The 106,308-nt window shown below is 40.6% G+C and carries 135 protein-coding genes, 3 tRNA genes, 1 pseudogene and 1 other annotated feature; of the genes and pseudogenes, 31 read left to right on the top strand and 108 right to left on the bottom strand.

The window, feature by feature from the left end; all coding sequences use genetic code 11:
* From ODU39_RS03495 to ODU39_RS03485, 3 genes and pseudogenes are all read left to right on the top strand, one after another.
* Positions 1-547: rRNA adenine N-6-methyltransferase family protein (locus tag ODU39_RS03495; protein ID WP_398581433.1), on the top strand; the 547-nt coding region annotated here is incomplete at its 5' end.
* A gap of 169 nt (positions 548-716) precedes the next feature.
* Positions 717-977, top strand: a pseudogene (locus ODU39_RS03490) (topoisomerase DNA-binding C4 zinc finger domain-containing protein); the annotation flags it as partial.
* 172 nt (positions 978-1,149) lie between these two features.
* The gene (locus ODU39_RS03485) at positions 1,150-1,428 is read left to right on the top strand and encodes a helix-turn-helix transcriptional regulator (protein WP_024407057.1); all 279 of its coding nucleotides are present in this window, start codon (positions 1,150-1,152) and stop codon (positions 1,426-1,428) included.
* 694 nt (positions 1,429-2,122) lie between these two features.
* On the opposite strand, the gene guaA is transcribed toward ODU39_RS03485, so the two are convergent.
* Positions 2,123-3,673 (bottom strand): glutamine-hydrolyzing GMP synthase, encoded by a 1,551-nt coding sequence (gene guaA / locus ODU39_RS03480; RefSeq protein ID WP_398579837.1) that lies wholly within the window; start codon positions 3,671-3,673, stop codon positions 2,123-2,125.
* 275 nt (positions 3,674-3,948) lie between these two features.
* Here guaA and ODU39_RS03475 point away from each other — a divergent pair, with 275 nt between their 5' ends.
* The 7 genes from ODU39_RS03475 to xerS all read left to right on the top strand — a co-directional run bounded on the left by ODU39_RS03475 (position 3,949) and on the right by xerS (position 10,097).
* Positions 3,949-4,647: a GntR family transcriptional regulator gene (locus ODU39_RS03475; protein ID WP_024410069.1), complete on the top strand. Its 699-nt coding sequence runs from the start codon at positions 3,949-3,951 to the stop codon at positions 4,645-4,647.
* A 101-nt stretch (positions 4,648-4,748) separates the two neighbouring features.
* Positions 4,749-5,081 carry a putative DNA-binding protein gene (locus ODU39_RS03470; RefSeq protein WP_398579838.1) on the top strand — a complete coding sequence of 111 codons (333 nt, stop codon included), beginning with the start codon at positions 4,749-4,751 and terminating at the stop codon, positions 5,079-5,081.
* A 12-nt stretch (positions 5,082-5,093) separates the two neighbouring features.
* Complete coding sequence (ffh, locus tag ODU39_RS03465) at positions 5,094-6,668, top strand: signal recognition particle protein (RefSeq protein WP_398579839.1); 1,575 nt, start codon at positions 5,094-5,096, stop codon at positions 6,666-6,668.
* A 193-nt stretch (positions 6,669-6,861) separates the two neighbouring features.
* The gene (locus ODU39_RS03460; protein ID WP_398579840.1) at positions 6,862-7,530 is read left to right on the top strand and encodes a SatD family protein; all 669 of its coding nucleotides are present in this window, start codon (positions 6,862-6,864) and stop codon (positions 7,528-7,530) included.
* Between the two features lie 3 nt (positions 7,531-7,533).
* Complete coding sequence (locus ODU39_RS03455) at positions 7,534-8,274, top strand: DUF3307 domain-containing protein (protein WP_398579841.1); 741 nt, start codon at positions 7,534-7,536, stop codon at positions 8,272-8,274.
* A gap of 65 nt (positions 8,275-8,339) precedes the next feature.
* Positions 8,340-8,861 (top strand): AAA family ATPase, encoded by a 522-nt coding sequence (locus ODU39_RS03450; RefSeq protein WP_398579842.1) that lies wholly within the window; start codon positions 8,340-8,342, stop codon positions 8,859-8,861.
* 165 nt (positions 8,862-9,026) lie between these two features.
* Positions 9,027-10,097, top strand: a complete 1,071-nt coding sequence (gene xerS / locus ODU39_RS03445; protein ID WP_105178812.1) for a tyrosine recombinase XerS — start codon at positions 9,027-9,029, stop codon at positions 10,095-10,097.
* Between the two features lie 69 nt (positions 10,098-10,166).
* Here xerS and ODU39_RS03440 read toward each other — a convergent pair whose 3' ends face one another.
* From ODU39_RS03440 to trmFO, 24 genes are all read right to left on the bottom strand, one after another.
* On the bottom strand, positions 10,167-11,675 hold the full coding sequence (locus ODU39_RS03440; RefSeq protein ID WP_398579843.1) for a phosphomannomutase/phosphoglucomutase: 1,509 nt from the start codon (positions 11,673-11,675) through the stop codon (positions 10,167-10,169).
* A gap of 75 nt (positions 11,676-11,750) precedes the next feature.
* Entirely contained in the window at positions 11,751-12,692 is a 942-nt protein-coding gene (locus ODU39_RS03435) for a sensor histidine kinase (RefSeq protein ID WP_105139426.1), read from the bottom strand.
* A complete protein-coding gene (locus ODU39_RS03430; protein ID WP_398579844.1) occupies positions 12,689-13,363 on the bottom strand; it encodes a response regulator transcription factor in 675 nt (224 codons plus the stop codon). Before ODU39_RS03430 ends, ODU39_RS03435 begins: the two co-directional genes overlap by 4 nt.
* Positions 13,364-13,395: 32 nt before the next feature.
* Positions 13,396-13,662, bottom strand: coding sequence for a type II toxin-antitoxin system RelE/ParE family toxin (locus ODU39_RS03425; protein WP_024401228.1), 267 nt, complete (start codon positions 13,660-13,662; stop codon positions 13,396-13,398).
* Positions 13,652-13,891 (bottom strand): type II toxin-antitoxin system RelB family antitoxin, encoded by a 240-nt coding sequence (gene relB / locus ODU39_RS03420; protein ID WP_398579845.1) that lies wholly within the window; start codon positions 13,889-13,891, stop codon positions 13,652-13,654. Before relB (ODU39_RS03420) ends, ODU39_RS03425 begins: the two co-directional genes overlap by 11 nt.
* Before the next feature lie 143 nt (positions 13,892-14,034).
* A complete protein-coding gene (locus ODU39_RS03415; RefSeq protein ID WP_105148459.1) occupies positions 14,035-14,664 on the bottom strand; it encodes a putative bacteriocin export ABC transporter in 630 nt (209 codons plus the stop codon).
* A 1-nt stretch (position 14,665) separates the two neighbouring features.
* Positions 14,666-16,684 (bottom strand): DUF1430 domain-containing protein, encoded by a 2,019-nt coding sequence (locus tag ODU39_RS03410; protein WP_105257515.1) that lies wholly within the window; start codon positions 16,682-16,684, stop codon positions 14,666-14,668.
* Between the two features lie 157 nt (positions 16,685-16,841).
* Positions 16,842-17,138: a lactococcin 972 family bacteriocin gene (locus ODU39_RS03405; protein ID WP_148115762.1), complete on the bottom strand. Its 297-nt coding sequence runs from the start codon at positions 17,136-17,138 to the stop codon at positions 16,842-16,844.
* A 399-nt stretch (positions 17,139-17,537) separates the two neighbouring features.
* On the bottom strand, positions 17,538-17,819 hold the full coding sequence (locus tag ODU39_RS03400; protein WP_301178351.1) for a hypothetical protein: 282 nt from the start codon (positions 17,817-17,819) through the stop codon (positions 17,538-17,540).
* A gap of 45 nt (positions 17,820-17,864) precedes the next feature.
* On the bottom strand, positions 17,865-18,404 hold the full coding sequence (locus tag ODU39_RS03395) for a helix-turn-helix domain-containing protein (RefSeq protein ID WP_253247310.1): 540 nt from the start codon (positions 18,402-18,404) through the stop codon (positions 17,865-17,867).
* 301 nt (positions 18,405-18,705) lie between these two features.
* Complete coding sequence (locus tag ODU39_RS03390) at positions 18,706-20,676, bottom strand: FtsX-like permease family protein (RefSeq protein WP_398579846.1); 1,971 nt, start codon at positions 20,674-20,676, stop codon at positions 18,706-18,708.
* Positions 20,677-21,429, bottom strand: a complete 753-nt coding sequence (locus ODU39_RS03385) for an ABC transporter ATP-binding protein (protein WP_398579847.1) — start codon at positions 21,427-21,429, stop codon at positions 20,677-20,679. It abuts the gene before it with no gap.
* A gap of 8 nt (positions 21,430-21,437) precedes the next feature.
* Complete coding sequence (locus ODU39_RS03380) at positions 21,438-21,827, bottom strand: NisI/SpaI family lantibiotic immunity lipoprotein (protein ID WP_398579848.1); 390 nt, start codon at positions 21,825-21,827, stop codon at positions 21,438-21,440.
* 12 nt (positions 21,828-21,839) lie between these two features.
* The gene (locus tag ODU39_RS03375; RefSeq protein ID WP_105139034.1) at positions 21,840-21,980 is read right to left on the bottom strand and encodes a hypothetical protein; all 141 of its coding nucleotides are present in this window, start codon (positions 21,978-21,980) and stop codon (positions 21,840-21,842) included.
* Positions 21,981-22,078: 98 nt separating this feature from the next.
* Positions 22,079-22,813: a TraX family protein gene (locus tag ODU39_RS03370; protein ID WP_254613443.1), complete on the bottom strand. Its 735-nt coding sequence runs from the start codon at positions 22,811-22,813 to the stop codon at positions 22,079-22,081.
* 12 nt (positions 22,814-22,825) lie between these two features.
* The gene (locus ODU39_RS03365; RefSeq protein WP_162841163.1) at positions 22,826-22,963 is read right to left on the bottom strand and encodes a hypothetical protein; all 138 of its coding nucleotides are present in this window, start codon (positions 22,961-22,963) and stop codon (positions 22,826-22,828) included.
* 139 nt (positions 22,964-23,102) lie between these two features.
* Positions 23,103-24,269, bottom strand: coding sequence for an acetyl-CoA carboxylase biotin carboxylase subunit family protein (locus tag ODU39_RS03360; RefSeq protein ID WP_398579849.1), 1,167 nt, complete (start codon positions 24,267-24,269; stop codon positions 23,103-23,105).
* A gap of 17 nt (positions 24,270-24,286) precedes the next feature.
* Positions 24,287-25,033 carry an esterase family protein gene (locus ODU39_RS03355; RefSeq protein WP_024376612.1) on the bottom strand — a complete coding sequence of 249 codons (747 nt, stop codon included), beginning with the start codon at positions 25,031-25,033 and terminating at the stop codon, positions 24,287-24,289.
* Positions 25,034-25,060: 27 nt separating this feature from the next.
* Entirely contained in the window at positions 25,061-25,888 is an 828-nt protein-coding gene (locus ODU39_RS03350) for an alpha/beta hydrolase (RefSeq protein ID WP_136628674.1), read from the bottom strand.
* A gap of 113 nt (positions 25,889-26,001) precedes the next feature.
* Positions 26,002-27,006, bottom strand: a complete 1,005-nt coding sequence (locus ODU39_RS03345; RefSeq protein WP_398579850.1) for a DNA glycosylase AlkZ-like family protein — start codon at positions 27,004-27,006, stop codon at positions 26,002-26,004.
* Positions 27,007-27,079: 73 nt separating this feature from the next.
* Positions 27,080-27,358, bottom strand: coding sequence for a type II toxin-antitoxin system RelE/ParE family toxin (locus ODU39_RS03340; RefSeq protein ID WP_398579851.1), 279 nt, complete (start codon positions 27,356-27,358; stop codon positions 27,080-27,082).
* A complete protein-coding gene (relB, locus tag ODU39_RS03335) occupies positions 27,351-27,584 on the bottom strand; it encodes a type II toxin-antitoxin system RelB family antitoxin (protein ID WP_398579852.1) in 234 nt (77 codons plus the stop codon). The genes ODU39_RS03340 and relB (ODU39_RS03335) overlap by 8 nt, the downstream gene beginning before the upstream one ends.
* A 95-nt stretch (positions 27,585-27,679) precedes the next feature.
* Positions 27,680-28,516, bottom strand: coding sequence for an AraC family transcriptional regulator (locus ODU39_RS03330; RefSeq protein WP_318820851.1), 837 nt, complete (start codon positions 28,514-28,516; stop codon positions 27,680-27,682).
* Between the two features lie 76 nt (positions 28,517-28,592).
* The gene (gene trmFO, locus ODU39_RS03325; protein ID WP_205041171.1) at positions 28,593-29,927 is read right to left on the bottom strand and encodes a methylenetetrahydrofolate--tRNA-(uracil(54)-C(5))-methyltransferase (FADH(2)-oxidizing) TrmFO; all 1,335 of its coding nucleotides are present in this window, start codon (positions 29,925-29,927) and stop codon (positions 28,593-28,595) included.
* A 1,021-nt stretch (positions 29,928-30,948) separates the two neighbouring features.
* Between trmFO and ODU39_RS03320 the strand changes: the two genes are divergently transcribed.
* From ODU39_RS03320 to ODU39_RS03290, 7 genes are all read left to right on the top strand, one after another.
* Positions 30,949-31,173 carry a hypothetical protein gene (locus ODU39_RS03320; protein ID WP_253213081.1) on the top strand — a complete coding sequence of 75 codons (225 nt, stop codon included), beginning with the start codon at positions 30,949-30,951 and terminating at the stop codon, positions 31,171-31,173.
* 154 nt (positions 31,174-31,327) lie between these two features.
* Entirely contained in the window at positions 31,328-31,561 is a 234-nt protein-coding gene (locus ODU39_RS03315; protein WP_398579853.1) for a hypothetical protein, read from the top strand.
* Between the two features lie 16 nt (positions 31,562-31,577).
* Entirely contained in the window at positions 31,578-32,003 is a 426-nt protein-coding gene (locus ODU39_RS03310) for a hypothetical protein (RefSeq protein ID WP_253213082.1), read from the top strand.
* A 15-nt stretch (positions 32,004-32,018) separates the two neighbouring features.
* Positions 32,019-32,255, top strand: a complete 237-nt coding sequence (locus tag ODU39_RS03305; protein WP_398579854.1) for a hypothetical protein — start codon at positions 32,019-32,021, stop codon at positions 32,253-32,255.
* 19 nt (positions 32,256-32,274) lie between these two features.
* A complete protein-coding gene (locus ODU39_RS03300) occupies positions 32,275-32,583 on the top strand; it encodes a hypothetical protein (protein ID WP_253213084.1) in 309 nt (102 codons plus the stop codon).
* Between the two features lie 279 nt (positions 32,584-32,862).
* Positions 32,863-33,147: a hypothetical protein gene (locus ODU39_RS03295; RefSeq protein WP_253213086.1), complete on the top strand. Its 285-nt coding sequence runs from the start codon at positions 32,863-32,865 to the stop codon at positions 33,145-33,147.
* A gap of 23 nt (positions 33,148-33,170) precedes the next feature.
* Positions 33,171-33,464, top strand: a complete 294-nt coding sequence (locus ODU39_RS03290; RefSeq protein ID WP_253213087.1) for a hypothetical protein — start codon at positions 33,171-33,173, stop codon at positions 33,462-33,464.
* A 167-nt stretch (positions 33,465-33,631) separates the two neighbouring features.
* On the opposite strand, the gene ODU39_RS03285 is transcribed toward ODU39_RS03290, so the two are convergent.
* The 57 genes from ODU39_RS03285 to ODU39_RS03005 all read right to left on the bottom strand — a co-directional run bounded on the left by ODU39_RS03285 (position 33,632) and on the right by ODU39_RS03005 (position 69,513).
* The gene (locus ODU39_RS03285) at positions 33,632-34,351 is read right to left on the bottom strand and encodes a CHAP domain-containing protein (protein ID WP_398579855.1); all 720 of its coding nucleotides are present in this window, start codon (positions 34,349-34,351) and stop codon (positions 33,632-33,634) included.
* On the bottom strand, positions 34,335-34,685 hold the full coding sequence (locus tag ODU39_RS03280) for a phage holin (protein ID WP_398579856.1): 351 nt from the start codon (positions 34,683-34,685) through the stop codon (positions 34,335-34,337). The genes ODU39_RS03285 and ODU39_RS03280 overlap by 17 nt, the downstream gene beginning before the upstream one ends.
* Before the next feature lies 1 nt (position 34,686).
* The gene (locus tag ODU39_RS03275; protein WP_105249450.1) at positions 34,687-35,103 is read right to left on the bottom strand and encodes a hypothetical protein; all 417 of its coding nucleotides are present in this window, start codon (positions 35,101-35,103) and stop codon (positions 34,687-34,689) included.
* A gap of 3 nt (positions 35,104-35,106) precedes the next feature.
* On the bottom strand, positions 35,107-35,262 hold the full coding sequence (locus ODU39_RS03270; protein WP_153308518.1) for a hypothetical protein: 156 nt from the start codon (positions 35,260-35,262) through the stop codon (positions 35,107-35,109).
* 19 nt (positions 35,263-35,281) lie between these two features.
* Positions 35,282-35,716 (bottom strand): DUF1366 domain-containing protein, encoded by a 435-nt coding sequence (locus tag ODU39_RS03265; RefSeq protein WP_205025890.1) that lies wholly within the window; start codon positions 35,714-35,716, stop codon positions 35,282-35,284.
* A 12-nt stretch (positions 35,717-35,728) separates the two neighbouring features.
* Positions 35,729-37,798 (bottom strand): DUF859 family phage minor structural protein, encoded by a 2,070-nt coding sequence (locus tag ODU39_RS03260; RefSeq protein ID WP_398579857.1) that lies wholly within the window; start codon positions 37,796-37,798, stop codon positions 35,729-35,731.
* Between the two features lie 19 nt (positions 37,799-37,817).
* Positions 37,818-40,859, bottom strand: coding sequence for a hypothetical protein (locus ODU39_RS03255; RefSeq protein ID WP_398579858.1), 3,042 nt, complete (start codon positions 40,857-40,859; stop codon positions 37,818-37,820).
* Positions 40,860-42,359 carry a distal tail protein Dit gene (locus ODU39_RS03250; RefSeq protein ID WP_398579859.1) on the bottom strand — a complete coding sequence of 500 codons (1,500 nt, stop codon included), beginning with the start codon at positions 42,357-42,359 and terminating at the stop codon, positions 40,860-40,862. It lies immediately after the preceding gene.
* Positions 42,356-46,501, bottom strand: coding sequence for a phage tail tape measure protein (locus tag ODU39_RS03245; protein WP_398579860.1), 4,146 nt, complete (start codon positions 46,499-46,501; stop codon positions 42,356-42,358). The genes ODU39_RS03250 and ODU39_RS03245 overlap by 4 nt, the downstream gene beginning before the upstream one ends.
* Positions 46,502-46,513: 12 nt before the next feature.
* Positions 46,514-46,687, bottom strand: a complete 174-nt coding sequence (locus tag ODU39_RS03240) for a hypothetical protein (RefSeq protein ID WP_253213143.1) — start codon at positions 46,685-46,687, stop codon at positions 46,514-46,516.
* Between the two features lie 26 nt (positions 46,688-46,713).
* Positions 46,714-47,043, bottom strand: coding sequence for a phage tail assembly chaperone G (gpG, locus tag ODU39_RS03235; protein ID WP_253213093.1), 330 nt, complete (start codon positions 47,041-47,043; stop codon positions 46,714-46,716).
* Between the two features lie 56 nt (positions 47,044-47,099).
* Positions 47,100-47,660 carry a major tail protein gene (locus ODU39_RS03230; protein ID WP_253213094.1) on the bottom strand — a complete coding sequence of 187 codons (561 nt, stop codon included), beginning with the start codon at positions 47,658-47,660 and terminating at the stop codon, positions 47,100-47,102.
* A 2-nt stretch (positions 47,661-47,662) separates the two neighbouring features.
* Entirely contained in the window at positions 47,663-48,109 is a 447-nt protein-coding gene (locus ODU39_RS03225) for a hypothetical protein (RefSeq protein WP_253213095.1), read from the bottom strand.
* Positions 48,106-48,480 (bottom strand): HK97-gp10 family putative phage morphogenesis protein, encoded by a 375-nt coding sequence (locus ODU39_RS03220; protein WP_253213096.1) that lies wholly within the window; start codon positions 48,478-48,480, stop codon positions 48,106-48,108. The genes ODU39_RS03225 and ODU39_RS03220 overlap by 4 nt, the downstream gene beginning before the upstream one ends.
* Positions 48,477-48,845 carry a head-tail adaptor protein gene (locus ODU39_RS03215; protein ID WP_253213097.1) on the bottom strand — a complete coding sequence of 123 codons (369 nt, stop codon included), beginning with the start codon at positions 48,843-48,845 and terminating at the stop codon, positions 48,477-48,479. Before ODU39_RS03215 ends, ODU39_RS03220 begins: the two co-directional genes overlap by 4 nt.
* Positions 48,845-49,147 carry a head-tail connector protein gene (locus ODU39_RS03210; RefSeq protein WP_253213098.1) on the bottom strand — a complete coding sequence of 101 codons (303 nt, stop codon included), beginning with the start codon at positions 49,145-49,147 and terminating at the stop codon, positions 48,845-48,847. The genes ODU39_RS03215 and ODU39_RS03210 overlap by 1 nt, the downstream gene beginning before the upstream one ends.
* A 148-nt stretch (positions 49,148-49,295) precedes the next feature.
* The gene (locus ODU39_RS03205; RefSeq protein ID WP_398579861.1) at positions 49,296-50,465 is read right to left on the bottom strand and encodes a phage major capsid protein; all 1,170 of its coding nucleotides are present in this window, start codon (positions 50,463-50,465) and stop codon (positions 49,296-49,298) included.
* A 27-nt stretch (positions 50,466-50,492) separates the two neighbouring features.
* Positions 50,493-51,146 carry a head maturation protease, ClpP-related gene (locus ODU39_RS03200; protein ID WP_398579862.1) on the bottom strand — a complete coding sequence of 218 codons (654 nt, stop codon included), beginning with the start codon at positions 51,144-51,146 and terminating at the stop codon, positions 50,493-50,495.
* The gene (locus ODU39_RS03195; RefSeq protein WP_398579863.1) at positions 51,124-52,329 is read right to left on the bottom strand and encodes a phage portal protein; all 1,206 of its coding nucleotides are present in this window, start codon (positions 52,327-52,329) and stop codon (positions 51,124-51,126) included. The genes ODU39_RS03200 and ODU39_RS03195 overlap by 23 nt, the downstream gene beginning before the upstream one ends.
* Positions 52,330-52,503: 174 nt before the next feature.
* The gene (locus tag ODU39_RS03190; RefSeq protein WP_398579911.1) at positions 52,504-54,258 is read right to left on the bottom strand and encodes a terminase large subunit; all 1,755 of its coding nucleotides are present in this window, start codon (positions 54,256-54,258) and stop codon (positions 52,504-52,506) included.
* A gap of 21 nt (positions 54,259-54,279) precedes the next feature.
* Complete coding sequence (locus tag ODU39_RS03185) at positions 54,280-54,747, bottom strand: phage terminase small subunit P27 family (RefSeq protein ID WP_398579864.1); 468 nt, start codon at positions 54,745-54,747, stop codon at positions 54,280-54,282.
* 14 nt (positions 54,748-54,761) lie between these two features.
* Positions 54,762-55,085 carry an HNH endonuclease gene (locus tag ODU39_RS03180; RefSeq protein ID WP_398579865.1) on the bottom strand — a complete coding sequence of 108 codons (324 nt, stop codon included), beginning with the start codon at positions 55,083-55,085 and terminating at the stop codon, positions 54,762-54,764.
* A gap of 55 nt (positions 55,086-55,140) precedes the next feature.
* Complete coding sequence (locus ODU39_RS03175) at positions 55,141-55,392, bottom strand: DUF6275 family protein (RefSeq protein WP_253213105.1); 252 nt, start codon at positions 55,390-55,392, stop codon at positions 55,141-55,143.
* Positions 55,393-55,402: 10 nt separating this feature from the next.
* Positions 55,403-55,651, bottom strand: a complete 249-nt coding sequence (locus ODU39_RS03170) for a hypothetical protein (RefSeq protein ID WP_253213106.1) — start codon at positions 55,649-55,651, stop codon at positions 55,403-55,405.
* A 138-nt stretch (positions 55,652-55,789) separates the two neighbouring features.
* Positions 55,790-55,899: transfer RNA gene (locus tag ODU39_RS03165), tRNA-OTHER, on the bottom strand.
* Positions 55,900-55,902: 3 nt separating this feature from the next.
* Positions 55,903-56,015, bottom strand: a tRNA-OTHER gene (locus ODU39_RS03160).
* Positions 56,016-56,726: 711 nt separating this feature from the next.
* Positions 56,727-56,817, bottom strand: a tRNA-Ser gene (locus ODU39_RS03155).
* A gap of 156 nt (positions 56,818-56,973) precedes the next feature.
* Positions 56,974-57,396: an ArpU family phage packaging/lysis transcriptional regulator gene (locus ODU39_RS03150; RefSeq protein WP_024409400.1), complete on the bottom strand. Its 423-nt coding sequence runs from the start codon at positions 57,394-57,396 to the stop codon at positions 56,974-56,976.
* Between the two features lie 75 nt (positions 57,397-57,471).
* Positions 57,472-57,732, bottom strand: coding sequence for a helix-turn-helix domain-containing protein (locus tag ODU39_RS03145; RefSeq protein WP_398579866.1), 261 nt, complete (start codon positions 57,730-57,732; stop codon positions 57,472-57,474).
* Positions 57,733-57,936, bottom strand: coding sequence for a hypothetical protein (locus ODU39_RS03140; RefSeq protein WP_044980404.1), 204 nt, complete (start codon positions 57,934-57,936; stop codon positions 57,733-57,735). It lies immediately after the preceding gene.
* On the bottom strand, positions 57,933-58,142 hold the full coding sequence (locus ODU39_RS03135; RefSeq protein WP_398579867.1) for a hypothetical protein: 210 nt from the start codon (positions 58,140-58,142) through the stop codon (positions 57,933-57,935). Before ODU39_RS03135 ends, ODU39_RS03140 begins: the two co-directional genes overlap by 4 nt.
* Positions 58,135-58,299, bottom strand: a complete 165-nt coding sequence (locus tag ODU39_RS03130) for a hypothetical protein (RefSeq protein ID WP_398579868.1) — start codon at positions 58,297-58,299, stop codon at positions 58,135-58,137. Before ODU39_RS03130 ends, ODU39_RS03135 begins: the two co-directional genes overlap by 8 nt.
* Entirely contained in the window at positions 58,289-58,465 is a 177-nt protein-coding gene (locus tag ODU39_RS03125; RefSeq protein ID WP_398579869.1) for a hypothetical protein, read from the bottom strand. The genes ODU39_RS03130 and ODU39_RS03125 overlap by 11 nt, the downstream gene beginning before the upstream one ends.
* 16 nt (positions 58,466-58,481) lie before the next feature.
* On the bottom strand, positions 58,482-58,646 hold the full coding sequence (locus tag ODU39_RS03120) for a hypothetical protein (RefSeq protein ID WP_398579870.1): 165 nt from the start codon (positions 58,644-58,646) through the stop codon (positions 58,482-58,484).
* On the bottom strand, positions 58,646-58,966 hold the full coding sequence (locus tag ODU39_RS03115) for an HNH endonuclease (RefSeq protein ID WP_398579871.1): 321 nt from the start codon (positions 58,964-58,966) through the stop codon (positions 58,646-58,648). Before ODU39_RS03115 ends, ODU39_RS03120 begins: the two co-directional genes overlap by 1 nt.
* 19 nt (positions 58,967-58,985) lie before the next feature.
* Positions 58,986-59,111, bottom strand: coding sequence for a hypothetical protein (locus tag ODU39_RS03110; protein WP_398579872.1), 126 nt, complete (start codon positions 59,109-59,111; stop codon positions 58,986-58,988).
* On the bottom strand, positions 59,108-59,608 hold the full coding sequence (locus ODU39_RS03105) for a DUF1642 domain-containing protein (RefSeq protein ID WP_398579873.1): 501 nt from the start codon (positions 59,606-59,608) through the stop codon (positions 59,108-59,110). The genes ODU39_RS03110 and ODU39_RS03105 overlap by 4 nt, the downstream gene beginning before the upstream one ends.
* Positions 59,601-59,957 (bottom strand): hypothetical protein, encoded by a 357-nt coding sequence (locus ODU39_RS03100; RefSeq protein WP_398579874.1) that lies wholly within the window; start codon positions 59,955-59,957, stop codon positions 59,601-59,603. Before ODU39_RS03100 ends, ODU39_RS03105 begins: the two co-directional genes overlap by 8 nt.
* Before the next feature lie 17 nt (positions 59,958-59,974).
* A complete protein-coding gene (locus ODU39_RS03095) occupies positions 59,975-60,766 on the bottom strand; it encodes a DNA adenine methylase (RefSeq protein ID WP_253213116.1) in 792 nt (263 codons plus the stop codon).
* Positions 60,763-60,927, bottom strand: a complete 165-nt coding sequence (locus tag ODU39_RS03090) for a hypothetical protein (RefSeq protein WP_162840740.1) — start codon at positions 60,925-60,927, stop codon at positions 60,763-60,765. Before ODU39_RS03090 ends, ODU39_RS03095 begins: the two co-directional genes overlap by 4 nt.
* A gap of 44 nt (positions 60,928-60,971) precedes the next feature.
* A complete protein-coding gene (locus ODU39_RS03085) occupies positions 60,972-61,721 on the bottom strand; it encodes a DNA-methyltransferase (protein ID WP_398579875.1) in 750 nt (249 codons plus the stop codon).
* On the bottom strand, positions 61,718-62,167 hold the full coding sequence (locus ODU39_RS03080; protein WP_398579876.1) for a RusA family crossover junction endodeoxyribonuclease: 450 nt from the start codon (positions 62,165-62,167) through the stop codon (positions 61,718-61,720). Before ODU39_RS03080 ends, ODU39_RS03085 begins: the two co-directional genes overlap by 4 nt.
* Positions 62,164-62,499 (bottom strand): hypothetical protein, encoded by a 336-nt coding sequence (locus tag ODU39_RS03075; protein ID WP_398579877.1) that lies wholly within the window; start codon positions 62,497-62,499, stop codon positions 62,164-62,166. The genes ODU39_RS03080 and ODU39_RS03075 overlap by 4 nt, the downstream gene beginning before the upstream one ends.
* Positions 62,500-62,638: 139 nt before the next feature.
* Positions 62,639-62,914 (bottom strand): hypothetical protein, encoded by a 276-nt coding sequence (locus ODU39_RS03070; RefSeq protein ID WP_398579878.1) that lies wholly within the window; start codon positions 62,912-62,914, stop codon positions 62,639-62,641.
* Positions 62,915-63,010: 96 nt separating this feature from the next.
* Positions 63,011-63,655 (bottom strand): hypothetical protein, encoded by a 645-nt coding sequence (locus ODU39_RS03065; protein WP_398579879.1) that lies wholly within the window; start codon positions 63,653-63,655, stop codon positions 63,011-63,013.
* Positions 63,656-63,671: 16 nt separating this feature from the next.
* Entirely contained in the window at positions 63,672-64,496 is an 825-nt protein-coding gene (locus ODU39_RS03060; protein ID WP_398579880.1) for a PD-(D/E)XK nuclease-like domain-containing protein, read from the bottom strand.
* Complete coding sequence (locus tag ODU39_RS03055; protein WP_398579881.1) at positions 64,474-65,415, bottom strand: recombinase RecT; 942 nt, start codon at positions 65,413-65,415, stop codon at positions 64,474-64,476. The genes ODU39_RS03060 and ODU39_RS03055 overlap by 23 nt, the downstream gene beginning before the upstream one ends.
* Before the next feature lies 1 nt (position 65,416).
* Positions 65,417-65,767: a hypothetical protein gene (locus ODU39_RS03050; RefSeq protein WP_398579882.1), complete on the bottom strand. Its 351-nt coding sequence runs from the start codon at positions 65,765-65,767 to the stop codon at positions 65,417-65,419.
* 11 nt (positions 65,768-65,778) lie between these two features.
* Positions 65,779-66,288 (bottom strand): AP2 domain-containing protein, encoded by a 510-nt coding sequence (locus tag ODU39_RS03045; RefSeq protein ID WP_398579883.1) that lies wholly within the window; start codon positions 66,286-66,288, stop codon positions 65,779-65,781.
* Positions 66,289-66,334: 46 nt separating this feature from the next.
* Positions 66,335-66,667, bottom strand: a complete 333-nt coding sequence (locus tag ODU39_RS03040; RefSeq protein ID WP_398579884.1) for a hypothetical protein — start codon at positions 66,665-66,667, stop codon at positions 66,335-66,337.
* 220 nt (positions 66,668-66,887) lie between these two features.
* Entirely contained in the window at positions 66,888-67,430 is a 543-nt protein-coding gene (locus ODU39_RS03035) for a polymer-forming cytoskeletal protein (RefSeq protein ID WP_398581432.1), read from the bottom strand.
* 260 nt (positions 67,431-67,690) lie between these two features.
* The gene (locus ODU39_RS03030) at positions 67,691-67,999 is read right to left on the bottom strand and encodes a helix-turn-helix domain-containing protein (RefSeq protein WP_234025281.1); all 309 of its coding nucleotides are present in this window, start codon (positions 67,997-67,999) and stop codon (positions 67,691-67,693) included.
* Positions 68,000-68,238: 239 nt separating this feature from the next.
* Positions 68,239-68,394 (bottom strand): hypothetical protein, encoded by a 156-nt coding sequence (locus ODU39_RS03025; protein WP_398579886.1) that lies wholly within the window; start codon positions 68,392-68,394, stop codon positions 68,239-68,241.
* Positions 68,391-68,555 (bottom strand): hypothetical protein, encoded by a 165-nt coding sequence (locus tag ODU39_RS03020; RefSeq protein ID WP_253213130.1) that lies wholly within the window; start codon positions 68,553-68,555, stop codon positions 68,391-68,393. The genes ODU39_RS03025 and ODU39_RS03020 overlap by 4 nt, the downstream gene beginning before the upstream one ends.
* 1 nt (position 68,556) lies before the next feature.
* Positions 68,557-68,847 (bottom strand): XRE family transcriptional regulator, encoded by a 291-nt coding sequence (locus ODU39_RS03015; RefSeq protein WP_398579887.1) that lies wholly within the window; start codon positions 68,845-68,847, stop codon positions 68,557-68,559.
* 160 nt (positions 68,848-69,007) lie between these two features.
* Positions 69,008-69,223: an antitoxin gene (locus tag ODU39_RS03010; protein WP_398579888.1), complete on the bottom strand. Its 216-nt coding sequence runs from the start codon at positions 69,221-69,223 to the stop codon at positions 69,008-69,010.
* Between the two features lie 44 nt (positions 69,224-69,267).
* Complete coding sequence (locus ODU39_RS03005) at positions 69,268-69,513, bottom strand: hypothetical protein (protein WP_398579889.1); 246 nt, start codon at positions 69,511-69,513, stop codon at positions 69,268-69,270.
* A 65-nt stretch (positions 69,514-69,578) separates the two neighbouring features.
* On the opposite strand from ODU39_RS03005, the gene ODU39_RS03000 reads away from it, so the two are divergent.
* Positions 69,579-69,725: a hypothetical protein gene (locus ODU39_RS03000; RefSeq protein WP_398579890.1), complete on the top strand. Its 147-nt coding sequence runs from the start codon at positions 69,579-69,581 to the stop codon at positions 69,723-69,725.
* A gap of 157 nt (positions 69,726-69,882) precedes the next feature.
* On the opposite strand, the gene ODU39_RS02995 is transcribed toward ODU39_RS03000, so the two are convergent.
* Positions 69,883-70,092, bottom strand: coding sequence for an XRE family transcriptional regulator (locus ODU39_RS02995; protein ID WP_398579891.1), 210 nt, complete (start codon positions 70,090-70,092; stop codon positions 69,883-69,885).
* A gap of 214 nt (positions 70,093-70,306) precedes the next feature.
* Here ODU39_RS02995 and ODU39_RS02990 point away from each other — a divergent pair, with 214 nt between their 5' ends.
* The 4 genes from ODU39_RS02990 to ODU39_RS02975 all read left to right on the top strand — a co-directional run bounded on the left by ODU39_RS02990 (position 70,307) and on the right by ODU39_RS02975 (position 73,073).
* The gene (locus tag ODU39_RS02990; RefSeq protein WP_398579892.1) at positions 70,307-70,804 is read left to right on the top strand and encodes a hypothetical protein; all 498 of its coding nucleotides are present in this window, start codon (positions 70,307-70,309) and stop codon (positions 70,802-70,804) included.
* 47 nt (positions 70,805-70,851) lie between these two features.
* On the top strand, positions 70,852-71,265 hold the full coding sequence (locus tag ODU39_RS02985) for a hypothetical protein (RefSeq protein ID WP_398579893.1): 414 nt from the start codon (positions 70,852-70,854) through the stop codon (positions 71,263-71,265).
* On the top strand, positions 71,262-71,726 hold the full coding sequence (locus ODU39_RS02980; protein WP_398579894.1) for a hypothetical protein: 465 nt from the start codon (positions 71,262-71,264) through the stop codon (positions 71,724-71,726). The genes ODU39_RS02985 and ODU39_RS02980 overlap by 4 nt, the downstream gene beginning before the upstream one ends.
* A 159-nt stretch (positions 71,727-71,885) precedes the next feature.
* Positions 71,886-73,073: a tyrosine-type recombinase/integrase gene (locus ODU39_RS02975; RefSeq protein ID WP_398579895.1), complete on the top strand. Its 1,188-nt coding sequence runs from the start codon at positions 71,886-71,888 to the stop codon at positions 73,071-73,073.
* Between the two features lie 214 nt (positions 73,074-73,287).
* Here the strand turns inward: ODU39_RS02975 and ODU39_RS02970 are convergent, their stop codons facing one another.
* From ODU39_RS02970 to ODU39_RS02940, 7 genes are all read right to left on the bottom strand, one after another.
* Positions 73,288-74,037 carry an HAD family hydrolase gene (locus ODU39_RS02970; RefSeq protein WP_024416223.1) on the bottom strand — a complete coding sequence of 250 codons (750 nt, stop codon included), beginning with the start codon at positions 74,035-74,037 and terminating at the stop codon, positions 73,288-73,290.
* Positions 74,038-74,161: 124 nt separating this feature from the next.
* Positions 74,162-74,527 carry a 50S ribosomal protein L7/L12 gene (gene rplL / locus ODU39_RS02965; RefSeq protein ID WP_002936483.1) on the bottom strand — a complete coding sequence of 122 codons (366 nt, stop codon included), beginning with the start codon at positions 74,525-74,527 and terminating at the stop codon, positions 74,162-74,164.
* A 65-nt stretch (positions 74,528-74,592) separates the two neighbouring features.
* Positions 74,593-75,087 carry a 50S ribosomal protein L10 gene (rplJ, locus tag ODU39_RS02960; protein ID WP_002936486.1) on the bottom strand — a complete coding sequence of 165 codons (495 nt, stop codon included), beginning with the start codon at positions 75,085-75,087 and terminating at the stop codon, positions 74,593-74,595.
* A 26-nt stretch (positions 75,088-75,113) separates the two neighbouring features.
* Positions 75,114-75,248, bottom strand: a sequence feature (ribosomal protein L10 leader region).
* A 403-nt stretch (positions 75,249-75,651) separates the two neighbouring features.
* On the bottom strand, positions 75,652-77,745 hold the full coding sequence (gene topA / locus ODU39_RS02955; RefSeq protein ID WP_398579896.1) for a type I DNA topoisomerase: 2,094 nt from the start codon (positions 77,743-77,745) through the stop codon (positions 75,652-75,654).
* Between the two features lie 92 nt (positions 77,746-77,837).
* Complete coding sequence (dprA, locus tag ODU39_RS02950) at positions 77,838-78,680, bottom strand: DNA-processing protein DprA (RefSeq protein ID WP_105257682.1); 843 nt, start codon at positions 78,678-78,680, stop codon at positions 77,838-77,840.
* A gap of 60 nt (positions 78,681-78,740) precedes the next feature.
* On the bottom strand, positions 78,741-79,298 hold the full coding sequence (locus ODU39_RS02945) for a sugar O-acetyltransferase (protein WP_398579897.1): 558 nt from the start codon (positions 79,296-79,298) through the stop codon (positions 78,741-78,743).
* Positions 79,299-79,308: 10 nt separating this feature from the next.
* Positions 79,309-79,569 (bottom strand): metal-sensitive transcriptional regulator, encoded by a 261-nt coding sequence (locus tag ODU39_RS02940; protein WP_044762876.1) that lies wholly within the window; start codon positions 79,567-79,569, stop codon positions 79,309-79,311.
* Positions 79,570-79,677: 108 nt separating this feature from the next.
* On the opposite strand from ODU39_RS02940, the gene ODU39_RS02935 reads away from it, so the two are divergent.
* The 4 genes from ODU39_RS02935 to ODU39_RS02920 all read left to right on the top strand — a co-directional run bounded on the left by ODU39_RS02935 (position 79,678) and on the right by ODU39_RS02920 (position 82,963).
* Positions 79,678-80,001, top strand: coding sequence for a rhodanese-like domain-containing protein (locus ODU39_RS02935; RefSeq protein ID WP_105120912.1), 324 nt, complete (start codon positions 79,678-79,680; stop codon positions 79,999-80,001).
* A gap of 9 nt (positions 80,002-80,010) precedes the next feature.
* Positions 80,011-81,663 carry an FAD-dependent oxidoreductase gene (locus ODU39_RS02930; RefSeq protein WP_398579898.1) on the top strand — a complete coding sequence of 551 codons (1,653 nt, stop codon included), beginning with the start codon at positions 80,011-80,013 and terminating at the stop codon, positions 81,661-81,663.
* Positions 81,664-81,771: 108 nt separating this feature from the next.
* On the top strand, positions 81,772-82,323 hold the full coding sequence (locus ODU39_RS02925) for a DUF1836 domain-containing protein (protein ID WP_398579899.1): 552 nt from the start codon (positions 81,772-81,774) through the stop codon (positions 82,321-82,323).
* Positions 82,313-82,963: a hemolysin III family protein gene (locus tag ODU39_RS02920; protein WP_398579900.1), complete on the top strand. Its 651-nt coding sequence runs from the start codon at positions 82,313-82,315 to the stop codon at positions 82,961-82,963. The genes ODU39_RS02925 and ODU39_RS02920 overlap by 11 nt, the downstream gene beginning before the upstream one ends.
* A gap of 33 nt (positions 82,964-82,996) precedes the next feature.
* Here ODU39_RS02920 and ODU39_RS02915 read toward each other — a convergent pair whose 3' ends face one another.
* From ODU39_RS02915 to ODU39_RS02850, 14 genes are all read right to left on the bottom strand, one after another.
* The gene (locus tag ODU39_RS02915) at positions 82,997-84,007 is read right to left on the bottom strand and encodes a YdcF family protein (RefSeq protein ID WP_398579901.1); all 1,011 of its coding nucleotides are present in this window, start codon (positions 84,005-84,007) and stop codon (positions 82,997-82,999) included.
* Between the two features lie 2 nt (positions 84,008-84,009).
* Positions 84,010-84,783 (bottom strand): ribonuclease HII, encoded by a 774-nt coding sequence (locus tag ODU39_RS02910; RefSeq protein ID WP_172080318.1) that lies wholly within the window; start codon positions 84,781-84,783, stop codon positions 84,010-84,012.
* Positions 84,770-85,621 (bottom strand): ribosome biogenesis GTPase YlqF, encoded by an 852-nt coding sequence (ylqF, locus tag ODU39_RS02905; RefSeq protein WP_044762865.1) that lies wholly within the window; start codon positions 85,619-85,621, stop codon positions 84,770-84,772. Before ylqF ends, ODU39_RS02910 begins: the two co-directional genes overlap by 14 nt.
* A 99-nt stretch (positions 85,622-85,720) precedes the next feature.
* Entirely contained in the window at positions 85,721-86,209 is a 489-nt protein-coding gene (locus ODU39_RS02900) for a YkgJ family cysteine cluster protein (protein ID WP_002936504.1), read from the bottom strand.
* A gap of 279 nt (positions 86,210-86,488) precedes the next feature.
* Positions 86,489-87,163, bottom strand: a complete 675-nt coding sequence (locus ODU39_RS02895; RefSeq protein WP_398579902.1) for a Maf family protein — start codon at positions 87,161-87,163, stop codon at positions 86,489-86,491.
* 51 nt (positions 87,164-87,214) lie between these two features.
* Positions 87,215-89,329, bottom strand: a complete 2,115-nt coding sequence (gene nt5e, locus ODU39_RS02890; RefSeq protein ID WP_398579903.1) for a cell surface ecto-5'-nucleotidase Nt5e — start codon at positions 89,327-89,329, stop codon at positions 87,215-87,217.
* 130 nt (positions 89,330-89,459) lie between these two features.
* The gene (locus ODU39_RS02885) at positions 89,460-90,731 is read right to left on the bottom strand and encodes a dihydroorotase (protein ID WP_398579904.1); all 1,272 of its coding nucleotides are present in this window, start codon (positions 90,729-90,731) and stop codon (positions 89,460-89,462) included.
* A gap of 39 nt (positions 90,732-90,770) precedes the next feature.
* The gene (locus ODU39_RS02880) at positions 90,771-91,424 is read right to left on the bottom strand and encodes a uracil-DNA glycosylase (RefSeq protein ID WP_398579905.1); all 654 of its coding nucleotides are present in this window, start codon (positions 91,422-91,424) and stop codon (positions 90,771-90,773) included.
* 9 nt (positions 91,425-91,433) lie between these two features.
* On the bottom strand, positions 91,434-92,360 hold the full coding sequence (locus ODU39_RS02875; protein ID WP_253221293.1) for a glycosyltransferase family 2 protein: 927 nt from the start codon (positions 92,358-92,360) through the stop codon (positions 91,434-91,436).
* 108 nt (positions 92,361-92,468) lie between these two features.
* Positions 92,469-93,101, bottom strand: a complete 633-nt coding sequence (gene pyrE / locus ODU39_RS02870; protein ID WP_014637891.1) for an orotate phosphoribosyltransferase — start codon at positions 93,099-93,101, stop codon at positions 92,469-92,471.
* Positions 93,102-93,238: 137 nt separating this feature from the next.
* On the bottom strand, positions 93,239-93,565 hold the full coding sequence (locus ODU39_RS02865; RefSeq protein ID WP_398579906.1) for an inorganic diphosphatase: 327 nt from the start codon (positions 93,563-93,565) through the stop codon (positions 93,239-93,241).
* Entirely contained in the window at positions 93,558-94,253 is a 696-nt protein-coding gene (gene pyrF, locus ODU39_RS02860) for an orotidine-5'-phosphate decarboxylase (protein ID WP_398579907.1), read from the bottom strand. The genes ODU39_RS02865 and pyrF overlap by 8 nt, the downstream gene beginning before the upstream one ends.
* Before the next feature lie 164 nt (positions 94,254-94,417).
* Positions 94,418-95,359, bottom strand: coding sequence for a dihydroorotate dehydrogenase (locus tag ODU39_RS02855; RefSeq protein WP_205014797.1), 942 nt, complete (start codon positions 95,357-95,359; stop codon positions 94,418-94,420).
* A 9-nt stretch (positions 95,360-95,368) separates the two neighbouring features.
* Positions 95,369-96,142, bottom strand: a complete 774-nt coding sequence (locus ODU39_RS02850) for a dihydroorotate dehydrogenase electron transfer subunit (protein ID WP_398579908.1) — start codon at positions 96,140-96,142, stop codon at positions 95,369-95,371.
* A 214-nt stretch (positions 96,143-96,356) separates the two neighbouring features.
* Between ODU39_RS02850 and ODU39_RS02845 the strand changes: the two genes are divergently transcribed.
* The 5 genes from ODU39_RS02845 (at position 96,357) to glgB (ending at position 103,052) form a co-directional block, all read left to right on the top strand.
* Positions 96,357-97,268, top strand: a complete 912-nt coding sequence (locus ODU39_RS02845) for a LysR family transcriptional regulator (protein ID WP_012775137.1) — start codon at positions 96,357-96,359, stop codon at positions 97,266-97,268.
* A 163-nt stretch (positions 97,269-97,431) separates the two neighbouring features.
* On the top strand, positions 97,432-98,559 hold the full coding sequence (locus tag ODU39_RS02840) for a glucose-1-phosphate adenylyltransferase (RefSeq protein ID WP_002935156.1): 1,128 nt from the start codon (positions 97,432-97,434) through the stop codon (positions 98,557-98,559).
* Between the two features lie 12 nt (positions 98,560-98,571).
* The gene (glgD, locus tag ODU39_RS02835) at positions 98,572-99,687 is read left to right on the top strand and encodes a glucose-1-phosphate adenylyltransferase subunit GlgD (protein ID WP_024385258.1); all 1,116 of its coding nucleotides are present in this window, start codon (positions 98,572-98,574) and stop codon (positions 99,685-99,687) included.
* Between the two features lie 8 nt (positions 99,688-99,695).
* A complete protein-coding gene (gene glgA, locus ODU39_RS02830) occupies positions 99,696-101,141 on the top strand; it encodes a glycogen synthase GlgA (protein ID WP_024385259.1) in 1,446 nt (481 codons plus the stop codon).
* A gap of 72 nt (positions 101,142-101,213) precedes the next feature.
* Positions 101,214-103,052, top strand: a complete 1,839-nt coding sequence (gene glgB / locus ODU39_RS02825; protein ID WP_398579909.1) for a 1,4-alpha-glucan branching protein GlgB — start codon at positions 101,214-101,216, stop codon at positions 103,050-103,052.
* Between the two features lie 127 nt (positions 103,053-103,179).
* On the opposite strand, the gene ODU39_RS02820 is transcribed toward glgB, so the two are convergent.
* From ODU39_RS02820 to ODU39_RS02805, 4 genes are all read right to left on the bottom strand, one after another.
* A complete protein-coding gene (locus ODU39_RS02820; protein ID WP_024407163.1) occupies positions 103,180-103,980 on the bottom strand; it encodes a transporter substrate-binding domain-containing protein in 801 nt (266 codons plus the stop codon).
* A gap of 171 nt (positions 103,981-104,151) precedes the next feature.
* The gene (locus ODU39_RS02815) at positions 104,152-104,961 is read right to left on the bottom strand and encodes a transporter substrate-binding domain-containing protein (RefSeq protein WP_079254971.1); all 810 of its coding nucleotides are present in this window, start codon (positions 104,959-104,961) and stop codon (positions 104,152-104,154) included.
* A gap of 200 nt (positions 104,962-105,161) precedes the next feature.
* On the bottom strand, positions 105,162-105,629 hold the full coding sequence (locus ODU39_RS02810; RefSeq protein WP_044683955.1) for an 8-oxo-dGTP diphosphatase: 468 nt from the start codon (positions 105,627-105,629) through the stop codon (positions 105,162-105,164).
* 13 nt (positions 105,630-105,642) lie between these two features.
* Positions 105,643-106,125 carry a GNAT family N-acetyltransferase gene (locus ODU39_RS02805; RefSeq protein WP_169051057.1) on the bottom strand — a complete coding sequence of 161 codons (483 nt, stop codon included), beginning with the start codon at positions 106,123-106,125 and terminating at the stop codon, positions 105,643-105,645.
* Between the last annotated feature and the right edge of the window lie 183 nt (positions 106,126-106,308).

The following is a 106,308-nucleotide window of genomic DNA, read 5'->3' as shown; positions in this document are numbered from 1 at the left end:
CAACTTATCGTCAGAAAAATTAAAACTGAATACTCGTGTCACTTTAATTCACCAAGATATTCTACAGTTTCAATTCCCTAACAAACAGAGGTATAAAATTGTTGGGAGTATTCCTTACAATTTAAGCACACAAATTATTAAAAAAGTGGTTTTTGAAAGCCATGCGTCTGACATCTATCTGATTGTTGAAGAAGGATTCTACAAGCGTACCTTGGATATTCACCGAACACTAGGGTTGCTCTTGCACACTCAAGTCTCGATTCAGCAATTGCTTAAGCTGCCAGCGGAATGCTTTCATCCTAAACCAAAAGTAAACAGTGTCTTAATAAAACTTACCCGCCATACCACAGATGTTCCAGATAAATATTGGAAGCTATATACGTACTTTGTTTCAAAATGGGTCAATCGAGAATATCGTCAACTGTTTACTAAAAATCAGTTTCATCAAGCAATGAAACACGCCAAAGTAAACAATTTAAGTACCATTACTTATGAGCAAGTATTGTCTATTTTTAATAGTTATCTATTATTTAACGGGAGGAAATAATTCTATGAGTCGCTTTTTTAAATTTGGAAAGTTACATGTTACTAAAGGGAATGGAGATAAATTATTAGATATACTACTGACAGCTTCCAAGAAGCTAAAGAGGTCCCTAGCGCCTACGGGGAATTTGTATCGATAAGGGGTACAAATTCCCACTAAGCGCTCGGGACCCCTTGTAGGAAAATGTCCTAAGTGTGGCAACAATATTGTATTAAAAAAATCGTTTTATGGTTGTTCAAATTATCCTGAATGTAAGTTTACTTTAGCTGAACATTTTAGAAAGAAAAAACTAACCAAAACGAATGTAAAAGAATTACTGGAGGGAAAAGAAACCCTGGTAAAAGGAATCAAAAACAAAGAGAAAAAGCCCTACAATGCCGTTGTAAAAATTGGGGAAAAGGGATATATTGATTTTATCTCTTTTTCAAAATAAACATAAAAGCCCTTTAAAGAGGGCTTTTATATATTAATCACAAATCACTTATCACAAATCACAAGTGATTAATCACAAATCACAAGTGATTAATCACTTGTTTATTAAGATATTAAAAGCTATAATTTAAATAAAGCGTGAATTTTATGACACAAAAAGAGGGGGGAGAAACTTGGAACTAGCATTTAGAGAAAGCTTAAAAAAGATGAGAGGTACCAAATCAAAAGAAAAATTCTCCCAAGAATTAGAAATGAGTAGATCAAATTATTCACGAATAGAATCAGGAAAATCAGATCCAACCATAAAAACACTAGAACAAATTGCAAAGTTAACTAACTCAACGCTAGTAGTGGATTTAATCCCAAATGAGCCAACAGAACCAGAACCAGAAACAGAACAAGTAACATTGGAGTTAGAAATGGAAGAAGAAAAAAGCAATGATTTCGTGTGAATAATGCACGAAATCATTGCTTATTTTTTTAAAAAGCGATATACTAGATATAACGAAACAACGAACTGAATAAAGAATACAAAAAAAGAGCCACGACCAGTTAAAGCCTGAGAAACTTTAACTGCGAGCCTTAATTGATTACCACCAATCAATTAAAGAAGTCGAGACCCAAAATTTGGTAAAGTATTTAATTACTTTATTAATCAGATACTTAAATATCTGTAAACCCATTATATCGGGTTTTTGAGGGGATTTCAAGTCTTTAAGAAGATACCAGGCAATCAATTAAGAAAAACTTAGTTGATTGCCTTTTTTGTTGTGATTCAATAGTATTTAAAGGGGAGGCGAAAGAGTTACCTAAAAAAATACCTCTAGGGGATGACTGGAATGCCTTGCAATCAAATAGGTATACGAATTTTAACAATCTATTTACTTCAGCAAATACTGATGAATTATTTTCAAAAACATTTGAAAACGATGGAGACGAACGTTCTTATCACAGTGAAGAATTTGATGACGGATTTGAAACAAATCAATAGTATATAAAAAGAATTAGCCAGAAAAAATTTCTAGCTAATTCTTTTTTCGGGGGGATTTAGGGGGGAATCAAACGAAGATTCACCCTTTTTAGACTAGTTTGTTCCTGCTAAACTGCTGTAGAATCGCTATTTTGAAGGTAAATCAAGCCTCTCCATTATTCCCACTCAACGGTTGCTGGTGGTTTACTTGTTATATCATAGACGATGCGGTTGACGTGGTCTACTTCGTTTACGATGCGGACAGAGATTTTTTGAAGAACATCCCATGGTAGTTTGGCAAAGTCAGCTGTCATTCCATCGATAGAAGTGATAGCACGGATGGCGATAGTGTAGTCGTAGGTACGACCATCTCCCATGACACCTACAGAGCGAACGCCAGTATTAACCGTGAAATATTGCCACACATCGCGTTCAAGACCCGCTTTTGCAATTTCCTCACGCAAGATAGCGTCAGATTCGCGAACGGTTTGAAGCTTTTCCTCAGTGATTTCACCCATGACACGAATGGCAAGGCCTGGTCCTGGGAATGGTTGGCGCCATACAACTTCATCCGGCATACCAAGTGCAGTACCGAGGGCACGAACCTCATCTTTAAAGAGAGTATTGAGCGGTTCAATCAACTTGAACTGCATATCTTCTGGCAGACCACCAACGTTGTGGTGAGATTTGATTGTCTCTGCAGTATCCGTTCCTGACTCGATAATATCGGTATAAAGCGTTCCTTGCGCTAGGAATTCAACATCAGTCAACTTGCTTGCTTCATCGTCAAATACATAAACAAATTCATTACCGATGATTTTACGTTTCTTCTCAGGGTCAGATACGCCAGCAAGTAAATCCAAGAAACGCTTAGCAGCACCAACGCGAATAATATTGAGGCCGAATTTGCCACCCAACATCTCCATAACTTGATCACCTTCATTCTTACGAAGAAGACCGTGGTCAACAAAGATACAAGTCAACTGGTCACCGATAGCACGTTGAAGAAGGACACCAACAACAGATGAATCGACACCGCCTGACAAACCAAGCAAGACTTTCTTGTCACCGACTGTTTGACGGATTTTTTCGATTTCTGTTTCAATGAAGTTTTCCATTGTCCAGTCGCCCTTAGCACCACAGATACCAAATGCGAAGTTTTTCAAAATATCATTTCCATAAACCGAATGACGAACTTCTGGGTGGAACTGAATACCGTAGATACGGCGTTCTGTGTTTTCAATAGCAGCAAAAGGACAGTCAGCAGAAAGACCAACCAAGTGGAAGTCAGCAGGAATCTCTGTTACAGCATCACCGTGGCTCATGAGAACCAATTGCTCTTCAGGCGTTCCAGCAAACAGAGCTGAATCAGCTTTCAATTGAAGTGTTGATTGACCATACTCACGATTACCAGCCTCGCCAGCAGGAACAACTTTACCACCCAACTTATGAGTGATCAACTGCATGCCGTAGCAAATACCCAAGATTGGAATACCTAATTCAAAGATTTCAGGATCAATATCAAAGGCATTTTCTGCGTACACAGAGTTTGGTCCACCTGAAAGAACGATACCAATTGGATTGATGGCACGGACTTCCTCAGCTGTAATTTTATGGTTTTTCAATTCTGAAAAGACACCAAATTCACGAATTCGACGTGAAATAAGTTGGTTGTACTGGCTACCATAATCCAATACAATAATTTTTTGGACATCTTGTTTTGTCATGTTTTTCCCTTTCGTTTTGAAAAAAATTCAAATACTAGTAGTTATTTTAACATAAAAGCGAACATTTTCCAAATTTTATTTGTTAAATATCTGTTTTGCAAACTATGAATGATAATAAAAATGTTAGTGTTCGTATTTTTATTGTTTTTACTTACTTTATTTTAGGTAAGCTGACTTCATTGTTTGCCTAGGAGAATTTTACCAATGGAGTGTGGCCTGAATTAGCCAAACGCCTTTATTTTTGGTAAACTAGAAAGAAGAGAAAGGCTAGATAAATGAAAGCAGCATATATCACAATTCACGATAAAATTAAGGAACAAATCGATAACGGAATCTGGAAAATTGGTCAACGTTTACCAAGTGAACGCGATTTAGCAGATGAATTTGGTGTTTCTCGTATGACACTCCGTCAAGGAATCACACTTTTAGTGGAGGAAGGGGTGCTACAACGCAAGATTGGTTCCGGTACTTATGTCGCCAGTACACGGGTTCAAGAAAAGATGCGAGGCACGACTTCCTTTACTGAATTAGTACAACTCCAAGGAAAGACGCCAAGCAGCAAATTATTATCCTATACACGAACCAAACCTAATGAGAAAGAAGTTGAACAATTAGGTTTATCCCGTGGCGAGTATGTTATTCGAATGGAGCGGGTCCGCTATGCAGATAATGTTCCTGTCGTGTATGAGGTTGCCAGCATTCCTGAACGCTTGATAAAAAATGTCCCCAAAGAAGATGTTACCAACCATTTCTTTAAAACACTTATAGACAATGGTTATCGAATTGGAACGAGCAAACAAACCATTTTTGCTCGTTTAGCCAATGACAAAGTGGCTCAATATTTACAAATTTCTAAAAACCAGGCTATTCTCGCACTAAAACAGGTATCTTATCTCGAAGATGGTCAAGCATTTGAATTTGTAAATAGTCAGTACGTTGGAGAACGTTTCGAATTCTATTTAGAAAATAGTTAGCATAAAAATAATTATGTAAAACGTTTTAAAATCCGTAATCTTTCTAGTGATGACGGATTTTCTTATTTATAAAATATGGAATTTTTGATATAATAAAGTTCATGGAAATTGAAAAAACCAACCGAATGAATGCCTTATTTGAATTCTACGCAGCCTTGCTAACAAACAAGCAAATGAACTACATTGAGCTCTATTATGCCGATGATTACAGTTTGGCTGAGATTGCTGAAGAATTTCAAGTCAGCCGTCAGGCGGTCTATGATAACATTAAACGAACAGAAAAATTACTGGAAGACTACGAGATGAAGCTACATATGTATTCTGACTATGTGGTGCGTAGCCAGATTTTCGATGAAATACTGAACAAGTATCCAGAAGATGCTTATTTGAAGGAAAAAATCGCTATTCTAACCAGTATTGATAATAGAGAATAAGAGGAGAAGTATATGGCTTTTGAAAGCTTAACAGAACGTTTGCAGAATGTGTTTAAAAATCTGCGCCGTAAGGGAAAAATTTCTGAGAGTGATATTCAGGAAGCAACCAAGGAAATCCGTCTAGCCTTGCTAGAAGCCGACGTTGCCTTGCCAGTTGTCAAAGATTTCATCAAGAAAGTACGTGAACGTGCTATCGGTCATGAAGTCATTGACACTCTGAACCCTGCTCAACAAATCATCAAAATCGTTGATGAAGAATTGACGGCTGTATTGGGTTCTGAAACTTCAGAAATTATCAAATCACCAAAAATTCCAACTATCATTATGATGGCTGGTTTGCAGGGTGCTGGTAAAACGACCTTCACAGGTAAGTTGGCTAACAAACTCAAGCAGGAAGAGAATGCCCGTCCACTCTTGATTGCTGCCGATATTTATCGTCCAGCTGCCATTGACCAGTTGAAGACCCTTGGTCAACAAATTGATGTACCTGTATTCGAGTTGGGCAATCAAGTCCCTGCCCTGGAAATCGTTCGTCAAGGTTTGGAGCAAGCCAAAGCCAATCACAATGACTATGTCTTGATTGATACAGCCGGTCGTTTGCAGATTGACCAAACCCTTATGGCCGAATTGAGAGAAATCAAAGAGTTTGCTCAGCCAAATGAAATCCTCTTGGTCGTCGATGCCATGATTGGTCAGGAAGCTGCCAACGTTGCGCGTGAGTTCAATGATCAACTGGCTATTACTGGTGTGATTTTGACCAAGATTGACGGCGATACACGTGGTGGTGCAGCCTTGTCTGTCCGTCACATTACTGGTCAGCCAATCAAATTCACCGGTACTGGTGAAAAAATCACCGACATCGAGACCTTCCACCCAGACCGTATGTCCTCACGTATTCTGGGCATGGGTGACATGCTGACCTTGATTGAAAAAGCCAGCAAAGAATATGATGAGAAGAAATCATTGGAACTCGCTGAAAAAATGCGTGAAAATACCTTTGATTTCAACGATTTCATCGATCAATTGGACCAAGTTCAGAATATGGGACCAATGGAAGACCTGCTGAAGATGATTCCAGGTATGGCGGGTAACCCAGCCCTTGCCAACTTGAAAGTTGACGAGCGTGAAATTGCACGAAAACGAGCTATCGTATCTTCTATGACACCAGCCGAACGTGAAAATCCTGAATTGTTGACACCTAGCCGTCGTCGTCGTATTGCTAATGGTTCTGGAAATAGCTTTGTCGAAGTCAATAAATTTATCAAGGATTTCAACCAAGCGAAAACCATGATGCAGGGTGTCATGTCAGGCGACATGAACAAAATGATGAAACAAATGGGAATCAACCCAAATAATCTACCTAGAAACATGCCAAACATGAACGGTATGGATATGTCTGCTCTTGAAGATATGATGGGCGGTGCAGGTATGCCTGATATGAGCCAACTGATGGGAGGGGCTGGTATGCCAGACATGTCCCAAATGTTTGGAGGCGGTTTGAAAGGTAGAATCGGCGAGTTTGCTATGAAACAAGCCATGAAACGCCAAGCCAATAAGATAAAAAAAGCTAAAAAGAAGAGAAAATAATCTCTTCTTTTTTACTTTTTATTCGAAGAAGTAAGATACAGCAATATAAAATAGAAGTAGCAAAGCAGAAAAAATGATTTTTGAACCCAAACGATTTCCGTTATAATGGAAATAATTGAAAATGTCCTTTTTAGTGGACATTCTTTATATTGTCCGTTATAATAGAAATATAATAAAAAACAGAGGACAAGTTATGAATTATATCGCAATAATAGGAGATATTGTCAATTCAAAACAGACTTCCAACCGCTCTAGTATCCAAGAGCGGCTAAAACAACAGCTGAATAGAATCAATCATTCCTTCGCTCAGGACTTCGCATCGCCTTTTACCATTACAAAGGGAGATGAATTTCAAGCCTTATGCAAGCCTAACCCTTATATTTTTTTGATGATTGACCAAATCCAATTAGCCTTTCGTGATGAGGTGGAGATTCGATTTGGAATTGGTGTGGGTGAGATTCTAACAGCTATCGATCCCAAGCTAAGTATTGGAGCAGATGGTCCAGCTTATTGGGAAGCACGCAAGGCTATTGACTTCATCCACGACAACCATGACTATGGTACCAGCAAAATTGCCTTTTCATCTGAATATAAGCAAATCGATCGTGTGATCAACCCCTTGCTAACTTCTAGCGATTTCATCAAAGCTGCTTGGAATCGTTCGCAAACGGATCTGTTTGAAACCTTAATCTCCCAAAAAATCTATCAAGAAGATTTCACACAAAAGCCAATTGCTGAGAAAATGAAACTCAGTCAAAGCGCCTTTACCAAACGTTTGAAATCCAGTGGAATCAAACTCTACCTGCGTAATCGTCAAACTGCCATGAATTTGATTCTCCAGCTCAGTCAGAAAGAAGGATAAAGCATGTCATTTTCAGTTATTTCTAGCTATCTTATTCAACATCCAGTTTTAACAGCCTTGCTTATTGCCCACTTTTTAAGTGATTTCACCTTCCAAAGTCAAGCACTGGCAGATGCTAAAAAGCTTCATTTGAAAGCTCTTTTCGTGCACCTTTTCATTGTTGCTATCCCTCTTCTTATCTTATACTTACTTGTCCCAATTCAAAACGGAGATTTATTTTTTCAAGTTTGGCTGAGCCATCTTGCGATTGACTATGTCAAATATTTTCTCAACAAACACCATTGGATAAAGGACTCCTGGGAAGCTGGAGCATTCCTAGTTGATCAATTTCTACATATCATCTCTATCATCATTCTTTATCACACTATCGGTGTTAATGTCGCTTCACACTCACTCTGGATTGAACCAAATTATCTCCTCCTGCAAATCCTTTTTATCCTTCTGATCAGCAAGCCCGTCAATATTCTTTTCAAACTCTACTTTAGCAAATATCAGGTAGCGGAAGGAGAAGAAGAGCAGACTGTGACAGGTGCAGGAGCCTTGATTGGTCAATTGGAGCGCCTCATAATGGGAATTTTTCTACTTCTAGGCCAATACACAGCTATCGGACTGGTATTTACAGCAAAGTCCATCGCACGCTATGATAAAATATCCAAAAGCCAAGCCTTTGCTGAATACTATTTAATTGGTTCGCTATTTAGTATCATTAGTGTCCTAGTATTATATGTTTTATTGATTTTATAGAAGAAAATAGTTTACATATTTTATTTTATGTAAACTATTTTTGTAAAAATAGAAAGGAATACTGTATGATTATTTGGTTAAATGGCCCATTCGGTGTCGGAAAGACTACTTTAGCAAATATATTACACAAACGAATAGAAAACTCATATCTATATGATCCCGAGTTACTAGGTAATTTCTTACAACATCAATTACCTCAGACTGTATGTCCTGAAGATTTTCAAGATTATTCCGTTTGGCGACAGATTACTTATAAAATAGTATTTGATTTAGCGGCTAAAACTGATAAGATTATTATTATTCCCATGACAATCTATAAGAAAGAATATTATCAGGAGATTATTCAGCAATTGATAAAGGATAAGATTCCTTTGGAACATTATATTTTGTTAGCTGACAAAACAACCATTTTAGAACGTTTAGATAATCGAGTCAATGAAGACAACATCTGGGCCAAAAGGCATCTTGATGTTTGTTTAAAAGCTTTTGAAAGTCATATTCCGGGGCAAAGGTTAAACACAGACAGTTTGAAGCCAGAAGAGGTTGCGAAGGAGATTCTAATGCTCAGTAAGTTTACCGTGAAATAATGTAGATTTTTGAAATTTTGGGCGTGAAAAAAATTTCTAGTTATAAAATTTTGGGGGTTATAGCTACAATATCCCTACGCACATCTTTCCGAAAAACTATAATTTTCTTGAAACTTATATAAGATTATGCTATACTACTCATATAGCTAAAATCAGGAGAAAATGATGAGACGCGAGTTATTATTGGAAAAAATTGATCAGCTGAAGGAAGTCATGCCTTGGTATGTTTTGGAATATTATCAGTCCAAGTTGTCTGTGCCTTACAGTTTTACTACCTTATATGAATACTTGAAAGAATACCGTCGTTTTTTTGAGTGGCTACAGGATTCGGATTTGGTGGCTGTTGAACGGATTGCTGACATTCCGCTGGATGTTCTGGAACATCTGACCAAGAAAGATATGGAAGCCTTTATCCTATATCTGCGGGAGCGTCCCTTGCTGAACGCCAATACCACGCAGAATGGTGTGTCGCAGACCACCATTAACCGTACCCTGTCGGCCCTTTCTAGTCTCTTCAAGTATTTAACCGAAGAAGTGGAAAATGAGCAGGGCGAGCCCTACTTCTACCGCAATGTCATGAAGAAGGTGTCCACCAAGAAGAAGAAGGAAACCTTGGCAGCGCGGGCGGAAAACATCAAGCAAAAGCTCTTTTTGGGCGATGAAACTATGGAGTTCTTGGACTATGTCGATAAAGAATACCAGGTAAAGTTATCCAAACGTGCCCTCTCATCCTTCCAGAAAAATAAGGAGCGGGATTTGGCGATTCTGGCACTTCTCTTGGCTTCTGGCGTCCGTCTGTCAGAAGCAGTGAATTTGGATCTTCGAGATGTAAACCTCAATATGATGATTATCGAAGTAACCCGTAAAGGTGGTAAACGGGACTTGGTCAATGTAGCTGGTTTTGCTAAGCCCTATCTGGAAGCCTATATGAGCATCCGTCAACAACGCTACAAGGCTGAAAAAACGGATACAGCCTTCTTCTTGTCTGAATACCGTGGTCTGCCCAATCGTATCGACGCTTCTTCTATCGAAAAAATGGTTGCCAAATATTCTGCGGACTTCAAGATACGTGTGACACCCCACAAACTCCGTCACACGCTGGCAACACGACTCTACGACGCCACCAAGTCGCAAGTTCTGGTCAGTCATCAGCTGGGCCACGCCAATACCCAGGTAACCGACCTCTATACCCATATCGTCAACGATGAGCAGAAAAATGCTCTGGATCAGTTGTGATGTTGCGTAAATTTAATTATGTAAATTAATAAAGGAGTAAGCTCAAACTTACTCCTTTTTCTACTCAATCTAAATCAATTCTTTCAATTTGTCCTGATTGACTGCTGGGTACTGTTCCAAAAAGGTTGAGAGTGTTTGTAAAACGGCAGGAATATAGCCAGTCTGGTCATTCTCCACCTGCAAGACCAATAGTGGCTCGTGGAGACTCATACGGAGCAAGAGCCAGCCGTCACCATAAGGCTCAGTCAGGTCAAACCGCACTCCTTCTTCGTTCTCTGGGTTAAAAGCAAAGCCTTCGAGGCTGGTTTGGCGGAGGTCAGCAATGACCTGTTCACCCAGTGCTCGATAGTCTGCCGCTTCTAGTTTGAAACGCACTTCTTGGGTTTCCAGCGGTTGTTTAAGCTGGGCAATCAAGTCGTCCAAGGACTTGCCTTCCACTTGCAGTTTTGGTAAGAGCATGAGGATCTTAGCCGCCACATAAGTTCCGTCATCAAGGAAGTAATTTTCCTTAAAGGCAGCGTGTCCTGAGGTTTCGATAGCCAACTGGCAATCAACTCCCTCTTGGTTTGCTAAAATAGCACGGTTAATCACGTTGCGATAGCCTGAAATATAGCGAATTTGTTTGCCGCCCAGGCTTTCTATAAAGACTTTAAGGTGTTCAGTTGTTGGAGAATTGGTCACAATGCTGGTTCCTGGATGTTCAGCTAGGACAATCTGGCCGAGAACAGCAATCAGGTTGTTACGGTTGAGAATTTCCCCTGACTTGGTGACCAGGGCAGCACGGTCAACGTCGGTATCAAAGATAATACCAAGATCTGCCCCTTGCTTCAAGACGGCCTGGCGAATGCTTTCCATAGCTTCCTTGTTGTCTGGGTTTGGAACATGGTTTGGGAAGGTTCCGTCTGGGTCTAGGAATTGCGAGCCTGTGGTGTCTGCTCCCAATTCTGCCAACACTTTCTCAGCAAAAAATCCGCCTGCACCGTTTCCAGCATCGACGATGATATTAAGTCCTGTCAGTGGTTTTTCTTGTCCACCACAGGCGGTACGAATTTTACCAACCAAGTCTTGGGCATAAGGCGTAATCAGGTCTGCACTGGTAACACTTCCAAGGGAAGAAGCTGGCAAGTCTTCACTATGCGAGAGGATGAAGTCAATATCTTCGTGCTCCGCTCCGCCATTTTCCGAAAAAATCTTAATGCCGTTGAAGTAATAAGGCAGGTGGCTGGCAGTGATCATGACACCAGCGTGGCACTTGAACTGAGGATACTGGGTGCTCATGAAGAGAGCTGGCGTGGTGGCCATGCCAAAGTCAATCAGCTGAACCCCCAGACGAACGGCTTCTTCTGTAAAGGCTGCGACCAAGTCTGGACCGCTGAGACGGCTGTCTCGACCGATACCGATGGTCAATTGACCTTTTTGATAGGCCTGTGCCAGTTCTGGCTTCTGAGTTAGCCAATGAATAAGTCCGCGAGCCACTTCCTTGGTGGCTTGTGGAGTGAGATTGACAGCATATTCGTCTGTAGCGATAGCAATGCCGCGAATATCTGATCCATTTTGCAAGACGTGATGATGGGACATAGTAACCTCCTAATTCAAACTAAATTTAGTATATCATATTTTCGAAGCGGTTTCAAAATGAAAAAAGCACAGCTTTTACTGTACTTTAGTAATGCTTACAGTTGTACCAACTTCCAATTGACTTTCCACGGAAATAGCTAGTTCCAACTGATTCAAGACCCGCTTGGTCAGATACAATCCAAATCCTGTCGCTTTTTGGTGTTCACGACCATTAAAACCTGTAAAACCTTCGTCAAACAGGCGCGGAATGTCCTCTGCAAGAATCCCAATTCCCGTATCGGAAATGGAAATTCCCCCATTCAATTCAATGGCCACCTTACCACCAGTCTTATTGTACTTGAGGGCGTTGTCGATGATCTGCGATAGGGCAAAACTGAGCCATTTCTTATCGGTCTTCAATAGCCAATTTCCATCGATGGTCACTGAAATGTCTTTTTGCAAGAACTGATTGCGGTATTTTTTGACCAAGTCCACAACCACTTCTCTCACTTCTACCTGTTCAAATCGAAAATCGCTGGCATGGTTAGTCAGTTTGAGGTAATTGAGGAGATTTGCCATGTAATTGTTCAAGCGTAAGAGCTGGTGATTGACATCCTGCTGGTTGAGATTATCAGTCTGGCTCATCAAAGACAGGGCAGCCAAAGGCACTTTCATCTGATGAGACCACATTTTGACCATGGCTTGCAGGTCCTCTTCCCTCGACTTATAATCCAAGAGCTGCTCCCGCGTCGCCTCCTTCTCCGCTTCAATCAAGTTGAGATAGGCAAGGTCCACAGGCTTATTAAGCAGGGGCAGAGCTTCTTCATGGACATAGTCTTCCAAGGCTCTCATGCGGTTGCGAAACTTCCAGAAAAGGCCCACTGTCAGTAGGATTAAGAGGGTTAGGGACAATAGCAGAGCGTTTTGCAGGAATTCGGTGGGCAGTTTGTAAAGTAAAAAGAGCAAGATAAAACTACCAGCCAAGACCAGATAGGCGAAATAAAAACTACGGTATTCTCGTATAAATTTTGCTATCATTTGACCAAGTACCCCACGCCACGAACAGTATGAATTCGGTCAAAACCCACTTCACTCACCTTCTTACGCAGACGAGTCATGTTGACATTGAGGGTATTCTGATCGATAAATTCTTCATTTTCCCAGAGTTTTTCCAAGAGTTCTTCCTTGCTGACAATCTGCCCTTGTCTTTCTAGTAAGGTGGATAAAATCTTGGTTTCAGTAGGTGAAAGCTGAACCTGTTCCGATTCGCTTGAAAAACGCCCATCCAAACTAAGCTGGAACTGATCGATAGACAAGTCAGTTGATTTGCTGAATAGATTGACCCGACGCAGGAAGGCACCGATTTTGGCATCCAAAATTCCCAGTGAAAAAGGCTTGGAAACAAAATCATCGCCCCCCATGTTCATAGCCATGACCGCATTCATCTCATCATCGCTAGAGGAGATAAAGATAATCGGCATGGTCATGGTTTTACGGATCTCTGTCGTCCAGTAAAAACCGTTATAATAGGGTAGGCTAATGTCCATCAGCACCAAGTCTGGTTTGATTTCAGCAACTTCCTGACTGACAGCTCGGAAATTCTGCACACTTTCTACCTGATAAGATTTTCCCAAATGCTGTTTCAAGAGTTGGACAATCATCTCATCATCTTCAACAATATAAATCTTCTCTTTTTTCATCTTCTTCATTCTGTAAAAGCCAGGACACAGGTCTTGGCTTTCTATTTATATATTTCTTTCCGATGCCCAACTTCAAGGGCAGTTACAATCAATTTATCATCTTCAATACTGACGATCACCCTGTAATTTCCGATACGGTACCGCCATTGCCCAGAACGATTTGCTGTCAAGGCTTTTCCGTATTGTCTGGGGTTGTCGCACCCGTCAATATGCTTGTAAAGATACCGCAAAATCAAACTTGCAGCAGTTTTATCCATCTTTCGAATTTGTTTTTGAGCCTTAGCAGACAAAATAACCTTATAACTCAATGCCCAACTCCTCAGCCATTTGTTCTAGTGTTATTGGCTCAATGTCGTTTGCCAAGTCTTCTTGGTATTCTGCCCAGGCTATGTCTGCCACACGCGCATCATACTCATCTTCAAGGGCTTCAAGGGTTTTAGTCCGAATGAGTTCTGACAAACTCACGCCTTCAAACTTTGCCATAGCCTGCATAAAGAGCTTGTCCTGCTCAGACACTTTCAATGTAATAGCTGCCATTTTCTCACCTCATCTAGTATTCCTTTGGTATTACCATTGTAACACCATTACTTAAAAAAAACAAGAAATCCCGCATAAGCAAAAGATAAAAAACAGTAGGACTCCTAATGAGATTCTACTGTTTTTTAGTGGTAATGCGAGCTCTACAAGTCATTCATAGAAATTACTTCATCAGCCATTTCCCATATAACAGGATTGTGGGTAGCAATAATCAGTAATTTATCCTTATGTTTCAGTGACAGTAGGATTTCCATGATGACCTTTGCAGTGGCTGGATCGACGGAAGCTGTTGGTTCATCTGCCAAAATAAACGGAGGATTTTTCAAAATAATTTTTGCCAAAGCTACGCGTTGCGACTCTCCACCAGACAGCTCATAAATTCGTTTGCCCAAGCTGAGATAAGATAAACCAACCTCTCTTAATGCTTCTTTTTCTTGTCTCTGCCGTTCTTTTTTTCCAATTTTTTGACCAACAAAGCTAAGGTTTAAATTTTCTTCGATTGTCTGACTTTCCATCAGACCGAAATTCTGAAACAGGTAACCCAGCTCCTTCCGGAAAAAATCGCTTGCTTTGTAGTGGCGTAACTCCTTGTCTCGATAATAAATCTTACCTTCATAACCTTCCAACTTAGCCATCATATTCATCAAAGTAGTCTTACCACTTCCGCTAGAACCAATCAAAGCATAGACTTTTCCAGCTTGAAAGGTCATGGAAAGATTGGAAAATAAGGAGCGTGTCCCAAATTGTTTCCCAACATTTTCTAATCGAATCATCTTAAGCTCCTTTCAAAACAAACATGGAGGTCTGCATTTCCTTCTTCATTTGCATTTGTAATCGGAAAACTGATAGCCCGACAAATAACAACAAAACGCAAAAGGCAAGTGAGATTGACCTTACAAGAAAACTACTAGCCATAAATGCAAGTAGGAAGACACCTAACTGAGCTATAAGGTAGGTACGATGAATAGCAAAGAACCCTAGCCCTGCAATTCGTTTGATAAAGATATCTCGCCTAAATTCTTCAAAGTAGAGCTCATTCATTGTATTGAACAGTAAGATTGAAGTCAGTATGCCCAGTATAGCCCCTGCCACTGTTGTCCAAACTTCTCTCTGAATATTTTTTAACAAGGTTTGGTGAATCTGATAGGCAGGCAGGTATTCTGAGACCCAATTTTCTATCCCATTTACCTCTACAAGATTTTTGGCTTCTTCGAGATTTTCAAAGAAAAAATAGTGTGAAATCGCCTGTTCCCAAAAATCAACAGCCTGCTCCCCAGTTGACTTTGGAGTTAGTACAACCAAAATCGGATCTCTTAGAAATTGCTGGTAGCTAATCGGAGTGGTATTGTAGACAAACCGATTCTTTCCTTCTTCTAAATAGGATACAGTGGCAACCATCTGCTGGCCTTGATCTGAATCTGCCATTCGATTGCTGACATCTTCTTCAAATTTCGTTTTATAATCACCTTCTTCAGACCGAAGAAATTCAGGTAAAAGAAGAATAAATTCTCCAGTTTCTAATCGATTGATTTTTTCCTCAATTTCTGGTGCAACTCTTATCTGCTGATGTTTTAGATAGTTAGGTGTAACAAAGAGTACATTTCCATTTGGTTCATAGTTTCGCCAAACTGGAGAACTAGATAGGTTCTCTGATGAATCCATTCCATTTTGCATCACTTTTTCAATCAATTGGTGGTAGACCATGAATCCACTACCCTCTGACACTGTCTGGTGAACTAGCTGAAACCAAATGTTTTGTTTCTTTCTAGCTTCTTCTTTTCCCATACCAAGCTCAAAACCATCTCGACTAGTCGATATGGCAATGACTTGTTTTTCAGCCTGCCAAGCCTCACGTCCCTGCTCCTGCTGTTGCCAAGCCCGAGAATAGACCATCGCTTTATTTGTCCCGATGGAAACAATGATGATAGCTAACAACTGACCAACTAAAATCAGACTGATTATTCCTCTAACCGGAATTTGCCCCTTGATGACTTGCATCAGGTGAATTTTTTTGATTCCAACTGCAAATAGACTGACAAAGCATAGAGAGAGCAATAGAATTATGAGGTTATATAACCCTAATCCCATAAGAATAGTTGAAAAAGCAATGAAAGGATAGGGGATATACACTCTTAAAGCATAGGCAATCAAGAGTCCGCAGATGAACCCTAGACCTGCATTTCCTGTATCTTCTGCAAATACTCGTAGAAAAATCTTCCACCGATTTTCTCCAGAAATAAGGCGAATCCCTGCTGTTCGTAAGGTTCGAATTTGACCGATTACACTAAGCGAAGCAAAGGTGAGCAAAAAAATGACTAGACAAACTAGTTGGAAGCCATTGCCAAACAATGCAATTAGATTCGTTACCATTGAGGGACGGATAATGTGCAAATTGGTCAGACCTAATTGACTTAATTCATTTCTGAGACTCTCAATATTTAAGGAGCCGCGGAAGATAAAATAGTTGGTCACAGGGCTTTTCTCTGTCGATTCCACCAGTGGACTCTCGGTCAGACCTTTAGGCAACTCCCCTTCTCCAAGTGGAGTATAGGAAAATACCGATGTACCATCTGCCCCAGCTGTTTGATGTTGGACAGCAATCAAGCTATCTGACTCCTCTGCTAATTTCCCCAAATCCTTCGCTACACTCTCAAAAGACACTTCCTGCGAGGAGCTTAAAACTGCTACATTTGGATAATAATAAGAAACATAGGTTTCTTTCCAAACGGATAATACCCAGACAAGAAAAATACTGAGTAATATGTTGGACAGTATAACAAATATTCTCTTCATAAGCGTGGCTCCTTATTTTAAAAATGAGTCTGGATTTAACATGCCAGACTCATTTTATGTGCACTACCTTGCATAGAAATTTAACTATTCTGAAAAGTACATAGACTAATAAAAATAGCGAAATTATATCAAGGTACTCACACTTTTTATAAAACAATTATTTACCTGCGTCGAATACAACATGTTCACCAATATCTGTATTAATGAATGCATATGACGAGCTACCTGCGCTAGCCGAAGATTTCTTCTGATTATTTCGTATTGTACTACCAACGTATGACCAGTGCCAGCTAGAGCCATGATAGTAGTTTGAAAAAGCTCCCCAATTTCCCGGATCATGGTGACCTCCATAAGTCCATTCTCCGCCTAGATGGGATACAGCAAACACAGGAATAAAAACAGAAAACATTAGTAGAGTGAGAGTGGACATAACTACTGTTCTAATTTTTAACATAATATTTTTCTTTTCGATCATTATCAAAACTGAAAATTACTTCAGAGTAAACCTAACAAAGTTTTAGAAACATTAGCTCGTTGGTATCTCTCCCTCCATTTAAAAATTATTTCATCCAAAAAAGATATAGTGTTCACCAGGATCAAATCCTAAAGGCTTTATTGGAAAGAATGTTGAAGATTTTACCACAATTGTTATTATTGAGATAAATAATAGGAAATTTAGAATTTTTATACTTACTTTCTTCATTTGGAATCCTCTGTTTTCTTTTATCCTAATATATACTTTTATAATTGTCAACAGATTATATGTTTATCTATCTTTTTATTTTCTTTAGAACAATAAACCTATTTAAAAACTAGAAAAAAGACGAACTATCGATTCGTCAATTTTAATCCATTAAAAATTCTCGCAAATATAGCGTTCAAGTGCTAGTGCCATTTTTTCATTTTTTTCTAGCTGATAGATATGTTGTGCTGTGATAAAATACTGCTTAACAACTTCTTTTGTTGCAAACTCTTCGCTGACATTTCCTAACAGACAATAGAGGTCTGCTAAACAGTACAAACTATTCTTCTCCAAGCAAATCGCAATCGTATCAAAAATTTCATTCATAGCTTGTTCTATTTTTTTCGTCAACCAAAGAAAGCGACAGAAATTATAACGGCATTTAATGAGTATTTCTAACTCGTCAATTGTCTGACAGCTAACATGGTTAAATAGCTTTTACATATGCTGATACAACTCAGTAAAACGTGAATGATGGTCAGATATAAAATAAAAATTGAGCAAGGTATTGGCTATATTTAAATACTCCCAGTCGTATTCATTGTATTTCAGCAATAAGTTTTCCAACTTTTGGATAGCCTCAATCTGATTATTGTTGAAATGAAATAGGACAATTGCTTCTATCCATTGTAAATATAGTTGGTCTGATAAGGGGAGGGTTGTAGTTCGTTTGACTTCTGTATGATAGATATAGTTTAAGGATTCGTAATCTCTCTGGTCTAATAACCTCTTAGAAAGAGAGCAAAATGGAGCCAAAAAGTCAGATTCAATCTGGCTATCCTGTTCGAAAAAGTAGTTCATTGGTACCTGTAAGCGTTTAGCAAGTGCATAAACTAATTCCGCACCAGGACTGTATTCTATATCACGTTCGATTCGGCTAATCTGCGTCTGTTCACAAATCCCTTCCGCTAATTCAGTTTGCGATAATTTTAATTCTTTCCTTCTGCTACGCATTCTTGTTGCTAATAATTTGCCCATAAACTAACCTCGAAAATACTTAGAACCGTCATTCACAAGTAAATTGCTTTTTAGATAAGAGATAGTTTTTCGCTAATCAAGGCAGTTTTTTAGGAAATATTGACTATATTTTGAAAAAAACTAACGATGAGTAACTGAAAAACTAGCCTTAGTTGGAAAAACTGAACTGTGAATACAGGTTCTTACCACTTATGTAAGTATAGCATGTTCATTTCTTCTTTTCCAGAAACACTTGTGTGTAACAAAAAAATGTAGAAACGATTTTCAATTTCTACATGTTTCAATTTATTCTTTATACCCACTACCGTTCAATAATGCGATAATAGGTTCGACTGGTCCACTTGTAAATGATAAAGTAGATCAAGGCAATTACAAGCAATGTAATACCACTAACCGTGTAAATCATGCTAGAAGAAACCACACCAAACACCATCAACATTTGTTTGAGCATGACCAGGGCGACGACAAAGTGCAAGGTCGCCATAGCTAAAGGCATAAAGAAGACCAAGAGTGTTTGAGAGTTGATGGTTTTCTTGACAGCCTGCTGGCTCATCCCCACTTCCTGTAAAATCTTGTAGGATTTCTTGTCCTCATGCCCTTCCGAATACTGCTTGTAGTAGATAATCAAGGCAGCACCCAGCAAGAAACTAATGCCCAACAAGAAGCCTGTGAAGAGGAATCCACCTGTAAAGCCCATGATCATATTATTGAAGTCTGTTTTTTGCATGACGTAACCAAAAGATTCTCCACTAGCATCGCTGATATTGTAGGCATCACCTGCCTGTTCACCGACTTTCGCTAGTTCCTCATTGGTCATGTCGGTAAAGACACGGTAGTCCAGACTAACCTGATAGCCTTGCGGATTATTTGACTCATAGTAACTGCGAATGGTTTCCAAGACACTATCATCACTGACCACCATGACGGCAGCATTGAGCGTATTGGTGATGTCTGGGAAAATAGCTGTATCAAGATTGGCTACGTTCTCAAAGCTACTATCACCCAAAGTGACTTTCTCTAGCAAAGGCTTTTCACTCGGACGCATAAAGGCAACTTGATTGGCAGCCAGTTCTGGCAAGTCATTGCCCAACTTTCTGAAATCTTCTTGGGTGATGAAGTAGGTAAAGGCCATCTTACTAAAGTCTGGATTGGCAATGGTTTCTGGACTGATGACAATCTCCTTGCCACCATCATAGACCAAACCAGCTTGATAGGTCAGATAAGATAAGCTGTCATTGGCTTTTTCTGGAAAATGGCTGAGCACCGATTGCTGATAGGCACTTTCCCCTTGACTTCTATCCGCAACATGATAGGTAATAGATGTTTCCTTTGGATAAAGTCCACTGGTCATATTTGCCATGCCTGTATAGAGGGAAGTCGTTGTCGCAATGGTGACAAAGGCCATGACCGCAAGTAGCGTGATATTGGCCAAGCCTGTTGCGTGCTGCTTCATCCGAAAAATCATCTGCGATGTAGTAATAAAATGCTCTGGCGTGTAGAAATAGCGTTTGTTTTTCCGCCGAGCCTTCAAATACCAAGTCATAAAGCTGATGTAGAACAAGTAGGTCCCCGCAATGACAAAGAGCACAGCGATAAAGAAACGATAGATAACAGCCAGACCTGCCGATTGAGACGAAAGTGACAGGTAGTATCCAACACCTAGGCTAAGGACAGCAAGTGCTGCCAAGAGGAGATTCCCACGTGGCTCTTTTTCCCCTTTTTCACTAGCTCGGAACAAAATCAGCGGACTGGTCTTGCCAATGGTACGAATAGCCAGTATTTCTAAGATGAAGAAGATGCCTGCAAAGAGAAAGGCGGTCATGACAAATGCCAGAGCTGAAATACTAAAGTGTAAGTCACTAAAATTGGTCAGATTCACAAAAATCAAATAGAGAACATTTGAAAATACACCAGCCAAGGCTGAGCCAATCACAACAACCAAGAGGAAGATGAACAGCAATTCAATACTAGCAACCAAGGCTACCTTCTTCTTGTTCATCCCCAGCATATTGTAGAGCCCGAACTCTCTAGTCCGTTGTTGCATGAGGAAATTAAAGCTGTATATTTCCATAATCAGCGAGAAAATGGTCAATACAACGACACCCAGCCCGATAGAGACTGCCCCTGTTCCCATGGTTTTCATGACCGGACTCAGCATGAGCAAGAACATGGAACAAATCAAGGTAAAGAGGACCAGACTGGCTAAAACAAAAGGAGCAAAGACACCCATGGATTTCCGGATATTTTGCCCAGCAAGTTTGAGGTAAAACATCTACTCACCCCCTAAAAGTGCAGACATATTGAGCGAAATTTCCTTGACAAAGTCTTGATTGCTCTTGCCTGCCTTGTACAATTGGTGGAAAATCCGACCATCCTTGATAAAGAGAACACGTTTGGCATGGCTGGCTGCGTTGGCTGAGTGGGTCACCATGAGAATGGTTTGTCCGTCTAGGTTAATGTCTTCAAACAAATTCAGCAAGTCTTCCGAATTGCGGTAATCTAGGGCAGCTGTCGGTTCGTCCGCTAGGACAATTTGTGGCTGGGTAATCAAACTACGGGCAATGGCCACGCGCTGCTTTTGTCCACCAGACAGTTCAAAAGGACGTTTTTTCAGCAAATCTTGAATCCGCAGTTTTGGTGCTAAAACCTTCAAACGTTTTTCCATTTCCTCATGGCTGGTACGGGCCAATACCAGAGGTAAAAAGATATTGTCTTGGATGGACAGGGTGTCCAAGAGATTAAAATCTTGGAAGACAAAACCTAGGTTACGCAAACGGAAATCTGCTAGCTTGCTTTCCTTGATTTTAGTAATATCCTGATTGTTTAAGATAACAGAGCCCCTCGTCGGCTTGTCCAGGGTTGCTAGAATGTTGAGCAAAGTCGTCTTACCTGAACCACTTTCACCCATGATGGCGATAAACTCGCCCTCTTCTACCTTAAAATCCACATCTTGCAAGGCACGAGTTTCCTCTTTTGAAAAGCGCGTGCGGTAAACTTTTTCTAAATGATTGATTTCTAATAACATACAAACTCCTAATTGTTTTCTTTGGATAAATCAACTGTATCAAGTAATGCTTGATAGTCGATTCGGTCTGATTCAGCAATATTATCTTCTAAATCCACCTTATAATAACCATCCTGGACACCGATGGCCCAGTCATTGCTGGATGTTACATAGAGATTATTCAAGGACACTGTCTTTTTCACTGTCCCTTCTTCTTTGACAACAGGCCATTCCATAAACTTAACTTCTGTTCCTCGAATACTATCTTTGGCAACTTCCTGTTTGCTAACGGCATAGTCTTTTCCCTTGTAATGGAAAGTTTGATAGCCCTCATCAAAGCTAAGGCCTGCTGAAGAAGAAGAACAAGCGGTTAGCATTATACTGCCCAAAGCTAGCAAGCCAAATACTTTCTTTTTCATAGTTTCCTCCCTCTAGTATGCCATAAATCTTATACTTTGCAAATCATGGGCGAGCTCTTCTAAGAATAAGGCTTGTTCCAAGAGTTCAGCTTTCTTTTTTTCTGAGAATACCTTTTCTTCCATTTTCTTGGCTTGTAAAAATTTGAATGACATGTATTTTCCTTCTTTCTCTTTCTTATGAGTCTATTATAGAAAATATTCTATCTGCCTTCTCTTACAATTCTGACCTAAAAACTTACAAGATTGTAAGGTTAGATAAAGAAGGCAATGGTTGCCAGTAGCCACAAGTGTAGCGGATAGAAAATGTAAAAGAAATAGCGTGAAAATGCTGTGCGGGGCCCTGCTTGTCCATTATAAAGACTAAGAATTGGCAAGACCAAGATAAATAACCAGTCAGCATTGTAGAGCATCATCTGAACGGTCACCTCAATAGTTTCATAAGGTTGATAGGACAAAAATAGTAACAATAGGGCCAATATTCCATAAGCGATGTTGCGTTTAACTAATGATTTGCGTCCCATATATGTAATGAGGATGAAGGGCAAGACCACCGAACCCCCTTCTGTGAACAAAGCTCCTAAGATTGTCAATAAACCTGCCAGCACGACCTGAACGATTTGTTGCTTTCTACTATGTTCAGCAAAATTTCTAAGACAAACCAGTAAAGTTAATCCGACTGCTAGGGTCATAAAGATATTGTTGCTCATGTAAATCTCTTTTGACTGGTAAAAATTGTTTAGCAGAGTATTGCCAAGAGCCATGATTCCTGCTGCCCCATACAGCCGTAACAAATAGGCTTTGACATTACTCGTATGAAGATAGCCTTCAACCAACATGTAGGCAAAGAAAACTGCGACACAGCGAGTCATCATGTGAAAGACCAAGCCAAGTTGATTTGGGATAAAACCTGGAATGATATCCAGATGATCCAGAACCATCAAGCCAGCCATAGCCAGTTTCAGTTGATAAGCATTGTAAGTTTTCAAAATAATCTCCTCCTAATACATCCAGTTGCGGTGCAACAATTCATGTTCCAGTTCAAATAAAAATTCAGCTTGTTTTTCTTGCTCTTCTAAATGGTTGCTTTCTTGTGATTTATCAAACATTTGCTTGGCTTGTAAAAATTTGAATGACATATAATTTCCTTCTTTCTCTTTCTTATGAGTCTATTATAGAAAATATCCCACTTGCGCTCTCTTACAGTTCTGATTAAAAAACTTACAGCTTTGTAAGGAAAGAAAAAAAGACACCATTTCTGGCGTCTTTCAATCTAGTCTATTTTGTCTCCCCAATAAAGGCAATCATGTCGTCTAATTCTTCCTTGCTCTCAGTCACGAGAAGATAAGCATCATTTCCTTGCAATTCAGCAAAGGCATCTGGCATGCGTTTGACGGTCTTAATCTTGCCAGCAAATCGTTGATGAATGTCATCTGCTGAGTGAACATATTCGGTCGTATCTCGGCGAGTTGCTACCAAGCAGTATTGAGGTTCAAATCTACGCTCCTCAACTGTTCCACCTGTCACTACATTGGCATAATCACGGAAAAGGTCAATCGAATGAGCATAGTTGTAAGCTTCTACAGTGAAGCCACCAGCCATACGGTTATTGTATTCAATAGCAATATAATCTTTACCATCCTTAAAAAATTCAATATGGAAGAAACGCTCTTTCATACCGAAGGCTTTGATAATCGCGCGACCATATTTTACTAGTTTTGGATCCAGTTCTTTCTCGATGAAGTAAGCATTGTCCTTTCTAGACAACATCAGTTCCAGCGGAGTGTGAACATAGGTCAAACCTGTTTCGAAAACAACATTTCCCTTGCTGTCCACCAATCCATCATAGGTTGTAATAATGCTTGAATTGACAAATTTTTCAAAGAAATATGCTGTTTGTCCATCCCAAGCCTCTTTAAAGGTTCCCAAGTCAGCTTTTTGGGTCAATTTAAAGGTACCTGATGCTCCAACACCATTGTCAGGCTTGGCAATCATTGGGAAGCCAATTGTCTTAACAGCCTTATCAATGTCTTTCTCCGATTTGACGACCATACCTGGCACAACAGGAACACCTGCTTTGGAGAAATATTTCTTCATTTCAGACTTGAATTTTGTCTTTTTAAGATGACTTGGCTTAGCTCCAAAAATATTAAATTGTTCACGGAGTTCGACATCATTTTCAAGCCAATGTTCATTGTGGGATTCTACACGGTCAATTGGACCATGCTTGTATATCAAGAAGGCAGCTGCACGCTTGACTTCATCAATATTTTCCAAGTCTTCCACACGGAAGTATTCTGTAAGAGCATTGCGAAGTTCTTCTGGCAATTGATCGTACGGTTCTTGCCCGATACCTAGGACCGTAACGCCTTCTTTTTTAGCCAATTCAATGGTGAATGGTTGAAAATTTTCTGGATAAAAAGGTGAAATAACGAGATAATTCATAGGTAGTCCTTTCTAGCTTAAAGTCCGATAGAATGGAGGAAGAATGGCATTTGTTTTCTCCACCAAACCCAGTCGTGGGCCACATCTGTTCCCCAAGTATCAAACCAAGCTGGGATATTCTTCTCTTCAAAGGCACGTTTGAGGTTGTAGAATGAGTCCAAGCCGTCTTGTTCCCAATCACCTAAACCTGTACAGACAATAATATCTGCCTGACGGTATTTATCAATAAACCAGCCGTCGTTTTGGTTCCAAATGTAATCTGATGGTGAGTTTTGATAAACAGCATCGTCATTGCCATAGTCTTGATTGTTGTTGAAGAAACGAGCGTCATAGACACCTGATAGAGCGATAACTTTTGTGAAAACATCTGGATGCTGAAGGAAGAAATTCAGCGCGTGGTAGGCACCCATCGAGCAACCAGTCGTCATCATGCCATCAAACCAGCCTGTTTTATGTTTGATAAATGGAATCGCTTCTTCAATCACATAGCGTTCGTAGGCGCGGTGAGCTTCTGCTTTGTCATGAATAGACTTCCAGTCCGCCAACCAGCTTTCACTATCGTAACTCGTTAAGGTGAAAAATTGAACATGACCAGCTTCAATAGAGCCACGACAAGCTTCAATCATACCAAAATCAGCATATTCATTATAAGAACCGCCAGATGAGGCAAAGACAACAACAGGAATCCCTGCATGACCATAACGATTTAGATTCATTTCTCGGCCAAGATTTCCAGACCAATGACTTAAAAATTCAACGTGCATAGTAAAGCCTCCTATTTGTATATTTTTTTATGACCAATGTTCGCTTAGGAATCGTAGGCAAGCTGGCAAATAGAGCGCCCAAGCCTCCTCATTGTGAACAGCTCCCGAAACAACTTCCAAGGCGATATTGTCCAATTCAACACCGCCAGCAATCAACTGACGATAATAGCTTAAAGACGAATTAATATAGGCTTGTTTGATATTGCCAGCCATGAGCGTTTTATCTGTATCATCTGCTTCTTCTGTCCCAACATAGATGTAGACACGTTGATCTGAGTCTAATTGTTGACGTTCAATATAACGGTCGAAAGCATCTTGATGAAGCCAGTTGGCAGATGAAAATACTCCTAGACAGCCAATCTGGTTCTGATAAGCCAATCCCATAAACTGGGTGATATTGCCTCCCAACGATGAGCCAATCATTGCAGTGTGAACTTTATCAGATTTTGTCCGGTATTCTTGATCAATAAATGGTTTGACGACATCCATCACAAATTCGGCATACAAGGTTCCCTTACCACCGAACTGCACGCCAGGAATCCCCATCTCACTAAACTTCCAAGCAGCGTATTCATGCATGCGATCAGCACCATCATTATCAATAGCCACTACGATCATTTTTGCAATGTCTGGATTACGCTTAATAGTTGGGATGACTTTCCATGAATGACCTGAAAAAGCTTCCTTACTGTAGAGTACATTTTGCCCATCGTGGAAATAGACAACGGGATAGGTCTCTTCTGTATTTTCAGCATATCCTTTCGGCAATAAAACACGGACTCGACGTTTTCTTCCTGTAAATGGTACATCTAATTCATGAGTTCTCATGTCCAAATAAAAGTAAGACTTATTCATATCTATCTCTTCCTTACGTATTTTAAGTATTATATCATAGTTTTTCTGGAATATTCAGAAAATTTAGTTATTTATTTGCAATTTTCGGATTTTCCGAACATAGTTAGTTAATGTCACAGAATTTTCTCATACATTTGGCGGTAATGATCCAATTCTTTTTCTTCTTGTTGTGTGATGTCTTCAAAAATATCTAGTAAAATGGTACCTTTATCTCGTTTCCAGGTTGCCACAAATCGCCCTTTATAAAATACAACAGGTTTGACAATACCCGTCAAAGTATAGATATTACGGATGTATTTAGGATTAAAAAAGGGATTAGCTTTCTTTTCATAACCTAGCAAAAGTTGGTCAAATCCTGCAACGAAGAGGCAGTCAGACAGTTCTGCTTCTTCTAATTCTCCCAGATAAAAGCGTTCTTCTCCTGCTACTTCAAGAGTTTTCAGATCTAATTGCTTCATCCATTTTAGGACCGTAGATTTATTTTCCTTGAAATAGTAACGGGCATCAGCTAGGCTGACAGGTCCAAAACCTGAAAAATACCGTCGAGCGATTTCCAGCTCTGCTTTTTCCCGCGAAAGTGGCCGAAAGTCTGTCAGACGATGAAAACGCTTGGCTCCGTACTCTTGGTAGACTTCCCCACGCTCGACCATGTAGCGAAAGAGGCCGCCCCAGGCATTAAAGACCTGCTTCTCCTCTTCCTGCGTCATCTTTTCCGCACGGCAAAGGGCCTTGAGCTCCTCGCGGGTCATCGGACCTTGCTCAAGGGCTTCTAAAATCAGCTGGTGGTACTTCTGCTTGGTATGAGGGCTAAACCCGTCCCGTCCTTCTGTCTTGAGGTAATCGGTGCTGGCCAGCCGCCCCTCATGGATATAGAGGGGAATTTCCGACTTGAGATAGGCATGGACCGTTCGCCGAATGGACCACTGGCGTGTCAGCTCCTCCTGCCAGCTTCCCTCATGGAAATCCTCCGCTGTCATACGGTTGCGAAATCCGACATGAACATAGGGCTGAAACTGGGCCTGCAAGCCATTGATATTTTGGCAGATCTGCTGGACAGATTGAGGTTTTAGCAGGCCTTGTTTCTGTAGAATAATTCCCTTCCAAGTATGGTGGTGCATCGTGTTTCTCCTTCGCTTTTCTAACCCCAGTATAACACAAAAGACACCCGAAGGTGTCTGGGTTGAAAAGAGATTATTTCAACTTCTTATAAATATCAGAGCGATGTCCGACATGGAGATTGAGCAAGACCAGTTCTCCTTCGTCAACGACAGCAATGATACGATAGTTTCCGACACGAAAGCGGACATAGCCAGCTAAATCGCCCGTCAGATACTTTCCAGGAGAACGTGGAAAATCCACATCCACCAGATGCTTATCAATCCACCTGGCAATTTGCCGACTGCTTCCCTTGTCGAGCTTATCCATATCTTCGAAGAAACTAGGGGCATAGTCTACACGATACTTAGCCATAGCGCTTCATCATTTCTTCGTGACTATAGGTTTTCTTACCGCTGTCAACCCACTCTTTGTAGGTTTTTTCTGCCTTGGCAAGATCGTACATATCTTCTAGCTTCTCTAAAACGGCTTCCCGAATGAAGTCCGTCTTGGTCATGTGTTGCCCAGCAGATACTTCTTCAATCAACTGGACCAAATCTTCATCAAATCGCACCGCAATTGGTTTTGATAAGGTTGGCATTTCTATCACCTCTCCATGTTTACTATGTAAACATTATAGTCTGAAATAGGAAAAATGTCAATCATAGCAAAAGACACCCGAAGGTGTCCTGTACATTATGCTTTCACAATGGGAATCCAGAGTTCCATTTGGTAGTCTGGGGAACTCATCTCTCCTTCAAAATAGTACTCAAAATCTGGTGCACCTGAATGGCGATAGCCGTGTTCAGGAAAAAAAGTTTCTAGCGCATAACGCCATCCTGCATGAATAGATTGAGGGATGGGACCTGTTAGGGTAAAAATAGCATAGTCAGCTTCGTGAACATCAAGAAGTTCTAAGCCTAACTTAGTCGCTTTTTCCCTATCTGTGACATCATAAGCAGCCATATAATTAATCGTCTCGTCCACTTGAGCTAATGTACAAACTCCAAAGGACTGCCCACTTCCTAGAGTAGCTAACTCTTCATAAGTATGATTCTTGAACAAGTCTTCCCATACCTGCGGACACACTTCATTACTGATTGCTGTGCGAAGAAGCCCAGCAACTGTAAAACTAGCCTTCTTTTCAATACGAACATCCATTTCTTTACCTCCTTGGACAGTTAATGATAGTTGCAAGGGTAAGACGACCTTAAAGGGAAAGCCCTTGCGTACTTGACTGGGAGAAATCTGATGAAATTGCTTGAAGGCAAATGCAAAAGAATCTGAAGACTCATACCCATATTTAAGCGCTATATCTATAATCTTTGCTTCTCCTTCACGAATGTCCATAGCAGCTCGCGTTAACTTTCGTAACCGAATGTATTCAGACAAGGACATATCTGTCAGGATCGAAAAGAGTCGACTAAACATAGGAAGGGAATATCCTGATATTCGCAAAAATTCCCGTTCATCGATTTCGCTTTCTAAAACGGACTCTAGATAACGTATGGTTGTATTGAACTCTTTTATCATCAACTTCTCCTTTCCCTATCAGTTTATCATCTAACATCCAAGTTTTCCCGATACTTTCCGTCAGAAAACTATCGGTTTAAACCGCCAAAAATTCTTCCAAATCCTTGAGGGAACGCTCTGCTATTGCTTCATAACGCTCTTTCTTATCGCGGATACGCGGACCGTCCAGCTCCTTGATGATGCCAAAGTTGACATTCATAGGCTGGAAGTGCTTGCTTTCGGTGTGGGTGATGTAGAATGGCAGAGCTCCGATAGCTGTGGTCTGTGGGAAGATGACTGGGTCTTCGCCACGGAAACGGCGAACAGCGTTGATACCGGCCACTAAGCCAGAGGCGGCAGACTCGACATAGCCTTCTACTCCTGTCATTTGACCTGCAAAGAAAAGATTAGGATTTTTCTTGGTCGCAAAGGTCTGTTCCAATAAGTTTGGCGAATCCATGTAGGAATTGCGGTGCATAACGCCGTAGCGGACAAACTCCGCATTTTCAAGCCCTGGAATCATCTGGAAGACCCGCTTCTGCTCACCCCACTTGAGATGAGTTTGGAAGCCAACAATGTTGTAAAGGCTACCTGCTGCGTTGTCCTGACGGAGCTGCACAACTGCGTAAGGTGTCTTATATTCGCCATCACGTGGTCCCTTGTAATCTTCTGGATATTCCAGACCAACTGGCTTCATTGGGCCATATAACATGGTTTTAATGCCACGTTTGGCCATAACCTCAATGGGCATACAGCCTTCAAAGTATTTTTCTTTTTCAAAGGAGTTAAGCGGTGCTTCCTCGGCTGAAATCAAGGCCTCATAGAAAGCGGTGAACTGCTCCTTATTCATCGGAGCATTGAGATAGGCAGCCTCTCCCTTGTCGTAACGGGACTTAAGATAAACCAAGTCCATGTTAATGGTCGAGCTGTCCACAATCGGCGCTGCCGCATCGTAGAAGTAAAAACCGTCGCCACCGTTGAGGGCGTGAATCTTCTCCGCCAAGGCGTCAGATGTCAATGGTCCTGTCGCGATAACTGTAATCGCATCTTCGGGAATCTCAGTAATCTCGCCACGAATGACCTCAATTAGCGGGTGGTTGTGAATCTCATCTGTGACTGCTTGAGAAAAATTCTCACGGTCCATGGCCATAGCCCCGCCAGCAGGCACACGGTGGGCCTCGCCAGCTCGCATGATAATGGAATCCAAACGACGCATTTCTTCCTTGAGCAGACCGACAGCGTTGGTCAAACTATCACCACGGAATGAATTGGAACAAACCAACTCAGCAAACTTGTCCGTCTTGTGCTGAGGGGTCGGCTTGACTCCCCGCATCTCGTAGAGTTTGACAGGAATGCCGCGTTTAGCAATCTGATAAGCAGCTTCTGAGCCAGCCAAGCCAGCTCCGATAACATTAATGTGGGTTTGAGACATGAAACTAATACCTCTAGCCAGAAGATCTGACTACTGTTTGGGAATACCCCAAAACAGAACCTTTCTAAATTTTATACCTATCTAGTATATAATGTCACTTGTGTTTTATCAAGATATAACCGAAAAACCAAGTTAAATCAACGCTTTTCTCAATTCTGCAATACCGCTCTATGCCGTTCTAGAACGGTCGCGGGGTAGTAAAAATCACAAAAAGGGTAGTAAATTTACTCGGCAGGCAAGATGAGTTTATAAAATTCAGACCATATATCAATGGTTTTTTATTTGTGCTTTTTTCGGTTTACACATATAAGTTTACAAAAAATTGACACTTCAAAAATTTCAAAAAGGGAAAATTGTGCACAGAAAAGGGCAGCGTCGTTGATTCCCGAACAAACCTACCCCCGTTCAAAAAAGATAGGGGTATTTTCCCGATTTTCACCTCCCCCTACCGTTTTATCGTTTGCTAGCGTTATTTTAGTTTTACAGTTATTGTCAAGTTTTACCTGCATTTACCACTGTTCCAACACCGTCAAACGCTTAATTTTACAGCGTTATCCGAACATTTACAGACGAATATTTTATAATGTTTCTACCATTAAAGCGAAAAAAATTCTGTTGCTTGCCGTCTTGTTATAAAAAAAATAAGCCTATCCGTCATCTGGATAGACCTTGAAAAACCTGATTCTATGCGGTTTCTGAACACTTGAAAAAAATATTTCAAAAATTTTTATAAAAATGCTTGACAATATTTCCCAAGTGGAATATAATAAACTCAGAAAGTTAATCGAATAACTTTCGCCCCTTATCATACAAGGAAAGGGGGTGAGGCTCTTGAAAAGGCAAAAGAAAAGAGATGTTGACCATCTCAAACTGATTGAACTTGCTACTGCAATAGCTAGATTCTTTCAAATCGTTGCTCAAATCATCTTGGAGATAATAAAACATCTCTAAACCTCACAAAGCAGGCGGAACTTCTTCCGCTTGCTATCCTTGTAAATATTATATCATAAGAGGTAAGCCAATGCAAGAAACGAAACGCCCAAGAGGTAGACCGAAAGGACGAACTGAACGAAAACAGATAACACTAGATTTAAGAATTGAAGATTATAACTACCTGACTGAACTAGCCGAAGCTAACCAAAGCACCAGACGTCAAGCGATTTTTGATGGTTTAAATCTTTTAGAAAAAAAAATAAAAAAAACTGTTGACAATATTTCCCAAGTGGAATATAATAAAGACAAATAAAAAAAGACCTGTAACAAGTCAAACGCCAATCCGAGTTGTTACAAGTCACTCCACTCACACGCTAAGCATGTAAGATACTAATATTGTATCATGCGTGCTTGGTCTAGTCAAGTACGCTTTTTGCGTACCTCAAAAAAGAAAGAAGGTACATAGCATGAAACACTTAACAAACGCAATCGAAGCAAAAGAAAATTTTTACAACCTAGCAACAGAATCTAAAGATTATCCTGTAAAACAAATGCTAACCACTTATTTCGAAACATTTGACAACGAAATGAAAGCCTATTTTGATGAAGTTGCTGACCACGGCAACGAAGAGGAACTACTTGAAGAGTTCTATGCATATCTAAGAGATTTATCACAAATGGCTAAAGCACTATACGTATAAGAAAGAGGTAAATATCATGACAAACTTAACACCCGAATTAATCGCAATGAACGAACGCATTAAAGCATTTAACGCTAAACGCCAAGAAAGCTTGAAGCCTAATAAAACAAAAATTAGCGTTGAAACAAGTATCAATCAACACGGCGCTCTAGTTGGTGATATACTATGCGCTGTTTGGGGATACGACCAAACTAATTATGATTTTTATAAAGTCATCAAAGTAACAGCCAAAACTATAACAATCGAAAAATTAAACGGATACGACAAAGGAACTATTTTAAAAAATAAAAAAACTCAATGCTACATGAGAGACGGTTCGGAATATTGCATCACTTTAAACAGCTATTCCAGCGCATCATGTCGTATTGCAGACCGGTTTGCGAAAGGAATGTATAAACAAGCAGAAGACGAAATGAACGACCCTTACAGAAGCCAACACTAAAAAGGAGTTAGTAATATGAAACAATTATCAGGATTGTATATCAACCATAAACAAGAAAACTACTGCATCCTATCTGATGCAGATACAGCCAGAGCCATCAAAAAACGTTGCAAAGGAAGTGAAGAAATCCCGAAAGTTCTTCACTTCGGCAACTGCGATATTGAACTATTTGAGGTTGACTCCGCTGAGTTATCTCAAAGAATCATAGCCCTTGAGAATCAATTTTACGAAGATATAACAAAATACAACTAAACAGAAAGAGGTAGATACCATGGCAGTTACACTTTTCAACAAATCATTCGCTAATCCTACAGATGCTCTTATTGCTGCTATTGAGAATTTTGATCCAGCAGACGCAATCGAATTTGAAGATGAGGGGGACTTTATCGGTCTATCTTCTGCTTTGAACGCTTACGCAAAGAGCAAAGCAGACAACACATTCATCTTCACATGGTTAGCTGAAATTATGCTTGGCAAAGAATTCGATGAACTGACAGACGAAATCATCCGCGATACCGCTTGGGAATTGGCTGATTATTCCAATTTTGACAGCGTTCAACATCCCCTAGAAATAATTTAAGAAAGAGAGGCGACATAATGAAAAAACTAATCACAATCCTGCTCATCATTATCACACTATTTGGTACCAGCCAAATCCCAGTTACTACCACATTCGAAGATGGTAGTACATATCAAGAGACATTAGGCAGTCACTTGGTCTATAAATACATCCAAGTGCCGTTAGCACACATTAGAATTAAATAAGGCTACACAGTTAAAGCTGTCGGCAGACTTGCAAGGGTCTGCTAGCCATAAAAAATAAATAACAAGGGCGATAGCCCTCTAGGAGGTAAATATCATGACTTACGAGCAATTGGCAACCCTAGCATTATCAACCGAAACCACCTTTGAAATCTCGCTAAAAAACATACAACGAGACCCAAAACGTATGGCCGTTGCATCTTACTCAAACGGAACTTTTGGTAAGCGTTGGCGTGTAGCAATTAACAAAATAATGAGCGTCTACAATATCCGCATTGATTTGAACAATCAAGACTATACAGCTATTGGCATGGATATAATGAACCAACTGGAAATATTAGGGTACTCCTACAGGAATAATTTTACAGAATTTACAAAATAATAACATAGAAAGAGGTAGATGCCATGGCAAACTACAAAGCATTAACACCGAATGACAAACTATTTTTTGAGCAAAATATTTGGGACGATAAAGAGCTGGCCGCCTATATCAACGCAATAAAAACCGGATATAGAATCAAGCTAGATGTTTACAAAGACTACGACGGGGACGTGTTTGTAAAATTAACTAAAGCTGAAGATAACGAACCTATCATCCAAGATTACATATCATTTGGCGACCTGAACTTCTTTAGACGCTCTATTGTAACCTATGCCCAATGGAGAATGATGGCAATCATGGAATCAGAACGAGTTTGAGCCAACATTACGACCCTAACAATAGGGTCTTTTTTATGTCCACAAAAACGGCAATTTTGCAAAATGTTCGTAGAAAAGACAATTATTTTGTTATCGAAAATCAAAAAAACGCCGATTTTTTGAAATTCGGGCAACAAAAAAAGCCCAGCAGACCGCTGGGTAAAAATCTATTTAAACGTACCATAAGGCACCACGTTGCGCCGATTCGACTCCTCTCCTGCTGCTACATAGCGACGTACACCGCTACGGCTAACATACGATACCCAAATGTATCCATCGGCAATATAGACCGAATCATAATTAAACTGCTCGTCATAAGTGTAAGTAGCTACAACTTTACCGTCTAGACCAGGCTCGTCTCGGACATTGAGCAGAGATACTTTAACGGTCATTGTCCCCTGCTCGTCTTTGACCTTACCGAGATTGCCACTGCTTGCCTGTGTTGCCACTGCGGTAGAGTCACTGTAAGGTGGATAAAACCAACCAACAAGATTGCTGATTTGCTGACTAGAATACTGAGCAGGACCTCCGACAGACAGATTGCCAACTAGGTTCTGCTCGATGGTTTGGACAGTATTGCCATTGACCCAGATAATTAGACCAGTATGCCCATAGTTGATACCGTCGCCAGCAACGTAATCTTTCACAAATATAGCACCTTCCTGTGGACGTTCCGAGGTCGGCATGTAATGTACCTCAAATCCGTGTTGCTCGGCTGATTTAATCAAATCAATCGCATTGCCCCAAAGAGCCTTACCGAAGAATTTGCCACAAATCCAGTTAGGCAAGTCTACACATTGATTACCGTACCAACCATCATAGTCTACACCTTGACCTCGATTGGCTAGGTCTTTAGCAAAATTGACTACTTCATTTACTGTTGTCATGCTCCTCTCCCTTCCACGCATCGTTCATTTGCTTCACCGCTGATTCGATAAAGGTCTCTAACTGTGTATCAGTCATATAGATATTGTACTTGGCCAACTGACCTGTTACACGACGTTTAGCCATATCTAGCTTATCAACATGATGTTCTTGGTCTAGTTTTGTAATCTGCTCAACTGCGTTGACGGCATTCCGTGCCAAAATCTCCGTAATTTCGACCGCTCGCTTACCGCCCTTGGCAATCAGATACTTTTTGACCTCATGGACAATCATTCCGGCTACAATAGCAAAAATACCTGTAGCCGAGCCAATAATAAGTTCAGTAAGTTGATTCATATCAATTCTCCTTCTTCAATGGCAACTCACAATATATGCCATACATAGTTTCAATTTCGCCATTGCCGCCTAAAACCTTATACGATTCAAACAGCTTGGCGATTTCCCGACGTTCTTCAAGAGTTGTCCATCCTCGCTCGATGGCAGCGTCCAAATCGCGATAGAGGACATAACGACGACTACTACGGCTACTCGTTTTGAGATTTTCGACATCATACTTAATCGCTTCACCAGTCGACTTGTTGTCATCCGCAACCTTTTGCAAACTCGTTAGACGAGCATTGATAGCCGTTAGTTCGTTCTTATTGTTCGCTCCAATCTTTGCGATGGCAACCCCACCAATCGCCGTCACTAATGTTCCAGCGAGAGGTGTTGCTGCATGCAAAATTTGGATGAAAAGATTTGGTTCTTCGACCATAGGCTATCCTTCCTTAGTCAATTCGTTAAAGATTTCATCATCTTCAACTAGCTTGCGAATGTAGGATTTGATTCGGTCCTTAATAATTGGACTAAATTTAATATCCTTCCATTTCATGTTGCCTTCCATAACTTCTAGAGCATATAATTTAATCATCATGTCAATTCTCCTATCTTTATTAAATATCAGTTTCAGGACTATCTTCAGATTCATCATCAAAGATACCTGTCGCAAAAAGTTCTTCATCGGTAAGGATTCCTTTCTCATAGAGCAGGACGGTAATTTTCAAGAATGATGAACGGGAAGCTGCGGACAATTTTACTTGCTCTTTAACCTTTTCAAGATTCTTTGTAGCTTCTTCGGTAATATCATCAACCTTGGCAAGACGCTTGCCAATTTCATTGAATTTCTCATCTTCTGCTCTGTTTGGGAAATTGTCCTGATAGATTTTTTCGAGTCCCAACTCAAATAGTTCTGCATCCGACTTATCAATAGCTTCCTTATCAAAATAGATGGGATACATAGCTCCTTCATCATTGATAAGTAATACTCTAGTTTTCGGATGTTCCCCTTGCGTATATTCCAACGATTTGTTTCCAAATTTTAACCTCATAACTATTCCTTTCTATGCTGGATATGGGTCATTAGTGATGTATGTAATTGTGCCAGTATATACATGAGCACCGCCAGTCCCATTTGTTAATCTGATTTTTCCATCTGATGCAAAATGCAATATTGATGGCGATTTTGTAAAGCTGCCTACATTCGGTGCCATAAGCATGTGCGTCTCAACAGTCGGACGATACCCTAACGGGATAGTCTCAACCATCTGACTATACTCAAAGACATCAATGTTGGTAATGCGACGATTAAGCGTGATGGTAACCAGGCTATCCTTGCGTATCAATGTCGCATTAAGCCCATACGGAAATCCCATCGTCAATGTCTTTAGTGGTTTTTCTTGCAAAAGTGGATGGTCTTCTGTCACCACCATTTTCCACGGTTGCCAACTGCCAGCTATCTTCACTCGATAGCAAGACACCATACCACTAAAGTCAATCGACTCCTGGAGTACCCAATCATTATCGTGCTTGCTTACTTTGATGTACTTCCATTGATTCTGCCCATCAAACGGAGGCTGATTAGCCATGCGCTCTCCGTAGTAAAAGCCAGTATCAACGTAATTATTCCAATCGCTAAAAGCCGGTATAGCTTGACCGGTGTTCTCTGTCAATCGATGATGTTGAATCGACTTACCGTTCAAGTAATATCCACCAGTTGACTCTACAGACCCTCCCGGAAGGTTCGTATCTACGATTTTACCGACCGCAAAGCGGTTGCCCTTCTCGTAGCTGAATACTACCGCTTCGGTCGAAATTTTGATTTTAAACTCCGAACGAGTGAACTTGTCTTCAAGTATTCCTATGACATCCCACGACTTATCGGAAGAATAAGTCCCTGATAGATTGGCCAGTGAATTTGTTAGGCTCGCCAAGGTCGTAAAAGTACCAGATGCCGGACCGTTGTCTGTCGTGTAATTATTGCTATCAGCTGGAGCTACACGAAAAGTTAAAGACATTGTATTTCTCTGACTGCCGCCAACGGTCAGCGGAGCAATACGAGCGTTTCTGAGGATAGAGAATGTGCTTGAGGTTGCTCCTGAACGTTCCACGCTAAAGTTGAAAGCTGGTGCAAAATATTCCAATACTGTCACAGTTCGCTCTATCGTGTTACTTGTTCGCCCACGACTGTCTGTCACCCTTGCTCGTATAGTAACCTGACCATGATAGTTCATGATCCCTAAGCTACCACCATTTTGACTGGTAGATTGGTTCCTGTCGACAATTTCTGCGTAGTAGCCACTAATAGTTGAACCGTATGCCCCTGTTGCTTGTCCGAAATGTACAGCAATATTCGAAACAATCTGCACAAACTGTTGTTCTCCTGGAATCAACATCCTAGCAGCAGTATTTCCGTCTAATAGTGTAAAACCAGTCAAACTGGGCTTGATACTATCTGGAACGCTTGCTGTGAAGGTAGTTGATTGCGTACCTGTTTTCGTCGAACCTGAGTAGGTATCAACGTAGATTGTACCAGTCCCACTCGTTGAGTTCGGAATATCATTTGCGAAATCAAGGGGAATAGTCCAAGTAGCGGATGTATCTACATTGGTTGCTATTATCCCTGATTTGTTTCCCCAGGCATACCGGACAATGTGCTTAAAACTAGAACTTTGACGGTGGATGTTGATAGTAAGTGCACTACCAATAACCCCAGAGCTAACACTTACAGAGCTGGAACGTGGGATTGTGGTCAGCCCATGAACCCAGTTCCCCGAAGCATTACCAAAGTTCAAAGTTCCATAGCTGATATTGCTCATATTAGAACTCAAGCCAATTCCTGCTGATTTTGTCCCATCAGCATTGTGACCTACTCGAAATTGTACTGAGCCCAAATATTTTTTAGAACCGTTCAGATATAGTGGACCAACTGCAAGGGTTTGAGATTGACCATCACAAGTGACGGTGACGGTATTGCCGTAAGTATTACCAAACTCAATGTTCCACCCTGTGTCCATTCCTATCCAAACATCAATCTTGATTACTGAGCTGTTTCCGCTTATATCTTGACTGACGGTGGATGATGTGCCTTCTAGGAAACCTCTCCAGTTCCCTGAATATCTAAATACTGCCATACTTTCAAGTTATCCCTTTCTATCCAACATACCGTTTAACATTGATGTCTGGATTGTTATGGTACTGTTCTTCTCTAAAACGTCCGATTTGAACCGTCTTTGAAAAGATACCGTTGTCAATGTGGATAACCCCTTTATCCACATACATGACTGGAGTGCCACTCGAAAACATCGTGATACGTCCATCTGGGCTAAACAACATGCTGGAGCTACCGTCTGCCTTACCCAGTGACAAACCATCGTTTGAGACCTGCATAAAGGTATCTACCGCATTCCAGCGCTGTGCTTGGTCTCCTAGGTTTGTCTCAATTTTTATGACACGCTGTAAGTGAGTTATCAGGTCCTTTTCAACTTTGGCCCATGTAGCTTCGTCGGCTACTTTCATATCTTTGATTTGTTTCAAGATATTGTTTACAGTATCCAGACTCGCTTTGGCTTCCAGCTCCGCTTGAATGATACCTGCTCGCTCGTTTAGCAAATTGAGTTGCTCTTGGGTAAATGCTTGGTCCGCTTTGGCGTCGATACGTTTTTCAACATCGGCCTGTGCTTCGCCAAAAGCTGTAGCGACAGTCCCTTCTTCCAACTGTGGTCTAGTTAAATAGAGGATAGAGTTAGTTGTAAAATTATATGCGTAAATGTAAAGTATTATATCCTTTTGAAGATCAACATCGTCATTTAGTTTTATCTGCCCAGAAACTCTATGCCATTTATTAACAGTATTTATATTTATAGTAGTTAAATTAGAGTGGAAATTAAGAATGCCGGATTTATTGTAGTAATGAAATCCAATTTCGATTTTAGTACCTGTCCCCGTAGAATATATATCAGTCGAAAATGTATAATTGCCTGTTTTTATATATTTTTTTTGTAAGTGAGTGTGTAGTGCTTTCCAATTTCGAGCACCATTCGACTCATTAAACTCTATAACCGGTCCAACACCAGAGAATGACTCTCTATATGTAGCATGATATGAAGTTGTAGGGTTTTCTATACCGCCGTTATATAAGTTGCTCCAATACGGTATATCCTTGTTTATATAAGTTATACCTTCGACTGTAAATCTTTCTGTTCGGTCTGTTGCATTACTGAAAGTTGCATTCCGTAAAATATTCCGTCCGCCAACTTCAATCTTCGCCCATCTATCTGCCCAGCGATACTTGGTCTTGTCCATGCTATCAACTTGGTCATAGTCCGAATAGTGTCCAATGTACCGCTGACCATTATCAGACGTGGTCAGACCTGTACCGTCTGCGTTGTCTGAGTATGCCCAATGAACTACGGGTGTTTGACCATTATCGCCTTGTGGTCCTTTAATATTCCCTACTAGCGCTCCGGCTGTGTACGACGGAGGAGTACTAGTTGGATTCAATGCAATAATGGGATACATTTTCCCAGACGGTGCTATAACTATTGAACCTATTGGAGGGAGATTGGCGGGGTTTGCGGTAGGTGTCAAATCGGATAAATAAATACCGGATTGATTGGCACTCATTTCATATATTGAGGTATAAACTTTATTTCCATCACGCCCAGCGACACCATCATTGCCAGGGTCTCCTTTCGGCCCGACTCCACCATCTCGACCATCCAATACGTTTACAAACGTCAGCTCATCAACAGCTACCTCATCGTTACCTATGTATGCTGCTACCGTCAAAGTAGAGGTATCCATAACATCTGCACCTCGGACTGTGTAAGTCATTCCTGTTGTTGTATGACCATCCAAGGACCAACGCCATGTGACACCAGCAACAACTGGCTTACCACCCTTGTACAAGGTAGGAGTGACAATGCTCTGACCAATTTGATTTTTAAAAATAACCCCGTTGTCTGTGGATAACTTAATAAGGTATGGCTGTGACGCTTCAAATAGCTCTTGCCAACGCTCCTGAATACCGTTCGACAACTTGTTTTTTAGCGCTCTGACGTTGTCAAATACAGTCTTATTAGTACTTGGCTTGGTGAAACTGATAGTTTGTTCTGAGACGCGCACCTCTAGCAACAAGGCGGGATAAAAATCTCCGTTGTAGACCTTGGCGGTATCTCCTATCTCCAAATCAACGTACCCATCAATTTCATAAGTAACTGACGGATAGGCTGAACGCATTAACTCTTTGTAAGCCTGTGTCCTAAGCATTTCCTTGCTTTTGGTATCCACAGTAATATCTTTGCGAGTATATTTGTCACGATTACCAGTAGAACCTGTCCATACAGACGGATATTTCTGCATAGAAATAGGAGCGTAGAGCATTTCTCCTTGTTGGAAAAACTCCACCACTCCATTTTCGTTTTTAACTTCCCAAGGTCCTAAGCCTGCGATGGTTATTTCTTGACCATTTTCGCCTTGTGCGGTCGGTCTGACTGCATTGACAATTAAATCCGTTTTATCAATTTTACGCTTAATAGAACGAATGTTTTTCCCTTTTTTCAAGATAATATCAGACCGAACTTTTCCGACGCCTTGGTGTTTGTCATCGTGTTCATGATAAACATTCAAGATAAAGTCCTTGATAGTTCCGTTAGAGTTTAATCTAACCTCAAAATCAACTTCTGCATCAAACTTATTAGCCAAAGATAGAATGCGGTTTAGTTTAGTATCTTGTCCTGTCCATTCAAGTGTACGCCTTTGATCAGAGATTTCATTGACGCCAATTCGTAAAGCCGCAAACTCCAACAAGCCCATAACATCGCAATATTCTTTGAATGTACGAGCTTTGTCAGATTTGAATGGATTGGTGTATTCGTTAGTCAACTCCAAGTTCAAATCTTTACATGTACAAGTAATGGTATGTTCAGTCTCTTCAATAGTCATGACATTAAAGAGATATGTCCGTCCTTTGTATACAAACGAAACGAACGACTGATCATTCAGTGCATTTGCGGTTTGATAAGGGACAACATCTGTCTGAATAGTCTTCTTGAACACAGTAAATTCAAAAAGGCTACTTGCTTTACTTAGATAACGCGTCCACTTATCGTTGTAAAAATTCAAAGTCCCCTGTTTATTGTTATCAATAAAGGCAACTTTTTGTAAATTGTTATCATGAATCGTTAAAATCATCTATAAGTGCCTTTCTTCGATATTTACGGAGACGGTCGGAGTCTTTTGGATAAAGCTAGACAACAAAATCTCTAATTTAGACTTACCCGGCGGAATAACCAAATCCCATCCAGACCCATCTACAACCTGATGATTTGCGGGTAGTCCGTCAATTGTAACCAAGTCTTTTTCGACATCTAACACTACGGTAGAACCAATCTGAAAACGATTAGGAACATCTACAGTTCCCGTCACAAAGTCCTTGCGATAGACTATACTGTCTAAATACATGTGATGGATATGTGGGTGACTTCCCAAAGCGCCTAAAGCTACATGAATCTTAGCGGATTTTCGACCTTTGATTTCCGGTACATAGAATTGCGGATACGAACCCCACCAGTGTACCTGTAACATATCATCACGCCTTAGAATATCCTCCCAACCTCTCTCTGCGTTGAACGGATTGTCGCTATCTAAATGCGTACATTTAAACGGCCAACTCCTCAAAATCTTGTATCCGCTACGACCGTCTGAGACAAGCAGATTGAATTCCGAATCGATACCATTTCCTCGTTTGAATGTTTCGACACCATACAAAAAACGGCCTTCTGTATCAGAGACCGTTAACTTAATAAAGCCCTTTTGCATGGCGCTCCCTGCCCAGAAGATTTGCCTCCACCAAAGATACTCATTCAAAGCACCTCTATCACTACTACTGTCCAGCGGAATTTCCCAAGTAATAGAACCAGCATGATGCGGTCCAGAACCAGCACCTCGACTACCCATAGCTAAATGCGGGCGACCGAACTCGTTCTTTATATACAATTGAGTGTCTAACGATTGCGATAAATCATTTAGAATGGCTGTGTTTTTTTGACCTTGCGCAAAGCCTTTGACAATACCGTTGTCAGAGACATAATCGAAAAGAATTTCCGAACGCTTATACGTCTCCGTGTCTGCTTCTTCTCGGTCTCCGATTTCTAGGGCATTGTTTTGGTTTATGATGCCGATATAGCCGTTTTCGGAATTGTGTTTTATCGTAATGATAGGAGGAGCAGGTACGTTTCCATTGTTCACTAAATCAAAGACTAACTTCCCATTCTCTTCTCTTGGATTGTCAAAACGTTTATAGGCTGTCGAATGAGCAACACCGTCAGGGATTAGGAATTCGATTTCTCCTTTTTGATACCACCTTGCAATAGCTTCGCTAGATACATCTCCCGAAACCAAGGCAAGATAGTATTTATCCGGCTCATCCGATATAACCAGACGTTTCGGTTCATCTACATAAAAAAGCCCAGCCAGCTCATGCTTGGAGCGCTCGATTTCTAGGGCCGACGATTGTAATAACGTAAATTCTACCCTTATAACCTTTTCAGATGTGTAAACCCCGTGAATGTTCGACCCTATCTTCGGAGAAGTATCCTTTTCGATTTCGCGAGAATTTCCTACGGATCGATGGACACGAATAACTTTTAGAAACGCTGACAAATCCACTCCGTTGTACACTACTTTTGTCAATGCTTTCTCCTTTCTAGCATGTTATCAATAATAGTTGCTGGACTCTGATACCTAGACAAATCATCACCGATTGCTCCAATCAACGCGCCTGTCTCTATCATCATATATTGCGGACGCTTAGCTGTTTTTTCTGCAACAGAAAGCGCTTGTTGAACCAGTTGATCGTTTTTGTTGTTGGTTAGCCAATTGAGCAACTCGTTCAATAAAGACTCTAACTTATTGTTAATCGTGTCTTTCGCTGACTTCGAGAACATTACCTCTCCGCTCTTGCGGATCTTCTGAATCCGATTCGCAATGCTAGAGATTCTGGTATCCTCGAATCCGATGCCGTCAGCATAGTGTGGGAATAGTTTCTTGGTATCGCTAGCTTTCAAGACCTTTGTTCCTCTCGGAAGCGGAAGCGCTACATTTCGTCCTTCTGGAATAAAGCTTTCCCCAGTTGGCAACGTCACCAACTCACGATACAACGAACCTTTCTGGTCGTTGACCACAGCCAAGCCCCCAGGGTGGAAGTTAGTGCCTGAAGCATACGGTTGAGGGCCATCGTAAATAGCTTTTATCAATGTTTCCCTATAAGTCGGAATAGAGTTAATTTGTTCTCGAATACCTGCTGCTGCACTAGAAGCCTTATCGTCTACAAGAATAGACGGCACACTACGTTGTTGAACTGAATTTATCCCTGCCTGAGCTTCAAATACACCGATGCCTGTTGCGTTAATGACGTTCAACGGGACTGTTTTTCCTATCAATGAGTTAATCGTCATCTGAGCTGATTCAGTACCTTTAGCTGTCAAATTAGACGCGTAGAGTTCCTTTTGTTCTGCTGTCAGATTGTTCCAATTAATCAACGCCGTTTCCGCTGATTCTTCAGTAGCGAGAAATTGTTCATTACTTGCCAAGAGTTCCTTAACCTCAGCTGGCATACTATTCCAAATCTTGAGGTTTTCTATACTATCAAATATTGCTTGTATACCCAAATGTCCATCAACAACCAGTTTTTTCTCTTCTACAGTCAGCTCTTCCCAACGACCGGCCTCTGTCAAAGCCTCTGCCACAACTACACGAGCATTAGAAGTCAAATTGGCATTCTGGAGCATAAAGGAGAGGCTGTTCCAATTTTCTTTTGCCACGACTGCTTTCTTGATTTCCTCAACAGCATTTGTTTTAACTTGGCCAGTTTTCTCATCAAAAACAATCGCTGTCCACAAAGCATTCGCTTGTTTCATTTCTTCAGTCATATTAGCTGTTGACAGCGCCAAGAGTTCAGAACCTTTTGCTCCTTTTTCTGCTGCTATATCTACTTTCTTAGACAGCTCCTCATAAGACAATCCTAGCTTATTCAAAAAAACTTGTGCTTTTTCGATATTTTGCTGATTGTTAGTCGTAAAATCACGTAAACGCGCATTAGCTTTGGCATCTCGTTCAGCAGCCGCCTCGGCGTATTTCTTACCTAAAACATCCATAACAGTGTTATGTTCTTTTTCAGCCTGCTCACGTTTAGCATTATATTCCTCTTGATTTAGCATTTTGCTATCAAGAGACTCCTTGAGCAGAGAGAGTTCTTCGTCATAGGCTTTCTTTTCAGCAGATAAGGCTTCTTCTAAGCTTGCCATCGTCTTTTTGAGTTGTGTCTCATTAAGAATTGCCAAGTCATCGTTGAACGCTTTCCGGACTGCGAGTTCTTCCTCATTAGACAATTCCATAAGAGAAAGTTTGACATTGATAAGCTCGCGTTGATTATTTTCTACAATAGCCAACTCTTCTGATGTTAAATCATCCACTGCGCCATTGTGACGGTCGTAGATAGCTTGTATTTCCTCTGTCATCTTCCGTGCATTTGACACATAGCGATCGTTATTTTCTTTCCCTCGCGCAATCTGTTCAGTTGTCAAACCTAGTTTTTGACCAATTTCATCAAGTCTGGCATTTGCTTCGTCTCTAGTTGCCGTGATTTCATCCATTAGGTCGGTAAAGGCTTGTTTCACTTCTTCCACAGATGTCGCACCGTTTTTACCGAACGTCTCAACAGCAAGGCGTGTATCATCTACTTTTGTTTTGAATGTTTCCAGTTCATTCCTTGTTGCACTATCAAGAGTTACCCCCCACTCTTCAACTTTTTCACGAGCTCTATCCTTCTCTTTGTTAAGCCAAAGTAAACCCGCTGTAAGAGTGGCTACACCAGCTACCGTCAAACCAATCGGGTTTGAAAGCAAACCTAGAGTACCGCCAAAAGTTGATGCATTGGTTGTCGCAGTCGCTGTAGAACTAGCAAAGGCTGACAACAAAGGTTGTCCGGTCTGCAAAGCTCCACTCACTTTCCCGAGTGCTGTAGACACTTTCCCTAATCCATTAAATATCGAACCGGTAACGCCGATTCCTTTTCCTAATACATTCAAAGCCGGACCTGATGTAGCTGCAATCAAGCCCCATTTGATAATTTGTTGTTGTTGTTCCTTGTCCAACTTACTAAAAGCTTTTGCAAGATCTACCGCGCTTTGGATAATAGGTTCGGATGCTTCCAGCCCGTCACGGAGCGCATCAACCAATGGGCCGCCAAATTCAATAGCTACATCTGTTACTTCATTACGAAGCATTTTCAGTTTCGATTCCGTGGTTTCATAACGTTTATTTGCTTCTTTTGTTAAAGCGCTGTTTTCGCTCCAAGCCTTGCTACTCATGTTGACTGCTTCAGTAAACAAGTCCTGGGCATTTCCTGCACGGAGCAAAGAGTCTCTGAGGCGCACTTCAGAAAAGCCCATCTCATTCAGCATTTCAATAGCCGACTCACCTGACTCTTCAGCATTACCCAAACCATTGATAAATGCACCTATTGCGCCAACAGCATCTTTTTCAAATTTCTGCACAAACTCATCAGCTGTCATTCCGGAAATTCTTGCAAAGTCTTCTAGGTTGGCAGAAGCCTTTACTATGTTTGACATTTCCGTTGAGGTCATACCTATTGAATCAGCCAGTTTTTTGAAGTCTTTCGGGCTATTCGCGAGCATTAACTCAAACTCACGGCGACTTACACCTGTTTTTGCAGTCAATTCGTCCATTCCTTTTGAACCGCTTGTGACAGCTAACTGCATTTTGACCATCATTTTGGAGAATGCCGAACCACCCATCTCAGCTTCGATTCCGACAGATGAAAGAGCTGCGGATAGACCAATAATGTCGGCTTGACTAAGACCAATTTGAGCACCCGCACCAGCTAAACGACTAGCCATTGCTGTAATGTCAGCTTCCGTTGTAGCGAAGTTGTTACCGAGTTCTACGATAGATGCACCAAGCCTACCGTAGTTTTCTGGCGCAAGCTTGGTAATGTTTGCAAACTTTGCTAACGATTCGGCAGCGGTTGTGGCAGACATGTTGGTAGACTCTCCAAGGTCAATCATGACTTTCGTGAAATCAGTAATGTTGTCTGCTCTAATGCCTAACTGCCCTGCTATTTCTGCAACATTAGCGATTTCAACAGCACTTGCCGGCAACTCTTTTGATAACTGCCTAATGTTTTTAGAAAGTTTCTCGTAAGAAGTCGTCGCAGTTTCATCAACAGTCTTTTTCACGCCAGCAAACGCAGATTCATACTGAACTGCTGCTTTTACCGCGTATCCAGCTCCAGCCATAATTGGAACTGTTAAGCCTGCCGTGAGTGCTTTTCCTACACCTGCAGTCGCATCTCCAAAGGTTTTTAATTCTTTACCTGATTGAGTTAGATTAGTCCCAAGTTTCGTCCAGAGACTTGATTGTGTAGCAATTTCACGGGCTAAGGCATTGTACTTATTTTGGAGTTCTGCAACCCTAGCGGCGGTCGCGGTCATAGCGGATTGCGCGCCAACTAACTGATCCTTTTGTTCAGACGTAGCGCTACTAACATCTCCGATTTCATCTTTTAAGTTGTTGTAATGCTCGGTTTGTTTTTTTAATAATTCTTGATACCCTTTCAGAGAATGACCTGTCTGTGTATAAGTCGCTTTTAACCCAGAAAGTTTATCTTTCTGACCTTTAAAACTAGTCTCTAACGTTTTTAAAGAATTATCCAAACTCCGTGTATACAATTGGAGCTGCCTAGTGTTATTAATAAACGGCGAAATATCCAGTTGAGCTGTTGCAACCAAATCACCTAAATTCGATACTCCCATTCTTTCTCCTTTCTAGCCAAAAAGGAAAGGAAAGGCCTTGTCAAGCGTAGTTTCAACAACCTCCTCTTTCTTTTCGACAGATTTTTTTTCTAACGCTTCTACCATCAACTCAATATCAGATAGTTGCATTTTTTTAATCTCTAAAATTGTATACCCTCTATCAAGCAAGACGCCAATCCAACTCAATAGGTTTTCTCTTGCCTCCTCAGGCGTTACGCTTCCTTTGGCTCTTCACCATCTGTTTCTTCTTTTTTTCCACCTAGTGCCTCTAAGTAGAGATTATTCAACACCTCTAACACTGACATATCGGCTTGTTTTAAATCGTCAACAGAAAACTGCTTACCGTACATGTCTACAAACATTTGAAGATACGCCTCGTTCAATGTGCGGTGTTTTTTCGGGTCTAAGACGGATTTTTCGTTGCTATACAATGCAGATTGGCGAACTTGGTGTTCTACTGCTAACAAATTATCTTCTACGTTGATGTAGTCTTTTTTAAATACCTTATCAACGCCACCTTGTTTTAAAGTAATCTCAAACATTCTTTACTCCTCTAAAATCAAAAAATAAAAAGGCGGATAAACCGCCTTTATTCACATTATCCTGGTGTGACTGGAGGGAAGACCATCTTACGAAATTCAGTCAATTGGAATTCTGGGTTGTCCTCGCGACCGATATACATAATATCCCCATCTTCCTCATCGCCACGAGCAACAAAATTACCAGTTGTTGAATCAGTTTTAGGATCTGGCGTGCCATCTTTGGTCGCTAAATCCATCCCGGGTACATTGAATTTACCTTTCAGAAGCCCCACCCAGATATACTTCCCATCTTCCATACGCGTACGGAACATGCAGGCGACGTCGTTCGGTGTAAGATTTTTGTTGTATTTCTCAACACCGCCCACCACTTCAATGCCGTAGAAATCTTTGCGAGCATCAGAGTTCAAGTCCAATGTTTCGATTTCCAGTTTAGCATCTGTGATACCTGCCGAAATAACAGCATATGGTCCATCATCAGCTGCAATTGTCAAGAGTTCATTTGTCAGTTCCAGTTTGGCAGATTTCATGCCAGGTAGTTTTTTAGTGGTTGCTACTGTGTTTGTTGCCGAGAGTTTTCCGTACTCGAAACCGCTCAATCCAAATTTAACTTTTCCCATTTTTAGTCCTCATTTTCTTTATTTTCTGACCAATCAAAAAAGCGATACTTCCTAATGTTCATCAATAGATCAATATCGCCATCTTTGTACCTTGGTTTTTCGCCGGCGGTATATCTTTCAAAACCACCTTTAGTTAGTATTTCATCTATTTTTTTTGCAATCTGATTGGATTGCTTAGCCGTTTGACACCAAAAGTTGATAGTCACACGATACTCTGTAGCTAGAGGAGCATCGTCTGCATAATAAGCAGGAGTGTCATAGTTAGGGTTAATTCTTACAAATGGAGCCAACTCTTTTTTAATCACATTGACGGGATGCTCTGGGATGGAATAGGTAAAAATTCCTTGCTTGAAGCCGTTTCCAAACTTGCTCCCACGAATGCTATCCAAGAGTTCATTAAGGCTTTTGTCGGCACTTAGCAGTTTATAGACTGTCGCTTCAGCTATCATAAACCTAACCCCTCCTTGACTTTTTTAGCGTAGATTTCCTTAGCTCTAGGCGTCATTGTATTTATCGTCTTTTCTTTGAACCCTTGCGGCGCTTGATAAATTGTACCGTCATCTGGAAAGTGTGAACGCCAACCTGTTTTTCGACCATACCCAATGTCCTTGGAGATAATCCCTTCACTAGCTCCCTTAAACCCTGTGACCACAACTTCATCTGCCAAATGACCGAATAAGTCTTCACTTTCAGGAGTGTTCTTTTCCAATTCCTCTGCGAACTCGTCTGCAACTTGTTTGACTGCAGCCCTTGCGACCCGAGGCGCTTTGACCTGTAACTTGGTAAGGTTGGCAAGTATCTTATCCAATCCTTTTGTCATGACACTCTCACCGCCTTAATCATAATAATGTCTTTATTTGCATAGTCAATTTCTAACTCTGTGATTTTGTATTCAAAGCCATTGAAATCGACATACATAGAGTTATCGAACGGTGGTTTTGGGTGATAACGGATGATAAACACTTTCTCATCTTTGTAAGATTCAAGTGGTTTTTGACCGTTCTGAGCCAAATCTCCAACGTAGGATTTTCCGCCTACTTTGAAGTCTTTAACACCAGTTCTGGATACTTCAGCCCAGCAAGTATAGACGTCTTGTCGAATAGTATCCACAACTTCACCATCTTCGTTCTGACCCGCGGTTCTCGAAAAGATTGTAATCCGTGTATTCATACGACGTGTAATCATTATCCGTCGCCTCGCAATCGTAGTTGGTGGATGATATTCAGTACACCATTTACCAGCGGATAACGTTCGCTATCCGCTGACAAGCCACGGTGTTCATATTCCTCTTTGACCTGCTTCATAACAGCCAGGTCAAATTTAGGATAATCTTTAAATGTTTCAGGGGTTGCCCCTTCCTCGATTGCAAAACAGATTTGTTCTTGGACACTAGGGATGATGATGTCCGTCAACAAATCATCTTCGTAGTTTATGTCTATTTTGCAATAGTTTTTCACCTTATCGAGATATTCTTTCGTGATTTCCATAGCGACCTCCTATTACACTACCAACGCCAAAAGTTCGCTCTTAGTCATTGAGGATGTATAAGAAATCCCTTGGTTGTCAAGGTATGCCTTGATTTCGGTTACTGTGTTAGCGCTAGTCGGTTTCGCCACTACTCGAGTAGTGGCTGTTTTAGGGCGTGTACGTTACAAAGAAACCAGCTTTTGCATCGATTTTCTTCACACCAAAACGAATTACAGCCTGCAAGTATTGACCATAGATTTCATTGTCTACCCAACGCAAACCAAGGTCTTTACGATCTGCAAACAAGATACCTCGTTTGAAATCACCAACAAAGGCTTTTGCTTCTCCTGCACTACCGAGAACTTCATCATTTAACACAAAGACTGTCTTGCCAAGGAATACCTTACCTGTAGATGATGTGATAGAGTCCTGGAGAAGGTAGCGACCATTGCCATCTTTCAGAGTATCTAAAATTTGATAGAAACTTTGAGAGACTACAAACGCTACATCGTAAGCTGGGTCAAGTTTAACGTTCAAAATTTTCTTCAAGTCATCGAGATTCGCAACCGTTTCAGCTGTAAACGACTTCAGAACGCTTGCGATTGCATCGTTTGTAGTGTTGACCTTGATTTGAGCCACTGTTTCAGCAACGATAGACACCAAGTCAACATCTGCGTCATCGATAGATTCTTGAGAGATAGGAATGGCACCACGGTAAGTTGTGACTTTCCAATCTACTTCATCAAAGTCTGGTTTAGCAAGAGCAGGGTTTTTCTCCAATTCTTCTACGCTGACCATTTTAGTCGTAGCTTTTTTAAGAATTGGATACTTACCTGATGCTTTTTTAGCAGGGTGGATAGTAGTGAATGGTTTCAAATCCACTGTTGTCTTGATTTCACGTTGAGGAGTATATAAAATTTCCTCGCTAGTGATTTTTGTTGTGTGTTCTTTCTTCACTCCGTCGGTTGTCGGTGTGATATCATTCATTGCAATCAGCACCTCATCACGTCCTGCAAAGCGTAGTCCATCGTGGTTTTCTGCTCCTTTAGAACGAATGAAAGCATTTACTTTGTCTCGATAAGTCATTTCTTCTTGTGGCACTTCGTGTCCTCCTTCGTTTTCTGCACCGCCTACTTCTAACGCGTCTTCAAACATAGCTAGATTTTCTTTAGCTGCTTCAAGCTCAGCTTTTGCTGACTCAACATCTGCTTTCAAAGCTTTTGCTGTATCAAGGTCATTTGCCTCTAGGGCGTTTTTGATTTCTGTTGTTTTTGTTGCAATCGTAGATGTAAGAGTGTTGATAGACTCTTTTAATTCTTTAATCTTTTCATCAAACATAAATTTCCTCCAAAATAAAAAGGACTATCAAAGTCCTTGTAAGATTTCTTCTTTTTCAATTTCCAGTAGCATAGCTTGGATTTCTTTCATCTCAGCTCTTGCGTTTGCGATTTCGTCATCAGATAACATATTGTCAGCGCCGTTTGCAACTGCTTCAAAGCTCATCACTTCATCTGCGAAGCCAAGTTCTACCGCCTCGTGAGCCGACATATAGGTTTCTTTTTTCATCATCTCCATAAGTTTATCTTCATCAAGACCAGTCTTGCTTACATAAGCGTTGATAATTGATTTATCAATGCTTTTTAGCGCTTCTGACGCTCGTTCTAAGTCGTCGCTATTTCCAGAGACTTCTCTAAATGACGCCTTATGAATCATGATTTGCGCAGTCGGGCTAATAACAACCTTGTCTGCTCCCATAATCGCAAATGAAGCTGAACTACCAGCAATTCCCGTTACTTCTGCTGTGACAGTACCTCTATAGTTCCGTAAAGCTGTGTATATTTCGCTTCCTGTATTGACCACACCGCCTTGAGAGTTGACTTCAATTATCACATCGCTACCATCTTCTGGTAGTTGATTAATCAATTTCTTCGGACTCGTTGAATCTCGGCCTAGATAGTCGTACACATCTTGCAAATCGTTTGGGATCATTAATCCTTTAAGCATTATCCTCTTCGGCATTTCTTGTCTCACCTCCTTTCACGTCTTGATAGGTTTCTTTTTTATCCAAAAAGACATAGTTTAGACTAGATTGGAACCTATCCATTTCTGGATTATCAGACTTCGGCAAGCCGAGCTGTTCCAATCCCTCGTTCGGTGTGAGAAGTTGGTTGTTGACCATATTTCGCACATCGTCCACACTTAAACCGGTAACGCTTCTTGTGTCAAATTCTATGCGGTACTTTTTGCGTTCGTCATAACTAAACACCTTCAAGCCGAGTTCGCTTGTGATGGCATCCAGATAGAACGGCATATCATTCGATACATAGTCATCCATCAATTGAGCGACTGACTGGTTAGGGCTATTCACTCCGAGTTTATAACTTGGAACGCGGAGTACCTTTGCAATCTGCGCTGTCGTGAAATTGTTGCTACTGATAAGCTCAAGCACCTTCGTGTCAATCTCCAACGGCGAGTATTCTTGAGTATCATCAAATACTAGCGGGCTTCCGCCTGCTGAACCCTCGCGCATCTTCTCAAAGTCTAGACGCGCTTTTTTGCGAGCCTCTCCACTCAATTGCGAACCTTTCAGTTTGAGAATGCCGCTAGAAAAACCATCCTTGAAAAATTTCAAGAGTGTCTTAGTACCTTCGTCTTGTAAGGCAATTTCGTCTCCAAGAGAAAGCAAAGGCGACCGACCAAGGATTGTGTCATGGCTAAAAAATTTCCAGTGAATGACATCGTCCGAACGACACTTAATTTCCGAGCCTGTTAGATTATCTGTAAAGGTGTAGATCAACTCGTGGTTATTGGTTTCCTCGACCCTCGTTTCCGACGGTCTATAAAAATGAAACTGCAAGGCCTTTCCTGTTTTGGGGTCTCTCAGAATCCTGGAATAGCTATTGCCTGTCAAAATCGCATTGACAACCATAGCAAACTTCCAGGTTCTTGCGCTTGCATTTTTAGTGGATTGAACATTGAGTAAGTAGTTAAAATCTTCATCCTCAATAATTTTTCCATCCACAGTTTTTTTCAGTAGCGGAAACCGAGCGACATCTCCAGCGATGATAGATACTGCCGTCAAAATATCACTATTTTTCAAAGCAGAAATACCAACATATGACGGAGCGTTATTCCCTGCCAAAACCGAAGCGATATAGTCATCGTAAGAAACTTTGCTGCCTAACGATTGAAAAAAACTCATTTTCCCTTTCTCACCTCCTTTCTATCCATTGTCAGCAAGAAAAGCTAGGATAACAAACAGTACGCCACTAACTAGGAATCCTAAGATAGAGTTGAACAAAAAAGCTGACAGACCTATCAAAAAGAAGCCTGTCAGTAACATGATAGTGTGAATGTTATTTAAAATCCATTTCATTTAAAACATACTCTCCATTCCTAGTATTTTTTCATCAGTCCAGTAACCAGAACCGTCGAACGGCTCTAGGAAACAAACTGCGTAAGCATTTAACCCAGCATCTGCAGGGTCAATCTTATTGCTGTTCTTGTTCTTATCGATCCGCATACCGTTGTTGTCAACCTTTGTGAAGGCGTTATTAAAAGCCATAGTCAACAACGGATTGCCGGAGTGTTTGATTTTCCCTTGCTTCATGTCATCCCTGAATTGCTTTGTAGGCATATTCAAGACCATGGTTGTTTGAGATACTTGGATTAGCGGCCATTCTGGATGACGTTTTTCAATCATGGTCAAGAGCGAACCGAACTGATACGGGTCGTAACAAATGCCATGCACTTCCCATTCGTTTGTGTAAACCATCTCTTCCAGTTTCTCCATGACTCTCTCGTCATCTATGACCCCAGATTCAAGCGTGGTTATTTCACAGTAGCCTTGTCTTTCAAGATTGGTGTAAGAAACACCATCACGCTTTTCTTTTGCTACTAGTCCATACTTAGTTGCGACAAAAGAGAAGTTATCAATGTGCCAATAGTCATCCATCTGAACGATTGGAGTTATAGCAAAAAGGTCACTTACTCTACCTACGTCAACACCTATCCAAACCCTACGTTTGTTAGTGTCTGGCTTATCAATATAGGCCTTATTCCAAGTTTCTTTATCTAGGTAAGACTCTTCACTAGATTGCCTCCACATGTTAAAGTTCTTGACCAGAACCTTGTTGATTTCTCCGGTTTCAAGAGAAGTTTTTCTACGCTTGCGGAGATAATCCATAATCTTATCTCTCAACGCTTCGACTTCGAGGATAGGGTTAGATTTTATCCAGTTTTCTTCGTCTGCTATCTCAACCTCGCTATCCTGTTCAGCAATATAGCAGAAGTAAGAATCGTCCTCTATTTCTTCGTTAAGAAGTTTTTCTGAGTAACTATACTCAATAGTGTGCATCGGTACATTCAAATCAAGACCTGCGGTTGAAATAATAAGAATAAATGGATTGTCTAATTGTCCTTGACCGGATTCCAAAAGCTCCAACATCTCATTTGTCTTGGATGCTGCATACTCATCTAGGACACCAACATAAGGCTCAAAGCCATCGACTGCACCAGTATCACGGCTGAGCGCTCGAATATAGGATTCATCATTCTTGTTGAACAATTCATCTCTTGTTACCTTTGTCGCCTTCTTGATGTCGGCAGACTTAGCTCTAAGAGCTTCCAATTGTTTCTTAGCCATAGTCCACGCTATCTTAGCTTGTGTACGGTCGTTGGCAGTACAAAACAATTGTCTACTCAGTGCAGGGTTGCGACCGAACAGAAATTCGTAAAGCAAAATCCCCGCTATCAAAATTGTTTTACCGTTCTTACGAGCAACAGATACCATAGCTTTTCTAAACCGCCTAATAGAGTTATCAGCTTCCTTTCGCCATCCGTAAAGACTTGAGATGATGAACTTCTGAAATCTTGCTAGCGGGTAGGTCTTACCAGTTTTGACATCTGGCAACATCTCCAAAAAATCAATAGTGTTTTGAGCTTTTCCTGGGAAATAAGAAAATTGAAAATTAGGGTCACTGATTTTTTTTAGATCATTTAAATGTCGCAAGCAAGCCTTAACGACTTTCTTACCGGCTATCAACTTCCCGTCGACAATATCTTTGGCATAATAAAAAGCGACATCTTTGTACTCGTCGCCTATCATTGAATAATCATAAGATATTGGAATGACCCCCTTTCGTTTTTTCAATTATCCTCCAAACTTATCAAACAAGCTTTCTTTTTTCTCCTCCTTTTTAGGAGTGAACATCTTCATACGGCTATCAACAGTCAATCCCAACTGACTAGCTGTCATGCGGATATTAGTAGTCGCTTTTTCCAAAGTCAGTATGAGTGGATTTGAAATCCAACCTTTATCCTCATCGTAGATAACCAACCCCAATTCATCTATCTTTTGCGAAACCTCTTTGTAGACTGCGTACCAGGTACAGTAACTTTCGAGGACAGCCCTGTCCAAATTACGAATAGGCAACATCCGCAACCCTTTGATTACCCTGCGATATTCTGCTTTCGCTATATCGTTAAAGTGAGCAGGTGGGCTATTAGACAACATTGGTAACCCATCAGACGCAAGCTCTTCAACTTCTTTACGCTTATCTTTTTCTGCTTTGGTTAGGTGCTTCTTATTGGCAGAAACGACTTTCATCTTACGCCCCATAGACTACCTCCTTTCTAGTTCCAAGACCCTTTGGCATCGTTACAAGCTTTACAAATCGGCTGTAGATTGTCCCAGTCCAAACGCTTAGACCAATCCTTTCTTACACTAATTATGTGGTCGGTCATAGTTGCCTCTCCACCACATACAGCACAAATATAATCGTTAGCAAGCAGTACCATCTTGCTAGTTTTTCGCCAGATGGCAGAGTTGTAAAATTGCATGGTCTCTTTGTTGTATTGCCATCGGTTCTTGTTATAGTTTTGATATTCTTCTTTTCGGCTGTCATAGTCCGCGATAATTCTGCGACCGTTAGCCATTGTTAGTTTTTTAGGCTTCATACTTTTACCAATCCAAAGTAGTCTTTCCAACCGGTCAAGATGAGTGATCACGCTCCTAATCTTCGATTACTCGGTTTGATACCTTGGCATAGACATCCACATAAGTTTCTGCTTTATCGCCATTATGAGTTACTTCCGCATAGTCGCCACACTTTTCATCAGACTTGATTTGATTAGTGCTGACTAATGCTTTCCAATTTTGTAGGGTTTTGCTGAACCAAACTACAAAACAGTCTTCAGTCTTGATTTCACGACCTGACAGACGTGAAAATTCTTGAGCTGCCAATTTCTTTGCTTTTTCTAACATAATTTCCTCCTTAACGTTTATACCACGGTTTCTTAAGTTGTTTGACTTCACGCTCTAACGCTTCAATTCGTTTTTCATAACTTTCAAACATGCGATTGACGGTCTGGATGTTTGTGGATTCAATGTTTTTCAGATTATCCAAACGATTCTCCAAGCTATCCAATCGAGTCTTGTGACCGTTCAACCTAAAACCAAACCAATCCATGCAATCCCATAATTCTATGATAGGCTTATATTTCTTCTTGATACGTTTGTTCATGGTGCTACCTTCCTGAATACCACAAAAAGACCACATCTCTGCAGTCTTTTCGAGCGAAAAATTTCAGCCCCTCGCATGGTACTAGCAAACATGGTCTTAGGGTCCTTTATTTTTGATTTTTGGTGCTAGTTTTTAAAACGACAAGGGATGGATTCGAACCATCATCTCTGGGTTATCAGCCCAGCCTTCTGCACATGCGCTTCTTTTTGATGCGTCCACCAACTGCCCGCGCTTTGAACTACCTTGTCTAACGGGAACAGCAGGATTCGAACCTGCATATTACGCAACCATGCGTCAAAAGGAATCGAACCTTAATTAGTAAGGATTACACTACCCTCTACTCTACCTGTTAAGTTATGTTCCCAAGAAAACGCTGAGATTACACGTTTAATCAGCTATCTTTTGCAACCTTATGGGTTAGTTGCTTATCCACCGAAATCCCTTTCGGTAATAGCCATGCACGGTTGGTTAGACCAACCACTCCTGACGTCACAAACTACTAAGCCGTTTTTCAATTAACGAAAACCCCGCTGTAGGTCTAAGCTGCTTTACTCTTCGACTTCACTCTCATCCTTGCGAGATTTGAGTGGGTAGCCTAGCTACCGAAGTACACTTTCATTTGCGACGGGCGATGTCTTTCGCTTTAAAACAATATTTTTATTCCAAACATAATAAGCTCTATGTATTGTCAGCATATCATAGACGTGCATCGCCATGCGTTTCGTTTCCTTTTGAGAAACAAAATGCGCAACGCCTATTATTACCTTCTGGCTAGCAACCTTCCGGCTCGTTACATTTCCACGGGTATTCAACCCATCAACATGTAACATGGTGTCCGCTCTTGACGCGACTCTTGAACTTTGACACCTTCTTCATTCTCCATATTCGTCTCAAGCACTACTGACGTAGCCCATCACCGATTGGCTCTTGGCGAAACTCTTTGACTTCATACGTTGCCACCCACCGAATGGCACAAGAATTGGATTGCTTAGATTGACCATTGCTGGCACTAAGATTGATATGCCGTAATCTTAGTTTTCCTGTGTCACCACAGATTATCTAGGCTAAGCCCTAAAGGAGAGGGTGGGATTCGAACCCACGGACCGCACGTAGGCGACCACTCGGCTAGCAACCGAGCGCATTCGACCTGACTCTGCCACCTCTCCAAACAGATACCACGTTCCGCTAAAAAAGGAGATGATTCTCTATGAAAAAGACTGATGTTAAAAATATTGCTTCTTCGTGGTATCTTGACAATACTATTCTAACATCGACAAAAACGAATAATCTATACAAAAACTTTTGATTTCTTGGTCAAAACTCTAATTTTGAACCAACAAACTTCCGCTTCTATATTGTTCCGCAAACGATAGTAAGGCATCGTTGAGTTCGATATAGAAACTAGCCTCTGATAAATACAAGTCATTGTATATCTCGAAGTCATACCGTTTACCAGCGTAGAGATACTTCTCATAAAGAATGCGTCTATGAGTAGGATTGAGTAGATTATTAATAGCATACTCAATCGCTTCAAGTTCCGCTTCCGCGTCTACTCGGTTGATTGCCAATCGCTCAACTGGTCTGCTAGGATTGCCATGGGTCTGCCTTGGCTCGAAAGTATACACTGCAGTGACTTTCTGTCCATCTACATCGTTCGCTACTCTACGCCAGCGAGGGTACTCTTTCAGTTTTCGTTTTGCATTAGCTTTCGTTTTTTCGAAGTCAACTTCTGGAAAAAAAGTCATCTGCTCATACCTTTCTGTGATATAATAGTTTTAGAGTTAATTACATCACAGTCAGTACAAGCGTGCTGGCTTTTTTTATTTTTCCCACGGCATTCTCTGATGGCTATAATACGGATACAAAATACGTATCTTGCCACGTTCCGCTAGTACTTTAGGTTTTGTGTCTTTAGTTTGCTCGTACAGCTCGTCTATTTTATCCAACATGCGCTGTCGCGGTGGTCGTCCGTCTAGCCATTTGTAGACAGACAGATTCGTCACACCCATTTCGGTCGCAAATTGGTCTCTCGTCCATCCTGTCTTTTGCAGGATGTATTTGATTTTATCTGCTGTGGTCATCTACCACACCCCCTCAATTTCCAGACGATTGTCTGATAAAAGATTGAATTCAAAGCCGATTTGACAATCCGACGAAAGACGAACCAACCCAGTTTCCAAATCTATTAATTCGTGCAAAACTGGATGCACGTTGGCTATCGTTAAAACAACCTCTTTGTCCTCGTCGTACATCTGCAATTCTTTGATTAGTTCTTTAATGGTCATTCCAACTCCTCCAACGCCACCCACCGAAATTGTGGGTATTTTTTAGCTTCTTCAGCGGTGCATTTGTAGGCAATATCCAGTATTATTTTTGAGTCACTTGAAGGTTTAATCATAAAGCCTAATTCTGACAAGTAAACAAAATGATACACAGCGAACCTCGGCTCTGGCACATCGACCAGTAGCACTCCTAGTTTTTCGTTAGTCATTTAGTACCTCCTCTGCATCGAAAACTTCGGATATCTCACAATACGGACAAGCAATTATCGCTTCATCTTCCCAAAAATCGACAAGAATCCGAACATCTTCAAAACCTTGCGCGGTTTGATTACAACTTTTGCATACCAAATCAAATCTAGTTTTCATCTAATCCCTCCATAGCCAGAGCAATAACTTGCCCTGCTTCTTTGTTGAAATACATGAGTGTTGTACCATTTTTTAAATTTTTGATATCATTTTTAGTCAACTTGACCGTGTGCACATCGTACTCATTATCTTTAAAACGTATTTTAGCTACTTCTCTATTTGTCATTGTTTGTCTCCTTTTGCTACTTACCATATGTTCTTTCAATCAAAAATTTCCCAGAAGCTAAAGGCATAATTTGCTTTATTTTATGACGAATACTTTCAATATCATGTTCTTCGATGATAGTGATATAAGTTCCACCATAGTATTTATCGTCATACTTTAACTTTAATATCTGTTGCTCCATCACTCTACCTCCACTTTCTCGAAATAAAATTTACCGTCAAATTGCTTAATCACTACAATGCCGTACTGCATCCCTAATCTAGCAATAAATGGTTGAGCAACCCTCTCGTGTAGAGATAATAACTTCTCACGAAAATCATCTAGTGTATGGGTTGACTTATAGAAATTGCATTGGTAGCAAGCTGGCATATAATTGTCAATATGGTCATCTCCGCCTCGATAATGCGGATGCAAGTGGTCCACTCTCAACGACTTTAGATCCAGCACCTTACCACAATACGCACAATGATTATTGTATTTTGATAAGACTTGTTGTCGCATTTTTTTTGAGATAGATTTTCTACCAGCCATCACTCCACTCCTCTGTCTCTACATCACCATCGCAACAAGGACAAGTTATGGGAGTAAATTCCCATTCTTCATACTCATTCTTCCAATCGCAGTCATAACACGCTACCACTTTCATCGTTCATCCTCCACTTCCTTCACAACCCATCCTAGCTCATCAGCGGCTTTTTGTGCTTTGATTTTGTCCACAAAATGCTGGGCATAATCAGTCGCACCTACAACGTCATCAATGATGATAACTGCGTTCAGTTCCTCGAACTTTTTTAGGTAAAGCTTGTTACCGTCTGTCACAACATACAACTTCTCCTTCTCGACTTCGTAGCCGAACAGCCATGCGCAAGCGAAAGTGTTTTGATTAAATGAATACTGAAACCATTTTTCAAGTTCTTCCGACATTTCCCAATGTTCCAGTGCTTGTCTTAACGAAAAATTTTGTTTTTTCGCCTGATCATACCACTCCGCTACAAACTTCGGTATAACAACCTTCTGCGGTTGGTCGATTTGGGAGATGATACTCTTCACCTTCTCAAATACAACAACATATTCCGCTCTATCAAAATCTGTTGTTCTCACAACGTCCCACTCTAATTGTTCAATCGCTTCCTGCTTATTCATCTTTTTTCTCCTTAAAAAAGGTATCAAAGTCCAACCAATCATCTTTAATAAGATTTCCGATTTTTGTTACTCTACCTCCAAAACCGTTACTCTTAACACGTATATACTTACCTTGCAGTTCTTCCCAAGTTGACACACCGACAACTTCCAAGATACGGTCAATCAGCTCAAAGCTCTTATGATAAGCTACACGCTTACGCTTGTTTTCGTCGTATTTATCTAGGCAGTATCCTCCAATAGATACCCCAAATCCATCTCCCTCAACAGTCAGATAACAAGTTAAAATACCATGGTCTTCTCTGCCCAAGAAAGTTTTGGTTATCTTTACGTTTTCAATTGTTTTATACATTTATTCCTCCAATCGCCTTAAAACAATTCAATCTGCCTTTGTGGCTCATAATTCAGCCACAAGACTTCTGTGCGCTTCAGGCCTTTTTCTGCTGTTGCGTCAAACTCAATCCGATGCCAATCTTTAAGATAGTCGTTGTATAGTCCACAATCATATCCACTAATCAAAATCTTAGCCTTTGATTTCAAGATAGTTTCCAGCAAATCGATATGATCACTGTCTTCCATCTCAAAGCTGTATTGTTTTCTAGTCCTCGTCGACAGGACATATGGCGGGTCAATGTACATGCAGACATCTTCCTTGTCAAAACGCTTGATAAGTTCCAAGGCTGGCCGATTTTCAATCTGGACCTGCTTGAGCCTCAATGTCATATCTTGGATAATTTCTGGCAAATCATTCCAGTGCTTCACAGCATAGGCCCTCTCTCTGCCATTTATGTCATTTTTCCAACCACTCTTTTCGATGGTTCGAAATCCATGGGACATGACAGATTTGATGATAAAATTCAATGCTCTGTCCAAATCATCTGCAGGTTCCGCGCTAAAAGCGTCATCATAGATTTTTCGCGAATACGGAATCAAAAATAATTTTTCAGCTAGTTCCAGCGGTCTATCTCTGACGATTTTAAAAAGATTGACGACATCCAAGTTCAAATCATTGACAGTTTCGATTGGACTAACCAGCTTATTAAATAAGACAGCACCAGACCCGAAATATGGCTCGAGATAGCTCTTGTGTTCAGGCAGTAGACCGACTATTGCATTTGCTAAGTTCCATTTGCTACCTGGGTATCTCAATAACGATTTCAAGATGCTTTCTCCTCTAGCCAATCAATCACCTTTTGAAACATCTCCGCTTGGGCTAACTGCCATCTGTCAAAATCAGATTCAGCAGGTTTACTATCATCATATCCAACCAACCTAAGGTCTCTCTGCTCTGTTAAGAATTCAATTACTTCTTGTTTAGTCATTGCTTTCCTCCAAAAAATCATATATCGTCATCTGCTCCACCTTTTCAAAATAAACTGGGCTGGTAGCTAGATAACATCTGCTCTTTTGCCTTCTTGTAAAAATCTTTCTTAATTTCAAAGCCATAGGCCGAGCGGTTCATCTCGATTGCCGCTCTTAGTGTTGACCCACTTCCTGCCACAGGGTCAATTACCACATCGCCCTCATCTGTAAAGATTTCAATCAACCGTTTCAGCACAGGAATAGGCTTCTGTGTCGGATGGATAACAGGGTAAGAGCTATCCTTCTCCCACGGTGCATGATTGAGTATCATAGCGCCGTTGTTGTTAAATTTCGGAAGCTTATCACGATACAATACCGTAGCTTCTTCCACCGCACCCACAATCTTCATGTTTGCTTTCAAGACTTGCGGGCTAGATTTCTTAGTAAAATATAGCGGATAGGCATTGTTAAAGCCGTGTTTCTTGCCGCACTCGATAACCATATCTCGCTGTTGCCATGCATGGAATACAATCATGGCTGGCGCCTTACCTTTTTCTTTCGGCTCTTTCTTCAACAACCGACTGCAAAAATCAAAGAAATTATTAATCTTAAAATCATTATCCGTTTCAAAAAATGACTTTCCAGCCAATTTGCTTTCACCATTTTTGTTATCGCCGTCCTTGTACCAACGAGGGTCACTAGCATAGGCATTATTTCCAAGGTTGTACGGTATATCAGCAATAATCAACTGTGCCCGCGGGATGTTGTACCGTCTCGCATTCTCGAAATGGTCGTTAAAAAGTTCATATTTCAAGGCATCTCCTCCAATTCAATTTCAATCCTTGGTCTTGGACTGTACACCTTTCTCGTCGTGTGTTCCACGATGATGTTGTCATCCGTCCAAACGACCTCCGCTTTACTGATACTGTCATAAACAGCCTTCTCCAAATTGTCCAAGTCCGGTTTTTTATCCACGTAAATCCGCTCATTGATAAAATCCTCGTACTCTTGCACCTTCTTAGCCTTAGACCGAGGTTTAGGCGGTTCTGATATAGGCTTCGGAGCAGGCATGTAGAATGTCATGTCCACCTTGATTGGTCCGTCAAAATACGGTCCGTCATACAGCTGTCTAACAAGTTCGGTGCACTTCTTCCTCCAAGCGACCATCTTTCTGTCTTCGTAAACCGTTGCATGTCTGCCTCGCACACTAGCCCTTGGTCTGCTCTGTGGTTTGGGTTCAATTGGTATAATCAACCTCATACAATGACTCCGTGGAATCCAAGTTCATCAAACAAATTCTTTTTGTTTTCTTCGATGAACTCAAATAATGTTTGGATTTCCTTAATATCTTTGCCAATCTCTTTTGCTATATAAGCACCATCGAGAATAAGCTTATCTGGATACTCAGCTTCTAAAACTAGTCTATATTCTGGTTCGAACATATCTCCGTTTTCATCTAGCGATATTTGATTATCTCGCTCTACAAACTCTGCTTTGATGTTCCATAGCCCACCACCAATAATTTCCATACTTTGTTTTGATTCACTTGTCACAAGTGTGAAAGGCGTTTTTAAAATTGCTGTTTTTTTCATTTTTGTAATTCCTTTAAAATCCAGCGACTGCCATTGTGTGAGTTTGGCTAAATACGGGCAGTCGCTATCGTCCAACTGTCAACTGATTGTTTCCAATTGACGCGCTTTCTAGTTCGCTTTTATCGTGGTTCACGGCACGTTATCTGTGCTCCCATGTACAAAAGATTGTCAATTGTTTCTTCAGGTCGAAACCATTTCGGAAATTAAGGACAAATCTTTTTTCTGGGTATGTTTGCATTTTTTTATAAATATATTCAGACATATGATCAATTGGTTCTCCGCTGAACCATTTGATGCCGTTACTTTTGACCAATTCGAGCAGTGCCCCAGCTTCGTCAATCGTTCCAGCTACCAGAGAAAATTCAGCTATAGACTCTTCCTTCAACTGCTTCAATTTTTCATCAAAATCAGTCATCCGACTTGTCCTTTCGGCTGCTACGCTCTCCGACTAGATAACCTAGCATGAGCCATAGTAACGCCATTCCTGCTTCTTTGATAAATTCAATCATTTTTAATCCATCCCCTCATATAGACTTTTCCCTAACTGTTCCTCAAAATCCTCTTGATTATCTGGGTTCAACTCTGCTAAACTTGTAACTATTTTTATTTTTGTTTCTCTACATGGTTGATAGCCATACTTTGCATATCTCATTAGTCTGTTAAAAGTGCTAACCGGATAAGGTAATCTATCATCTACAACTAATCTTTTTGTGTGTAGATGCTCAAAAAAATCTTCATGAAATAACAATTCAAAAACAGCCATATAATCATCTTCATCTACATTTTCATAGTTCTTGTAGTAAGCAAATTTTGTAATTGTAAAATCAAAATTTGAAATAACATTTTTGGGTGTTCCATATGTATTTCTAATAAGTTCAAGACGGACTTTTTCTTTGACTGAATAGATTGACCAACAATTTTTATTCTCATAAGAAAATCTCCAATCAGTAGGATTTTCTTTCAATTGTTTCTTATAGTAACTTTTTGCCTCCAAAAAATCTTTTTCGCTTTCAAAGAAGATATCTAAGTCTTTAACACGCTCGTTATTAAAAATATTTTTGAAACATCCTCCGGCGATAAAACCCTTATGTCCTATAAGGAATTTGTCAAGCCACCAAAGTTGCCGATAATTAAGTAAGTCACTTGTTTTAAACATCTTTTTTCTCCCGCTATCACATCTCCAACAATTCACGAATCGACACAATGCGATTCAGCTTTTTCTTGCTTCGGCAATAATTACAATTACCACACTTAATCGGCCCAACTTTCCCAGTTGCTACATCCCATACATGACTAGCACGCTCAGAAACGAATTCTAAGCCCTCTAAGAGCGTTTCTTCGTCAAGGCTGAATATTTCCTTGTCTGGTTCATTTTCCTTGCTCACAGCCACGATTAGAGGCTTATATGGACGTCCTGTCACTTGCCTCAATAGTTCTTGATAAACTGCCGCTTGGACATGGTAATGGTAATCGACGATGTTCGCAAGTGCTCCTGGTACTTTTCGAATTAATTCCTGACACCACTCTTTACCTTTGATAGTCTTCATGGTCTTCAAATCAACTACGTACCCCATAGTATGATTGATAGCATCAATCTTGCCTTTAAATGGCACGCCTGCAATGGTTCCTGTCACAATCATCTCTTTCTCTACTCGGTCATTCTTTCGACCATGATAGAGGTTGTTAAAGAGTTCGTCGGTTTCCAGAGTAGCGATAACCTTGTCTACCAACTTGTAATCAGCCAGTAAGTCATAGGGCTTGCGACTGGAAAACAAATCTGACTTATGCTCTTCTAGGAATTTCTGATGAGCTTCTGAACTCTCAAAATAGCTGTGGACGTAGTTTCCGAAAATCAATGGTTTCTGGTCACGGTCATCTATCCATTTTCCAGTGTCCAGCGCCAAGGCTTTTGCCTCACACTCAAGATACTTCTTAAAGCGAGATACCGACATGTAGTCTTTATCTTCGTAGTAATTACTTTGCGTTAGGGTCTTCATACTTCAAATCCAACTCCCCATTGTCTTTTAGCTCGGTTGTTTCCATTTTGGAAATATCCACTCCTGCCTCTTCCAGAATTTCTCCTGTTTCAGTATCTACAGACATTAAGTCATCAAGCAATTGTTGATCTGTATTGACTAATTCGGCGTTTTTAGGAGTAACGTCTTTCGCTCTCTTTACCTCGTTAACATTCGAATCTTCGTTGTCAGCCATAATAGCTTCTTGTAACTCGACAGAAAGAGGGGCGTACTTACTCAAAAGTTCCTTGATTAACGTTTTTTGAGCCATTGCATCAAATTCGGTACTCCAAGGTGTTCCAGGCTTAAAATCTCCTGTGCTCTTGTCGTAGGTCTTGGAGTATTTTTGAGCATGGGCAACAACTTTCTCTTTTTTCCAAAAAATCATTTTTCTAAAGCCGTTGATCAACTCTAAACTAGCAAAGTAACCAACAACTTCTCCGCTATCAACTTGCTCATCGGTAAGGTGTAATGTTCCATAGACCTTGTCATAGCGTAAAAATTCTTCTTTGTAGACAATGTCACAATTTATATTCCGAATTTGTCCACTTCGCTGAGCTAATTGGATAAATCCACGATAACCCATCTGAAATTGAGCTTCGTTAACCTTAACCCATGTATTCCCTTGTTTCTCGTTACGATTATATGGGACAACATAGGCCATACCCAAACTTGGTTCAATCGGTAAATTAAGAGTTGCAGCTTTCATAGCTGCGTTCATAATGCTTGTGTTTGTAGCTTTCGCTAGGTAGCTATTGCTATTGATAATCGAAAGCAGGCTCGTCACAAATTGAGTTTCTCGTCCGTTTAAAACTGACCTGAATTTTTCTAAAACCGCCGTAGAATTAAAAGCCTGCTGCGGCGTCATGCTATCGAATTTTGCTAATTGATTTGTTGTCATATTATTCCTCCGTTTCGATGTCAGCGTAATGTTTAACTATGTTTTTGATTAAATTTAATTGATATTCACCCTTGCTTGAAATTTCCGACGTATAGCGGTCAACATCTTTTTTGTCTCGGTCTAACGATGTTCTCAGATGTTTCAAAACACGGTCTAATTGCTCATCTTTAATTCCAGCAAAAACCTTTGTTGTGTCGCCATCCTCATCGGTTTCAATCTTATATACTTTATTTAATTCGATATATTCATCAACCAGTTTAACGGTGTTAATTTCTGGTCGAGAAATCCATTTTTTAGCTGTCTCAACAATTTCTAAAATCATTGTTGCTAACATTCTTGTTTCGTTTGTCATCATGTTCTCCTTTAAATAATTCCAACAGTTCTTGCTTTTTCAACAATCGGTTCAAAATACTTTTCTTCTGCTTTTTTTCTAGCTTTGATTGCCTCGTCTTTCTTCTTAAACCTTTTATTCAAAACAGTCACTCCTTTTAATTTTAAACTTGCGACCCACACGCCTCTTGTTCGATCGAAGCACACTCCCTTTACTCCACTTTTGTTCCTTTTGTTCATTTTTTGCGAAGCAATCAACTTGATATCTGTTCCTTTTTCAAAGTTAAAACGAGGTCTGTTCTTTTCGAAAGCTTTTTTCGTAATTATAGGTTGTCTGTTAAGTGAAGTTTCTTTCAATAGACAGCCGCAACTTCTAACACGTCTTTTGCTGTTTTTTGTATTTAACAAGCTTCCGCGCACCGTTTTTTTGTTTCCACATATACATTGACATCGCCAATAAACTTCTCTGTGAACGGTATCAGCGCGTTCGATCACTTTTAATCTGCCAAATTGTCGCCCTGTCAAGTCAATTAATTTCGGCATTTCCTTCTCCTTTTCGTCTGTTTTCATTGTGCCAATTCACAACTGGCTAGTCCTTGGCCAAGATAGAAAGTAGTTGTTTAATATGCCCTTCAAGCTCGTTATTGGATTCTTCGACTGGTTCAGATGGCTCTTGTCCGTCCAAGGTGGTCAAGGTATATTCTGCCTGCACCTTGATTGGCTCGGCTTCGAACATCTTTGCCATTGCCAAATATTGCTTATTGTCCTTGCCGTAATAATATTCTTCTGGAATTTTCAAAGCATCTTCAATATCGCTAGACCAACCTGCCGAATATGCCAGAACGTGTTTGTTGTTTTTGTAACTAGATAAATAATCACCTTTTTTGTCTCGTAATACGATAAATGTGTTTGTTTGTTTCATGTTTTTTCTCCTTTTTTCTAATATTCGTAGCCCATTGCCACGTTGTCTTTCCATTCGTCATATGCTCTGTCTTCGTCCTCTGGCTCTGGTAATACATCTTCGTAGATGACAATCAGATGCTCGGACATGCACTTCGGACAGTTTAGTTCACAGCCGTCTTCGTCTGTCACGGTACTGTATGACTGGCACTCCTTACAGCGGATTGTGTATTTAAACTTGCTCATTGATCGTTTAACTTTTCTAAACTTTCTACAAAGTCAACATAGGCCTTATAGTGATTACCAGACTTCTCGCTATCACGATATGCTTTTTCAATCAATTCTTGACCTGTGCCGTAGAAACAGCCAACTTTCCACATTTTGTTGGATTTTGTATAAGTAAAGTGACGACCGCTTGACCAATGATTTTTAAAAACAATAATATCGCCTAGCTCCCATACTTTGGCGTTGCCCGATACTTCGGCGTTGCCCCATACTTTGGCGTTGCCCGATACTTCGGCGTTGCCCCATACTTTGGCGTTGCCCGATACTTCGGCGTTGCCCGATACTTTGGCGTTGCCCCATACTTTGGCGTTGCCCCATACTTTGGCATCGCCCGATACCCAGGCATTGTCATCATGGCTTAAATTTTCCTCTTTTTGGATATATCCGCCTAAATCCCCTACCTCAACACTGCCAAAGCTAATCAAGGCACGAATACGAAATAATTTCCAGCCCCAAAGGCTAATTGTATCGTCTAGGACAAGTTCATATTTTTTTGTCATTTTGATTTCCTCCTGTGGATAACTTCTGTAAATCCCTATATATATTATTTATATATAACGATTAGTTTGTTTTTAAGTTAGTTAGAGGCTTTAGCCTCTTATTGTTCATTAGTGGGCGATAGCCCCTAGATTATTATTAAGGTTAGTACTTGTTATATAGTTAGTATTTATTAGTGGCATAGATACAACTGTTGTATTTTACAAAGTTGTAATTTTCAACTGTTGTATTTTACAAAAGTGTAAAACTTAACAGTTGTAAATTATTGACCGTTACTACCTGTGGATAACTCTTCATCTAGCTTTTGCTGAATGTACTCCTTGAACCTATCCGTAAAAGGTTGGTCGTTAAAAAATCGAAAAGGAGTCACACCTTTAGCTCGACCTCCGCCTTTTTTAATCACGAATAGGTAGCCGGCTTCTTCTAGTATTTTGAAATGCTTATTAACAAACTGTCTGCTAACTCCCATCCTTTTTGCTATTTCCTCAGGATATACAACCCAATCAGGTTTGTTCGATAAAATTACCGCTAATATGCCAATTGTAGCCGGTTCTAACTTTTTATCTTGCAAACAAGCGTTATTTATAGACGTATAATTCTCATGTGTATTTCTGAAAGATATATTGCACTATCTAAACCTCCTAAATTCCAGACGTCGCCTGTTGAAACGTTTTATCAACTTCTGTCATGTTCGTCATATTCCAAAATCCTTTCTACGTCGTTCAAATGCTCTACATCTCTAGTTTTTCGATAATTCTCGAATGATTTCAACAACAGAGATAGTTTTGATTCTTTAGTCATTTTGACCTCCTAAACACCAGCCATAGCCCGCTGAATCTTTTTCTCGACAGCTAGATCATACAGCTTCATAGCCCACAACTCAGCTTCATACTGAGGTGACATAACAGCGCCTCTCATGCGCATAAAATTGCGTATATCGTCAATCTGATTCCATCTTCCAATCATGCAAATCCTGCCTTTCTGCGTCGCTCTTTCAACACTTCGTTGACGAGTTCTTGCTGAAATTGTTCTGAGTTTAGTTGCTTAGCTAGTTTGCGTCCGTGGACAATAGCCGTAAATGCTACTGCGCTCATAGCCACGAAACCAATGGTTAGTAGTGTTGTCATATTAAGTCCTCCATACTGTCAAAAAACGTTCAATGTCCGTTTCTTTGTAATAAATTTTGCTAGTTTTTTCGAATGGTGGTTGCCATCGTTTTAGTCCGGCATCTTCCCATTTTTTCAACGTTTCGTCCTTTAGGTCTAAGTCCCTCATCAATTTCTGACGAGTTACCAACCCACAAGTATGATGTTCAAATTCCTTTTCAAGCCGTCTAGCCAAATATCTTTCAAAAGCCGATACAAGTCTATCAATGAGGTTTAGCTCGAACCATTTCGAAAAAAATCCTTGTTCCTCCATGTTGACTCCTTTTGTAAATTCATCTTGCCTGCCGAATTTACTTTATGTTATAATTTAAGTGATTATTTTAGTATGCCACTGTTCCCGCAGTGGTTTTTTTGCGTTCATCCAGCTTCTCTCTCAGATGTCGCAATTCGGCAACCCAACCGTTGGTATCTACCTACTCAATCCCTACAATCCGCTTGCGTGTGATTGTTTCCTCGACGATTTGGATATGTTCCAGTCCCTTTGTAAAAACAAAGGTTGCAATAGCTGTCCGTGACCTACCACTACCGATAGCCAAATCATCGATTTGATCATAGATTTCCTTTGGTATCGCGACCGTGTAAAGTCCGCGATCGTTTTTGACCCCTGCTGGTCGTCCTTTTTTAGCCATGTCATTTTCCTTTCCGTAAATAGCAGAGCTGGTGTGTTTATCCGCTACAAACTTCCAACAATCGGACTTTTCTCAATCCATTGCATATGCACAATTTGGCTGATGTTCACCATCACACCACCGATATTTAAAAATCTGTTCTTTGGATTTTCAACATATTGGAATAACTCAACGATTTCACCAACAGGGTTTGTCACCTCGATAGTTTTACCATTGCTTAATGAGATTTTTGCTGTTACCAATTTTTGAACTGGTACTGAATTTTTTAATCCATCTTTTGTAATTGTCATGTCATTGTTCCTTTCTGAGTTAGCGCTCCAATCTGCTATAATGTAAACAGAAAGGAGGTGATATTATGCTGTCCAAAGAGCAAATAGCTCACGATTTGGCTATCGCTATGATGACCGCGGACTTCACAAAAGAAGCGCATCCACGCATCAACTTTACCCAAATCAATAAGTACAAAGAGTATTATCGTAAGTTCTTGTGTGAACTACGATGAATAACCTCGATATAGACTTGATAAGCCTCTGTTAGACGACTGAGACAACTATTTAACGAGTGAGCGTTGTGGTCATCTGCAGGGCTTTTTATTTCATCTAAAACCGTCTGCATGAGGTCTAGAAATTTATTTTGCGTGTCTTCCATGCGTGTCCTTTCTAGCTTTGCTCTAGCGTTTTCGAAAACAAGTAAGCGAAATCGTAACCTCTGGCCTTGAAAAATGCATTATAAATCAAGAATGCTTCTGAGGTCGTGAACGAATCGTTGTCTATCTTTTCGCGAACGGTTCGATAATTCTTTTCGATTAAATCGCCCATGTCAACTAAAGTGATATTTTCTTTTTTTCGAACATTTTCAATGTTTAACATACTACCCTCCTTTGTACGAAATTGAGTATACCGAGATAAAAAAACGCTTCAACTTCCTAATTTGTTTAACTTTATCGTTTCTCTATCTTGTTTTAATTATATACGCAATATCGTATATTGTCAAGTAGCGAATTAAGTTTTTTTTACTTTTTTTTGATTGACATTCGAAAAGTCGTACATTATAATAAGGTATATTAAAACAAAAGAGGTTAAAATGGAAAATTTAGAAGAAGTTCTCAAAGAATTGATGGAGCGAAAATCAGGAAGTGTTCGAGCTTTTGCGATTGACAACGATATACCTTATACGACCTTGCGCTCTATGCTTGAGCGTGGTGTAATGGCAACAAATGTATCAAATGTTATCACAATTTGCCGAGCTTTAAACATCAAACCAGAGTCACTAGATGAAGACAAGTTGAGATTCGATTTTAGTAAACCCATAATTTTAGGAGATAATAACGGCGTGACAGGAACAAATAACGGAAACATAACTTTCAACAGCGGCACTTCAAAAGAGCAAGACAAACACAACGACAGCATGAAAAACATAAGTGTTGCCGACTTAAAACTACAGCGCTCATTACTTAATAAACTAGACAAGCAGATAACACTTGCAGAGGAAACAAACATCTTGCTCACTACTCTAGTAGAGGCGGAAGCTGAAAACGGACGTAAGTTAGACTTAATTTTGGGCAAAATAAATGAACTATAGCTCTTAGACTGTAGTTCTGAAGGATTTATAATTCGGTTAGATAAAAAATGAATGAATTTATAGAAAAGATAGCACAAGTTAAAATTGTGCACGACGATAGCGAAAAGACAGAGTTTTCTCAATTTTACAGTACATCAAAATTCCCTATTAATTTTGAATTACGAGTTTCTGTTACTTTTTTAAATATAGTTCCTGATAAACTTTATCGTTTAAAAGTTGATATTATGGCTGATACCACTCCAATAAAAATAGTCCAAAGCGATAGTCAGTCCTTCTCGGTTTCCGAAAAAGATATGATTTTAGTACACGAGAATATAGGTCAATCATTCATTATGACGGGGATACAATTTGATGTTCAACAAGAAAATGCATACAAGATAACATTTACCCTATCCGACGAAAACGACGTTGAGCTATCCAGTTTTTCGAACTACTACTATTTCGGGGAGGTTTCAGGATGAAAGAAGGTATCACTGCAGCCCGTCCAAACTTACGCTCTGTACCAATGCGTAAACAAAGTGATATAATAGAATCAAGAAAACAACAGGAGGATTCTATTATGCCACAAGAAACATACACAAAATCTGAAATTGATTTGAAATTCGATAAAATCAGCACTGATATTCAGCATGGGTTTGAAAAGGTTGATTTAAAATTTGAAAATATCCAACAAAAAATGGACGACAGTTTTAAACAGGTCGACTTAAAATTCGAGCAAATAAACCAAAAAATGAATGACGGCTTTAGGCAAGTTGATTTAAAATTCGATAATTTCGAACGCCGCATAGAAAATATGCTTTTAGCCCAAGAAAAAAGACAGTTAGAAGAACAAGCTAAAAATAAAAAAGAATTCATGTACTGGGCAATCGGAATCATTGTCACTTTAGCTGGTATTGCATTTCCTATTTGGTTCGGAAAATAAAAAACTCCCCACGCTCACAAGTTTGGCGACTCGAGCGTGAGGAGAAAACAGATGAACAGTAAACGGCATTAAAAAGCCTCTTTTACTGTACTCATTTTATCACAAATACATACTTTTGTAAATTCATCTTGCCTGCCGAATGCACAAAAGGAGGATAAAATGAACATCAAACAAAAAACTAAGAAAAACGGACAGACTGTCTATCAAGCTAGCCTGTACCTTGGTGTAGATAGTGTCACAGGAAAGAAAGTCCGCACTACTATCACTGCCCGAACAAAGAAAGAGGTGCAACTCAAAGCCAGACAAAAACAAAATGAGTTTGAACAAAAAGGCGGAACGGTCTATCAAGAAGTGAAAATAACCTACTTCCATGAATTGCTGGATTTATGGTTTGACACCTACAGGCTAGGTAAAAAAGAAAATACCATCCGTGTATTTAATAATATCAAAAAGAATTACATTTTACCAACCTTTGGACACTTACGGATAGACAAAATCACTACACTCATGTTACAAACGACCGTCAATCAGTGGGCAATAAAATCTCACAGAAAACAATTCAGCAACAGCAGACAAAACGGTGTCTATCAAAATTACGCCCGTATCTTTTTATACGTCAAAAAGATATTAAAGTACGCAGTGAAACTAAACCTCATCCAAGAGAATCCAGCTTCTGCCGTCGAAGTTCCACCTATCCCAAAATTAGATAGTAACAAAAAATTCTATTTTACCGATGATGAATTAAAGAAAATTCTAGGCTACATAGAGGAGCATAACAGCAATTACAGCGAAAAATTTATTAACACCCTAATTAAGCTTCTACTAGCTACAGGACTACGTATTAGCGAAGCTTGCGCCTTAGAGTGGACAGACATCGACTTCAAAGCACAGACAATATCTGTTACTAAAACTTTAAATAGCAAGGGCGAAGTAAATTCTCCAAAAACCAAGTCTAGCATTCGAACAATTGACGTTGATCACTCAACAGTTGCTATGCTCGCTAAATTCAAAAAAGAGCAACAGAAAGAAGCTATGAAGTTCGGCAGACGTGAAAAAACCGTCTTTTCCACAATAAGTAAATTATATCCAAGCGTAGGAGTTCTAAGACTTCGACTATATCACATACTAAAAGAAATTAACGTAGAGAGAGCTGGATACCATGCTTTCAGACATACGCATGCCAGTTTATTGCTAAATGCAGGTGTTCCGTACAAACAACTCCAACTCCGATTGGGTCACGCAAGCTTACAAATGACTATGGATATTTATGCTCATTTATCAAAAGAAAGTTTAAAAGAAACAGCTTCAATCTTCGAACGAAAGATGACATTGCTGAAATTGGGGTAGTTAATGGGGTAGTATTTTTGTAGAAAAGGAATTTTCACAAGCAAGAATGTTATAATATAAACGTTTTAAGAGATTCTATTTCACAATAAATTATACCTATCTAGTATACCAGAAAATGGCTAGAAAAGACAAAACTACCTTCATTGAAATGAAAGTAGGTTCATCTTTTTACATAATATATTTTATGTATATTCTTTACTGTTCTATCGCTTATTTACAATAGCTCCGCTATATCTCCAACAACCTCAAAGTTCCAACCAAGTCTCCTATAAGAGTCGATTTCTTCCTGACTGTACGGGAAAGTATTCAGCAAAATGGAATCCATTCCCAATTCATGAGCAATAGCTATATCGGATGTCAAATCATTACCAACCATAACCGTTTCCTCAACATCAAGATTATTTTCCTCTAAAACCAGTTGAAGAAACGCTGGTTCAGGCTTCTTCATCTTAAAGTCAGAAGAGATATAAATTTTTTCCATCAAATCAGCACAACCTGTCTGTTCAATTTCTGCCTGAGTAAAAATTCGTTGAGCATTAGAGAGAATAAATAATCGCGCTTCTCTATCCTTTAATGTCTGTAGACTAGTTAGGGTATTTTCATAAGCCTCTAACTTTTCACGTGAAAGCACGCGGAAAATCGTGGCTACTACTTGTCCAAAAGTCTCTAAATCAGTCGGTTTATTGGTACTTTGGTTTTCATTTGGTGCATCCGTTAATAGACGAATGAAGATTGTTTCTAAATCAATTTCGACATACTGATAACTCACTGTTTCCGTGAGAGATCTCTCTGCCTCTTCTACAAAACGATGATAGGCATTTTTCAACTGGCGTGGTCGATAGGAACAACCAAAAGCATTGTAAATCTGTGTTAGCTGATTCCAGACCTCTAGTTTATTCTCATCTGTACGAATATCAACCAATGTACCATAAAAATCGAAGATATAGTTTTTGTAACTTTTCATGTCTTTCTCCTAATCTTTAGACAGCATTTTTTATATTATACCCCACAACGAAAACGTTTGCAACAATAGAACGAAAAAACCTACCACATTAAGTGATAGGTTTTTATTTTGATTAGAAACTCTATTATTTAAGAGTAACTGAAGCGCCTGCTTCTTCCAATTTAGCTTTGATTTCTTCAGCTTCTGCAGTTGCAACGCCTTCTTTAACCATAGCTGGTGCACCGTCAACAAGCTCTTTAGCTTCTTTAAGACCAAGACCAGTGATTTCACGTACAACTTTGATAACGCCAACTTTTTTGTCGCCAGCAGATGTCAATTCAACGTCGAATGAATCTTTAGCTTCTTCAGCAGCACCACCAGCTGCAGCAACAGCTACAGGAGCAGCCGCAGTTACACCAAATTCTTCTTCGATAGCTTTAACAAGGTCGTTAAGCTCAAGGATAGTAGCTTCTTTAATTTCAGCAATAATGTTTTCAATGTTCAATGCCATTGTGATTTTCCTCCAATTTAGGTTTTTAAATAGTTTGTAGCACTAAGCAGCTACGCTCTGACGCATTAAGCTGCGTCTTCTTTTTCTGCAACAGCTTTGACAGCGTATGCAACGTTGCGAACTGGCGCTTGAAGTACAGAAAGCAACATAGAAAGCATGCCTTCGCGGTTTGGCAATGTAGCAAGTGCTTCGATTTCTTCTTTAGAAGAAACTTTACCTTCTACAGCTCCACCTTTGATTTCAAGAGCATCAGCAGTTTTCGCGAAATCGTAAATTGTTTTAGCTGGAGCAACTGCATCATTTGAGAATGCAACTGCAGATGGACCTACAAACAATTCTGCAAGACCTTCAAGACCAGCTTGCTCAGCAGCACGACGCAAGATTGAGTTTTTGATAACTTTGTACTCAACTTCTGCACCACGCAAGTTACGACGAAGAACTGTATCTTGTTCTACTGTCAAACCACGAGCGTCTACAACAACGATAGATGTTGCAGCTTTCATTTGCTCAGCAACGGCATTTACTAATTCCGCTTTTTTAGCGATAATAGCTTCACTCATTTTTTTACCTCCGTTTTTATTTTGGGCTAGGCACAAAAAAATCGCACCTAAACCTAGACACGAAAGTACAAATACGTTTATCTCAATAATCGTTTTGTGCCTCGGTAGGATGTTTATGAGTCCAGCTCCCCTACTGTCTTAGGTCAGTTTTTTCAAACCTCAATTATCATAACACAGTATTTTCAATAATGCAAGACTTTTATCCTATTTTTTTAAATTTTTTAAACATTTTTTCAAACTGGTATTGCCGTTTAGTTCACTTTAGTTGTAGAGGTCAGACTTGGAATGTGAAACACGAACTGCTGTGATTTGCTTCGCAAATCCTATCTCCAACCTTTTTATCTCGATTTTTTCATTTCTAAGCTCAGGCTGAAACAGTTCACTGAACAGTTTTACTCCACCGGCCTGTTAAACCCAATCAACCACTGCGCTGAGATGTTGACACTAACCTTGAGAAGTGATGATGGACTTTTTACCCAGCTTCTCGCTTGTCGAAGTAAGCTAAGATAAACTAACATGACTATAAAAAACAACTGCCATTCCCTTGAGAATAGCAGTTTAATCTTATTTAATCTTGTCTTCTTCGTAGTCACCATTTGGACAGACAACTTGTTTACCACCACCACGAACTTTTTTCTCAACGAGATAGTGGTCGCATTTCGGACAAGAACGCCCGACTGGCTTGTCCCAAGAAGTAAATTCACACTCTGGGTAGCGATCGCAACCATAGAAAAGACGATTGCGTTTGCTCTTGCGTTCAATCACCTGACCTTTTTGGCAAACCGGACAAGTCACACCGATTTCTTTGGTGATTTGCTTGGTATTGCGACAGTCTGGGAAATTGCTACATGCATAGAATTTCCCAAAACGTCCTAATTTAATAACCATTTCATGTCCACAAACATCACAGTCAAAGCCAGCTGGTTCATCCTTAATTTGGATTTTTTCCATCTGTTCTTCTGCCTTAGATAATTCTACCTTGAATGGCTGATAGAAACCGTCAATGACCTTCTGCCACTGCTCTTTCCCGATTTCTACATCATCCAATTTTTGTTCCATATCGGCTGTAAATTTGACATTGACAATATCTGGGAAGAATTCAACAATCAGCTTATTAACGATTTCTCCGAGTTCAGTTGGTTCAAATCGCTTAGCCGCAAGCTTAACATAGTAACGTTTTTGAATGGTTTCAATCGTTGGTGCATAGGTTGACGGGCGACCTACACCATTCTCCTCTAATGTTTTAATTAAGGTTGCTTCAGAGTAGCGAGCTGGCGGCTGAGTAAAGTGTTGTTCTGGATTTGTTGACGCGCGTACCACCGTGTCACCTTTTTCCATATCTGGCAACATCTTATTTTTATCAGCGTCGTTATAGACCGCCATATAACCATCGAATTTTACTTGGCTACCATTAGCAGCAAAAACAATACCATTTTGACCCAAACGAACACTCATGGTATCAAAAACTGCTGCAGCCATCTGACTTGCGACAAAACGATTCCAAATCAGTGTATATAGTCGTAATTGGTCCTTGTCCAGATATTTTGCAATTGATTCAGGTGTTAAGTTAACATTTGATGGACGAATGGCTTCGTGGGCATCTTGTGCACCACTGGCATTTTTTACTTTATTACCATGCTTTGAATAGGCAGCACCAAAACGCTCCGTGATAAAGTCAGCAGCTTGTGCTTGTGCAACAGGGCTAATACGTGTTGAATCCGTACGCATATAGGTAATCAAACCTTGGGTACCACCTGTGCCAAGACTGACACCCTCATAAAGTTGTTGGGCAACCATCATGGTTTTACGAGTACGGAAATTGATTTTATTAGCCGCATCCATCTGCATAGTAGAAGTTGTGTAAGGCAGAGGTGCATTTCGTTTGCGTTCCTTACGCTCAACCTGTTCTACTAAGAAATCATCTCCATCGAGTCGGGCAAGAATTTCTTTAACCTGCTCATTGTTTTCAATTTTAGTTTTCTTTCCATCTATACCGTAGAATGAAGCCTGGAATTTCTTGCTCCCCTTTTTGAAGGTTGCATCAATTGTCCAATATTCTTCTGGTTTGAAATTGCTGATTTCATTTTCACGGTCGATTATTAATTTGAGAGCAACCGATTGAACACGTCCTGCTGACAGACCTTTTTTGACTTTCTTCCATAAAATAGGTGATATGGAGTACCCTACAATACGGTCTAAGACACGTCGAGCTTGTTGGGCATCTACCAAGTCTAGGTTAATAGCACGTGGCTCCTGAAAGGCATTTTTTACTGCATCTTTTGTAATTTCATTAAAGACAACACGGTTTTTATCGTTTGCGTCCAATCCCAAAATGTGAGCCAAATGCCAAGAAATTGCTTCTCCTTCACGGTCCGGGTCACTCGCGAGAAAGACTTGCTTAGCATTTTTTGCTTCTTTTTTCAAAGAATTGATGAGTGGCCCTTTTCCACGGATGTTGATGTACTCAGGTGCATAGTTGTTATCAAAGTCAATAGACATACTAGATTTCTTCAAATCTCGAATATGCCCGACTGAAGCAACGACCTTATAATTTTTACCAAGATATTTTTCGATTGTTTTTGCCTTAGCAGGCGACTCTACAATAACGAGATTTTTCTTGGTTGTTGTTTTTTTCTTACTAACTGTTTTTGTAGCCATTCTTATACCTTACAAATATTTTTAACCTCACAAAGAATATACTATTTTTCAGTCAGTGTCAAGATATTTATTTTCCTATAGGAAGACTTGTTTTAAAATTTATACTCAGAAATGATGTCCAAGCCTGATGTAATGCACTTTGCCCCCTCTTGAATCAGATGATGACAACCATCTGATTTTCCGTCCATAATGGAACCTGGAATAGCATAGACTTCCCTTCCTTCTTCCAAGGCACGTTCGCAGGTAATCAAGCTACCAGACCGCATTTTTGCCTCACAGACCACCAGACCTTCTACCAACCCAGCAATGATGCGGTTACGTTCTGGGAAATGGTATTTGAGTGGCTGAGCACCAGCTTCATACTCTGTCAGCACCAGATGGTGTTTGCCAATGTAGGTCTGCAAGTCCTTGTTTTCTTTGGGATAGACCTTATCCAAACCTGTCCCAATTACAGCAATGGTTTGGCCTCCATTTTTCAAACTGGCGATGTGGGCAGCCGTATCAATTCCTCTTGCCAAACCACTGACAATGACAAAACGATTGCTCAATTCCTTGATAATTTTCTGAACAGATTGGATACCATTTTTACTGGCATTTCGTGTACCAACAACTGCCAGCTTTGATTTTTCTAGTAATTCTAAATCCCCTTGATAAAACAAAAGTACAGGTGGATTGTAAATCTGTTTGAGCGCCAAAGGATAGATATCATCTAAAATTGAAAATGATGGATACTTATTAAATTCCTCGCGACAGGCTTTTGTATCTAGATTCTTATAATTTTCCATAAATAGCACTGGATTTTTACATTCAGACACTACAGCGACATTACGTAAGGTCAATTTTTTACCATGTTTTTCTTGATAGGCCAAAACTTTATTAATATTAAGATTGGTCAAACCAGCTTTTTTCCATTTAAACAATTCAAAATTATTCATTTACTTCACCTCATTCTTATTGTTCGTAATGGAAAGAAAAAATTCTCCCAAATGGGAGAATTATTTTTGAGGTATTTCTTTAATCACACGCGCAGGATTTCCTGCTAAAACGACATTATCACCAAAAGACTTGGTTACAACAGCACCAGCACCAACAACGACATTGTCCCCCAAGGTCACGCCTGGTAAGATTGTCACACCACCACCAGCCCAGAAATTATCACCAATGGTAATAGGTGCGCCATATTCTTTTCCTGAATTTCTTTCATCGGGATCTAAAGGATGTAATGGAGTCAACAATTGCACATTGGGACCAAGCATAGCATTTTTCCCGATTCGTATCGGACAGACATCGAGCATAGTACAGTTGAAATTAGCATAAAAATCCTCTCCGACATGAATGTTACTTCCGTAATCACAGTAGAAATTTGGCTCCATGTAAATCTGCTCTCCTGTAGCTCCAAACCAGTTTTTCAAGATTTGAGAACGTATAGAGCCATCTAATTCATTATTGAAGTCCCGCATCTTTTGGCGAGCCAGCGTTCTCATTTGTCTAAGTTCTGGATCGGCAGCTATATAAAATTGCCCAGCTATCATCTTTTCTCTTTCTGTTAACATAGCCCTACTCCTATTTTTTTATAATCAAATTAATAGCTTCTGCTAGCCGTGCCTCTTGTTCCTCGGGATTATCGGAAGGGTGTTCAATGCAATCTTGAACTTTTTGAGCAATGACCATTCCCATCATACTGTTGATACTGGAACGAACTGCACTCAGCTGCATCACAATATCGATACACTCTTGCTCTTCTTCAATCATTTTTTGAATGCCACGGAGCTGACCTTCTGCACGTTTCAAACGATTTATCATCTTTTTCTTCTCTGTATTCATACCCTATATGGTACTGCTTGTTTCATAAAATGTCAATTCTAAAACTTGACAATCAGCGTTATCATCTGCTATATTTAAAATACCCCTAGGGGTATGAAAGAGGTATTTATGTTGAAACAGATATTATCTACAATTTTAAAGCAAAAAGAAAGTTTATCTTTACAAGATTTGCCAAAAGTATTGGAAGATAAAAACACCAAATTGTTGGACGTCCGTGAAGTTGATGAATTTGCCAGTGGTCACATTCCAGAAGCTATCAACCAGCCATTAAGTCAAATCGACCAATTTAAAGGTGATAAAAACAAACACTATCTGATCATCTGTCAATCAGGTATGCGTAGCCAACGGGCGACAGATTACTTAACATCTCAAGGCTATCAAGCGGTCAATGTTCAAGGCGGTATGAATGCCTGGACTGGAGATATTATTTAGGAGGTTTAAATGAAAATTGTTATTGTCGGTGGGGTTGCTGGCGGTATGTCTGCTGCTACTCGTCTGCGTCGTCTCATGGAAGATGCTGAAATCATTGTGTTTGAAAAAGGACCATACGTTTCCTTTGCCAACTGCGGTTTACCTTATCATATTTCTGGGGAAATAGCAGAGCATGATAGCTTATTACTCCAAACGCCAGAAAGTTTGAAAAAACGCTTTAATCTAGATGTCCGCCCTTTCCATGAAGTCATTAGTATCAATGCTGACAAGCAGACTGTTACAGTGAATACTCCAAACGGTGACATCATTGAAAGCTACGACAAACTAATCCTATCACCAGGTGCCAAACCTGTCATCCCAAATTTAAAGGGAATTGAAGAAGCTGAAAATCTCTTCACACTTCGGAACGTACCTGATTTAGACAAGATAATGACCAAGCTAGACCAAATCAAGTCTGGTCACGCAGTTGTTATCGGTGCAGGATTTATCGGTCTAGAAATGACTGAAAATCTTGCCTTAAAAGGCTTAAAAGTCACTCTTGTCGAACAGGCTCCTCATGTATTACCTACTTTTGACTTGGAAATGGCACGTTTTGTTGAAGCAGAGCTAACAAGTAAAGGTGTCAAAGTAATCACAGGGCAGTCTGTCACTGCTTTTCGTGAAAAGGGTCAAGTAGTCGAACTTTCTAATGGACAGACCCTATCATCTGATGTAACTATTTTATCAGTTGGTGTTGCTCCCGATAGTCAACTGGCTAAAAATGCTGGAATCAAGCTAGGACTTCGAGGTGGAATACTCGTAGACCAAAACTATCAGACCAATAAAGATAATATCTACGCCGTTGGTGATGCCATTGTAGTTAAACAAGAAATAACAGGACAGGATACCTTGATTTCATTGGCCTCTCCTGCTAACCGTCAGGGAAGACAGGTAGCTGATGTCATTGCTGGATTCGCTCGCACTAACAGAGGCTCAATCGGTACTGCTATCGTCAAAGTCTTTGATTTAGTGGCAGCATCAACTGGTTTAATCGAACGTACCGTTCAATCACTCGGTTATGAATATGCCGTCGTTCATACAACTGGAAAGGACCATGCTGGTTACTATCCTGGTGCGACTGATATTGTTCTGAAACTGATTTTTTCTCCTATTGACGGAAAAATCTTTGGTGCACAGACAGTCGGTCAAAAAGGTATTGATAAGCGGATTGATGTCCTTGCCACTGCCATCAAGGCTGGACTTACGATTGAAGATTTGCCAGAACTAGAATTGACCTACGCCCCACCATTTGGTTCAGCCAAAGATCCTGTCAATATGATTGGATATGCTGCCATGAACATCGCAGAAGGCATCAGTCAAAATGTCCAATGGCACCAACTAGACGAGGAGCTAGCAAACGGCAAAATCTTGTTAGACGTCCGCAATCCTGGTGAGGTCGCAAATGGGCAATTCAAAGAATTCATCCATATTCCTCTGGACCAACTCCGTGAGCGGCTAGGAGAACTAGACACTTCAAAAGAATACATTGTCAGCTGTCATAGTGGACTTCGTTCTTATATAGCTGAACGGCTCTTAAAAGAAAAGGGCTTTAAAGTAAAAAATCTAGATGGGGCTTACTCCCTTTACAAGATGGCACTACCTGAAAATCTTATCCTTCCATAATAACCAGACCTTCTGTATTTACTTGTTACAGAAGGTTTTTATTTGACATTATATAAACAATATCATACAATCTAGTTGTCAATACTAGATAAAAGAGAGTATACAATCATGAAACAGACCATCCCCTACTGGCATGAATTACCTGATCTAGATTTGTATTTGGACCAAGTTCTGCTGTATGTTAATCAAGTAGTCAACTCTCAGGAAAGCCTTGAACAGAAGAGTTTATACTCAATGAAAATCAACAGTAGCCTAGGAAATGAAGCTGATGATAGGACTGGGGTTCATCAAGGCAAGTTGACAAGGGATAATGTTGATTTTCGAAGGGTATTAACTGCTGCAATGATCAATAATTACGTTAAACACAAACAGATTGAGAAACCTGTTAAGAAAAAATATCAAAAACAGCAAGTTGCCCGCTTGATAGCCTTGACTATCTTAAAAAATGTCTTTTCCATTCAAGAAATCAGTCAGACCTTAAATCTTCTTCTCCACTCGAACAACTCTGAAACCTTATACAATCATTTTGTTGACTGTATGCGAAACGAGGAGAGCGATGAAACGCCTGAAATCATTCGTTATGCCTGCCAGTCTGTTAAACTATATTACAAAACCCGTCAACTCACTATGGAGTTAGAAAGGAGTCACTATGAATCCTAGTTTGAAATTGAGCCTGAAACTATCCTTTGGAGAGGAGGTTGCTAACAGTGTCACCCATGCAGTCGGAGCCCTGCTTATGTTGGTCTTACTCCCCATTACTGCTATCCATTCTTTTCAAGATTATAACGTGACTGCTGTGGTCGGCATGACTATCTTTGTCATCAGCCTCTTTCTCATGTTCCTATCCTCCTCCATCTACCACTCCATGCCCTACGATTCTACTCACAAATACATCCTAAGGATTATCGACCACAGCATGATTTACATTGCTATCGCTGGAAGCTACACACCTGTTGCCCTATCCTTGGTCGGTGGTTGGTTGGGGTATCTAATTGTTGGTTTACAATGGGGATTAACTATTTTTGGCATTCTCTATAAAATTTTCGCCAAAAATATCAATGAAAAATTCAGCCTATTTCTCTATCTCTTTATGGGCTGGTTGGTTGTCTTTATCTTGCCAGCTATTCTGCAAAAGACTGGACTTGTTTTCGGAATTTTGATGCTGGCTGGTGGTTTATCTTATACTATTGGAGCCCTCTTCTACGCCAAGAAAAAGCCTTATTTCCATATGATTTGGCATCTCTTTATCCTACTAGCTTCAGCACTTCAATATATCGCCATTGTCTACTTTATGTTATAAGAAAACAGCTTCTAGAAACCTAGAGGCTGTTTTTTAATGCATTAAACTGATGATCACTCCAATCAGATAAAGGGCTGACACGATGCTCAAAAATACCAAATGCGCCTTTCGGCTCATGACCACATAGCCAACAAATTCCCGAATGAAGGCATTAAGGCTAAAGTAAAATCTGGTTTTTGCGCCGTAGCCGATACATTTGATTTTCAATTGTCGTGCCAATAGCAGAGCTCTGAAAACGTGATAGTAATTGGTTACAAGGGCAAAGCGACCACCAGGTTTCATCAGGGCATAGGAAAATTTCAAGTTTTCCTCGGTATTGGTTGATTGGTTTTCTATCACAATATCTTCCGCAGGAATCCCCTGTTCCAAGGCATAGTTAGCCATAGCCTGTCCCTCTGCCAAGAGTTCATCAGGCCCCTGTCCGCCTGACATGATGAGCTTGCTGCCAGGATGTTTCTTGTAGATCGCTATGCCTTTTTCAATCCGCGAAGCCAAAAGTGGTGTTACCTTGTCACCAATCAAGCCAGCACCTAAGACCACCACATAATCAAGCTTGCCTGGGAAAAGATTGACCAAGTTGACAAAGCTAGACGTGGTATAGAGCATGCTGATGATAATGGCATAGGACACCAAAAAACCAACGTAGACGAACAACATGTTGAAAAAGCTGATGCCTGAAAGGGATTGAACCACAAAGGGAGCGATGAAGAGATAGAAAGTCAGGGCGATCGCCAGTCCCATGGATAGGAAATTATGGAATCGAACCCCTTCTCTCTTCAAAATCTGAAAGCCATTTAGATAAAGCGTGAAAAGCAGGACAAATGGACCACTTAACAAGGCTAAAAAAAGCACCATAGCCACGGCTATAGCCAGCAAGCGCAAGATTTCATTGTTTTCGAGAATGCCTGTTGAGATTATCCATGCCAAGGACCAGACAAGGATGTTCAAGGCAAACAGTGAGATAAAAATCGACCGCCGCTCCCAGAAATAGACGAGAGCAAACAAACCGATAGCCGCTAAAAATAAGCAGAAAAAGACTGTCAAGACTAGTTTCCCCCTGCTACCATAGACTTAATGGGCTCAAAGGTTTTGCGGTGAATGGGCGTGATGCCTTGCTTGTTCAAGCCTTCCAAATGCTCTGCCGTTCCATAACCAGCATTCTTGGCGAAGCCGTAGCCTGAGAACTCCTTGTCATAATCCGCCATCATCTTGTCCCGCGTCACCTTGGCCACGATAGAGGCCGCTGCGATAGACAGACTGTTGGCATCCCCCTTGATGATAGAGGTTTGCGGTATGGAGGTGTCCAACTTCATAGCATCGATTAACAAGTGGTCTGGTTTTTGGCTCAACTGCCCTAAAGCCTCCAGCATGGCTAACTTGGTCGCCTCGTAGATGTTGACCTGATCGATGACAGCTGCATCTTTTATCCCCACACCGACTGCCACCGCTCGTTCCATGACCTCTTGGTAAATGGCCTCGTGCTTGGACTTGGGGATTTTCTTGGAGTCGTTGAGGTAGCGGATTTTGAACCCTTTGGGCAAGATAACCGCCGCAGCCACCACAGGACCTGCTAGAGGCCCCCGGCCGACTTCGTCTATCCCAGCGATTAACTCCACACCATTTTCATAAAGGGCTTTTTCGTAACATAGCATAGCTTCTAAGCGTGCGTCTTCTGCTGCTTCTTTTTCCAACTCCTTTTGGCGTTTCTTGATGGCAGCCTGGACCCCTGCTCGCACGTCCTGAGCCAACTCTGACCAGACAGGACTATCTAGACTGTCCACCTGAGCCAGCAGAGCAGTCACTTCCTTAATCGTTGCCATCTAAGTCACTCACCTTATCCAATGTATAGGTGCCCAAACGCCCGTCTCGAACGTCCTTGACAAATAGACTATAGAAACGGTCATAATCATCACGGAAGCCCAATTTCTTGGTCCAGTCCATAATGAGTTCAGGCGTTTCCTGCTCCAAATCCATGCCCTTGAACCGCTCTTGTAGGCGTTCTGGATAGTTGGCCTTGAAATAGTCCAAACCAAAAATAGTGACCTCGTCCATAGGCAAGAGCTGGTCCTTAATCGCACCAGTCAGAGCCAACTTAAGTCCAACTTCCTGGTCCTCAAATTTAGGCCAGAGAATACCTGGTGTATCAAGGATTTCAAGGTCCTTGTTCGACTTGAGCCACTGTTGGCCCTTGGTCACACCTGGTTTGTTACCGACAACGGCAATTTTCTTTCCAGCCAGACGGTTCATAAGGGTAGACTTGCCAGCGTTTGGAATACCGATAATCATGGTCCGCAGAGTTTCTTTTTGAATTCCTCTTTCGCGGAGGCGTTCAATCTTGTCTTTCATCAAACTCTTGGCTGCGTCGGTCACCTTTTTCACCGTCGCTTGCTCTTTTGAGTTGATGGCAAGGGTACGGATGCCTTGACCTTCAAAGTAGCTCTGCCATTCTTTGGTACGAACAGGGTCAGCCAAATCGACCTTGTTGAGAATCATGAGCTTGGGCTTGTCGCCAACAATCTTGGTCAGCATAGGATTTTGGCTGGATAGGGGCAAGCGGGCATCGACCAAAATAGTCACGAAATCAACGTGCTTGATGTTCTCCTGCACCTGCCTGCGAGCTTTTGACATGTGGCCCGGAAACCATTGAATTGTTGCCATGGGGTCCTCCTAAATATAATTCATTGAAAAAAGCCGTAAAAACGGCTTTGTTTTTTATTATTATAGCAGAAAATCAATATTTTGTCTTTCTTGTTCCTCTTAAATTCTTTCACGTAACTTTTCGACAAAGAGATAGGCTGCGGGACAAATCAGAGTATTTTTTATTGTTAAATTGTTGATTTGATAAATCTTCTTGCGGTCAGTATGCGGAAATTCTCGACAGGCTTTGGGACGAGCATCATAGATACTACATAGATTATCGCCTCCAAGGAAGGGACAGGGCATGGATTGAAATACCTTATCTCCGTCCTCATCCACACGCAAGTACATGTCCTCAAAAACTGGAAGTTTCATGCGCAAATGCTTGGCAATTCGGGTAATATCTGCTTCTGTAAAGAGCGGTCCCAACGTTTTACAACAGTTGGCACACTCTGTACAGTCGATTTCAGAAAATACTTCGGCATGAATATCTTGAACAATTCTATCCAAATTTTTAGGTGCTTTTTTCTTCAAATTTGCTAGAAATTTTCGATGTTCTCCTTGCTTCTGCTGGGCCAATTGCTTGTATCTTTCAATGTCGACGGTCATAAACTCTCCTTTTCGACCACTATTATACCACAAACTAGCTATTGAGCTCTGCTATTTTTCAAAATGCTGAGCTAAATTATAGCATCACTTAATAAGGTTAGTGTCAACATCTCAGCGCAGTGGTTGATTGGCAGATTTGTTCGCGTTTCACACTCCAAATCTGACCGTTACGACTGTTGCGAACAAAGTTCGCTCTATCTCCAACCTCAAACTGTCTCCCAGACAGTTTGAGCTGTGCGGGGGTGGGAGTGAAACAGTCTGGGAATAGACTGTTTCAGCTCAACAACTAGAAATAAAGACTTGTTTGACGAACTCTTTTTTCCCACTCCCAAAAATCCTGCGCGAAACTTCTGCTACAGGTAGACCAATAATGGTGTGAACATCCCCAGAAATACCTGCTACAAAGCGTGGGTCAAGCTCCTGAATACCGTATGCACCTGCCTTGTCGAGTGGTTGTTTATCATGGATATAGGACTGAATCGCTTCTTCCAAGGCTGGATAATAGTCGACAAAATCAATCTGTGCAACCGTATAAAAAACATCCAGTGAGTGACTTGTCCGTAGGCAGACAGATGTTACAACGTGATGGCTCTTTCCAAAATAGGAACATAACATGGTTTCAGCTTCTGTCAAATCTTGAGGTTTGTTAAAAATTTTCCCATCTGACACGACGATTGTATCCGCAGAAATGTAGAGATGGCCAGTTACCAAATCCATGTCCGATTTGGCTTTGGAAATTTCACAACAGGTTTTTGCAGCTCGAGTGAGAAAATCATCTGTAGCGAATTGTTTCATAAAATGTTCTTCGATACCACGCTCATCCACTTCAACTGATGCGATTTGTGGTTGTAAAAATCCCAATAATTGTTTACGACGTGGGGAGTTGCTAAGCAGAACATAAGAACTAATCTGCTCACGATCCCCCTCTTTTTGATATTGAAATACAGTTTGCATGTTTCCTCCAGTCAAAAACAGAGTCCGAAGACCCTGTTTTCAGATGATTGATTAATTTTCTTTTCTACGACCTACTGCCATGGCCAGTCCTGCAAGACCTAAACCAAACAGGCTGAGCGTCAGATTCATCTGGTCACCAGTATTTGGCAAGACTCCTGCTTTTGTAGTTTTTACTGGACTTGCTACGTCTGGTTTTTTATCTCCTACTTTCGGAGAATCAACTGGGACCTTCTTATCCGTTGCTGAAGTATTTTGTACTTGATTAGATGGTGAATCTGTATTTTCGGCTGGAACAGTTTCTGGATTTGATGCTGGATTTTCTGGATCAGTATCCAATAAAATCTCGATAAAGTCTGGGTAGCCATCTTCATCCGTATCAATGCTTGAATTTACAGGAATGATACGTGAATATGGGTTGACAACCTCATAAGCTGATAAGTCAGCTGTCTTTAGGTATTCAGCAAAGACGCTGTCCATTGAAGGACCTTCTTCACGTGCTCCGCCAAGCATTGTGTAGCCATCACCACCAGCAGCAAGGAAGTCATTTGTTGCTAAATAGTACGTTTTTTCAAGATCCAAGGCGTCATATTCGCCAGTCTCTGGATTAAGAATACCGATAAGAAGAACACGTTCTTCTACAGGAAGAGTTGGATCGTAGAATACATTTGCTCCTGAAATGTGTAGGAATCCACCACTAGCTTCAAAGAGTGGCATACCATTTCCATCTAAAAGCATCTCGCCAGTTTCTGGATTCACTTGCAATGTAGATGATAAAGACTTGGTAAACATATCATAAATTTGCTGACCAGTCACAGTGATTTGAGAAACAATGTTACCAAATGGCAAGACTGCAATAATATCACCTTTTGTAACAGGCTGATCTTTAGCAATTGTTGCACGTAGACCACCACCGTTAGTCACAGCAAGGCTAGTTTTGTTTGAAAATCCTGTTTGACCATAGGCATAGATTGCATCTGTCACTGCATTCCCCAAGTTGGTTTCACGAACACGCACGTTTGAGCGGTCTCCGTTTAATTCCACGGGGTTATTTTCAATAACTACTTGAGCATTTTCAGCTTCATATTTTGCTTTAATTTCATCAACCAAGGCTGCGATTTTAGCATTTGGCGTCACATTTTTAGTATCCGCGGCAGAAATCAAACTAGCTTCACCCAATAATTTATCAGATTTCAAGGTTACTTTACCGATATTGTTCAAGTAAGAGCCTGTTTGATTATAAGTAACGTTATCTCCATAGGTAGTCGCTTCTACCGTGTGGGAATGACCATCGATAACAATAACACGTTTACCAGCTAATTTACTATTTTTAGAAAGTGCTTCAGCTAGAGTTGAACCTCTCCATTCAACAGGCGTTGTAGAATCGACACCTAGGTGAGCTAGAATGATATAGTTCTTGTAAACACGGTTATCTGCTAGAGCACGTGCTTCCACTTCGTCAATCACTTTATTGACTTCTGTGACTGGGTCGGTAAATGTTACTCCCTCAACATTTTTCGGATGGGTTTTTGTAGCAGTTTCAGGTGTTGTTACACCGATAACTACAAATTCATCACCTACAACAGTTGGAGTTTTATCGACGATAGTTGAAGCTTCAAAAACACGAGCGCCATTAACGTAAGTGTTAGCACTCAATAGCGGGAAGTTCAAGGTTTCCTTGTACTTGATTGCTTGATCCATCCCAAAGTCAAATTCATGGTTACCAACAGCCATTGCATCATAGCCGACTTGGTTCATGATATTGGCGCGGTCTTCACCTTTTGTAGAGTTGGAAATTGGAAGTCCTTGGAAGGCATCACCAGCATCTACTACAATTGTATTCTCTACTTTGGCACGTTCTTCTTCAATGACTGCCGCAGCCTTAGCGTCACCGATGACATTCTTTTCTTCAAGAATGCGACCGTGAACGTCGTTTGTGTGGATAATGACTGCCTCTACTGTTTCTTCTGCAGCAGGGACAACAGTTTCCTCCGTTGCTACGTTTTCAACTGACGTTGCTGGTACCGTAGCAGTTGCATCAGTCGTTGCTGGCTGATTGGTTGTGGTAGCTGCAGTCGTTGTCTCAGCAGCTTGTACTTGTTGAGCTAAAACAAATGGAGCCAACAAGAGTGTGGACATTACAGGCAACAATAAATCTTTCTTTTTCATAAATTAACCTTCCTTTGGTGTTACTTATAGTACTATTATACACTTTTTAACAAAAAACAAAAACATTAAAATCGCTTACATGTCAAAAAGGTTCGAAATAAGCGAATTAGCTATCTAATCCGCTCATTTCCTATTTACCAAATACTATTTGTCCATTTGCAATGGTGTAAAGGACCTGTCCTTTCAGACTATCACCAACAAACGGAGAATTAGCAGACTTCGAGGCAAAATCCGCTGTGACCAACCGATTTGCATTTGGGTCAAAAATAACAAGATCAGCTGGGCCATTTTCAGCAAGATAGCCAGCATCAAGACCATAGAGCTTGGCTGGATTAATCGTCATTTTCTCCAACAATTGCACGAGTGTCAGATGCCCTTCTTCTACCAGATGCGTCAAACCAAGTGAAAGCGAGGTTTCCAAGCCTGTCATTCCTGATGGGGCCTTTGTGAGATCTTCTATATTTTTCTCATCTGCGTGATGAGGAGCATGGTCCGTCGCAATGACAGAGATAACACCAGATTTCAACCCATCAATCACAGCCAAGCGATCACTTTCTAATCGTAGTGGAGGGTTCATCTTAGCATTGGCACCTTTTGTTAGAAGTAAGTCCTCAGTTCGTGAAAAATGTTGGGGTGCTACTTCTGCCGTGACGTTTGCTCCGAGACCTTGAACAAATTCAACCACCTTGACCGACTCGGCTTTGGATAGATGCTGGATATGAACACGCGCACCCGTTTCATAGGCAATCATGACATCGCGAGCGACCATGCTGTATTCTGCTACGCCAGTTGCTCCACAAACATGAAAATGTTTTTCAGCTACTTGCTCGTTTAGTCCCAAGACACCATTCAGGTCAGGGTCTTCTTCATGCAGACTGATGAGACAGCCCTGCTCTTTGGCTAATTTCATAGCTTTTCTAACCACGCCAGCATTTGTCAAAGGAATACCGTCGTCCGAAAAGGCCACCGCTCCAGCTTCTAGCAAAGCAGGAAAATCGGTCAGGTTTTGCCCATCGAAATGATCTGTAATGGTTGCCACACTATAAATGTGAATAGCTTCTTTTTTAGCGGAATCCAATACTTCTTTTAAGGTTTCAACATTTGAAATCGTCGGATTAGTGTTTGCCATCATGACAACAGAAGTAAAACCACCCGCTGCTGCAGAAAGAGCTCCTGTATGAATATCTTCTTTATGGGTCTGACCTGGCTCCCGAAAATGCACATGAACATCGACCAAACCAGGAGCAACGACTAATCCTGTCGCATCAATCACTTCTTGCTCAACATCTTCTGAAATAGACTCCGCAATCTTAACAATCTTACTTCCGTCCATCAAGATGTCGCAAACCTTGTCTAAACCGGATTGCGGATCCAATACTCGACCATTTTTCACTAATAACATTCATATTCTCCTTTGTAGTACCAAAGCCATTACTATCTACTATCGCAGCCAATCAATTCCTGTTCTGCCTTGTGAAGTCAAGTAGGCATTTGCTTGTGAGAAGGGCTTGCTTCCAAAGAAACCTCGATAGGCTGAAAGAGGGCTTGGATGAGCAGATTCGATAACCAGATGTTTTGGATTGGTTATCAACGCCTTTTTCTTGCGAGCATAAGCACCCCAAAGAATATAGACGACAGGCTGGTCTAAGCTATTGACCACCTTAATAACAGCGTCCGTAAAAGGCTCCCAAATTTGCCCTGCATGTCCATTTGCCTGACCTGCTGGAACAGTTAAACAAGCATTGAGCAAAAGCACACCTTGTTCCGCCCAGGCTGTCAAATCATGATCTTGTTTGACGCCAATATCATCCGTCAATTCTTTTAAGATGTTTTGAAGAGATGGCGGAGCTGGTACCGAGTTCGGAACAGAAAACGACAAGCCCTGTGCCTGACCAGGTCCGTGATAGGGATCCTGTCCCAGAATAACTACTTTAACCTCTTCCAAATTCGTTGTTTGAATGGCAGCAAATACCTTCTCACGAGGCGGATAAATGGTTCCACCAGCATAAACATGATCTAAAAACTGATTTATTTTACCAAAATAATGCTCTGGCAACTGCGCCTTTATCAATTCGTGCCAAGCTGAATGTTCCATAAACTGCTCCTAGTTTGAACTTTTCTCTTTAACAATATAAATCGGACGTTTCTTCGTTTCCAAGAAAACTTTTGCCAAATATTTACCGAGAATACCAATGGTCATCAACTGCAGACCTCCCAAAAATAGGATGATACAAATAGTCGACGGCCAGCCAATTGTAGGATCTCCGAACACCAAGGTTTTGAAAACCACAAAAACCATTAGAACTAGCGACAACAGGAAGGTGAAGAAACCTGTATAGGAGGCAATATTCAAAGGTGTATCTGAAAAATTGATGATTCCTTCAATAGAATAAGAAAGCAATTTCCAGAAAGACCAACTAGTTTCACCAGCGACCCTCTCAACATTTTCATATGGCAAGTATTCTGTCTCGAATCCAACCCAGGCAAAAATTCCTTTTGAAAAGCGATTGTATTCAGACACAGATAGAATAGCATCTACCATGTGACGACGCATGAGACGGAAATCACGGGCACCGTCTACTACCTCGACCTGGCTGATTTTATTCATCAATTTGTAGAATAATTTCGCAAAAAAGCTACGAATCGGTGGCTCACCATCACGACTGACACGACGGGTTCCAACGCAATCTAAATCCGGATTTCCATCCAACATAGCCTTCATTTCCATCAACATTTCAGGTGGATCTTGCAAATCAACATCCATGACAGTCACTAGCTCACCTTGCGCAGCTTGTAGACCTGCATAGAGAGCAGCTTCTTTCCCGAAATTCCTTGAAAAGGAAAGATAGCGAACAGCTCGGTCTTGACCAGAAAATTGGCGTAAAACCATTAATGTCCTATCCTTTGAACCATCATTGACAAAAATATACTCAAATTGTTCCCCCATCTCCTTACGAACTTTCTCCATAGCATCGTAAAAATAGGGAATTGCCTCTTCTTCATTAAAACAAGGCACGATAACTGAAATCATGTTCTTCTCCTCATACGGTCAATTATTGTATTCTCAAAATACGTTAGAGACTATTATACCATTTTACAGGATAAGTTCCCAGAAATCGTGCGTAGGCTCGTTTTAAATCTAGTCTTCCTGCCAAGTTTCTTGATTTTGACGGAACTTTTTAAGCAGATTCAAACCATCTGCATTGATATATCCCTGTACTTTTGCGACTTTGATTAATTCTGAATAATTGCTGAGCGTCACCAATTTCACGCCAGCATTGTCAAAATTACGGTCTGCCTTTGGCAATTCATATGTGAAAATAGCTACCACACCAATAACGTCAGCGCCTTCACGCTCAGCTGCTGCTACGGCATCTAGAACAGACCCTCCAGTAGAAATCAGGTCTTCAACGACAACCATTTTTTGTCCTTTGACGATGCGACCCTCTAATTGATTCCCTGCACCATGGTCTTTTGGTTTGCTACGGATATAAGCAAATGGCAAATTCATCCGATCTGCAATGATGGCACCATGTGGGATACCTGCTGTGGCAGTTCCGGCAATCACCTCAACCTCAGGAAATTCCTCTTCAATTCGTTGAACAAAGCCATCTTCAATCAGATTTCGAGTTTCAGGATAAGATAGTGTAATACGATTATCTGTATAGATTGGGGATTTGATACCTGATGCCCATGTAAATGGCTTTTCAGGACGCAGATGAACTGCCTTAATATCCAATAAGTGAGATGCGATTTCTGTTGCTAGTGTCATAATAGACCTCCTTTTAAATGCGTGCCTTCTCTACATGACCATCCCGCCGAATAGCCTGTCACTCCTAAAGTATTGGTTCAATCTATGAACCCTACAAAAAACTATATTTATCCCTGTTGAATTCTTACAAATTTCTCCTAGTTCACCATTTCAATCCATGAATCAAAATACTGTTCAATGAAATTGGTTTTCTCTTTTATTTCTGTCACGGTAAGTTTTTCATCAAGACCTGTCAGAACCCATTTATCCTCAACATCATCTCTACGATGGATAATCGCGACCAATTTCCCCTCGAAAGCTGTCAAAGGCTGCCGAACATCTTTGGAAATGATGTAAACATCTTGTTCTTCACCATCTCCAGCCAATAGATTTGGAACGTAGCCGTAATTGATGGGGTACTGATTGCCAAATTTATCAATAAACCCGATAGGTCTATCGATGATAACCTGATAAACCTTATCCACGATTCCACTCCTCTTTAATAGACAAATAGGTCTGGTAAGGATGGTCGGCTCTCGTAATCGGGCGACCTACTACGATGTAATCACTACCGATTCGAGCAGCATCTACTGGTGTCATAACTCGTTTCTGATCGCCTACTTCACCGCCAGTCGGACGAATCCCTGGCGTCAGGCACACAAAATCAGAACTTGTAGCATCTTTAATCAAAGCCACCTCATGCGCTGAACAAACCACCCCATCAAGACCAGCTTCTTGTGCTCTTTGAGCATAGTGAACAACCGCTTCCTGCAAACTAGTCTGAATATTCTGGTCTGTTCTCATCTGCTCCTCTGAGGTAGAGGTCAACTGAGTGACCGCTATTAAAACAGCATCCTTACCCAATCCCCTTCGTGCTGACCGCATCATCTCAACACCACCAGCAGCGTGAACGTTAGTCATATCCACACCGAGTTTTGCCAAGACTTTCATAGCAGACTCGACGGTATTAGGAATATCATGCAGTTTCAAATCTAGAAAAATACTGTGACCGCAGCCTTTCAAATAATTGATAATACCTGGTCCCTCCGCATAATACAACTCCATTCCAACCTTTACATAGAGTTTCTCATCTGGTGGGAACTGTTCCAGAAAAGACTGAACTTCTTCTTTACCTGCAAAGTCAAGGGCAATAATTGGTCTTGTTTCTTTCATAAAATCCTTTCATTTACACAAAAATCCCTGCCAAATCGGTCAGGGATGTGCACGAATTCAGCTTGAAAATCACCTTTCAAGCCTATTACATGACACCTTCCTAGCCTCTCTGGACTTAGTTAAAGGAGATATTTTCTTTATATTACTCTTTTATTTTACCTTTGTCAACGCTTACCCAAGCTATGTCTGATTTCTCGGCGTAAACCTTCCAAACTATCAATACCATAAACTTCCATGCGTTTTGGCAAGTCTTGAATAATCTTTGGACAAGCAAATGGGTCTGTAAAGTTGGCTGTTCCTACCCCTACGGCTGAAGCTCCTGCAACCATCATCTCTATGGCCTTGTCCGCCGTATCCACACCACCCATACCAATAATCGGTAAATCAGTCATCTGAGCAACCTGACGAATGAGTTTGAGAGCAACCGGAAAAACTGCTGGACCTGACATTCCTCCTGTACCATTTGCCAAGATTGGTTGTCGAGTTTTGAGATTGAATCGCATACCAACCAAGGTATTTATCATCGTCAAGCCAGTCGCTCCAGCATCCTCAGCAGCCTTGGCCAACAAGGTTATGTCTGCCACACTTGGTGTCAGCTTAACGTAAACAGGGACAGATGAGGCTTCGACTGCTGCTTTTACTGCTTGATAGGCTAATTCTGGTACCTGTCCAATCAAGAGACCATTATTTCCGTGGTCCACATTGGGACAGGAAATGTTCAGCTCGATAGCTTTTACGTTTGGAGCCTTTGAAATTTTTCCTGACACATAGGCATATTCTTCATTAGAAAAGCCAGCCACATTGGCAATGATAGGCAAGTCTGGAAAATGCTGTTCCAACCAGGGGAGTTTTTCGGATAAGACTACATCAATACCTGGATTTTGAAGTCCAATGGCATTGAGCATACCTGCTGGTGTCTCGGCTACACGGGGAGTCGCATTGCCATAACGAGGATGACGGGTAGTCGCCTTAATCATAATGGAACCAAGCTGATTAAGGTCATAATAATCTGCATACTCCTGACCAAAACCGAAGCAGCCAGAGGCTGGAATGATGGGATTTTTCAAGTCTAAGCCTGGTAAGGAAATCGCTAATCGTTTTGTCATTTCAACCTCCTATAAAATCAGACTACCAGTTGTAAAGACTGGACCTTCCTTGCAGACACGCTTGTTCTCGTGTTCTTGTCCCTCTTTGGGTTTGACAACACAGGCATAGCACGCCCCCATCCCGCAAGCCATCCTAGCCTCCAGTGAAATGTAGGCATGAGGATGGTCCTGAAAGCGTTGATCAACATAGTTCATCATAGCAGGCGCCCCACATGAGTAAATGGCAGCAAACTCGTTTGTCAGCTGTTCAACGACCGTTGCGACATTCCCCTTACGTCCATAGGAACCATCATCCGTTGTGACATAGACCACCCCGTAGCTTGCCAGTTCCTCTTCCAAAATGACAGCCTCTTTGGTGGCAAAGCCAATGACTGACGTGACTTTGGCGCCACGGTTCGCCGCCTGTTTCGCCACTTCCACCAAGGGAGGAACACCGATTCCTCCTCCAATGATGAGAATGCGGTCATCTTCTTTGAGAAAGTCTACTTCAAACCCTTTCCCAAGCGGTCCCATAACATCCAAATACTGCCCAACAGTCATTTTCGAAAAGACTTCCGTCCCTTGACCTTCCACTCGGTAAATAATCCGACATTGAGCCTTATTCCTATCAATCTCGGAAATAGATATTGGTCTCCGCAAGAGCATGGAATCATCTGGGACACGAATATGGATAAACTGCCCCATTTTCATATCTTGGACCATATCCCCCTGCAAGGTCATAGCAAAAATTCGCGGCGCTAGTTGGACTTGGTCCACCAGTAACATCCGTTCTTTTAAAATCATCTTTTCTCCTATTCTATATAACAATGACACAGAAAACAAGAAAGTCGATATAGAGAAAAAAACCTTGCTGGCTAGCAAGGTTACACGAAAAGAAGGCAGCATTTGCCCTATTTATCACGTTCCCTTCTTCGCCTCTCTGGACTCAGTTAAAGGATATATTCTCAGCATTATACATTTTTTAGAATAATTTGTCAAATCATGTTACAATAGAGGTATGAGAATCCAACAATTATACTATATTATCAAAATTGCAGAAACAGGCAGTATGAATGAGGCTGCCAAGCAACTCTTCATTACCCAACCCAGCCTTTCCAACGCTGTACGAGACCTGGAAAAAGAAATGAAAATTAAAATCTTTTTCCGTAATTCTAAGGGCATTACCCTGACAAAGGATGGCATGGAGTTTCTTTCCTACGCTCGTCAAATTGTTGAGCAGACCGAACTATTGGAAGACCGCTATAAAAATCCGAATGCAAAACGCCAACTATTTAGCGTCTCTTCTCAACACTATGCCTTTGTCGTCAACGCCTTTGTCTCGCTTTTGAAAGAAACTGAAATGGAAGATTATGAACTCTTCCTACGTGAAACACGGACCTGGGAAATCATTGATGACGTTAAGAATTTCCGCTCAGAAATCGGAGTGCTTTTCCTCAACCATTTCAACCGTGATGTTCTGCTGAAACTTTTGGATGACAATCGACTATCCTATACAACTCTCTTCACTGCCAAACCACATGTATTTGTCAGCAAAACCAATCCTTTGGCACAAAGAAAGTCAATCACTCTCGATGATTTGGTAGATTTCCCCTATCTCAGCTACGAGCAAGGTATTCACAACTCCTTCTACTTTGCAGAAGAAATTCTAGCCCAGGAACACCATAAAAAATCGATTGTCGTATCTGACCGTGCCACACTCTTTAATCTCTTAATCGGTCTGGATGGCTATACAATCGCAACAGGTATCCTCAATTCAAATCTTAACGGAGATAATATTGTATCCATTCCTCTGGAATTTGACGATGAAATCGAATTGGTCTATATCCAACACGAAAAGGCATTGCTGTCCGACATGGGAGAAAAATTCATCAATTACCTACTTGAAGAGGTAAAATTCGACCAAAAATAAATACCATTTTATATAGACAAACAAAATACAATATGTTATGATACATTTATGAAAGACGTTGAAAAGAAAAATGAAAATAATTCATTTTTCTTTAAGGAAACGCTTTCATTTTTTTATACTCTATGCTATAATACATGTATCATATATATTAAGGAGTGGTTAGATGGCTCAAAATAAAATGTTAGCTATGATTCTCGCTGGTGGACGTGGAACACGTCTAGAAGGGTTGACAAAAAAAGTCGCCAAACCAGCGGTCGCATTTGGCGGAAAGTACCGCATTATTGACTTTCCTCTCAGTAACTGTGCCAACTCAGGTATTGATATTGTCGGAGTTTTGACTCAGTATGAGCCTGTTCTCTTGAACTCATACGTTGCTCAGTCTCAACGTTGGGGGCTCGATGTACAAGGATCTGGTGTCTTTGTATTGCCACCGAGTGAAAAAATCGAAGGTTTCGGACTTTACAAAGGTACAGCCGACGCTATTACACAGAACATTGATTTCATTGATCTTCACGATCCAGAGTACGTATTGATTTTGTCTGGTGACCACATCTATAAGATGAACTACGACAAACTCCTTGATACACATATTCAGAAAAAAGCAGATGCCACGATTGCGGTTATCGAAGTTCCAATCAAAGAAGCTTCACGTTTTGGTATCATGAATACGGACGAAGATTACCGTATTGAAGAATTTGAAGAAAAACCAGAAAATCCTAAGAGCAATTTGGCATCAATGGGTATCTATATCTTCACTTGGAAGACCTTGAAAAAGTACCTTCAAGAAGATGACAAATTGGACACTTCATCTCACGATTTTGGGCATGACATCATTCCGAAATACTTAGAAGATGGCCGCACTCTCATTGCCCATCCATTCCGTGGTTATTGGAAAGACGTAGGTACCGTTAACAGCCTCTGGGAATCCAATATGGATTTGATTGATCACGCTGGAGATTTGGACCTTTCTGATCGCTCATGGAGAATCTATTCAGAGGATAAGGGATCTCCTGCCCAAGTCATTGGTGCGACTGCAACTGTTAAATCTGCCTATATTGATAAAGGAGCAGTTATTGATGGTACAGTAGAACATTCTGTTATTTCAACAGATGTACAGGTCAACCAAAATGCCGTCGTAAAAAATTCTGTCGTCCTGCCTGGTGCTATTATCGGCGAAGGTGTTGAGCTTGACTACGTCATCGTCGCTGAAAATATTAAAATTGCTGACGGAGTTAAACTCACAGGAGACATCGACCATATCCTCTTGATCGACAAGAATGTAACCAAGTAAGAAAGGACTGCTATGCTAAGAAATACTCTCGGAATTGTAAATATTGAAGGAAACAACGTACATTTTGGTGATGTGATGAAGCACCGTGGCGTACAAGCTTTCGGTTTCTTAGGTCGTTATCGCCTAATTGACTTTGCTCTATCCAATATGTCAAACTCTGGAATTACAGAATTCCAAGTGTACATGCCTGCCGAAATGCGTTCAACAATTCAGCACGTTGGTACAGGAAAACACTATAATATCAACAGTAAACGCGGTACCCTTCGCTTGCTCAATAGCGCAACAGACCCAAATAGTGTCTATCGTCACGATATTAATGCCTTCACAGAAAACATCCACTACATCGAAAATTCTACAAAAGATTATGTGCTAGTTGCTCCATCTTACTTCATCTATAGCCAGGATTTTTCAAAAGTCATGGATGACCATATCGCAACGGATGCTGATATTACCGTTCTTTATAAAAACGTTTCAGATGCTAAAGAAAATTTCATCGGCTGCCAAACTCTCAAATTTGGTGAAGACCGTCGTATCGTAGCTTTTGAGGAAAACCATGGTAAATATAAAAACCGTCCCGTTTCCCTTGAAGCCTACATTATGAAACGGACTACATTTATCGACTTGATTAAACGTGCTAACAAAGTGTCATCTCTCTACTGGTTAAAAGATATTTTACGTGATACAGTTGACCAGTACAAGATTATGGGCTATGCACATCGTGATTATGTCGCATGTATCAATACGACTGCTTCCTACTTCAATACTCAAATTGAATTGATCGACCAAGATACCCGCAAACTCCTCTTCAAACATGATTGGCCAATCCATACCCAAACAAGTGATAGCTCACCATGTTTGTATGGTCCATTGGCAGAGGTCAAACGTAGCCTAATTTCAAACGGGGCAAACATCAATGGTCAAGTCGAAAATTCAGTCATTGACCGCGATGTTATCATCGAAGAAGGCGTTGTTATCAAAAACTCAATCATTCTCAATGGCGTGACAATCAAGAGTGGGGCAAATATTGAAAATGCAATTATCGATAAAGCAACTAAAATTATTCACCCAATTGACATCAAGGGAAGCGAAACTTCGCCTTCATACTTGAAACCACACCAAATCATTTAGGAGCTAACATGACAAAAAAATCTGTTCTCTTTGTAGCATCCGAGGGGCTTCCGTTCATCAAGACTGGCGGATTGGCTGATGTTATTGGCTCTTTGCCAAAAGAATTGGTAAAACAGGGTTTAGATGTCCGAGTCGTTCTACCACTCTACAAAAAAATTGCAGTAAACAATCACTCTGATTTCGATTACGTATCAAGTTTTGATGTGCGGGCTGGCGACATCCAATCTATGGCAAATGTTTACAGTCAGGTTGTTGATGGAGTAACATTCTATTTTATTGAGCACCGCGATTTCTTTGAACGCGATGAACTATATGGATATGACGATGATGCCATGCGTTTTGGCTATTTCCAACATGCTACATGTCGTCTGTTAGAAGCGCTTCATTTCTTCCCGGATGTCATGCACACACATGACTGGCACACTGCTGCCCTTCCATTCCTTTGCCGTACTTTCTATAGCTACCGCGAAGAATTCCGCAATATCAAGCATGTATTCACTATTCATAACTTGGCTTTTCAGGGGATTTTCCATAAACAAGCGCTTTGGTCAGCGCTTGGCATGGACTATAGCTACTATTTGGATGGTATTGCACGTTTTCATGATGAATGTATCAGCTTCATGAAGCTTGGTATCCTATACGCTGACAAGGTTACTACAGTTTCTGAAACTTATGCTCGCGAAATCCTAACGGAAGAATTCGGCGAAAACATGCAACATGTACTAGAGTTGCGCAAATATGACTTGGTTGGCATTGTCAATGGTATCGACTATGATAGTTGGGATAGTCAAACAGACCAGTACCTTGTGAGAAATTATAGTCTTGAAACGATTGAAAGTAAAAAGGCTAATAAACTGGCCCTGCAAGCACAATTTGCCCTTCCACAAGATGAGAATGTCCTATTGATAGGTATCGTCTCTCGTTTGACATGGCAAAAAGGGTTCTATCTCTTGACCGAGGTACTTGGCCATCTTCTTCAAGCCCATGTCCAATTTGTTATCTTAGGCAATGGTGAGGAAGACATTGAAAATGCCTTTAATCACTTTAAACACGCTTATCCTGATAAATTTGCATTCTACCGTGGTTACAATGAACCACTTGCCCACCAAATTTATGCAGCAAGCGATCTTTTCCTCATGCCTTCTATGTTTGAACCATGCGGCATTAGCCAGTTGATTTCAATGCATTACGGAACACTCCCTCTAGTGCGTGAAACAGGTGGCTTGGTTGATACTGTAGCACCATACAATATGTCTACCAAAGAAGGAACTGGTTTTAGCTTTGGAGGGCGTGACGCTTACAATATGCGACAAGTCTATGATTTAGCCCTTCAAACCTACTATGATCGTCCCGATGACTGGCATGCCATGGTTGAACAAGCTATGAAGCGTGATTTTAGTTGGACAGCTTCGGCAGAGAAATACATCTGGCTCTACCGTGAAATTAGTGGTTAGGAAATAAGATGAAAAAATAAACTGAATCGGAGTGGGACCCTAGTCCACTCCTTTTCGGCAATGGAGATTGCTATGACAGAATTTACTGACCTAGATTTATATTATATGAATGCTGGTGAGCATACCACTCTTTACGAAAAAATGGGTGCTCATATTATAAAAGAAGGAAACAAAATTATCGGAACCCAATTTCGTGTCTATGCCCCAAATGCCAGAGAAGTATTCTTAGTTGGCAACTTTAATGAGTGGCAACGCAGTCACTCTATGGAGCGTGAAATTGATGGTGTGTTTCAACTTTATGTAGACGGATTAAAATCCCTTGAGGATTATAAATACCTGATTATCACACACGATGGGCGTGAAATATATAAGGCTGACCCTTATGCATTTTTCAGCCAAGTTCGTCCAGACACTGCCTCTACAACCTACAATTCGCGTTATAAATTCAAAGATGACCTCTGGATGTATAATCGTGTTAACTATGATTTTAAAGAACAGCCAGTATCCATCTACGAGGTGCACTTAGGTTCGTGGAAGCAAAAATTTGCTAATAAGAATGAAGGAGGAGCTCCTGTAGAAGCTTTCAATAGTTATAAGGAAATTACTCCACTTCTCATCGAACATATCAAGGAAAATAACTACACACATATTGAATTATTGCCAATTACCGAGCATCCTCTCGATGCGTCTTGGGGCTATCAGGTAACAGGCTACTACAGTCCAACTAGTCGCTATGGCAAGCCAGATGAACTTAAGTATTTAGTTGACCAATGTCACCAAGCAGGAATCGGAGTGATTCTTGACTGGGTACCACTTCATTTCTGTAAAGATGCTCATGGGCTCTACCAATTTGATGGTAGTTGGCTATACGAATACTCCTACGAACAAGATCGTGAAAACCACCAGTGGGGGACTGCTAATTTTGACCTTGGAAAAGGACTGACTCGTTCTTTCCTTCTTTCTAATTTAAAATACTGGTTGGAATATTTCCATTTTGATGGCATCCGTGTTGATGCACTATCTTATCTCCTCTATTGGCGCGGTGAAACAGATGAAGATAAGATAAATCATGCCGCTATTGACTTTATCAAACGTGTCAATGCCATGGTCCATACTGACTATAAGGGAGTCCTGATGATTGCTGAAGACTCTTCAAGCTTCCCTAAAGTCACACATTCTCTAGAAGATGGTGGTATTGGATTTGATATGAAATGGGATCTGGGCTGGATGAATGATACACTAAAATTCGTGGAACGCCCTGCTATTTATCGAAAATATCACTCAAATGAAATCACTTTTGGTATGTACTATAACCAAAACGAGCAATTCTTACTACCACTTTCGCACGACGAAGTTGTTCATGGGAAGCATTCCATTATCGAGAAGATGAATGGCGACTACGAAGATAAGTTCCATCTGGCTCGAGTCTACTACAGCTTTTACTTTGCCCATCCTGGAAAAAAATTACTCTTCATGGGAAATGAATGGGGTCATATCCGTGAATGGCACGAATATACAGAAATGGACTGGGGACTGCTACAATTTCCAATCCACCATTCTTTCTATCAAATGATGAAAACATTATCTACTTTCTATAAAGAACATGATGCTTTCTGGAAATATGACTACCAAGCCTATGAAAAAGGATTTAATTGGGTAAAAATAGATGAAGAAGCAAGCCTGTATGCTTTTTCTCGCACTAGTGATGAGCAAGAAATCTTGACCATTCATAACTTTAATGATCAAGAACTATTTGATGTACACTTGGATTTGCCAGCTGACAGCGAATATAAACTTGTCTTCTCATCTAATGCTATTCCAATGGACACATTTAGCCTCTATCCCGATGAAAATGGAGCTAGAATTACTGTACCACGTTTGACCAGTTTTTATCTAGAGCGTGTGAAATAATTATCTGTAAAAAATGGAGTATTGAACTGACCCAAATTTTCTGTCTAACTTTTGGGGTGTGGCTCACTTACTCCATTCTTTTTTGCATGCAAAAACAACCATCGTTTCCGATGATTGTTCATTTCTCTTATTCAACACTTGTATATGTTGCAGCTTTCTCAAGGAAAGTATCAAACTCACCACTTGCTTTTACTTCTGCGATAACCTTGTCTATCGCAGTTTTTAGTTCTGTACTACCTTTTGGCAAAGCAATGACTTTCGAATTCTCATCAATCGTTGGAAATTCAACGGATGCAACGGCTAAATCTGAATTCTGTGAAACATAACCAGCAGCAACTGGAGAATCCATTAAAATAGCATCAACTTTTCCTGATTTGAGCTCATTTACAGCTTCACCCATCAAGGTTAAAGAAATGAGGTTAGCTTGACTAATATTTTCCTGTGCGTAGGCTTCCTGTGTTGACCCCTTTTGTACCGCAAGAGTCTTCCCGCTCATAGCATCAATTGAAGTGAGTGAATTGGCGCTATCTTTTTTGATAAGTAAGACATCAGAAATTTGATAGTAACTTTCAGAGAAATCAAAAACTTTTGCACGCTCTTCCGAATACGATAGACCAGCAATTGCAATATCAGCTTTGCCATTTTGAACGCTAGACAATACATTGTCAAAACTCATTGCTGAAACTTCAAGCTTGACCCCAAGTTCGTCGGCTATTTTTTGAGCCAACATCATATCTGCACCAACAACTTCATTCTTTCCATCAACTAGTGCCTGAAACTCAAATGGAGCATAGTCTGGACTAGTTGCCACTACCAATGTACCTTTTTCTTTAATTTTATCTAATGCAGATTGTGATGACGTCGAAGAACAAGCTGCCAATGTCAGTCCTGCTAAAACTGTTGCTGCTAATGCCAAGATTTTTTTCATATTTCCTAACTACCTTCTCTTTATTTTAATAAAATATTTATTCTAAAAAACACAAGCTTATTGATTTTCATTGTATTTTCTTGCGGTTTTTCAGAATGTATTCTCATTTTAATTCATTTTTATACATTTGTCAAGAAAATGTTGTTTTTATTCACTTTAATTGTATAAAATTTAATTGTTGGCAATGGATAATTCATAGGCTTCTTGAACAAATTGATCCATCTGTCCAGATTCCACTAGTTTTGTAATGACAGAGTCAACTTTTTCCTTTAAGGCTGTACTTCCTTTTGGCAAGGCAATAGCATAGGCATCTGAATAACTACTTTTTATCTCAGTATCTAAAATAACCAAATCATCATTTTTGGCAACATAGGCTTTCGCAATCGGCTCTTCAAAAATAACTGCTTCTACCTTCTGTGATTTTAATTGATTAATCAACTCTCCGTTCGAAGCTAGAGCGATAACCGTGGAAGATGGAAGCTGTTCTTTAACGATTTGTTCTTGAATAGAACCTTTTTGTGCTCCTATATTTGCCTCAGCTAGAGAATCAAGCGATGTATATTGTGCCAGATCCTCTTTATTTATAATAACTTTATTGGTTGAGGTGTAGTAAGGAATGGAAAAATCATACACTTTTGCACGCTCTTCAGTGGCTGAAATTCCTGAAATGGCAATATCCGATTGCCCTGACTGGACATTGTTCAAAACATTATCAAAACTCATCGCTGAAAATTCGACTTCTACACCCAATTCTTGACCAATGGCTTTTGCAAGCTCAATGTCAGCTCCAACGATTGTATCTTTGCCATCAACCAGTGTTCTAAACTCAAATGGTGGAAATTCTGGATTCAATGCAACAATTAGTTTTCCCTTTTCCTGAACATCCTTCAAAGAAGTATCTTCTTGAGTAGCATTTCCACTACAAGCGCTTAGGGTCATCGTTGCTAGTAAAACCAAGCCTGTCATAATATATTTTTTCATCATCATATTCTCCTTTAAAATAATCCTGTGCATACTTATACCGTTTTTTTATATAAAACATCGGACTTTCATTGTAGTAAAATGCATATTTTTTCTCCTTTTTTGAAAGATAAAAACATTTTATGTCATTTTTATACATTTGTCGACTTATTTATTGTATTTTTATTCAAATAACATAAAAAAGAAGCTATTTCTAACTTCTACCTAAAATTCTTATCCCACTCTCCATCTTCATTTTTTCTAGTATAAAAGAACTCGGACAAATCTGGCTCATCCATGACTTTCAGTATTTCTAGCAAATCATAGGCCAAATCCATCTGAGGCAGGTCCGACTTCTCGACCCAACGCACCTCACCTTCTTCAGTTGATCGGATAGCTCCTGTAAACTCTGTTGCCTTATAGAGAAATACAATGTAACGATGCCCTTCCTTGTCCGGCCAATGCTTTATTCCGACTAATCGTGCATTTGCAATCGTCAAGCCAGTCTCCTCAAAGACCTCACGAACAACCGAATCATGGAAATTCTCGCCTTCTTCAATATGTCCACCTGGAAAGGCAACACCAGACCAACGATAGCGTTCTGGCTCCCTAATTTGCACAACGACTTTCCCTTCCTTGTCTTCGATTAGACACATGTTGGTCAAAGTGACCATTTCTTTTCTAGCCATTTTCTCTCTCTTTCTATTTTAAAATCATTCTGTATTCTGTACGTTCTGCACCTAAATTGACCGTTTTTTTGACACCATCAAATCGGAAGCCCACTTTTTCATAGAAGGCAATGGCACGCGCATTCCCCTCCAATACCCAGAGAGTAACTGTTTCGTAGCTCTGCAATTTTTCCAAAGCTGCCTGCATGAGCTGGTAGCCTATCTTCTGATCATAATAGTCCGCCAAGACATAGAGGGCGTAGAGCTCCCCTGCTCCTGGCAAATCCTCCTGACTAGACGAGCCGTAACATGCAAAGCCAACCACCTTATCATCCATCACAGCAATCAGGATATTCTGAGGATACCGAACCGCCCAGTCTTGACAGCGTTCTAAGGTGTAAGTATTCTTTAAAAATTCCTGAGGTAACAAGTCAGCATAGGCTTCCTGCCACGATTTCCAATGAACATAGGCCTTACCTAGCATTTCACTTTCCGTTTCCAGTGGTTTAATCATCATCTCGAGTACCTCCGAATTTTTTCCTCTAGTATACATCAAAAAACAAGTTGGCACAATGATATACTCCCCTTATAGTGGACAGTGAAAAAACAAAAATTTTCACTAGAAACTATAAAGGGAGTTTTATTATGTCCAAAAGAAGTCCAAAGTCTGTCTCTGAGAAACTAGAAATTGTTCTACTCC

Source organism: Streptococcus sp. 2021WUSS126 (assembly GCF_044427255.1).
Lineage (GTDB): Bacteria > Bacillota > Bacilli > Lactobacillales > Streptococcaceae > Streptococcus > Streptococcus hashimotonensis.
Note: the sequence above shows the minus strand (reverse complement) of the source record. Positions and strands in the feature narration are given on the sequence as shown.

Bases quoted from the DNA above. Each gene is read 5' to 3' on its own strand.
- ODU39_RS02990 (WP_398579892.1), top strand. From the start codon at position 70,307: ATGGAAAATTTAGAAGAAGTTCTCAAAGAATTGATGGAGCGAAAATCA.
- glgB (WP_398579909.1), top strand. From the start codon at position 101,214: ATGACAGAATTTACTGACCTAGATTTATATTATATGAATGCTGGTGAG.
- ODU39_RS03270 (WP_153308518.1), bottom strand. From the start codon at position 35,262: ATGATGATTAAATTATATGCTCTAGAAGTTATGGAAGGCAACATGAAA.
- ODU39_RS03020 (WP_253213130.1), bottom strand. From the start codon at position 68,555: ATGACAACACTACTAACCATTGGTTTCGTGGCTATGAGCGCAGTAGCA.
- trmFO (WP_205041171.1), bottom strand. From the start codon at position 29,927: ATGTCTCAAACCCACATTAATGTTATCGGAGCTGGCTTGGCTGGCTCA.
- ODU39_RS03410 (WP_105257515.1), bottom strand. From the start codon at position 16,684: ATGAAGAGAATATTTGTTATACTGTCCAACATATTACTCAGTATTTTT.
- ODU39_RS03205 (WP_398579861.1), bottom strand. From the start codon at position 50,465: ATGTTTGATGAAAAGATTAAAGAATTAAAAGAGTCTATCAACACTCTT.
- ODU39_RS03365 (WP_162841163.1), bottom strand. From the start codon at position 22,963: ATGTCATTCAAATTTTTACAAGCCAAGCAAATGTTTGATAAATCACAA.
- ODU39_RS03475 (WP_024410069.1), top strand. From the start codon at position 3,949: ATGAAAGCAGCATATATCACAATTCACGATAAAATTAAGGAACAAATC.
- ODU39_RS03080 (WP_398579876.1), bottom strand. From the start codon at position 62,167: ATGAGGTTGATTATACCAATTGAACCCAAACCACAGAGCAGACCAAGG.
- ODU39_RS02805 (WP_169051057.1), bottom strand. From the start codon at position 106,125: ATGATGATTAAACCACTGGAAACGGAAAGTGAAATGCTAGGTAAGGCC.
- ODU39_RS03295 (WP_253213086.1), top strand. From the start codon at position 32,863: ATGACTTACGAGCAATTGGCAACCCTAGCATTATCAACCGAAACCACC.
- ODU39_RS03285 (WP_398579855.1), bottom strand. From the start codon at position 34,351: ATGACAACAGTAAATGAAGTAGTCAATTTTGCTAAAGACCTAGCCAAT.
- ODU39_RS02880 (WP_398579905.1), bottom strand. From the start codon at position 91,424: ATGGAACATTCAGCTTGGCACGAATTGATAAAGGCGCAGTTGCCAGAG.
- ODU39_RS03125 (WP_398579869.1), bottom strand. From the start codon at position 58,465: ATGACAAATAGAGAAGTAGCTAAAATACGTTTTAAAGATAATGAGTAC.
- topA (WP_398579896.1), bottom strand. From the start codon at position 77,745: ATGGCTACAAAAACAGTTAGTAAGAAAAAAACAACAACCAAGAAAAAT.
- ODU39_RS02810 (WP_044683955.1), bottom strand. From the start codon at position 105,629: ATGGCTAGAAAAGAAATGGTCACTTTGACCAACATGTGTCTAATCGAA.
- ODU39_RS03010 (WP_398579888.1), bottom strand. From the start codon at position 69,223: ATGGCTAAAAAAGGACGACCAGCAGGGGTCAAAAACGATCGCGGACTT.
- ODU39_RS03140 (WP_044980404.1), bottom strand. From the start codon at position 57,936: ATGACCATTAAAGAACTAATCAAAGAATTGCAGATGTACGACGAGGAC.
- ODU39_RS02815 (WP_079254971.1), bottom strand. From the start codon at position 104,961: ATGAAAAAATATATTATGACAGGCTTGGTTTTACTAGCAACGATGACC.
- ODU39_RS02995 (WP_398579891.1), bottom strand. From the start codon at position 70,092: ATGTTAAACATTGAAAATGTTCGAAAAAAAGAAAATATCACTTTAGTT.
- pyrE (WP_014637891.1), bottom strand. From the start codon at position 93,101: ATGACACTAGCAACAGAAATCGCATCTCACTTATTGGATATTAAGGCA.
- ODU39_RS02820 (WP_024407163.1), bottom strand. From the start codon at position 103,980: ATGAAAAAAATCTTGGCATTAGCAGCAACAGTTTTAGCAGGACTGACA.
- ODU39_RS03000 (WP_398579890.1), top strand. From the start codon at position 69,579: ATGCTGTCCAAAGAGCAAATAGCTCACGATTTGGCTATCGCTATGATG.
- ODU39_RS03120 (WP_398579870.1), bottom strand. From the start codon at position 58,646: ATGGAGCAACAGATATTAAAGTTAAAGTATGACGATAAATACTATGGT.
- ODU39_RS03220 (WP_253213096.1), bottom strand. From the start codon at position 48,480: ATGACAAAAGGATTGGATAAGATACTTGCCAACCTTACCAAGTTACAG.
- ODU39_RS03455 (WP_398579841.1), top strand. From the start codon at position 7,534: ATGTCATTTTCAGTTATTTCTAGCTATCTTATTCAACATCCAGTTTTA.
- ODU39_RS03200 (WP_398579862.1), bottom strand. From the start codon at position 51,146: ATGCCGAAGAGGATAATGCTTAAAGGATTAATGATCCCAAACGATTTG.
- gpG (WP_253213093.1), bottom strand. From the start codon at position 47,043: ATGTTTGAGATTACTTTAAAACAAGGTGGCGTTGATAAGGTATTTAAA.
- ODU39_RS03070 (WP_398579878.1), bottom strand. From the start codon at position 62,914: ATGACTGATTTTGATGAAAAATTGAAGCAGTTGAAGGAAGAGTCTATA.
- glgD (WP_024385258.1), top strand. From the start codon at position 98,572: ATGCTAAGAAATACTCTCGGAATTGTAAATATTGAAGGAAACAACGTA.
- ODU39_RS03040 (WP_398579884.1), bottom strand. From the start codon at position 66,667: ATGAAACAAACAAACACATTTATCGTATTACGAGACAAAAAAGGTGAT.
- ODU39_RS02940 (WP_044762876.1), bottom strand. From the start codon at position 79,569: ATGAATACAGAGAAGAAAAAGATGATAAATCGTTTGAAACGTGCAGAA.
- pyrF (WP_398579907.1), bottom strand. From the start codon at position 94,253: ATGAAAGAAACAAGACCAATTATTGCCCTTGACTTTGCAGGTAAAGAA.
- ODU39_RS02920 (WP_398579900.1), top strand. From the start codon at position 82,313: ATGAATCCTAGTTTGAAATTGAGCCTGAAACTATCCTTTGGAGAGGAG.
- ODU39_RS03045 (WP_398579883.1), bottom strand. From the start codon at position 66,288: ATGCCGAAATTAATTGACTTGACAGGGCGACAATTTGGCAGATTAAAA.
- ODU39_RS03320 (WP_253213081.1), top strand. From the start codon at position 30,949: ATGCAAGAAACGAAACGCCCAAGAGGTAGACCGAAAGGACGAACTGAA.
- ODU39_RS03415 (WP_105148459.1), bottom strand. From the start codon at position 14,664: ATGATTCGATTAGAAAATGTTGGGAAACAATTTGGGACACGCTCCTTA.
- ODU39_RS03090 (WP_162840740.1), bottom strand. From the start codon at position 60,927: ATGACTAAACAAGAAGTAATTGAATTCTTAACAGAGCAGAGAGACCTT.
- ODU39_RS03305 (WP_398579854.1), top strand. From the start codon at position 32,019: ATGAAACAATTATCAGGATTGTATATCAACCATAAACAAGAAAACTAC.
- nt5e (WP_398579903.1), bottom strand. From the start codon at position 89,329: ATGAAAAAGAAAGATTTATTGTTGCCTGTAATGTCCACACTCTTGTTG.
- ODU39_RS03345 (WP_398579850.1), bottom strand. From the start codon at position 27,006: ATGCACCACCATACTTGGAAGGGAATTATTCTACAGAAACAAGGCCTG.
- glgA (WP_024385259.1), top strand. From the start codon at position 99,696: ATGACAAAAAAATCTGTTCTCTTTGTAGCATCCGAGGGGCTTCCGTTC.
- ODU39_RS03450 (WP_398579842.1), top strand. From the start codon at position 8,340: ATGATTATTTGGTTAAATGGCCCATTCGGTGTCGGAAAGACTACTTTA.
- ODU39_RS03255 (WP_398579858.1), bottom strand. From the start codon at position 40,859: ATGATTTTAACGATTCATGATAACAATTTACAAAAAGTTGCCTTTATT.
- ODU39_RS02980 (WP_398579894.1), top strand. From the start codon at position 71,262: ATGAAAGAAGGTATCACTGCAGCCCGTCCAAACTTACGCTCTGTACCA.
- ODU39_RS03350 (WP_136628674.1), bottom strand. From the start codon at position 25,888: ATGAATAAGTCTTACTTTTATTTGGACATGAGAACTCATGAATTAGAT.
- ODU39_RS03280 (WP_398579856.1), bottom strand. From the start codon at position 34,685: ATGAATCAACTTACTGAACTTATTATTGGCTCGGCTACAGGTATTTTT.
- ODU39_RS03185 (WP_398579864.1), bottom strand. From the start codon at position 54,747: ATGGGGCGTAAGATGAAAGTCGTTTCTGCCAATAAGAAGCACCTAACC.
- ODU39_RS03065 (WP_398579879.1), bottom strand. From the start codon at position 63,655: ATGTTTAAAACAAGTGACTTACTTAATTATCGGCAACTTTGGTGGCTT.
- ODU39_RS03395 (WP_253247310.1), bottom strand. From the start codon at position 18,404: ATGGGCAAATTATTAGCAACAAGAATGCGTAGCAGAAGGAAAGAATTA.
- ODU39_RS03025 (WP_398579886.1), bottom strand. From the start codon at position 68,394: ATGATTGGAAGATGGAATCAGATTGACGATATACGCAATTTTATGCGC.
- ODU39_RS03225 (WP_253213095.1), bottom strand. From the start codon at position 48,109: ATGATAGCTGAAGCGACAGTCTATAAACTGCTAAGTGCCGACAAAAGC.
- ODU39_RS03035 (WP_398581432.1), bottom strand. From the start codon at position 67,430: ATGACAAAAAAATATGAACTTGTCCTAGACGATACAATTAGCCTTTGG.
- ODU39_RS02970 (WP_024416223.1), bottom strand. From the start codon at position 74,037: ATGAAAAGTTACAAAAACTATATCTTCGATTTTTATGGTACATTGGTT.
- ODU39_RS03055 (WP_398579881.1), bottom strand. From the start codon at position 65,415: ATGACAACAAATCAATTAGCAAAATTCGATAGCATGACGCCGCAGCAG.
- ODU39_RS03175 (WP_253213105.1), bottom strand. From the start codon at position 55,392: ATGTTAGAAAAAGCAAAGAAATTGGCAGCTCAAGAATTTTCACGTCTG.
- ODU39_RS03435 (WP_105139426.1), bottom strand. From the start codon at position 12,692: ATGATAGCAAAATTTATACGAGAATACCGTAGTTTTTATTTCGCCTAT.
- guaA (WP_398579837.1), bottom strand. From the start codon at position 3,673: ATGACAAAACAAGATGTCCAAAAAATTATTGTATTGGATTATGGTAGC.
- ODU39_RS03245 (WP_398579860.1), bottom strand. From the start codon at position 46,501: ATGGGAGTATCGAATTTAGGTGATTTGGTTGCAACAGCTCAACTGGAT.
- ODU39_RS03195 (WP_398579863.1), bottom strand. From the start codon at position 52,329: ATGAGTTTTTTTCAATCGTTAGGCAGCAAAGTTTCTTACGATGACTAT.
- ODU39_RS03310 (WP_253213082.1), top strand. From the start codon at position 31,578: ATGACAAACTTAACACCCGAATTAATCGCAATGAACGAACGCATTAAA.
- ODU39_RS03005 (WP_398579889.1), bottom strand. From the start codon at position 69,513: ATGACAATTACAAAAGATGGATTAAAAAATTCAGTACCAGTTCAAAAA.
- relB (WP_398579845.1), bottom strand. From the start codon at position 13,891: ATGGCAGCTATTACATTGAAAGTGTCTGAGCAGGACAAGCTCTTTATG.
- dprA (WP_105257682.1), bottom strand. From the start codon at position 78,680: ATGAATAATTTTGAATTGTTTAAATGGAAAAAAGCTGGTTTGACCAAT.
- ODU39_RS03405 (WP_148115762.1), bottom strand. From the start codon at position 17,138: ATGTTAAAAATTAGAACAGTAGTTATGTCCACTCTCACTCTACTAATG.
- ODU39_RS03275 (WP_105249450.1), bottom strand. From the start codon at position 35,103: ATGGTCGAAGAACCAAATCTTTTCATCCAAATTTTGCATGCAGCAACA.
- xerS (WP_105178812.1), top strand. From the start codon at position 9,027: ATGAGACGCGAGTTATTATTGGAAAAAATTGATCAGCTGAAGGAAGTC.
- ODU39_RS02930 (WP_398579898.1), top strand. From the start codon at position 80,011: ATGAAAATTGTTATTGTCGGTGGGGTTGCTGGCGGTATGTCTGCTGCT.
- ODU39_RS02840 (WP_002935156.1), top strand. From the start codon at position 97,432: ATGGCTCAAAATAAAATGTTAGCTATGATTCTCGCTGGTGGACGTGGA.
- ODU39_RS03180 (WP_398579865.1), bottom strand. From the start codon at position 55,085: ATGAAGCCTAAAAAACTAACAATGGCTAACGGTCGCAGAATTATCGCG.
- ODU39_RS03290 (WP_253213087.1), top strand. From the start codon at position 33,171: ATGGCAAACTACAAAGCATTAACACCGAATGACAAACTATTTTTTGAG.
- ODU39_RS03100 (WP_398579874.1), bottom strand. From the start codon at position 59,957: ATGTATAAAACAATTGAAAACGTAAAGATAACCAAAACTTTCTTGGGC.
- ODU39_RS03380 (WP_398579848.1), bottom strand. From the start codon at position 21,827: ATGAAAAAGAAAGTATTTGGCTTGCTAGCTTTGGGCAGTATAATGCTA.
- ODU39_RS03315 (WP_398579853.1), top strand. From the start codon at position 31,328: ATGAAACACTTAACAAACGCAATCGAAGCAAAAGAAAATTTTTACAAC.
- ODU39_RS03110 (WP_398579872.1), bottom strand. From the start codon at position 59,111: ATGAAAGTGGTAGCGTGTTATGACTGCGATTGGAAGAATGAGTATGAA.
- ODU39_RS03050 (WP_398579882.1), bottom strand. From the start codon at position 65,767: ATGACAAACGAAACAAGAATGTTAGCAACAATGATTTTAGAAATTGTT.
- ODU39_RS02985 (WP_398579893.1), top strand. From the start codon at position 70,852: ATGAATGAATTTATAGAAAAGATAGCACAAGTTAAAATTGTGCACGAC.
- ODU39_RS02845 (WP_012775137.1), top strand. From the start codon at position 96,357: ATGAGAATCCAACAATTATACTATATTATCAAAATTGCAGAAACAGGC.
- ODU39_RS02945 (WP_398579897.1), bottom strand. From the start codon at position 79,298: ATGTTAACAGAAAGAGAAAAGATGATAGCTGGGCAATTTTATATAGCT.
- ODU39_RS03300 (WP_253213084.1), top strand. From the start codon at position 32,275: ATGGCAGTTACACTTTTCAACAAATCATTCGCTAATCCTACAGATGCT.
- ODU39_RS03470 (WP_398579838.1), top strand. From the start codon at position 4,749: ATGGAAATTGAAAAAACCAACCGAATGAATGCCTTATTTGAATTCTAC.
- ODU39_RS03340 (WP_398579851.1), bottom strand. From the start codon at position 27,358: ATGGCTAAGTATCGTGTAGACTATGCCCCTAGTTTCTTCGAAGATATG.
- ODU39_RS02895 (WP_398579902.1), bottom strand. From the start codon at position 87,163: ATGCAAACTGTATTTCAATATCAAAAAGAGGGGGATCGTGAGCAGATT.
- ODU39_RS03060 (WP_398579880.1), bottom strand. From the start codon at position 64,496: ATGAAGACCCTAACGCAAAGTAATTACTACGAAGATAAAGACTACATG.
- ODU39_RS02885 (WP_398579904.1), bottom strand. From the start codon at position 90,731: ATGTTATTAGTGAAAAATGGTCGAGTATTGGATCCGCAATCCGGTTTA.
- ODU39_RS02935 (WP_105120912.1), top strand. From the start codon at position 79,678: ATGTTGAAACAGATATTATCTACAATTTTAAAGCAAAAAGAAAGTTTA.
- ODU39_RS03460 (WP_398579840.1), top strand. From the start codon at position 6,862: ATGAATTATATCGCAATAATAGGAGATATTGTCAATTCAAAACAGACT.
- ODU39_RS03360 (WP_398579849.1), bottom strand. From the start codon at position 24,269: ATGAATTATCTCGTTATTTCACCTTTTTATCCAGAAAATTTTCAACCA.
- relB (WP_398579852.1), bottom strand. From the start codon at position 27,584: ATGCCAACCTTATCAAAACCAATTGCGGTGCGATTTGATGAAGATTTG.
- ODU39_RS03440 (WP_398579843.1), bottom strand. From the start codon at position 11,675: ATGTCCCATCATCACGTCTTGCAAAATGGATCAGATATTCGCGGCATT.
- ODU39_RS03015 (WP_398579887.1), bottom strand. From the start codon at position 68,847: ATGGAGGAACAAGGATTTTTTTCGAAATGGTTCGAGCTAAACCTCATT.
- ODU39_RS02855 (WP_205014797.1), bottom strand. From the start codon at position 95,359: ATGACAAAACGATTAGCGATTTCCTTACCAGGCTTAGACTTGAAAAAT.
- ODU39_RS03355 (WP_024376612.1), bottom strand. From the start codon at position 25,033: ATGCACGTTGAATTTTTAAGTCATTGGTCTGGAAATCTTGGCCGAGAA.
- ODU39_RS03105 (WP_398579873.1), bottom strand. From the start codon at position 59,608: ATGAATAAGCAGGAAGCGATTGAACAATTAGAGTGGGACGTTGTGAGA.
- ODU39_RS03115 (WP_398579871.1), bottom strand. From the start codon at position 58,966: ATGCGACAACAAGTCTTATCAAAATACAATAATCATTGTGCGTATTGT.
- ODU39_RS03385 (WP_398579847.1), bottom strand. From the start codon at position 21,429: ATGTTATTAGAAATCAATCATTTAGAAAAAGTTTACCGCACGCGCTTT.
- ODU39_RS03215 (WP_253213097.1), bottom strand. From the start codon at position 48,845: ATGATTACACGTCGTATGAATACACGGATTACAATCTTTTCGAGAACC.
- ODU39_RS03130 (WP_398579868.1), bottom strand. From the start codon at position 58,299: ATGAAAACTAGATTTGATTTGGTATGCAAAAGTTGTAATCAAACCGCG.
- ODU39_RS02900 (WP_002936504.1), bottom strand. From the start codon at position 86,209: ATGACCGTCGACATTGAAAGATACAAGCAATTGGCCCAGCAGAAGCAA.
- ODU39_RS03390 (WP_398579846.1), bottom strand. From the start codon at position 20,676: ATGTTTTACCTCAAACTTGCTGGGCAAAATATCCGGAAATCCATGGGT.
- ODU39_RS03170 (WP_253213106.1), bottom strand. From the start codon at position 55,651: ATGAACAAACGTATCAAGAAGAAATATAAGCCTATCATAGAATTATGG.
- rplL (WP_002936483.1), bottom strand. From the start codon at position 74,527: ATGGCATTGAACATTGAAAACATTATTGCTGAAATTAAAGAAGCTACT.
- ODU39_RS03330 (WP_318820851.1), bottom strand. From the start codon at position 28,516: ATGATAAAAGAGTTCAATACAACCATACGTTATCTAGAGTCCGTTTTA.
- ODU39_RS03150 (WP_024409400.1), bottom strand. From the start codon at position 57,396: ATGACTTTTTTTCCAGAAGTTGACTTCGAAAAAACGAAAGCTAATGCA.
- ODU39_RS03265 (WP_205025890.1), bottom strand. From the start codon at position 35,716: ATGAGGTTAAAATTTGGAAACAAATCGTTGGAATATACGCAAGGGGAA.
- ylqF (WP_044762865.1), bottom strand. From the start codon at position 85,621: ATGGCAACAATTCAATGGTTTCCGGGCCACATGTCAAAAGCTCGCAGG.
- ODU39_RS03430 (WP_398579844.1), bottom strand. From the start codon at position 13,363: ATGAAGAAGATGAAAAAAGAGAAGATTTATATTGTTGAAGATGATGAG.
- ODU39_RS02975 (WP_398579895.1), top strand. From the start codon at position 71,886: ATGAACATCAAACAAAAAACTAAGAAAAACGGACAGACTGTCTATCAA.
- ODU39_RS03075 (WP_398579877.1), bottom strand. From the start codon at position 62,499: ATGAAAAAAACAGCAATTTTAAAAACGCCTTTCACACTTGTGACAAGT.
- ODU39_RS03145 (WP_398579866.1), bottom strand. From the start codon at position 57,732: ATGACCACAGCAGATAAAATCAAATACATCCTGCAAAAGACAGGATGG.
- ODU39_RS03260 (WP_398579857.1), bottom strand. From the start codon at position 37,798: ATGGCAGTATTTAGATATTCAGGGAACTGGAGAGGTTTCCTAGAAGGC.
- ODU39_RS02850 (WP_398579908.1), bottom strand. From the start codon at position 96,142: ATGATTTTAAAAGAACGGATGTTACTGGTGGACCAAGTCCAACTAGCG.
- ODU39_RS03210 (WP_253213098.1), bottom strand. From the start codon at position 49,147: ATGGAAATCACGAAAGAATATCTCGATAAGGTGAAAAACTATTGCAAA.
- rplJ (WP_002936486.1), bottom strand. From the start codon at position 75,087: ATGAGTGAAGCTATTATCGCTAAAAAAGCGGAATTAGTAAATGCCGTT.
- ODU39_RS03375 (WP_105139034.1), bottom strand. From the start codon at position 21,980: ATGTCATTCAAATTTTTACAAGCCAAGAAAATGGAAGAAAAGGTATTC.
- ODU39_RS02875 (WP_253221293.1), bottom strand. From the start codon at position 92,360: ATGATTTCAGTTATCGTGCCTTGTTTTAATGAAGAAGAGGCAATTCCC.
- ODU39_RS02925 (WP_398579899.1), top strand. From the start codon at position 81,772: ATGAAACAGACCATCCCCTACTGGCATGAATTACCTGATCTAGATTTG.
- ODU39_RS03135 (WP_398579867.1), bottom strand. From the start codon at position 58,142: ATGACTAACGAAAAACTAGGAGTGCTACTGGTCGATGTGCCAGAGCCG.
- ODU39_RS03230 (WP_253213094.1), bottom strand. From the start codon at position 47,660: ATGGGAAAAGTTAAATTTGGATTGAGCGGTTTCGAGTACGGAAAACTC.
- ODU39_RS02910 (WP_172080318.1), bottom strand. From the start codon at position 84,783: ATGGCAACGATTAAGGAAGTGACTGCTCTGCTGGCTCAGGTGGACAGT.
- ffh (WP_398579839.1), top strand. From the start codon at position 5,094: ATGGCTTTTGAAAGCTTAACAGAACGTTTGCAGAATGTGTTTAAAAAT.